The sequence below is a fragment of the Mesorhizobium yinganensis genome (assembly GCF_040081985.1).
Taxonomy (GTDB): Bacteria; Pseudomonadota; Alphaproteobacteria; order Rhizobiales; family Rhizobiaceae; genus Kumtagia; species Kumtagia yinganensis.
Genome location: NZ_JBEBMH010000005.1, coordinates 200,001 through 311,048, shown reverse-complemented (window position 1 = coordinate 311,048; position 111,048 = coordinate 200,001). Strand labels below are relative to the sequence as shown.

Sequence of the window (111,048 nt, the reverse complement as noted above, 5' to 3'; positions counted from 1 at the left end):
CGGGGAAGCCGGCGTCGGCTACATCATGCGGGAAGGCTTCGACCTTCCGCCGCTCATGTTCACGCGTGACGAAATCGTGGCGCTGGTGGCCGGCGCCCGCATGGTTCGCGCCTTCGGCGGCGCGGCTATGGCGCGGGCTGCGGAGGAGGCGCTTGTCAAGATCGGCGCTGTGCTTCCCGACAGCGAGAAGGACCGCATCGCCCGCACCGAGATCCACACGCCGATGTGGGTGGTCAGCGACGCCGACCGCCAGGCGATCGACCTGATCGAACGCGCCGTCGAAAGCCGGACGGTGCTGACCCTCGACTACAAGGACGAGGGCGGCCGCGGTTCCATGCGCGACGTCCGGCCGCTTGGCCTGTGGTTCTGGGGCAAGGTGTGGACGCTGGTCGCCTGGTGCGAGATGCGCGGCGATTTCCGGGCCTTCCGCATCGACCGCATCGCCAGCGTCATCTGCGCCGAGCGGAAATTCAAACCCGAGAAGGGCAAGCTGCTCGCCGACTTCTATCGGACCATGGAGCGCACAGGTGACGACATGGGGTCGAGCCACAGGGCGCGGGAATCGTAGGTTCCCGCGCGCTTCGAGCGACGCCTATTCCTCGTCGCTTTCCGGCTTCGACTTCAGCGCGGAGAGCTTTGCGAACACCGCATCGGCGTCCAGTTCGTCGTCTTCGTTCCTCGGCTTATCGACCGCGGGCGTCAGCCGCTCAGTCATCGAAGCGGGCAGCAGCGTGTCGCCGACCGGCGCGGGCGCCGGCTTGCCGGCCGAGGCGCGCTGAACCTCGATGTCGAGATCGATCTGCGAGCACAGGCCGAGCGTCACCGGATCCATCGGCTGAAGGTTGGCGGCATTCCAGTGCTTGCGCTCACGGATCTGCTCGATGGTCGACTTCGTCGTGCCGACGAGCCGCGAAATCTGCGCGTCCTTGAGTTCGGGATGGTTGCGCACCAGCCACAATATGGCGTTGGGCCGGTCCTGGCGCTTCGACAGCGGCGTGTAGCGCGGCGAACGGCGCTTCGATTCCGGCACGCGCACCTTCGGATCGGACAGCCGCAGGCGGTAGTTCGGATCCTTCTCGGCTTTCGCGATCTCGTCGCGCGACAACTGGCCGGTCATGATCGGGTCCATGCCCTTGATGCCTTGCGCCGATTCGCCGTCGGCAATGGCCTTCACCTCCAGCGGATGCAGCGAGCAGAACTGCGCGATCTGGTCGAAGGAAAGGGCGGTGTTGTCGACCAGCCAGACGGCGGTCGCCTTGGGCATGAGCAGGGTGTTTGCCATCGCGAAATATCCTCTCGTTCGCCCGCGTCCCTAGCGCGGGCGGTGGTCAGAACCACCAATTTTTGGGAAATCACGATCTATATAGCGGCAGTCGGGCCGAATCGCAACGGAAATGGAACTTTCTCCGAGCATTGCCCGCGACGCCCTGTCATGATCATCGCCCGGCATCAGCCGAAGGGCGTTACCGCCGCATAAGCGAGCGCGGCAATCAGCGCGGTGGCGGGAATCGTGATCACCCAGGCGACGACGATGTTGCCGGCCAGGCCCCAGCGAACCGCCGAGGCGCGACGGGCCGCGCCGACGCCGATGATGGCGCCGGTGATGGTGTGCGTCGTCGACACGGGAATCCCGAGCCACGTCGCGGCGAAGAGCGTGATCGCTCCGCCGGTCTCGGCGCAGAAACCCTGCATCGGATTGAGCCGGGTGATCTTCGACCCCATCGTGTGGACGATGCGCCAGCCGCCGAACAGCGTGCCGAGCGCCAGTGCTGTCTGGCACGAGATCACCACCCAGAACGGAACGTAGAACTCGTCGCCGAGATAGCCCTGCGAATAGAGCAGCACCGCGATGATGCCCATCGTCTTCTGCGCGTCGTTGCCGCCATGGCCGAGCGAATAGAGCGAGGCCGACACGAACTGCAGCACCCGGAATGTACTGTCGACGGCGAACGGAGTGGCGCGCACGAACAGCCAGGAAACGAGCAGGATGAGGAGGAGCGCCAGCACGAAGCCGGTGGCCGGGGAGAGCACGATCGCCGCGGAGGTCTTGAGCAAGCCGCTCCAGACGATCGCGCCGCCGCCCGCCTTGGCGACGCCCGCGCCGACCAGGCCGCCGATCAGCGCGTGCGAACTGCTGGACGGAATTCCGAAATACCAGGTCACCAGGTTCCAGACGATGGCGCCGACCAGTGCCGCGAAGACCACCTGGGGATCGACGATGGATGCATCGATGATGCCGGTGCCCAGCGTCTGCGCCACATGCAGCCCAAAGAACAGGAATGCGATGAAATTGAAGAAGGCGGCCCAGAAGACGGCATATTGCGGTCTCAGCACGCGAGTCGAGACGATGGTGGCAATCGAGTTGGCGGCGTCGTGCAGGCCGTTCAGGAAATCGAAGAACAGCGCTACGGCGACAAGGCCAACGAGCAGGGGAAAGGCGAGCGCGGCATCCATCGGGGCTTTGGCCGCTACACGTTTTCGACGACGATGCCGCTGATCTCGTTGGCCACGTCCTCGAGGCGGTCGACGACCTTCTCGAGATGGCCGTAGATCTCGCTGCCGATGAAGAAGGCCATGCCGTTCGACTGGCCATGCAGCCGGAACAACTCCTTCAGGCCCTCCTCGTGCAACTCGTCGGCGCGGCCCTCGACGATGGTCACGTCCCGCGCCAAAGCCTGGAGGCGTTCGGCGTTGGCGCTGACCTTCTTGAGCAACGGTATCGCTTCGGCGGTGAGCCTCGCCGCCTGCACGATGATGGCGCCCATTTCGCGCATTCGCGGCTCGAAGGAGCGCTGCTCGAACAGGGTGACCGTCTTGACGGTCTTGTGCATCATGTCGACGGCGTCGTCGAGCGACTGAATCAAGTCCTTGATGTCGCCACGGTCGAACGGCGTGATGAAGCTACGGTGCACGGCGTCCATGACTTGCCGCGTCACCTCGTCCGCCTGATCCTCGAGTTCGACGATCCGGCGTCCGTGTTTTTCGACATCGGCGCCGCCCTCGAGCAATTTCTCCAGGGCGCCCGCCGCTTCGACGACGATTCCTGCATGCCTTTCGAAGAGGTCGAAGAAGCGGTCCTCGCGGGGTAGCAGCGCACGGAACCATCCAAGCATCAGCCGACATCTCCTTCCCCGTCGTTAGCCGGCAGCACCGTGGCAGCATGAATTTCGCCCGACTGACAACAGCATATCGCCGTTCTCCAGGCGAGTCATTTGCCGGCGAAAAATGGGCTCCTCTGTCCCCAACTCAGTGTGGAAAATCTGATGCCAGGACTGACCCCTGCCTTCGGTCGGCGGAGCGAGGGTGTCGGGTCAACGCTCCCTTTCGGCCTACGCCGCGTAAACGACCAGCAGGTCCTTGGCGTCGATCTGGTCGCCGGTCTTCACCAGCACTTCGGCGATGGTGCCGTCACGCTCGGCGTGCATGGCCGTTTCCATCTTCATGGCTTCGATGGACAGCAACACGTCGCCCGCCTTCACGGCTTGGCCTGCAGCGACTGCGAGCGTCGAGATGACGCCTGGCATCGGCGCGCCGACATGCGCGTCGTTGCCCGGCTCGGCCTTGCGGCGCGCCTTGCCGTTGGACGCGCCATGCGCCCGGTCGGGCACCTTGGCGCGGCGAGGCTGGCCGTTGATCTCGAAGAAGACGGTGACCATGCCCTTTTCGTTGACGTCGCCGATGGCGAGGCAGCGGATGACCAGCGTCTTGCCCTTCTCGATGTCGACGAAAATCTCGTCCTCGGCCTTCATGCCGTAGAAATAGACCGGCGTCGGCAGCACGCTGACCGGTCCGTAGACGTCCTGCGCGGCGGCAAAATCCGAAAACACTTTTGGATACATCAGCCAGGAGGCGAATTCCTGCTCCGTCAGCTTGCGGCCGAGTTTTTCCTCGATCTCCTTGCGGCTCTTCGTCAGGTCGGCGGGTTTGAGAAGCGAGCCGGGACGCACGGTGATCGGCTTGTCACCCTTGAGCGCCTTCTTCTGGAGCTTTTCGGGCCAGCCGCCGGGCGACTGGCCAAGATCGCCGCGCAGCATTGAGACGACCGAGTCGGGGAAGGCGATATCCTTGGCCGGGTTCTCGACGTCGGCGACGGTCAGATCCTGGCTGACCATCATCAGCGCCATGTCGCCCACCACCTTGGAGGACGGCGTCACCTTGACGATGTCGCCGAACATCAGGTTGACGTCATGATAGGCCTGCGCGACCTCGTGCCAGCGGGTTTCCAGCCCGAGCGAGCGCGCCTGTTCCTTCAAATTGGTGAACTGGCCGCCCGGCATCTCGTGCAGATAGACTTCGGAGGCCGGCCCCTTCAAATCGCTTTCGAAGGCGGCGTACTGGTTGCGCACGGCCTCCCAGTAAAAGGATATGCGGCGGATCCATTCCGTGTCCAGGCCGGAGTCGCGCTCGGAACCGTTCAACGCCTCGACGATCGAGCCGAGGCAGGGCTGCGAGGTGTTGCCGGAGAACGAATCCATCGCCGCGTCGACCGCGTCGGCGCCGCTGTCGATCGCCGCCAGCACGGTCGCCGCCGAAAGGCCGGAGGTGTCGTGCGTGTGGAAATGGATCGGCAGATCCGTTTCCTCACGCAGCGCCTTGAACAGGACGCGTGCCGCGGCGGGCTTTAGCAGGCCGGCCATGTCCTTGACCGCCAGAATATGCGCGCCGGCCCTTTCCAGTTCCTTGGCCAGGCCGACATAATAGTTGAGACTGTATTTTGCGCGGGCCGGATCGGCGATGTCGCCGGTGTAGCACATGGCCGCTTCGCACAGCTTTCCCTCGGCGCCGACCGCGTCCATGGAAACGCGCATGTTCTCGACCCAGTTCAGGCAGTCAAAGACGCGGAACAGGTCGACGCCGCCCTCGGCGGCCTGCTTGACGAAATGCTGGACGACATTGTCGGGGTAGTTTGTATAGCCGACGCCGTTGGCGCCGCGCAGCAGCATCTGCAGGAGCAGGTTGGGCGCGGCCTCGCGCACCAGCGAGAGGCGCTCCCACGGATCCTCGGTGAGGAAGCGCATGGCGACGTCGAAGGTCGCGCCGCCCCAGCACTCCAGCGACAAGAGCTGTGGCAGAGCGCGGGCATAGGTGCCGGCGATGCCTGCGATGTCGTAGGTGCGCATGCGGGTGGCAAGCAACGACTGGTGGCCGTCGCGCATGGTGGTGTCGGTGACGAGCACCTGCTTCTGCGCCCGCATCCAGGCGGCAAATTTTTCCGGGCCGAGTGCATCCAGCTTCTGCTTCGTGCCGTCGACGATCGGTCTGTCGAGGTAGGGCACTTCGGGCGCCGCGGCGTCAGCCTTGGGCATGGGGCGGCCGCGCGTCTCGGGATGGCCGTTGACCGTGACGTCGGCCAGATAGTTTAGCAGCTTGGTCGCGCGGTCCTGCCGCTTCACCTGCGCGAACAGTTCCGGCGTCGTGTCGATGAAGCGCGTCGTGTAGGAATTGTCGCGGAAGGACGGGTGGTTGATGATCGCTTCGAGGAAGGTGAGGTTGGTCGCCACGCCGCGGATACGGAACTCACGCAGCGCCCGGTTCATGCGGGCAATGCCCTCCTCCGGCGTCGGCGCCCAGGCGGTCACCTTTTCCAGCAGCGGATCGTAGTAGCGGGTGATGACGGCGCCGGAATAGGCGGTGCCGCCGTCCAGCCGGATGCCGAATCCCGTCGCGCCACGATAGGCTGTGATGCGGCCGTAGTCCGGAATGAAATTCTGCTCGGGATCTTCCGTGGTGATGCGGCACTGCATCGCATGGCCGTTCAGGCGGATGTCCCTCTGCGCCGGAACGCCGGATTCCGGCGTGCCGATGGCGAACCCGTCGAGGATGTGGATCTGCGCCTTGACGATGTCGATACCGGTCACCTGCTCGGTGACGGTGTGCTCGACCTGGATGCGCGGGTTGACCTCGATGAAATAGAATTTCCCGGTGTCGGCGTCCTGCAGGAATTCGACCGTGCCTGCGCCGATATAGGCCGTATCCTTGGCGAGCTTGAGCGCATAACCGCACAATTCCTCGCGCAGCGTCTGGCTGAGATAGGGGGCCGGGGCGCGCTCTACGACCTTCTGGTTGCGGCGCTGGATCGAGCAGTCGCGCTCGAACAGGTGCACGGCGTTGCCGTGCGTGTCGCCCAGCACCTGCACCTCGACGTGGCGGGCGCGCTCTATCAGCTTTTCGAGATAGACCTCGTCCTTGCCGAAGGCGGCTTTCGCTTCGCGCTTGCCTTCGGTGACTTCGCGCAGAAGATCCGTCTCAGAGCGGATCGCGCGCATGCCGCGCCCGCCGCCGCCCCAGGACGCCTTGAGCATGACGGGATAGCCGATTTCCGCCGCCAGCTTCTTGATCGCCTCCGGATCGTCCGGCAGGGGGTCAGTCGCCGGCACAACGGGAACGCCGACCTCGATCGCGAGGTTGCGGGCGGCGACCTTGTTGCCCAGCCGGCGCATGGTTTCCGGCTTCGGGCCGATGAAGGTTATGCCGGCCTCCGCGCAGGCCTCGGCGAATTCCGGGCTTTCCGACAACAGGCCGTAGCCGGGATGGATGGCGTCGGCACCGGAAAGCTTTGCAACGCGGATCACTTCCTCGATCGACAGATAACTCTCGATCGGACCGAGGTCACGCGCCAGATGCGGGCCGCGCCCGACTTGGTAGCTCTCGTCGGCCTTGAAGCGGTGCAGCGAATATTTATCCTCCTCCGCCCAGATCGCCACCGTTTTAAGGCCAAGTTCATTGGCCGCGCGGAAGACGCGGATGGCGATTTCTGACCGGTTGGCGACGAGGATCTTGGTGATCGGCAAAAACGCGCTCCGACTGCCTGGGGATGGCGGGAAGTTCATGAATAGCGCGAAAATGGTGCAGTGCAACCAAAATCAGCAGGGCGCGGAGCGCGACTTAAGAATAGGCAGCCGCCGAACGAAAAAGTGCCCGGCGCTTGCGCGCCGGGCATCGGTATTCCGTCAAGCGACGGTCAGATCACTCAGGGACGTAGGTATACTTGCCGTCGTCGCCCTTCTTCCAGACATACATAATGTAGCCCGGAAGCTTGGGATCGCCCTTCTCGTCGAAGGACATCTCGCCGAGCACGGTCGGGAACGGAGCGGAGGCCTTCAGAGCCTTGGCAACTTCCTGCGTGTCGAGCGAGTTGGCGGCCTTGGCGCCGGCAACCAGCGACTGCACGGCGGCATAGGAGTAGAGCGTGTAGGCTTCCGGCTCGAAGCCAGCGGCGCGGAACTTCTCGACCAGTTCCTTGTTCGCCGGGTTGAGGCGCGGATCGGGGCCGAAGGTGTTCAGCGTACCGGCAACGGCGTCGCCAGCGATGGAGGCCAGTTCGTTCGACACGATGCCATCGCCCGAAACCAGCGTGGCCTTCAGGCCCTGGTCCGCCGCCTGGCGGATGATCAGACCGGCTTCCGTATGCAGGCCGCCCCAATAGATGATGGTAACGCCGGCTTCCTTCATCTTGGCGATGAGGGCCGAGAAGTCCTTGTCGCCGACATTGACGCCTTCGTACATGACTTCGTTGACGCCGGCGGCGTTCATCGCCTTCTTGGTTTCGTCAGCGAGGCCCTGGCCGTACGGGGTCTTGTCGTGGATGACCGCGATCTTGGCGTCCTTGAATTTGGCAGCCAGATAGGCGCCGGCAATGCCGCCCTGCTGGTCGTCGCGTCCGCAAGTGCGGAACACGTTCCACAGGCCGCGCTCGGTGAAGACCGGGTTGGTGGCGGCAGGCGTGATCTCGAGGATGCCGTTCTCGGCATAGACTTCCGAGGCCGGGATCGAGACGCCGGAGTTGAAGTGGCCGACCACGAACTTGACGCCATCGGCGACGAACTTGTTGGCGACCGAGATGCCCTGCTTCGGATCGGAGACGTCGTCGCCGACGACGATCGTGATCTTCTCGCCGTTCATGCCGCCGGCGGCATTGATGTCCGCAGCAGCCTGCTCGGCGCCCTTCTGGAGCTGAGCTCCGAAGGCGGCGTTCGGGCCGGTGATCGGGCCGGCGACGCCGATGACAACGTCCGCCCAGGCGCTGCCGCCGAACGCCATCAGGGCGGTCAGTGCAACTGCGGACAGAAGTGATTTCTTCATTTAAACGCTCCCATTACGGAGTGGGCGAGGATGATGCCTTCATGCGATGCCCACCCTTATCGCAGAAAGGCCAGTTTGCCGATTTTCAGGCACTTGTCACGCCGTTTCGTCCTAGCTCCGGCGCGAATGGTCAACGTCAGCCCTTGGCTTTCCAGCCGAGCGCCGAGGTCTTTTCGTAGAGCCAATGATATTGGGTTATCATCTGGTTCGTACGGGTGATGCGATAGCCGAGCAGGCCCAGCACCAGCAGGATGATCGTATCGACGATGTAATATTGAGCCGTGAACATAGTGCCGTCGAACAGAGCATGATGGATGAACCGCACCGCTATGCCGAGCAGCAGCAGATAGACGACAAGGGCGCTGACCGGCCGCCAGGTCTGCGCGCAGGCGCGGCCCGTCATCCACGCCGCCCAGCCGCCGAGCAAGCAGGTGACGAAGAAGAACTGCCAGATGGAGGCTTCCTCGTAGAGAATTCCGTGCATCGCCAAAATCTCCAAAATCTCAGTGACGGCCGCCTTCGAGATAGGCGGCGCGCACCTCCGGATCGGCGAGAAGTTCCTTGCCCGTGCCGCTCATGGTAACGTTGCCGTTGACCATGACGTAGCCGCGGGTGGCCAGCTTCAGCGCGCCGAACGCATTCTGCTCGACGAGGAACACAGTCAGGCCCTGCGACCGGTTGAGTTCCCTGATGGCGTCGAAGATCTGCTTGACGATGAGCGGCGCCAGGCCGAGCGAAGGTTCATCGAGCAAGAGCAGCTTCGGCCGCGCCATCAGTGCGCGGCCGATCGACAGCATCTGCTGCTCGCCGCCCGACAGCGTGCCGCCACGCTGGGTGATGCGCTCCTTGAGGCGAGGGAAGAGGGTAAAGACCTTCTCCGCGTCCTCGTCGAAATGCTTCAGCTTGTCGAGGTTCGCGCCCATCTGGAGGTTTTCCAGGACGGTCATGCGCGGGAATATCCGTCGCCCCTCGGGTGACTGCGCGATGCGCAGCCGGGCGATCTCGTGCGTCGGCATATTGGTGATGTCGGTGCCGGCGAAGGTGATCTTGCCGGCGCGGGCGCGCGGACTGCCGAAGATCGTCATCATCAGCGTGGACTTGCCGGCGCCATTGGCCCCGATCAGGGCGACGATCTCGCCTTCGTTGACGGCAACGTCTATGCCGTTCAGGGCGCGGATGTTTCCGTAGTAGGTTTCCACACCGCGGACGTCGAGCAGAGGCTGCGCGGCCATTACTTGTCACCCCCACGCTTGGCGTCGCCTGGTTTGGCGGCCTTGTGGCGCGCCTCCAGTTCGTCGATCTGCCGCGCCTTCGATGCCGACGGCGAAACGGTGATGCGTTCGCCATAGTCGTCGCTGTGGGCAATGGTGTCAGAAACAGAACCGGCCATCATGGAGGACGAGTCGGCTGGGCCATGGGCGCGGTCGGGTTCGGCGTCAAGCTGTTCGATCACCTGGTCGTCGCCGACCTCGGACAACACATCGGTCACCTCTTCGTCGTCGACACCGAGATAAGCTGCGATGACACGCGGATCGCTCTTCACGAAGGTCGGATCGCCGTCGGAAATCTTGCGGCCGTACTCCAGCACGACAACATGGTCGGAAATCTGCATGACCACCGACATGTCGTGCTCGATGAGCAGGATCGACGTGCCCGTGTTGTCCTTGATGTCGTTGAGCAAGGTGTTGAGCGCCAGCGATTCACGAGGATTGAGGCCGGCGGCCGGCTCGTCGAGGCAAAGCAGTTCCGGCCCGGTGCACATGGCGCGGGCGATTTCCAGGCGGCGTTGCGCGCCATAGGGCAGGTCGCCGGCCGGATCGTCCGCGCGATCCACCAGTTCCGCCTTCTCGAGCCAGTATTTGGCAAGGTCGACGGCTTCGGAAGCTGCCTTGCGATAGCCGCCAATGCCGAGCAGGCCCATGACTGTGTAGCCGGAGGCCTTCATCAGCTTGTTGTGCTGGGCGACCAGCAGGTTCTCGAGCAAGGTCATGCCGGAGAACAGGCGGATGTTCTGAAAGGTGCGCGCCACCTTGGCGTAGGCCGGGATCTCGTGGTTGGGAAGCCGTTCCAGGAGATAGGCCGAACCGTCTCGGCGGGTGAGCGTGATCATGCCCTCGGTCGGCTTGTAGAAACCGGTGATGCAGTTGAACACCGTGGTCTTGCCGGCGCCGTTCGGGCCGATCAGCGCGGTGATCTCGCCACGCCTGGCCTCGAAGGAGAGGTCGCCGATGGCGACCAGTCCGCCGAACTTCATCGACAGGTGGTCGACCTTGAGGATCGGAGTATCGGACATCGCAGTCGCCGCGCTCATCAACCGTGACCTTCCTTGGTGAAGGAGGCCGATACGGCCCGTCTCTCGCGCAGGAACGCGGTGGGTTCGCGGCTGCCGACGAAGCCGCGCGGCTTCCACAGCATCACGATGACCATGGCCATGCCGAACAGCAGCATTCGGTAGAGTTCCGGTGTGAAGTCCTGACCGAAGACCTGCTTGAGGAATTGCAATTCACGCAGGATCTCGGTGCCCCCGATCATCGCCAGCGCCGCGAAGGCGATGCCGACCAGCGAGCCCATGCCGCCCAGCACGACGATGGCGAGGATGATCGCCGATTCGATGAAGACGAAGGATTCGGGGCTGACGAAACCCTGGCGGGCGGCGAAGAACGAGCCGGCGAAACCTGCGAACATGGCGCCGGTGGCGAAGGCGGTCAGCTTGGTCGTCGTCGTGTTGATGCCCAGCGACCGGCAGGCGATCTCGTCCTCGCGCATGGCCTCCCAGGCCCGGCCGACCGGCATGCGGCGCAGCCGGATCGTCACATAGGCGGTGAGCAGGCAGAGCAGCAGGATGAGATAGTAGAGGAAAATCTTGTAATAGACGCTGGATGTCGGCAGGTCGAAGACCTTTGCGATGTAGTTCGGGTTGGATACGTTGAAGGTGAACCAGCCGAAGAACTCGACCTTGGGAATGCCGGAAATGCCGGCCGAACCGTTGGTGACTTCACGCCAGTTGATCAGCACTAGCCGGATGATCTCTCCGAAAGCGAGTGTCACGATGGCGAGATAATCGCCGCGCAGGCGCAGCACCGGGAAACCAAGGATCACGCCCCAGAAGGCAGCCATGAGGCCGGCCGCCGGCAGCAGGATCCAGAAGGCCATCCAGGCATATCCGGGAGGCAGAACCGCGTAGAGATAAGTACCGATCAGCGCATAGGCATAGGCGCCAACGGCGTAGAAGGCGACGTAGCCGAGATCGAGCAGGCCGGCGAGGCCGACGACGATGTTCAGGCCCCACGCCAGCATCACGTAGATCAGGATCTGGATGCCGAAATTGTCGATCCATTTCAGCGAGCCCTGCAGACCGCTGAGCGAGATGGCGATGACCGGGAAAAGAAACAGCAGCGCGACGGCGATCTGCTGGAAGTGCCTGCCGAAAAAGCCCGGCTCGGCCGCTACGGCAGGCGCGGCCGCTTTTGCGGCTTTTCGGCTGGCGAGCGCCGGAAGAGCGTAGGCGACATAGAGAAAGCGAACGGCCATCACGATGATGACGACGGTTGCCAACAGACCCCAGCGCTGGACGAGGACGAGTTCGTTGCTGATGTTCTGGTCGGTCTTCAGCCCGATGAACAGCACGAACAGGCCGAAGGCGATGAGGCCGGCGTAAAACGCTTCCTTGAGACCCTGCTGGATCGGGCTGACAGCCACGGCCGGGGCAGAGGTGGTGATCGCTGCCATGGCTCAGACCTTTTCGACTTCAGGCCGGCCGAGAATGCCGGAGGGCAGGAAGATCAGCACGATGGCAAGGATCGAGAAGGCGGCGACGTCCTTGTAGTCGATCGAGAAATAGGCCGACCACATGCTCTCGATGAAGCCGATCATCAGCCCGCCGAGCACCGCGCCGGGCAGCGAACCGATGCCGCCGAGCACCGCCGCGGTGAAGGCCTTAACGCCGGGCACGAAGCCGTCGGAGAAGGCGACGACGCCGTAATACATCAGGAACAGAGTGCCGGCGACCGCGGCGAGCGAAGCGCCCATGATGAAGGTGATCGAGATGGTGCGGTCGACGTCGATGCCGAGCAGCGCCGCCATCTTGCGGTCCTGCTCGCAGGCGCGCTGGGCGCGGCCGAGCGATGTCTTGTTGACGAGATACCAGAACAGCGCGAGCAGCAGGACGGTGACGATGACGATGATGATCTGCTTCAGCGAGATCGAGATGCCTCCAACATCGTAGACCTTGCTGACCATCGGCGGGATCGGCTTGTTGCGCGGACCCTGCGTGACCTGCACGAAGTTGGACAGCGCGATCGACATGCCGATGGCGGTGATCAGCGGGGCGAGCCGGAACGAGCCGCGCAGCGGCCGGTAGGCCACTTTCTCGATGGTCCAGTTGTAGAGGCTGGTCAGCAGCATCGCCACGATCATCATGATCAGCAGGGCGACGACCACCGGTATCGAGTAGAATATGGCGCCGAGGATGAGGAAGACGATCAGGGCGGTGAAGGCCCCGAGCATGAAGATATCGCCATGGGCGAAGTTGATCATGCCGATGATGCCGTAGACCATCGTATAGCCGATCGCGATCAGCCCATAGATGGACCCCAGCGTCAGCCCGTTCACAAGCTGCTGGATAAAATATTCCATATGTCTGCGGCTCCCCTGGAATGTCGCCCGTGCGGACGCATTCCTTTTGTTATTCCCCTAGTCGTACGGCTTCGAGCCCGGAATGCAATGCCATTCTTGCTTGGCCGCACTCGAATTCAGGCACCCCCCCGCGACGCCCATTTCTTGTGCCGGCTCACTGGACTAGCGCGGACCGTATCATTGGCACAACGCAATGTCCTTGATGAATCGGCTGTTTTCAACAGTTGAACCGGAAGAAACCCTCGCTTCAAGTCCAATTCTTCGTGATTCGTTGCAAAATATCCGGCGCCACCTCCGCTGGCCCAAAAGCTTGTCGAAGCTTCCCAAACGTCACTTCACGACGAAACCGTGGGCAAATGGATCGCGGTCGTCGATGGTGATGGTGTTCAGACCGGTCTGCCGCGCCCAGCCGCCTATGGACGGGATTATTGCGGGCTTGCCGGCCACGTCGACTTCGTTCTCGACGCGGCCGTGAAACAGCGAGCCGATGATCGATTCGTGCACGAAATCATCCCCGACCTTGAGTTTTCCCTTGGCGTGAAGCTGTGCCATGCGTGACGACGTTCCGGTGCCGCAGGGCGAGCGGTCGATCGCCTTATCGCCGTAGAACACGGCATTGCGGGCATGCGATTCGGGCCGTGTCGGCGCGCCGGTCCACAGCATGTGGGAGAGTCGGTTGATGCCGGGATTTTCCGGATGCACGAAGGAATACTTCTCATTCAGCCGCTGCCGCACCACCGGGCTCCAGGCGATCAGTTCGCCGGCTGAATAGTCCGCCATGTCGCGAAAATTCTCCTGCGGCTCGACGATCGCGTAGAAATTGCCGCCGTAGGCGACGTCGACGACGATTTCGCCAAGCACCGGACAGTCGACGGTCAGACCCTCTGCATAGAGGAAGGACGGCACGTTGGTGATGCGGACCTCTTCTACATACTGCCCCTCCTGCCGGTATTCGGCGATCACCAGTCCGGCTGGCGTGTCGAGACGCAGCACGCCCGGCATCTTCGGCCGGATCAGCCCGTGCTCGATCGCCATGGTGACCGTGCCGATGGTGCCGTGGCCGCACATCGGCAGGCAGCCGGAGGTCTCGATGAACAGGATGGCGATGTCGCAATCCGGCCTCGTCGGCGGATAGAGGATCGAGCCGGACATCATGTCGTGGCCGCGCGGTTCGAACATCAGGCCGGTGCGGATCCAGTCGTATTCGGCGAGGAAATGGGCGCGGCGTTCCATCATGGTCGAGCCGTCGAGCAGCGGCCCTCCCCCGGCGACGAGGCGGACCGGATTGCCGCAGGTGTGTCCGTCGATGCAGAAGAAGGAATGTCGCGCCATGGCGCCGATGCCTCAGAAGCGTTGTGCAGAGAAAGGTTCGATATTGATGGAAGGAGTCTGGCCCAGAACCAGATCGCGGATCAAGCGGCCTGTGGCGGCCGCCTGGGTTAGGCCAAGATGACCGTGGCCGAAGGCGTAGAAGATGTCCGGTGAAGATTTGGCCGTGCCGATGACGGGAAGCGAGTCGGGCAGGGACGGGCGAAAACCCATCCATTCGCGGCCGCCTTCGGCTTTCAGGCCGGGCAGGAATTGCTTCGCCTTTTCCAACATGGCTTTTGAGCGGGCGTAGTTGGGCGGACTCTTCAGGCCGGCAAATTCGACCGCGCCGCCAATTCGGACGCCCGTGCTCAGCGGTGACACGACAAAGCCGTGGCCGACGAAGGTAAGCTGCCGCTTCAGGTCGAAAGCACCGGGTGGCAGGGTGGTGTTGTAGCCGCGCTCGGTTTCCAGCGGCACCTTGTCGCGAAGGTTTGCGGCCAGCAGATGTGACCATGCCCCGGCAGCGATGACCAGGGTGCCCGCGCCGAACCAGCGTCCGTCCACGCTGTTCAGCCCGGCCCCGGTCTGCCCCTGCACGGTTCGCGTTTCGCCGATCGATGCGATTTCCGCTTGCTCGAACCGTGCACCCTTTCGCTCGGCGTAGGCCCAGATCGCCTTGCCGAAGAGTTTCGGGTCGGCCACCTGCTTCCAGGTCGGCTGGAAGGTGCCGCGGGTGAAGCGCGGCGACAGGCCAGGCTGAAGTTCGGCAAGCCGCGCCCCCGCGACATGCTCGAAGGGGATGCCGAGTTTCTCGCGAGCGACCCACCCCGGCATCGAGTCGCGGAATTCGGCCTCGCCCTCGTAAAGGTCGATCGCGCCATTGTGGCTGATCATGTCCGAAGCGCCAGCCCGGTCGGCCAGCCCGGCCCATTCGCTTTCGGCCAACCGCATGAGGCTTGCCTGCGCATTCAGGCTCGCCTCGAAGCGTCGCGGATCGCCCGCTTTGAGGAAGCGCCAGAGCCAGGGCGCGAGCCGCGGCAAGTAGGCCGGCGGGATGGTGAGCGGCCCAAGCGGATCCATCAGCCAGCGTGGCAGCTTTCTCAGCATGCCCTTATGCGCCAGCGGCAGCGGGTCCGAGAAGGCGAGAGCGGCTGCATTGCCCGAACTCGTCTCCTCGCAGATGCCGGTGCGGTCGATCACCGTGACGGAGCGTCCGGCTTCCACAAGATATGCGGCCGCGCATATTCCGACGATGCCGGCGCCGACGATGATGATGTCGTCTGGCTCTGTCTGTGTCGTCATTTTCGATACGGGCACGACGCCGGACGCATCACGATATTCCTAAGCCGCCTTCGCAAACGCCAGTTTCGATAGGTCCGGCCGGACCGCCAGCGTGTCCTTGACGATCTTCTCGACCGCCGCGCGGCGCTCGCCGGACAGCGGCTGTCGGGGCATGCGCACGCGGTCGTTGGTGCCGATGGCGAACACTTCCGCCAGCTTGATGTTCTGCACGAGATAGCTCGACACGTCGAGGTCGAGCAGTGGGCGGAACCAGCGATAGATCGCCAGCGCTTCCTCGCGGCGGCCCTGCTTCATCAACTGGTAGATGGCGACCGTCTCCTTCGGGAAGGCGGTTACAAGGCCCGCGACCCAGCCGATGCAGCCGACCGACAGCGCCTCGAAGGCAAGGTTGTCGACGCCGGTGAACAGCTCAAAGCGATCGCCGAAGCGATTGATGATGTCGGTGGAGCGGCGGATGTCGTCCGACGATTCCTTGATGGCGACGAAAAGCGGATCGGAGGCGAGTTCCTCCATCACGTCGACGGTGACGTCGACTCGGTAGGCGATGCGGTTGGAGTAGATCATCACCGGAAGACCGCCAGCGGTTGCGACGGCCTTGAGGGTGGCGACCGTCTCCTCCGGATTGGTGTGGTAGATCGGGCTCGGCACGACCATCAGCCCGTCCGCGCCGGCCGCTGCCGCGCGCTTGGCGATTGCCGCGCCGTCGCGCGTCGCAGCCTCGTTGACGGTGAGCAGGACCGGCCTTCCGGCGGCGACCTTCTGCGCGGTCTTCAGCACGTCGATTTTCTCGTCATGCGACAGCATCGGGCCCTCGCCGAGCGAACCGGCGACGATGATGCCGTCGCATCCGGCCTCGATCTGGAGAGCGAAACAACGCTCCATTTCCTTGAAATCCAACTTATCGTCCTGCGTGAACTTGGTCGTCACAGCCGGGAAGACACCGCTCCACATGATTGCTCTCCTTCAGATATATTACTGATATATCTCATCGCATGCGGGAGTGTCAACACTGAATCCGATGTGATATATCAAAAGAATATCAACCTCGGAGTTTTACTTGGACCGCTTGGATATCAGAGCCGAATCGGCGAGCAGCCGTGCCTACCGCGCGCTTGAAAAGGCGATCGTCACCCTTGATCTCGCGCCGGGAAGCATCACCACCGAGGGGGCGCTGACCGACCGGCTGGGCTTCGGCCGCACGCCATTGCGCGAGGCGATCCAGCGGCTGGCCTGGGAGGGCCTGTTGGAAATCCGCCCGCGTGCCGGGCTGGCCATCGCGCCGCTTCACGCCGGCGACTGGTTGAGAGTCCTCGACGCCCGCACCGGCATCGAGATCGTGCTGGCGCGTTCGGCAGCGCGCTTCGCCACGCCCGAGGCGGGGGTCCTGTTCGAGCAGGCCGCGCAGGCCATGCACCGCGCCGTGCTGGTGTCCGATGTGGTCGCCTTCCTGGAGGCCGACAAGGCCCTCGACGAAGCGATGGCGGTCGCCGCGGACAACCCCTTCGCCGCGCGGCTCGCCGGGCCGCTGCAGACGCACTCGCGCCGCTTCTGGTTCCGCTACCAGCGCGAGACCGGGCTGGCGGAATCCGCCGGCCGCCATGTCGAACTGATTCAGAAAATTCTCGACCGTGACGAGGCCGGCGCGGCCGCCGAGGCCGAGCGGCTGATGATTCTGCTGCGCGGGCATGCCGAGGCGGCGGTGAGGCGGTGACGGGAGCAGCGTTCATCGCCATTCAGATACGAAGCGGTCTGTCGATATGTCTAATTGGACAAGGATAGGTGACGACGACTATGCGCCCTTCGGAAAGCGAAGGATCACGTTTCCTATCTCTGGGACCGTATATTTTGTCGTTGTCGACGAGATCGACCAAGGGAAAATTCTGGTCACTTACGGCGCTACGACCAGACCCTGGAATATTTTTTACAAGGAAGCAGATGGGGGAGTGTTTCGCCTTTCAGGTATGACAGCGGGACAAGGTGATCCTCATTGGAGCGAGGAAGGGTTAGGCCACTGGTTCGAGCTAACTCTTACCGAGCGCTCGACGCTGCGTTACTGGGGTAATCGCGTAATATTGCACGAAGACGTGGAAGCTGTGACTCCAAGCCAATCCGCTACCCAAAATCTGCGCTCTGGAAAAAGCCGCCAAGCCGTCCCATAGTGTGGACTTTGACGAGGGACCGTCGCGATGGAACTCTCTTCCCTGCTGATCTTTGCGGCCACACTTCTGGTCGCCGCCGGCTCGCCCGGCCCCAGCATCGCCGCATTGGTCGCTCGCGTCATTTCGAAGGGATTTCGCGACGTCTTCCCATTCCTGCTCGCCATGTGGATTGGCGAAGCGATCTGGCTGACGCTCGCCGTGTTCGGATTGGCCTTCGTCGCCCAGACCTTCCATCTCGCCTTCGTGGTCGTGAAATGGCTGGGCGTCGCCTATCTGGCCTACCTGGCCTGGAAGATGTGGACGGCGCCGGTGAAGACAGATGGCGGCCACCTGCCAAAGGAGGACGCGCCCCTGAAACTGTTCTTCGCGGGCATGGCCGTCACGCTCGGCAATCCGAAGATCATGATGTTCTATCTGGCGCTGCTGCCGACCATCATCGATCTCGCCTCGGTAACGCTGCTCGGCTGGGCCGAACTGACGGTCACGATGGCGCTGGTGCTGATCGCCATCGACCTCGCCTGGGTGGTCGCGGCGGCGCAGGCGCGCCGCTTGCTGAAAAGCGCCAGGGCGATGCGCATCGCCAACCGCGTCAGCGCCACCACCATGGCCGGCGCGGCGGCGGCAATAGCCACGCGCTGAGGCGGATCGTCCCGGCCCGCCTCAGGCACCGTATTCTCATCGGCAAGCGTTCGGTTGCTTCCAGTACCTTCGCGGTGTTGGTCGATGATTTTGCCTGAGATCCTCAGCGGACGGCTTTTTGCGGGAGAACGGCGCCTCGCGTCACGCGGCGGTCATGCCGATCGCGCATTTTTTGGGCAATTGCACAAGCAGTGGGTCGAAAACCGTCCCCCTTCTGATAGCATGTGCCAAAACAACAGGTTGGAGGGCCGCGATGGCAACCGCCAGATCCACGACCAGCGCTAAAGCCAATGAAATCGGCTCCAAGGAAATATCGCTGCCGGGGCTGGCCGACCTTCTGCTGGCCCGGGCGCCGGCAGAGGACATGGCGGCATATGATCCTCCCATGCTCGCCAGGGCAGCGGAGATCGCCGCCGCGGCCGTCGCCCGCCATCACAAGGGCGAAAGCATCGTCGCTATCGATCGCGATGCCGGCATCAGCCGCGAGGCATTGCCGGTAACGGTCATCACCGTCGTCAACGACAATATGCCCTTCCTGTTCGACTCGGTGCTGGGCGAGATCACCGAAGCAGCGGGCGAGCCGACGCTGGTGACCCATCCCGTACTCGTGGTGCGCCATGGCGAGAGCGGCGTCGAGGAGATTTTGGGCGACAGCTCCGCGCGGGACCTTGCGGCCGATCGGCTGAGCGTCATCCATGTGCACGTCAAGCCGTTGTCGGCGGAAGAAGCACAGAAGCTGGAGGAGCGGCTCCGCAATGTTCTCGCCCAGGTTCGCGCCGCGACCGCCGATTGGAAGCCGATGCTCGCCCGCCTCGACCGGGCGATCACCGAATTCCGTTACTCGCCGATCCCGCTTGAAAAAACCGCCCTGACCGAGGCGATCGCCTTCCTGGAATGGCTGCGCGACGACAATTTTACCTTCCTCGGCATGCGCGAGTTCAACTACCAGGGCGGCGAGAAGACCGGCACGCTGGAGCGTTCAGAGAAGCGCGGCCTCGGCATCCTCGCCGACCCGGACGTGCGGGTGCTCAGGCGCGGCAACGACGAGGACGGACAGACGACCCCGGAAATCCGTGCCTTCCTGCACGGGCCCGAGCCGCTGATCGTCACCAAGGCCAACGCCAAGTCGGTGGTCCACCGCCGCGCCTATCTCGACTACATCGGCGTGAAGACCTATTCGCCCGAAGGCGAGCTTGCCGGGGAGTTGCGCATCGTCGGCCTGTTCACCTCCACTGCCTACACGCGCTCGGTGATGAAGATCCCCTATCTGCGTTCCAAGGCCGAAACCATCATCCAGAAATCCGGCTTCGATCCGGGCGACCATTCCGGCAAGGCGCTGATCAACGTGCTGGAGTCCTATCCGCGCGACGAGCTGTTCCAGATACCGATCGCCGTTCTCCAGTCGCATGCGGAATCGATCCTGGGCCTGGTCGAGCGCCCGCGCATTCGCGCGCTGGTGCGCGTCGACCAGTTCGACCGCTTCGTCTCGGTTCTCGTCTTCGTCCCGCGCGACCGCTACGATTCCATCGTCCGCGAAAAGATCGGGCAATATCTGAAGACCGTCTTCGACGGCCGGCTCTCGGCCTATTACCCCGCCTTCCCGGAGGGAGGGCTGGCGCGCGTGCATTTCATCATCGGCCGTTCCGGCGGCAAGACGCCTCATGTCGAGCCCCAGGCGATCGAGGCGGCGATCCGCGACATCGTGCGGACCTGGGAGGATGCGCTGCGCGACGAGGCCGCCGCCTCCGGCCTCGACGAAAAACTTGCGGCGGTCGCCGCGAAATTTCCGGAAAGCTACCGCGGCAGCTTCAGCGCCGCCGAGGCGCTGGCGGACGCCAGGCGCGTTTCCGGCCTTTCGGCGGAAAAACCCATCGCCATCGACTATTACCGCCATGCCGACCAGCCGCAAAAACAGGCGGCGCTGAAGATCCATCATTTCGGCGAGCCGGTCACGCTGTCGCGGCGCGTGCCCATGCTGGAAAACATGGGTTTCCGCGTCATCAGCGAGCGCACCTTCGAGATCGACCGGGACGACGGCGGCCGGGTCTTCATCCACGATATGGAACTGAAGAACGCCTTCAACAAACCGATCGACCTTTCCGACGGCGGCAAGCTGCTGGAGGACGTGCTGCTGTCGGTCTGGCACGGCCGCGCCGACAATGACGGCTACAACGCGCTCGCCCAGACCGCCGGCCTGTGGTCGAAGGAGATCGTCATCCTGCGCGCCTATGGCCGCTACCTCCAACAGGCCGGCATTCCGCAGAGCCAGGACGTCATCGCCAACGTCCTGAACCGCTATCCGGAGATCGCGCGCGGCCTGTTCCAGCTTTTCGTCGCCATGTTCGACCCTGCCGGCAAGGACGGCGAGGTCGCCGTGAAACATCTGACGGCCAAGATCAAGGAAGCGCTGGAGGAGGTGCCGAATCTCGACGACGACACCATCATCCGGCGCTATCTCAATCTCGTCGAAGCCTCGCTGCGCACCAACCATTTCGCCCCGGCCACCGACAAGCCGCGCTCGCTGGCGATCAAGCTGGACTCGCGGTCGCTGGTCGGCCTGCCCGAGCCCAGGCCGTGGCGCGAGATTTTTGTTTACGGGCCACAGGTCGAGGGCGTGCACCTGCGCTTCGGACCGGTCGCGCGCGGCGGCCTGCGCTGGTCGGACCGGGCCCAAGACTACCGCACCGAAGTGCTCGGCCTGGTGAAGGCGCAGCAGGTGAAGAATGCGGTCATCGTTCCGGTCGGCGCCAAGGGCGGCTTTTTGCCGAAGCGCCTGCCGCCGGCCTCCAGCCGCGACCTGTGGTTCGAGGCAGGCCGGCAGGCCTACATCAACTTCGTCTCCAGCCTTCTGTCGGTCACCGACAACATCGATCTCAAGGGCATCGTGCCGCCGCAAGGCGTGACGCGCCGCGACGCCGACGATCCGTATTTTGTCGTCGCCGCCGACAAGGGCACGGCGACCTTCTCCGACACGGCCAACGCCATCAGCCAGGCGCATGATTTCTGGCTGGACGACGCCTTCGCCTCCGGCGGTTCGGCCGGCTACGACCACAAGAAGATGGGCATCACCGCCAAGGGCGCCTGGGAGGCGGTGAAGCGCCACTTCCGCGAGATGAACCGCGACATCCAGAAGGAGCCGTTCACCGTCGTCGGCGTCGGCGACATGTCCGGCGACGTGTTCGGCAACGGCATGCTTCTGTCGCCCGAAATCCGCCTGATCGCCGCCTTCGACCACCGCGACATTTTTATCGACCCCACGCCGGACGCGGCGGCGACGCTGGCCGAGCGCCAGCGCCTGTTCGATCTGCCGCGCTCGAGCTGGCAGGACTACGACAAGGCGAAACTGTCGGAAGGCGGCGCGATCATATCGCGCACGCAGAAATCGGTGACCCTGTCGGAGACGGCCGCCGCCGCGATCGGGCTCAAGAAAACTACTGCCTCGCCGGCCGAGATCATGAAGGCCATTCTCCAGGCGCCGGTCGATCTCTTGTGGTTCGGCGGCATCGGCACCTATGTCCGCGGCAGCGGCGAGACCAACCAGGAGGTCGGCGACCGCGCAAACGACGCCATCCGCGTCACCGCTTCGGAAGTCCGTGCGAAAGTCATCGGCGAAGGCGCCAATCTCGGCGTCACCCAGCGCGCCCGCATCGAGTTCGGCCTCAACGGCGGCGCCTGCAACTCCGACGCCATCGACAATTCCGCCGGCGTCAACTGCTCGGACGTCGAGGTCAACATCAAGATCGCGCTGGCTTCCGCCATGCGCAAGGACGGCCTGACGCGGCCTGCCCGCGACAAGCTACTGGCGGAGATGACGCCGGACGTCAGCGAACTGGTGCTCTCCAACAACTACCAGCAGACGCTGGCGCTCTCCTTGCAGCGGAAGCGCGGGCTGGCGGACATGCCGCACCAGGCGCGTTTCATGTCCGGCCTGGAAGCGCGCGGCCTGCTCGACCGGACCGTGGAGACGCTGCCGTCGGATGCCGCGCTCGCCGAGCGGCAGGCGCGCGGCGAGCCGCTGACGCGGGCCGAGCTCGGCGTGCTGCTCGCCTACGCAAAGATCGTGCTGTTCTCCGACCTCGTCGCCAGCGACGTGCCGGACGATCCGCATTTCGAGCGTGACCTGCTCGGCTATTTCCCCGACAGGATGGCGAAGAAATACGAGGGAGACATCAACGAGCACCGGCTGCGCCGCGAGATCGTGTCGCGCGTGCTTGCCAACGATCTCGTCAACCGCGGCGGACCGTCCTTCCTTAGCCGGCTTCAGGATGCCACCGGCCGCAGCGCCGCCGACGTGGCGAAAGCCTTCATAGTGGTGCGCGACGGATTCGATCTGCCGGCGCTCTACGCGGAAATCGACGCACTCGACAACCTGATCGACGGCCAGGTGCAACTCGACCTCTATCAGTCGGTGGGGCGCATGCTGTTCCTCGAAACCGGTTGGATGCTCAAGAACGACCATTCCGGCGAACCGGTCGGCGTCCGCATCGCCGAACTGCGGGATGCCCGAAAAGCACTCGAGCCGAAACTGGCCGCCCTGCTGCCGACTTATCCGAGGGCGAAACTCGACGAGCGGCGGCTGGCTTTCGTCGCCGCCGGCGCGCCCGAAGCACTTGCCGAAAAACTCGCCAATGCCGACGCGATCCAGATGGTCCCGGAAATCGCCTTGGTGGCGCGTACCGCCGGTGCCGGTATCATCGACGCCGCCAAGGCTTACCTTGCGGTCAGCGAGGCATTCCGCATCGGCCGGATCGAGGACGCCGCTCGCGCAATTGCGCCGGCCGACTACTATGAAGGGCTGGCGCTGGCACGCGCGCTCGACACGATCGGCGCGGCCGGCCGCGGCATCGCCGCGTCGGCACTAACCGCGCACGGCAAGGGCGGCGAACCGGTCGTGCACTGGCTGGAGGCTGGCGGAGAGCGGGTACAGCGCACGCGCGAGCGGCTGCAGGCGCTGACGGAGGGCGGCGACATCACCGTGTCGCGGCTGTCCGTGGCGGCAGGGCTGATGCATGACCTGACAGCGTTGTGAGGATTTGTCGCGAGGCTTTCTCGCCGGTCCGAAGAGGGGTATGATTAAATCATACACCTCAATCTTTGGACGGCTGCCATGCGCACGACCCAGGCCCTGACGATCACCCTCCCGCTGGAAATGGCGCAAATGGTCAAGGACAAGGTGACGTCCGGCCAATACGCTACCGAAAGCGAGGTCATCCGCGACGGGTTGCGTTCACTCGCCGCCCGCGACGCGGCAATCGAAAAATGGCTGGTCGAGGAGGTCGTTCCGACGCTGACAGCGCTCGACGCTGATCCATCGCGGGTCATTCCGGCTGATGAAGCCTGGCGACGCATCCAGGCGCATATGGATGCGCGCACTCTCAAGAAACGTGGCGAATGAACTACCGGGTCGCCCTGTCGCCGGAGGCGATACGCGATTTTCAAGCGCTATACGATTATCTGTTGCCGCGAGCAGGCGAACGCACAGCAGCGAGCTACGTGGGCAAGCTTTATGCATACTGCATGGAGTTGCGGACATTCCCGCGTCGCGGCATGCGAAGGGACGACCTCCATCCCGGGTTGCGGATCGTCGGCCACCGCCGCAAAGCGAGCATCGCATTCCGTATAGACGGCGATGTCGTCACCATCGTTCGGGTTTTTCATGGCGGCCAAGACATCGCTTTTGAGGACGACGTGCAGAGCTGACGGCCATTGCGGCGCCGCGTGAGACGTGCGAACCCTGCAACGCTGAATGGCTGGTTGGGGATGCTTTGGCACATCCCGCATCTAGCATCGCAGTTCGGCCGCAATGTGAGGGTGCCAGGATGACCGCAACCACCGTCGATGCCGTTCCACGGCGCGGCATCTGGGGCTGGATGCTGTTCGACTGGGCGGCGCAGCCGTTTTTCACTGTCGTGACCACTTTCATCTTCGGCCCGTATTTCGTGTCGCGCATGGCCGGCGACTCTACGTTGGGATTGGCCGCCTGGGGCTGGGGCGTGGGCGCCGCCGGCCTCGCCATCGCCATCCTGTCACCGGTGCTGGGCTCGATCGCTGACCAGACCGGACGGAAAAAGCCGTGGATCATGTTCTTCGCGGCGATCAAGATCACCTGCCTTACGATGCTCTGGTACGCGGCGCCGGGGTCGAGCCTTGTCGAGGTGCTTTTCTTCTTCTGCCTCGCCACCATCGCCGCCGAATTTTCGATCGTCTTCAACGATTCGATGATGCCACGCCTGTTCTCGAAAGAGGAAACGGGCCGGGTGTCCAATATCGCCTGGGGCCTCGGCTACCTCGGCGGCATGATCGCGCTGATCTTCGTGGTCACCTTGCTCGCTGCCTTGCCGGAGACTGGCAGGACCATCGTCGGCCTGCCGCCTCTATTCGGGCTCGATCAGGCGCAGGGCGAGGACGCCCGCGCCACCGGGCCGCTGGCGGCGTTGTGGTACTTCGTCTTCATCCTGCCAATGCTGTTCTTCACGCCTGATGGCGCTCGGGGCATGCCGCTTGGCCCCGCCATCCGCACCGGCCTTTCCGAACTGAGGTCAACTCTCACGGAAGTGCGCCGGCGGTTCGGCCTTGTCCGCTTTCTCGTCGCCCGCATGATCTATCAGGACGGCGTCAACGCGCTGCTGGCGCTGGGTGGGGCCTTTGCGGCAAAGATGTTTGGCTGGACGGTGACCGAATTCGGCATCTACGGCATCATCCTCAACGTCATCGCCATATTCGGCTGCTTTGCGGCGAGCCGCCTCGACACCGCTTTCGGCTCGAAATGGGTGGTGATCGTCTCTCTGATCCTGCTGACGCTTGCGACGATCGGCATCGTCTCGACCGGGCCGGGTTTCACCCTGTTCGGACTGATCGATCTATCGACCGCCGACAGCGGCGGCATGTTCGGCACCGCGGCGGAGAAGGCCTACATCGCCTACGGCCTGCTTATCGGCATTGCCTTCGGGCCTGTGCAGGCGTCGTCGCGCTCCTACCTGGCGCGCAGCGTAACGCCGGAGGAGGCGGGGCGCTATTTCGGCATCTATGCGCTCGCCGGACGGGCAACCAGCTTCGCAGCGCCCTTCATGGTCGCGACCGTTGCTGCCGTGACCGGCTCCGAGCCAGCCGGCATGGCGATGATCCTGCTGTTCCTGGTCGTCGGTCTGCTGATCCTGCTGCGCACGCCTTATCCCGCCGATCGGCCCGTCCGCTGAGTTACGTCCGGCCCGCCGGCGGGATTCGGATCAGTGCCGAAAATGCCGGACGCCGGTAAACACCATGGCGATGCCGTGCGCGTCGGCCGCCGCGATCACATCCTCGTCTCGCATTGAACCGCCCGGCTGGATGACCGCCGTGGCCCCGGCCTCCACTGCCGCCAGCAGCCCGTCGGCGAAGGGAAAGAAGGCGTCGGAGGCGACCACCGATCCCTTCGTCAGCGGCTCGGCCAGTCCGGCGGCCTCGGCTGCGTCCAGCGCCTTGCGCGCGGCGATGCGGGAAGAGTCGACGCGGCTCATCTGGCCGGCGCCGATGCCGACCGTCGCGCCGTCCTTCGCATAGACGATGGCGTTCGACTTCACGTGCTTGGCAACGCGGAACGCGAAGCGCATGTCGGAAAGTTCGCTCTCGCTCGGCGCGCGCTTCGTCACCACCTTGAGGTCGATCGCATCGACGACCGCATTGTCGCGCGACTGCACCAGCAAGCCGCCTGACACCGACTTCACCGTCACGCCCGCCGTAGCAGGATTAGGCAGGCCGCCGGTGACCAGCAGGCGCAGGTTCTTCTTCGCCGCGATGATCGCTTGGGCCTCCTCGCTCGCCTCCGGCGCGATGATCACCTCGGTGAAGGTTTTCACGATCTCCTCCGCCGCTTCGGCGTCGAGCAACCGGTTGACCGCGACGATGCCACCGAAGGCCGAGACCGGATCGCAGGCCAGCGCCTTGGCATAGGCCTCGCGCAGCGAGACGCCGACGCCGACGCCGCAAGGGTTCGCGTGCTTGATGATGGCGACCGCGGCGGAGCGGGCCGGATCGAACTCGCCGGCCAATTCGAAGGCGGCATCCGTGTCGTTGATGTTGTTGTAGGAAAGCTGCTTGCCTTGCAGTTGTTTCGCCGTGGCAACGCCGGGCCTTTTGTCCCCGGTAACATAAAAGCCAGCGGACTGGTGCGGGTTCTCGCCGTAGCGCATAACCGTTTCCAGTCTTCCGCCGAAGGCGCGCCAGGCAGGATGCTCGACGTCCAGCGTCTCCGCGAACCATTGCGAGATCGCCGCGTCATAGGCCGCCGTGCGGGCAAAAGCCTTGGCCGCCAGCTTCTTGCGGAACTCCAGCGTCAGGCTGCCGGTGTTGAGCTCCAGCGCGTTGAGCACCGCCGCATAGTCGTCCGGCTCGGTGACGACAGTCACATAGGCATGGTTCTTGGCGGAGGCACGCACCATCGCCGGTCCGCCGATGTCGATGTTTTCCACCACCGACGGATAATCCGCGCCGGACTGGCGCACCTCCTCGAACGGATAGAGATTGACCACGACCAGGTCGATCGGCTCGATCCGGTTGGCGCGCATCGCCTCTGAATGTTCCGGATCGTCGCGAATGCCGAGGAGGGCTCCATGCACCGCCGGATGTAATGTCTTCACGCGCCCATCCATGATCTCGGGAAACCCCGTCAGGTCGGACACGTCGCGCACCGCGATGCCGGCGGCGGCAATCGCCTTGGCCGTGCCCCCGGTCGAGACCAGTTCGATGCCGAAGACTGTCAGCGCCCGGGCGAACTCGATCAGCCCGGTCTTGTCCGACGCCGAAAGCAGCGCGCGGCGGACCATGACCAGATCGGGCGCGGGAATGTTTTTCGAGGCAACGGCCATGGCAGGACCCTTCAATCTGGATTCAGGAGGCTGGCGCGGGCCTAACACAGGTTTTCCGGAAATCAAGCCAGGCGCGCAATCCGCCGTCACACCTGCGGCATGTTCAACTCACGGCGTTTCTTCTGCAATTGCCACTGCACCTCCGTCACCTCGGAGGCACGGAACGCCAGCACGATCTGCCGGCTGCGGCGCGGGCCGCCGAGCGCGGCGAAGAAGATCGATTCCTCGACCCGGGGGGCAACGCTGCTGGAGAGGAACCAGCGGTCGGCCTGCGGCGGCGCAAGCACGAGCCGCCCCTTGCTGTCGCGAAAGAGCTCGACGTCCGGATGGAGATGGAACCGGATCGTGACCGCGTCGTCTTCCGACATGCGCCCGCCCTGCGGCATGAAGCGGTCGACGCCGGAAAGATTGTCGCCGTCGGCCGACAGGGTCATCCGGCGCTCATGGAAAATACCGAAACGCCTGACATAGCCGTCATGGCCGGCGATAAACCCCTGGCTTCCCGGCTGGTCGAGCCGGTCGCAGCGAACCTCATGCGGCCCGTCCACCAGCGGCGCGCCGATGATGCTGCTGATGCGCTCCGCATGGTTGAACCGCGCCAGCGACGTATCGTTGATCGAGGCCGTGGAATGGGCAGCCGTAGCGCGGCCGAGCGGACGGAACTCGTCGGCGCCATAGGTGTCGACGCCGGCATTGACGATGAACTGGTGCCGGCCCGACGACAATTCGAAGGACAGGCAGCCGGCATGAGCGGCCTCGGCGACCTCCAGGGGCGGCAGCGCTCCAGTATCGGCGATCACCACCGTCCCGCCCATGGCGAGCCGCTCGTAGCCGGAATGCGGCGCGTGCAGCAGCGGCGCGCCGGCCGTGTCGTCATGGCGCAGGATGGCGGACACGCGTTCGTGGATGGTAACGCCCATGCCGTTGAAATGCGCCAGGCTGCCGTCTGCGTGACGGAAGAAGCGCAGCGCCGGCAGCATGCGCTCGACGGCGCCGAAAAGTGCCTGCGGCGGCGATTCCGCCTGGTTGGCATAGGTCTGGCGCAGCGGCAGCAGGTCCGCCAGCAGTTCCATGATGGCCATCGGGTTGCGCGAGATATGGCCGCCGTCGGGAAGGATCTGGCGCTCCAGTTCGTCCGCGAGATTGCGCGTGGCGTTGCGCAGCGCCGAAGGCGGCGCCGGCAATGACAGCGCCGCATAGGCCAGCGCGATGCGGGCGCGCAGCCTCCCCTCGCCCTCGGGCATTTCCCGCACCACCGAGCGCAGATAGCGGATCTGCATCGCCAGCGATCTCAGGAACGACCGGTAGAATGGGAATTCGGCGCCTTGCAGGACGACCGACGAGTGCTGCAGCCAGGCGATGATGCGCTTGGCCGTCGTCGCCGGCTCCCAGGCCACCCCCGCAATGTGCGAGCCATGCGCGGCGATCCAGTCCGACATCAGCGCGCGGGCATTGGCGGCGGCGAGTTCGGTGCCGGCGGCGCGCATGTGACGCAGCCAGCGAAAACCGTTCAGCGATTTCAGCCAGCCGCGATCCGCCACGTCCAGCAGGAAAGGCGAACGGCCCCCCGTCTCGACCATATGGCCGCTCAGCGGAAAACGGCCGTGATAGATTTCCACGGCGACCTGGGCATCGGCGAGGCGCAGATCCGGAGGGGCGATCAGCACGCGCTCCGGCGTACGGCCGCTGTAGCGCCAGCGGTAGAGCGGCCCCGTGCGCAGGCGACGGCGCGCCCGCCGCCAGTATTCCCTGGCGACCAGCGTCCACAGGCGCCTGGAACCGGCAACCGCCAAAAATTGCTCCCCCTACGCTTCGGCTAATCCGCGCCTTGTAGATGATTCAGCCGGTGCTGCGAAGGCGAAACGCGCTCGCTCGGCCGAACCGGCTCAAATCCTCCGGCGCAGCCGGGCGGCGAAAAATCCGTCCATGCCGGAAAGTGCGGCATCCGCCATCGGCATGTCCGCGGGCGTGGTGCGCAGCCAGCCTTCCGGCGTGATGAAATCGTCCATGCCGGCGAACTCGCCCCGGTCGATCGGCTCGGTAACGAACTCCGTATTCTGGGAAAGGAACTGTCGAACCATCTCCTCGCCTTCCAGCGGATCGAGCGAGCAGTTGGAAAAGACGATCCTTCCGCCGGGCTTGAGCAGACGCACGGCATGATCGAGCAGCCGGCGTTGCAGGCCGGCAAGCTTCTCTATGTCCGCGGGCGATTTCGTCCACGGCACGTCCGGGTGACGACGCACGGTGCCGGTCGACGAGCACGGCGCATCGAGCAGAACCGCGTCGAATGCTTCGGCAGGCGTCCAATCGATGGCATCGGCCTGAACGATGTCAGCCTCCAGCCCGAGTCGGTCGAGATTGGACCGCAGCCGCATCAGCCGGCTGCGCGAACTGTCGAGCGCGGTGACGATGGCGCCGGCCGCAACAAGCTGAGCCGTCTTGCCGCCGGGCGCGGCGCAAAGGTCGGCGACGCGCAGCCCCGCGACATTGCCGAGCAGCCTTGCCGGCAGCGCAGCCGCCGCGTCCTGCACCCACCACGCGCCCTCGGCATAGCCGGGCAGTTCGGCGACCGAGACTGGCAGCCTGCCCACACGGACCGATCCAGTCGGAAGCACGATGCCGCCGAAATCTTCCGCCCAGTGCCCCGGATCGGCCTTCACCGTGAAATCGGTCGGCGTTTCCAGCCGATGCGCGGCGAGGATTTTTTCCGCGCGTTCAGCGCCATAGGCCTCGCGCAGACGGGCAATAAGCCAGTCGGGCGCATCGGCGACCGTGGCCAGGGTTCGTGGCAGATCGGCAGCCTTGTCGCGCGCAATGCCCCTCAGCACGGCATTGACCAGGGCGGAAAAACGCGCGGTGCGCGGGTCGCCCTTGGCGTGCGTCACCGCCAGATCGACGGCCGCGCTGTCGGGCACGTCGAGAAACAGGATTTGCGCCGCGCCGACATGCAGGATGTGCGATAAGGTTGTCGCATTGGCCGGCAGGGGCGAGCGCAGCCGCGCCGCGACCTGCGCCTCGATCGTGCGTCGAAATCGCAAGGCTGTGACGAGGATGGCGCGGACCAGTGCGCGGTCGCGCTGGTCGAGCGCCCTGAATTGCGGGTGGCCGTGCTCCTGGTCGGTCAGGCCGTCCAGCGGCGTCTTCGCGTCGATCACCGCCGCCAGCAGGCGCGCCGCCGCCATGCGCGCGCCAAGCCCTGGCGCGGACTGTTCAGTGGGCCTGCCCGGCTTTGGAACCGATTGTTTGCTGCGTCGTCTGTCCCGCGGCGGCGATGCCTCGCCGCTCACGACCAGCGGCCTCTGCGCGGCCCGGTCGGATTGCGGCCCCAGGGATTGGCCTTGGGCTCAGGCTCCGGAGCGGGCTCGGAGGGTGCCGCCGACGGATTTCCCCAGGGGCCGCTGGTCGGCGTGGGTTTGCGGGCAGGCGCCTCGGCGCGTGGCTGCGGAGGGGGCTGGGCGGTCTGGCCCGAACCGAATTCCTGCGCCATCGCCTGCAGCGCGGCGATGCGGTTCTCCGTGTTCGGATGCGTTGAGAACAGATTGTCCATGCGCTCGCCGGACAATGGATTGATGATGAACAGCGGCGCGGTCGCGGGATTGCGCTCCGCATCGTCGTTGGGGATACGCTCGACATTGCGGGCGATCTTGTTGAGCGCCGAGGCGAGCCATAGCGGATGGCCGCAGATCTCCGCGCCACGCCGGTCGGCGGAATATTCGCGGGTGCGGCTGATCGCCATCTGCACGATGGCGGCGGCGAGCGGCGCGACGATCATTGCCACCAGCACGCCGATGAAACCGAGCGGATTGTTGTTCTCGCGATTTCCCCCGAAGAAGAAAGCGAAGTTGCCGAGCATGGAGATCGCGCCGGCAAGCGTGGCGGTGATCGTCATGGTCAGCGTGTCGCGATTCTGCACATGCGCAAGCTCGTGCGCCATCACGCCGGCGACTTCCTCATAGGAAAGGCGGTTGAGCAGGCCCGTGGTGGCCGCCACCGCCGCGTTCTGCGGGTTGCGGCCGGTGGCGAAGGCATTGGGCTGCGGATTGTCGATCAGATAGACCTTCGGCATCGGCAGGCCGGCCCGCGCGGCGAGGTCTCGCACGATGCGAAAATATTCCGGTGCGTTGCGCTCGTCGACCTCGACCGCATGGTGCATGCGCAGCACCATCTTGTCGGCGTTCCAGTAGCTGAACAGGTTCATGCCGGCGGCGATGAGGAAAGCGATCATCATGCCGCCCGCACCGCCGATCAGATATCCGACTCCCATGAACAGCGCCGTCATCAGCGCCAGAAGCATGGCAGTCCGCATGATGTTCATCGATCACTCCTTACCGGTCGATCCCAAGGGATTTGCTGCTATATGATGGGGAAGACGCGAGATTCTTTCAATGATTTCCGACAAGCCTGCAACGGTAGAAGGCACGGATTCGGGGGGCGACGAGGCACCGGCGCCCGCCCTCGGCGGGGCGGCAAAGCCGATGGCGCCCGCCGCGCGCCGGGCGCTTGAGGAGGCGGCCGCACGCCGGGCCGAGACCGAGGCGCGGGTGGCCGCCATGCCGCGCGAGTTCGGCGGCCGCGGCGGGCAGGAGCCCATCCGCTATGGCGACTGGGAAATCAAGGGCATAGCCAGCGACTTCTGAAGCCGCGGGAGGTGGTTCCGTCCGGGCGACGGCCCCTCGCAAGCGTCGGCTGAACGGAACCGAATCGCCCGGCACAGCGTTCTGGAGAACCTTCTTCCCCGGACACGGCGAGGCTTCTGATGCTCATTCGGCTCGGCTACGAAATCGCGATAAGCTGCTCCCAGCCGACGCCGGTGATCTCCCTTCTCGAAATCCACAACGAACGCCAGCCGGGCATCAAGCGGCAAACCCGAGTGCTGACCTCCCCCTCGGTGGCCACGCGCACATATAAGGACCTTTTCGGCAACATCTGCCGCCGTTTCACCGCGCCGGCCGGCGGCGTGCGCATACTCTACGACGCCGTCGTCGAGGACAGCGGCCTGCATGACGAGGCCAACACGCTGGCGCGGGAAACGCCGGTCGAGGAACTGCCGGACGATGTACTGGGCTATCTGCTCGGCAGCCGTTATTGCGAGACCGACCATCTGATGGATCTCGCGTGGCAACTCTTCGGCCATCTGCCGCCGGGCTGGGCGCGCGTGCAGGCGATCGTCGACTATGTCCACGCGCGCCTGTCGTTCGGCTACGGCTATGCCCGGGCCACGAGGACGGCGGCGCAGGCGCATGAGGAGCGCGTCGGCGTCTGCCGCGACTTCGCGCATTTGGCTATCACGCTCTGCCGTTGCATGAATATCCCGGCCCGCTACGTGAACGGTTATCTCGGCGATATCGGCGTGCCGGCCGATCCGGCGCCGATGGATTTCAGCGCTTGGATGGAGGCCTATCTCGACGGCAAATGGTATTCGTTCGATCCGCGCCACAATATTCCGCGCATCGGGCGTGTGGTCATCGCCCGCGGCCGCGACGCCACCGACGTGCCGCTGCTGCATACGTTCGGACCGCACTCGCTGTCGACCTTCAAGGTCTGGACCTACGAGCAGGGAGAGACCGAAACGCAGCCGCCGGTGAGAGCCGCAGATCGCATGATCGGCACGCATATGCTATCATAGGTTGAATTTTTTCGAGCCAGGACAACCGCGCTATAGGTTTGTGTTGCGCAACTCATGAAAGAGGAATAAATTCCTTTTCCATGAGTCGTCGTATGTTTTCTCGCCTTGGCATGGCGACCTTGCTCGCAGCAGCCGGATTCGTCTGCCTGTTTCCGTATCGGGCAACGTTTGCCGCCGTGGGTTTCGCCGGCCCGGTGGAAGCGCGGGTGCTTTCCGTCCTCGACGGCGACACCTTCATGGCGGAAGCCCATGTCTGGCCGGGGCAATTCGTGCGGATCAACGTGCGTATCAGAGGCGTGGATGCGCCGGAGATGAAGGGACGCTGCGCTTCGGAGCGGCAAGCGGCGCGGCAGGCACGCGACGTGCTGACGCTGATGCTCGGCGAGGAGCCCGTCATCATCTCCAACATCGGCGGCGCCAAATATTACGGCCGCGTGCTTGCCGACGTATTCACGTCCGATGGCGAGGAGGTCGCGCGGGTGCTGATCGAGGAAGGGCTGGCCCGGCCGTATCACGGCGGCAAGCGGCAAGGCTGGTGCAATTGATCTGCCACCCGCCATCGGCCCGATTTTGAGTTGCGGATGGCCGTTAGCAGCCCGCCAAAGAAAAAGGCCTCTGTCCCGACCGGGACAGAGGCCTTCCGTGTTTTTCGTCCAGCGCGGCCGTCAGCGGCGATCCCTGGGGATCACCTGCCGCACGTGATCGCGCTTCAGCGGGAAGACTGCTCCCCGAAAAGGCAATCCGCCGAGACCACACGCTGGGAAACGAATACACTCGACATCGGATCACCTCCTTTCGATTGGTTGAACACCAGCATATGATGGGGTCTCGCCGCCGGTTTGGCAAGAGCGGCCGCAACCTGCGGGCGTGCAAGCAGATTTCCGGCGTTGAACGGAGGATCAGGTCCTCATCGCAGGCTAGGCTATGAGGACTGCCCATGGGGGTGGGAATGGACGCAGGCGACAGGGCGATCCGCATCATCCGGGCGGCCGTCGATACGCTGAAACCGGCATTCGCGGTCAAGCTGTGGACGGGCGAGCGCCTCGGCCCTCCATCCGGCCCGACGCTCGTACTCAACGACCAGGCTATCGTCTGGCGCCTGCTCCGCTACCCCAAACTCGATACGCTGATCGAGATGTGGGTGTCGAAAGCGGTCGACATCGAGGGCGGAACGCTGTTCGACATCTTCGAACGCCGCTCGGATGGCAAGCTCAGGACAAAACTGAAAACCCTGCCGAAGCTCGGACTGCTCCGCGACCTGCCCATCATCCTGTTTTCCGGAAACCCGACGCGAAAAACCGCGGAGCTTGCGGGGCGCGACCCGTTCGTCAGCGGCTCGAGCGCCGAAGCGATCCGCCATCACTATGACATCTCCAACGCCTTCTACCGGCTCTTCCTCGACGATCGCATGGTCTATAGCTGCGGCTACTTCACCGATTTCGGCAACAGCATCGACCAGGCGCAGGCCGACAAGCTGGAGCATATCTGCAGGAAACTTCGGCTGAAGCCGGGCGACCGGCTGCTCGACATCGGCTGCGGCTGGGGCGCCATGCTGATCTACGCGGCAAAACACTATGGCGTCATTGGCCATGGCGTTTCGCTGTCGGAGCGGCAGACCGAACTTGCCCGCGAGCGCATCCGCGCCGAGGGGCTTGAGGACCGCATCACGATCGAGATCAAGTCCTATACGGAACTCACGGGCCATTTCGACAAGATCTGCTCGATCGGCATGTTCGAGCATCTCGGTATCGCCAACCACGCCACCTATTTCGCCAGCGTGCGCCGCCTGCTGAAATCCGACGGCATCTACCTCCATCACGCGATCACGAGGCGCTCGAAAGGCACGCTGCGCAAGACGCTGAAGAAGGGCGCCGAATACCGGGCGATCATCAAATACATTTTTCCCGGCGGCGAACTCGACACGATCGGCATGACGACGGGCAATCTCGAGGCGCACGGCTTTCTTGTCTACGACGTCGAGAATTTGCGGGAGCATTATGCCCGCACCTGCAGGCTTTGGGCCGAGCGCCTGCAGAGCCGCTTCGATGAGGCGGTAGCCGAGGTCGGCGAAGCCAAGGCCCGGCTGTGGCTGCTCTACCTCACCGGCTGCTCGATCACCTTCCAGCGCGGCTCGACGCAGATTTTCCAGACGGTCGCGGTCAAGCGCGGCAAGGGCTTGAGCATATTGCCGCCGACGCGCGCGGATCTCTATCGTTAGCGTGGGAAATGCTACCGCCTCCGGTCGAGCCGCCTCGACGCGGCTCTAAAGGAAGCGCATCGGCGCGCCGAGCGACACCAGCGCGGGGCGATCGACGGTACAGTAAACGCCCATATTGTGGGCGTTGTGGCGAACGAGGTTGCGCAAAATGTTCGGGTCGTTGTCAAAACCGTCCTGCGCGATGATGGTGAAGCCGCAGCGGCGGCACGGTTCTGAAATCGTCAGTTCCAAATCGCCGATCGCCAGCCGCCGGCCGATCCATTCCGTCTCGGGAAACGATCCCTCGACTTCCGGCATGTCGACCACGATGCTCGGCCGAAACCGCCGCGCATCTGGGGCGCCCTCCGGACAAAGCGCTTTCAGCCGCGCCATGGACGCCGTGGTGAGCAGATGCACCGGCGCCTTGCGGTAGCGTTCCGCCGTCAGCGGCCCGGCATAGGCATCGGAAACACTCTTTCGATCGAATGGGCGGATGGATGCCCTAAAGCCGAGATAATCCGACACCGCCTCGTCGCTTTCGCCACTCGGCGCCGACAGCCAACCGCTTTCCGGCATTGCGATTTCCAATAAACCGTCAGGCGAGAGCCGCGCCTTGATGCGCGGCACCTTGTGCCATTTGCGGTCGCCGTCGGGCCGGGCGATTTCGTCCGTCGCGACCTCGACCAACCCGAAAAGCCGGTCGCCGTAGGCGCCTGATAGGCCGATGTCGAGAATGCCCATCGGTTCGCCACCCAGCGAACTCGCCGGATAGCGCCACAGTCCGGATACGCGGCCGATCTCTTCCACGCGTGGCATCCCGACAGAAATCAAGCCTTCTTGTTCTGCCTGTTGGCGATCAGATCATCCACCACCGCCGGGTCGGCCAGCGTCGACGTGTCGCCCAGCGCTCCGAAATCGTCCTCGGCGATTTTTCGCAAAATGCGCCGCATGATTTTTCCGGACCGTGTCTTCGGCAGGCCCGGAGCGAATTGCATCTTGTCGGGCGAGGCGATGGCGCCGATCTCCTGGCGCACATGCGTGACCAGTTCCTTGCGCAGATCGTCCGATCCCTGCTCGCCGGCCATCAGCGTCACGTAGCAGTAGATGCCCTGGCCCTTGATGTCGTGAGGATAGCCGACGACCGCGGCTTCCGAGACCTTCGCGTGGCTGACCAGCGCCGATTCGACTTCCGCCGTGCCCATGCGGTGGCCCGACACGTTGATCACGTCGTCGACGCGGCCGGTGATCCAGTAGTAGCCGTCCTCGTCGCGGCGGCAGCCGTCGCCGGTGAAATATTTGCCCTTGTAGGTCGAGAAATAGGTCTGCACGAAACGCTCGTGGTCGCCATAGACGGTGCGCATCTGGCCGGGCCAGGAATCGCTGATGCAGAGATTGCCGCTGACGGCGCCCTCCAGAATATTGCCCTCGCCGTCGACCAGTTCCGGCTTGATGCCGAAGAATGGCCTTGTCGCGGAGCCGGCCTTCAGGTCCGTCGCTCCAGGCAGCGGCGTGATCATGATGCCGCCGGTCTCGGTCTGCCACCAAGTGTCGACGATCGGCACGTTGCCGTTGCCGACCACGTTGAAATACCACTCCCAGGCTTCCGGATTGATCGGTTCTCCGACCGAGCCCAAAACGCGCAGGCTCTGGCGCGATGTCTTTTTGACAAAGCCGTCGCCGGCGCCCATCAGGGCGCGCAGCGCCGTCGGCGCGGTGTAGAAGATGTTGACCTGGTGCTTGTCGATCACCTCCCAGAAGCGCGACTGCGAGGGATAGTTCGGCACGCCCTCGAACATCAGCGTGGTCGCGCCGTTGGCCAGCGGCCCGTAGACGATGTAGCTATGGCCGGTGACCCAGCCGACATCCGCTGTGCACCAGTAGATTTCTCCCTCATGGTAGTCGAAGACATATTGGTGGGTCATCGACGTCCAGACGAGATAGCCGGCGGTCGTGTGCAGCACGCCCTTCGGCTTGCCGGTCGAACCCGAAGTGTAGAGGATGAACAGCGGGTCCTCCGCCTTCATCTTCTCCGGCTTGCAGTGCGCCTCCACCGAGGCGACCTCGTCGTGATACCAGACGTCGCGGCCCGGCGCCCAGCCGACCTTGCCGCCGGTGCGGCGCACCACCAGCACGCTTTTGACCATGACGTGCTGGCGCGCGGCGATGTCGATCGCCTTGTCGGTATTTTCCTTGAGCGGAATGGTCTTGCCGCCGCGCAGACCCTCGTCGGCGGTGATCACGAAACTCGATTCGGCATCGACGATGCGGCCGGCCAGCGAGTCGGGAGAGAAACCGCCGAAGACGATCGAGTGGATGGCGCCGATGCGGGTGCAGGCGAGCATCGCATACGCCGCCTCGGGGATCATCGGCATGTAGATGGTGACGCGGTCACCCTTCTTGACTCCATGCTTCTTCAGCACATTGGCGAGCCGGCAGACGTGGCCGTAGAGCTCCTTGTAGGTGATCTTCTTGTCGTCATATGGATTGTCGCCCTCCCAGATGATCGCCACCTGGTCGCCGCGCTTCTTCAGATGGCGGTCGATGCAATTATAGGAAACGTTGGTCCGGCCGTCCTCGAACCACTTGATCGAGACCTTGCCCTGGTAGGAGGTGTTCTTGACCTTGGTGAAGGGCTTGAACCAGTCGATGCGCTGGCCGTGCTTGGCCCAGAACTTGTCCGGGTTCTTGATCGAGTCGGCATACCATTTCAGGTAGGTGTCGTTGTCGATCAGAGCGCGCTTCTTCCAGGCCGGTTGGACCTTGTGGACATGCACCTCGGACATTGTTTTTCCTCCCTTGCGCCGCGACCCATCTGCCATGTGTCGCTGCCCCGACGCCAGCCGGCCCGTGATTTTCGCCGGCATTATTATCAATTCGCCCCAAACGACAATATTAGACGTTGGGGGCGCGTGGCGGGATGCCGCATCGCCGGCGATTGCAGCCCGGCGCGGCTTGTCAGCACTCAGCCGGCTTCGCTGCCAAGTCACTGAAATTCTTGACAGAACCGGGATGCCTAAGGCGAAGTTATTAATTGACAGGTAACCGTTGCGTCGCACAATTTGCTTGGGAGGACTGTACGGCGCTCGAAACGAGGACTGCCATGCGAACGACTTGCGAAATGGAACTGATGCTCCAGGGCTACGGGCTTACCACCGCCAAGATCCTCTACCACTATCCCGACCATCCGCATCTGCTGCAGACCTATGTCTGGCAGGAATTCGACCTCGCGCCGAAGTTCCCGGTGCTGTTCAAGTTCCTGGACTTCTGGCAGGAAAAGCTGGAAGGGCCGCTGCACTCGGTGGCCTATACCCATCGCCGGCTGATCGCGCCCAATGAGTGGCGCAAGGTCGACGGCGAGATCGTGCTGCACTGAAGACCGGTTCCGCCGCACAAAATCCGGATGGCGGGGCGGCGGTCGCGCCCCGCTGAAAAAATCGCCGCGCGGTCCCCCTCCGCGCGGACTCCTGGTTCAAGCGCGTTTAATCAGCCCGACGATGACCAGGATGATGATCGCGCCGATCGCCGCCGCGATGATCGAGCCGATCATGCCGCTGCCCAGCGAAATGCCGATCTTCGGAAGCAGCCAGCCGGCGACGATCGCGCCGATTATACCCAACACGACGTTGCCGACGAGGCCGAAGCCGATGCCCTTGACGATCAGGCCGGCGAGCCAGCCGGCAATGCCGCCGACGATGATCCAGATGATGATGTTGTAGAGTAGGCTCGAGCCTTCGACGGCTGCGTTTTCCATTTAAGGTCCTCCTGCACCGACCATGGTCGCTGCCCGGCAGCGAATCCTCGCCATGGCCGAATCAAAGGATACGCCTCGCAGGCGGTCTTATCCAGCGGATGGTTGCCACCCCTTCCCGGCGCTCAGCCCTTGGGTGCAAATAGCGGGCCAGCAGCGTCCCTCTCCCCGTCTCTTTACCAGGGCAATCGCATATGGATTTGCTTTGACAGCGATCCTCCGCATCTCGCCTGCGCGAGACGCCGAGGCATCACCCCCACTCCGCCTTGCTACGCTCGCCACCTCTCCCCCTGCCCGGGGGAGAGGAAACGCGCTGCCGCGATACCGGCGCTTCTCCACCTTGGGTTCCTCTCCCCCGGGCAGGGGGAGAGGTCGCCCGAAGGGACGGTGAGGGGGTGATGCCGAAACGAGCCCGCGAAGCCGGATCGGAGCGGATAACTGTTCACATGCGATAGCCCTGATCTCTTTACGGGGAGAAGATTCCGGCAGGCAGGTAAGGGGCGGTTCTGATCGTCGAGGCAAGGGCGTGCAACCAAGACGTTGGAATTGCGGGGAAATCTCATCCCATTCGGTCACGCATGACGACCTCCGTCCCTATCGGCCGGCATTATTTTCCCGCCGTTTCTCCCCGCCCCTCCCCACCCGCGCGATAATCGCCTCAGCCCGTGCTGCGAAAGGAAACGGCTGTGTTGGCGATGGACTGGACTGCGGCGATCGACAAGAACCGGGAGGCGCTGAAGCGCATCCTCGCCATGCTCGTCGCCATGGCCGGGCTGGCTGCCGGAGCCAAGCCGGGCGCCGATGCCGGGCATGGCGCCGGAGAGCTTGGCGCTGGGGGACAGTTTTTTTTGTTTCCGCAGAAGGGCGCTGCCGCTGCAAGGCGGGCGCGGGCGGAAAAAAATAAACTGTCCCCGGCACTGACCCTGCCCCGCCGTCTCCACCGCGCCATCCTCAGACTGCTGCGTCCGGCCGAAGCGGCAGCTCGACGCCTGATCATCGTGGCCGCGCGTGGATTGTTGGTGACCTTGCCGCCGCGGCGCCCGCGAATACCGAAACCGAAAAACCCGGAACCGCTGCTGCGCGGCTTTGGCATCGCCGTCACCCTGTCGCGCGACGATCTCCGGCGCACCGCAGCGGCGAGACACGCCGCCGCCCTGCGTGCCGCCCGCCCGAAAACGCTCAGCCTGCCGCTGCTCGATCCGCTGCGAGACCCGTTCCGTGTCCAGCGCCGCTACCAGCCCGCGCACAGCGTGCCGCGCATCCTGTTTCCCGGCGTCGCCGATCCATCTTCCTTCCCGCGACCGCCATCGTCCCGCGATCCGATCAACGCGGAGCGTCTGGCGCTCCGACTGCAAGCGCTGGCTGCCGCCCTGGACGATCTGCCGGGCCAGGCAAGACGTTTTGCCCGCTGGAAGGCACGGCGCGACGCGGCACTCGCACGAGACAGGGACGCAGGCAAAGCAGGTACACAAACCCGACGGCGCGACGCGGCCAGTTCGCACAGCAAAGCTCGCCGCGCGAATTGGATCCGCCTCGGTCCGCTGAAACCCGGCCGGCCGCCCGGCTGGAGCCGAAAGCCCACCCATGACGTCCACGAGGTCTTGGACGTCGTCCACGGACTTGCCATGTGGGCGCTGGAGCCTGCCGACACGTCATGACCGGCGTCATTCCGGACAATGCAAACGTAGGCATCGACGGCCGGCGCGGATTTTTCGCGGCCTGGCGGCGATGGGTGCTGTCCGAGAGGACCTCGCTCATTCTGATGGCCCAGCCGGCCACCTGCCTAAAGGAAGTTCGGCACGACCCACGGATTGATCTCGATGCCCGAGCGCTCTCCACGTGGCGCCGGCGCGTTCCCGCCCGTCCGCTTCGGCACTGGATCGATGGATTGGGTCTTGAATTGGTCGAGCACCGGCCGCTCCACAGGCTTGACCACTCGGGTCTTGGCGGCGGGCGCCTCGGGTTGCTGCTTGACGGCATCCTTGGCGAAGAGCGGACTGGAGACGGCCACCATGACCGCCAGGGCAAGGGCTACTTGTTTCATGGCCAAATCCTTTCGTACATGTACGACGATATGTACACATACGGCATAGGGCGGTCGTGCGCAATGAGAATTTCGTACGCGTACGAATTTCTTTCCAAAACGTTAAAGGAGGCTGCGGGAGGCGGGTCTTTTTCAGCAGCGCCGCGGATCGTCCAGCGGCGGGACGGGCGCGCTGCGGATGCCCGCCAGCACGACTTGAATCGACCGCTCGACATAGGCGTCGCGGTCGCCGAACGGGTAGTTGGGAAAACTGATCAGCAGCGACACGGTGCCGTGCCCAAAGGTCCAGATCAGCGTGGCGATAGCGAACACGTCTCCCGCGAGCACGCCGGCATCGACGCAGGCCTGGACCCGCTGCAGCAGGAGCAGCAGCGCCGGATTGTCCTTGTGGATGCCCTGCAGATCCATGTCCGCGAAACCGGCGGGGTCGCGCGTCATGAAGACGGTGCGGTATTCGTTGGGATTGTCGAAGCCGAACGCCGCATATTCGCGCATCAGCTTGGTCAGAGCCTCAAGAGGGTCGGCGGGCGCGTCACGCTCCATGCGCCTTGCCAGCACCGCGAAGGCGTCCTGGGCCAGTGCGAACAGGATGGAATGCTTGTCCGGGAAATAGGAATAGACCGACATCGGGGCATAACCGACGCGCGCCGCCAGTTTTCGAATCGTCAGGCCTTCGTAGCCGTCTTCCTTGACCAGCGCGTGCGCGGCCTCGATCAATTCGGCGCGTATCTCGGCCTTCTGCGTTTCCCTGCGACTCCTGGCTGGCATGCTTGGCGGGCCTCCCGGCCTGGACTATACGCTGTACGGAAAACGCTTCAACGGCGATGCGGGTTGCACGAACAAGGTTTCGAGGATGGCAGGCCTTGCGATGACGGGAGAGACGAAGCTTGCGGCGCTGCTTGCCGGGATGCGGCCGTCACTCCAGCCGGGCATCTTCGTGTTCTGCAGCATGCCGAGCGGCCACGCCGTGCCGCAAGATGTCGAACCGGTCATGCTGTTCCGGGAAGCCGAAGGCACAACGCTGATCTTGAGCGAGGAAGAGGCCGACGCCGCCGGTCTGCCAAAAACCTTCCCGTGCCGGATGATCACGCTGGAGATTCATTCTTCATTGGAAGCGATAGGTTTCCTGGCCGCCATCACCACGCGGCTGGCAGCGGCCGGCATGGGCGTCAACCCGGTCTCGGCATTCTACCACGACCATTTGTTCGTGCCGGCCGGCAGCGCGGAAGAGGCGATGGCGATCCTGCGGGAAATGACGCAGGGCTGAAGTCAGCGCCTGCGGACATAGAGTATGTCCGGCAGTTTTTCCTCATTGCCGCTGCCGTCGCCAAAAACCTCGGCTTGAAAGCCGTGCCGTTCATAGAAGCGGCGGGCGCCGGAGTTGGCCTGGAAGCAATAAAGTCTGACCACCGGCATGGTCTCGACCGCCTGCGCGAGCAACCGGCTGCCGATGCCGCCGCCGGTGAAGGCCGGATCGAGATAGAGCTGTTCAATCCATTCGCCTTTCACGGCGATGAAGCCGACGATGTTTTCGCCGGCCTCTGCGACCGCAACGATCTGACGGGGAAGAACCCGGTCGGCGATGAAGGCAAGATCTTCATCGGGCGTATGCAGCACCGGCATCCAGTCGAAGGACGCCAGCGCCGCCCGCATAGTCCGCGCTATGCCGCCCGCGTCAGCCTGATTTGCCCGACGCAGCACGACCTGCCGCGAAGCAGCGGCTTTCAAGCCGCCTTCTTCTTCGGCTTCACCAGCCCGCGTGCCACCAGCAGTTCGGCGATCTGGATCGCATTGAGCGCCGCGCCCTTGCGCAGATTGTCGGAGACGATCCACAGGTTGAGGCCGTTGTCGAGCGTCGAATCCTCGCGGATGCGGCTGATATAGGTCGCGTCCTCGCCGGCCGATTCCAGCGGCGTGATGTAGCCGCCGTTCTCGCGCTTGTCGATCACCTGGCAGCCCGGCGCCTCGCGCAGGATGTCGCGCGCCTCGTCGGCGGTGATCGGCTTCTCGAATTCGAGATTGACCGCCTCCGAATGGCCGATGAACACCGGCACGCGCACGCAGGTCGCCGTCACCTTGATCTTGGGGTCGAGCATCTTCTTGGTCTCGGCCACCATCTTCCACTCTTCCTTGGTCGAGCCGTCCTCCATGAAGACGTCGATATGGGGAATGACGTTGAAGGCGATGCGCTTGGTGAACTTCTTGGCTTCGACCGGATCGGCGACGAAGACGGCGCGGGTCTGCTGGAACAGTTCGTCCATGCCTTCCTTGCCGGCGCCCGACACCGACTGGTAGGTCGAGACGACCACGCGCTTGATGGTGGCCGCGTCATGCAGCGGCTTCAGCGCCACCAGCATCTGCGCGGTCGAGCAGTTCGGATTGGCGATGATGTTGCGCCTGGTATAGCCGTCGATGGCGTCCGGGTTCACTTCCGGCACGATCAGCGGCACGTCCTGATCGTAGCGCCAGGCCGACGAATTATCGATGACGATGCAGCCCTGCTTGCCGATCTTGGGCGACCATTCCTTGGAGACGTTGCCGCCGGCCGACATCAGGCAGATGTCGGTGTCGGAAAAGTCGTAGGTGTCGAGCGCCTTGACCTTCAGCGTGCGGTCGCCGAACGACACTTCCGTGCCGACCGAGCGCCGCGACGCCAGCGCCACCACTTCGCCGACCGGGAAGCCGCGTTCCTCCAGAATGTTCAGCATCTCGCGGCCCACATTTCCCGTGGCGCCGACAATCGCTACCTTGAATGCCATGTTACCTGCTCCTGTCCCTCACCGCTTTGCTCTGGGAAAACCCGCTGGCCGGCGCGGGTCTCGTTCCCGGGCCGGACCCGGGTGAGGGCGAGATGGCCAGGGAAATCAGACCGTTTTGGTGACGGTCGTTTTTTTGGCCGGGGTTTTGGTCGAAGCGAAGAACGCGCGGTCGCGCCCGGCGTCATGGCCGGGGAAATCGACTGCAAAAAGCGCCATCAACAGGCCGCGCATCGTCCACCTTTTTCGCGGTCGTGACTGTCAAGACCGCCGGCTGTTCGCCCGCGCGTCTCTTTACGCGGTTCGGCTGGAGAGTCAATTGCGACACGCGCGTGTTCAGCGCGTGCGGCGGAAGGCCGGCTCCTGTCCATGGGCGACCTAGAACAGTTGCGCCGCGCCGTCCCACAGCAGCTTGACGGCGATCAGCCCTACCGTCGCATAGGTAAACGGATAAAAGATCTCCGGCCGCATGCGGCGCACCAGCCACGCGCCGGCAAGCGTCGACAGCGGCGCGATCGGCATCAGCACCGCCGAAGCCGAAAGATTGGCAGTGTCGAACTGGCCAAGCGCGAAATAAGGGACCAGTTTTACGGCGTTGCTGACGGCGAAGAAGATGGCGCCGGTCCCGGTCAGCACCTTTGGATCGAGCCTTAGCGGCAGCGCATAGACCTGAAAGGGCGGTCCGCCGACATGCGCGACGAAGCTGGTGAAGCCGGCCACCGTCCCCCAGAACGCCGCCATAACCCGGTTTCGCTTTGCCTTGTGGGCGGAGCCGTGGCGGATCTGCTGAAAAACCCAGCGCAGCACGAACACCAGCGCCACAGCTCCGACGATCAGCCGCACCATGTCGGCCGTCACCAGCGCCGCGGTCAGCCACCCCGCGCCGATGCCCACCAGCGAACCGGGCAGCATCGACCACAGCAGGTCGCGGTCGTAGACGCCGCGCCATGTCCAGAGCGACACCACGTCCATCAGCACCAGGATCGGCAGCAGGATCGCCGCCGCCTGCACCGGCGACATCGCCAGCGCCATCAGCGGCACGCCGACGAAGCCGACCGCGCCCCCGAAGCCGCCCTTCGACAGGCCGACCAGGATCACAGCGGGGATTGCTGCGGCGTAGAACCACGGGTCGGTCAGGAGAGGGATCATGCGGAGGGCCTTGGGACGTCGTCGTGCCATAGCGCACCGCGTCACGCTTGGCGAGTGCCGGCCTGTTCAAATCGGGCGGCCTCGTTTATGCCAAATTCCAACCAAGATCGCGCGGCATGGCTGCGCGCATCCTCATTGTTCGAACCACAAGGCGCTCCGCCGCACCGACATGACCGACCGATCGCCTCCCAACCGCTGCCGCGTCGTTCTGATTGCACCGACCGACGAAAACGCCGAGCGTTTCGGGCCGCGCCTGCGGGAGGCCGCGGCCGGCGGGGATATCGCCTCGCTGATCATTCCGGCGCGCGGCGACGAGGCCTCGTTCCAAGATTTCGCGGCGCCCATCGTGCGCATCGCGCAGACGGCGGGCATCGCCGCCATCGTTGCCGACGACACGCGCATTGCCGGCCGCGTCGGCGCCGACGGCATTCATCTGGAAAGCGGCAAGGGCGAAATCGGACAGGCGGTCGAGCGCTGGCAGGGCAAGCTGATCGTCGGCGCCGGCGGCGCCACCACCCGCGACGACGCGCTGGAACTCGGCGAGACCCAGCCGGACTATGTCTTCTTCGGCCGCTTCGGTTTCGACAACAAGCCCGAGCCGCACCGCCGCAACCTGTCGCTCGGCGAATGGTGGGCCGGCGTGGTTCAAATTCCCTGCATCGTGCTGGGCGGCTCGGATGTCGCTTCTGTCGAGACAGTCGCCGCCACCGGCGCGGACTTCGTGGCGCTGTCCAGCGCCGTGTTCGGCGAAGGCGTCGACCCGCGCGCGGCGGTCGAGCGCGCCAACGACATTCTCGACCGTACCGCTCCGGCGTTCGAGGATTAGACGATGGAATCGATCCGCCGGACATCCATGGCCGTGCTCGTTTCGGCGCTCGCCGCCGTGGCGGTCGTGCCGGCGCAAGCCGTCGAGACGAAAGACGATCAGGTGGGACTGAAGCCCGCCGATCCCGAACGGTTCTCCGGCGGCCTGACGCGCGACGGCAATGTCGATCCGGAGCGTTTCGGGGCCAAGCAGCCGGACCCGGCCTATGGCGCGTTCCAGCGGGGCCTTTACATCACTGCCTACAATCTGGCCCTGCCCCGTGCCGAAAACGGCGACCCGGCGGCGCAGACCCTGGTCGCGGAAATCTTGTCGCGCGGGCTCGGAATGAAACGCGACGAGGCAAAAGCCGCCGATTGGTACGCGTTGGCGTCCGAACAGGGCATTCCGGAAGCCCAGTTCCAATATGCGCTGCTGCTGCTCGACGGCCGCTTCGTCAAGAAGGACGATAAGGAGGCTTATGCATTGATGCAGGCCGCCGCCGAGGCCGGCAATCTTTTCGCGCAGTTCAATTTCGCGCAGATGCTGGTGAAGCGCGAGCCGGATGAGCGTGGGCTCAAAAAGGCGGTGTCCTACTATAAGCGGGCGGCCGATGGTGGGTTGGCCGATGCGCAATATGCGATGTCGCAGGTCGACGCCAACGGCACCGGCGGCGAACGCAAGGACGATGCCGCGGCACGCCATTGGCTGCTGCTCGCTGCCCGCCAGAACTACGACACGGCGCAGCTCGATCTCGGACGCTGGCTGATGATCGGACGCGGCGGCGAGCGCAATCGCAAGGAAGGGTTCGGCTGGCTGCTGCGCGCCGCGCGCGGCGGCAACGTCGCCGCCCAGAACGAGGTCGCAAAACTCTACATGCAGGGGATCGGCACCGACCCGGACAACGCCGCCGCCGCATCCTGGTACATCCTCGCCCGCCGCGCCGGACTGGTCGACCCGATGATGGAGGATTTCTTCGACGGGCTGACCGAGGAGGAAATCAAGCAGGCGCTGGAGCGGGCGAACCGGCTGCGATAAGCCCCTCTCTTGCCTCTCCGGCCGTTTTATGGTCTTGGAAGCCGCGAAAATCGCCCGTCGGCGAAATCCCTCCTTCCGGAAAACCAAGAATGGCCAAGATCAACGGCAATGAAATCCGTCCGGGCAGCGTCATCGAGCACCAGGGCGGCCTGTGGGTGGCGGTGAAGACCAATACGGTGAAACCCGGCAAGGGCGGCGCCTACAACCAGGTCGAACTGAAAAACCTCATCAACGGCACGAAACTCAACGAACGTTTCCGCTCCGCCGAAACGGTCGAGCAGGTCGACCTCGAGTTCAAGGATTTTTCGTTCCTGTACGAGCAGGGCGACGCGCTGATCTTCATGGACACCGAAAGCTACGAGCAGCTCGAACTCCAGAAGGATTTTGTTGGCGACCGCGCCGCCTTTCTTCAGGACGGCATGATGGTGACGGTCCAGCTTTACGAGGAAAAGCCGATCGGCATCCGCCTGCCCGACCAGGTGGTCCTGGAAATCACCCAGGCCGACCCGGTGGTGAAGGGCCAGACGGCAGCCTCCTCCTACAAGCCGGCGATCCTCGAAAACGGCATCCGCGTCATGGTGCCGCCCTTCATCGAGTCCGGCGAGCGCATCCTCGTCGACACCAACGAAGTCGCCTATCTGCGCCGCGCGGACTGATCGAGGCAGTTGGTTATCGGCAGTGGGCCGTCGAAGAGGATATCAAGGACGCCTGCCGATCGTGTCGTGATACCAGTCACCCCTGCTGCCTACTGCCGATTGCCAACCACGAAAGTCTTCCCATGGCCCGTTCAGCACTCCTCAATGTCATGGTTCAGGCCGCGATGAAGGCCGGCCGCTCGCTGTCGCGTGATTTTGGCGAAGTGCAGAACCTGCAGGTCTCGCTGAAGGGACCCGGCGACTATGTCAGCCAGGCCGACCGCAAGGCGGAAGAGATCGTCTTTACAGAACTGTCCAAGGCGCGCCCCGGCTATGGTTTTCTGATGGAGGAGCGCGGGGCGGTTTCAGGCGAGGACGACCAGCACCGCTGGATCGTCGACCCGCTCGACGGCACCACCAATTTTTTGCACGGCCTGCCGATCTTCGCCGTATCGATCGCGCTGGAGCGACAGGGCCAGGTCGTCGCCGGCGTCATCTACAATCCGGCCATGGACGAACTCTACACCGCCGAGCGCGGCGGCGGCGCCTTTTTGAACGACCGCCGCCTGCGCGTCGCGGCGCGCGCAAAACTGTCGGACGCGGTGATCGGCACCGGCGTTCCGCATCTCGGCATGACCGGCCACGGAAACTACCTGGTCGAACTGCGCAACGTCATGGGCGAGGTGTCGGGCATCCGCCGCCTCGGCGCCGCCTCGCTCGACCTCGCCTATGTCGCCGCAGGCCGCTTCGACGGTTTCTGGGAAGACCCGCTGCATCCATGGGACATCGCCGCCGGAATGCTGCTGATCCGCGAGGCCGGCGGCTTCGTCTCCGACAGCGACGGCGGACAGGCGATGTTCGACAACGGCTCGATCGTCGCCGGCAACGAAGCGATCCACAAGGCGCTGCTGAAGACGATCAAGAAGCCGGTCTCGGCGCGCTGAGCACGCTTCTGCAAGCTCTCGATTTGAATTGCAGGGGCGCGGTGAAAGCAGGCATGGCCTCGACCACCTGAGCCAACGCTGTTCGACTCGATCAGACTGCCACGACCACTCGAAAAGGGTTCGCGGTTCGCCTCGACGCCCGACCTTCGCCTGCTCGGCAACCGGGTTCAGGCATGATCACTCGGCCAGCGTGTTTTTGTAGACGACGCCGTCCTTCATGATGATCTTGAAGTTGTTGGCGGGATCGGCCACCAGGTCGATGTTCTCCAGCGGATTGCCGTCGACGAGCAGGAGATCCGCCAGCGCGCCTTCCTCGACCACGCCGAGCTTCCCCGGATAGGGGTTGCGTTTGCCGGAAAGCGCCAGCAGCTCGGCATTGGTCCCGGTTGCCATGGCAAGGGCTTCGGCTGGCGTATACCAGCGGACGAGCGAAGCAAGAATTGCGCCCTGCTGCCGTGCCAGCGCGCGGGAGAACAGGATATCCGTGCCCCACGCCGTCTTGATCTTGTACTTCTTCGCCAGCTTGTACGTCCGGTCGATGCCGGGCCAAACCTCTTCCGCCTTGGCGCGCTCGACCGAACCTTCCGGAAGGCTTGTCCTCATCAGATCGTGAAGCGGCTGCAAGCTAAGCCAGATGCCGTTTTCCGCGATCAGCTTGGCGTCATCCTCATTCATCAGGAAGCCATGCTCGATGCACTTCACGCCCGCCGCGATAGCCATCTCGATCGCCTCGGGCGTGAAGGCGTGCGCGGCGACATAGGTGCCCCAGTTATCGGCAATTTCGACGGCGGCCCGCAATTCGGGAGCGGTGAAGGTGGTGACGTCGAGCGGACTGTGGGGCGACGACACGCCACCGCCCGCCGTCAACTTCAGCAGCACCGCCCCCTGCATGAACTGCTCGCGGGCACGCAAACGCACCTCGTCGGGGCTGTCCACGACGATGCTGCCGCCGTTTACCTCCATCGGCGTGAACGGGCCGCCGATCCTCCGCGGCAAGTCGCTGGGCTGGCGGAAATCCCCGTGCCCGCTGGTCACGGTGATCATGGCGCCGGACGGATAGATACGCGGTCCCGCGATGATGCCTCGGTCTATGGCGCGCTTGAGGCCGAACGCCGGCCCGCCTACGTCACGGACGGTGGTGAAGCCGCGCATCAGCGTATCCGTCGCCTCGTCGCCGGCAGCGAGATTGGCGAAGCCGATGTCTTCCATCGCCTCCGCCGGGGTGGTCGCAATCAGCATTGCGTGCCAGTGCGCATCGATCAGTCCCGGCATCAGCGTCCGCCCGTTGCCGGCAATGCGCTCCGCACCTTCGGCCTCGACGGGATCGGTGGAGATGCGCGCAATCACATTGCCCTTGACCAGCACGTTCGAGGGAGCCGAGAGCGCCGTTCCTTTCCCGTCGAAAATCCGGACGTTTTCGAAAAGAATGTCATCGGCGCTGGCGGTCGCGCAAAATCCGAGCAGAAGAGCCGCCGCAAGCCGTTTTTTGCCCTGGAGAATCTTCAGCGAAGCCGAGCGGACAAGGGACAGCACTGTTGACTTGCATCGCGCGGCGACGCCCACGGCGTTGGACATTTCGTCCAGTTCGAAAGATTTGGAAGACACGGCGACACTCCAGCTTGGGATTGGACGGCCACATTGCAAGAAAAAGTTGTAACGTCCGCGTCATGGGGGTCAAGTCGTGCCTGTGAGGGTCGAAAGCGCGCGCGCCACGTCCCGGGAAGAATCGACCTGGGGTCATGAATGGAAATCCAACCTGAGCCACCGCCGCGACCATCCGGCGCCTTGCCAGTCAGCCAACCGCAATGCTGATATCGGGGTCCTTGAGGGCACGGCGGCGATGAAAGACTTCTCCGGCATCGATATCCCCTTTCGCGGGCGCTTCGCCTATTCCAGGGCGGAGCTGATCGCAGACGGCGTCGTGCATGCGGTCGGCCTCGTGCTGGCGATTTCCGCGGGCTCGATCCTGCTGGCCTTCGCCGCTTTCCGCACAGGACCTTGGGAATATGTCGCGACGCTGCTCTACGTCGTATCGCTGCTGGCGCTGATGTCGATCTCCTTTGCCTACAATTTGTGGCCGGTCTCGCCGGTGAAATGGAAATTGCGCCGCCTCGACCATGCGGCGATCTACCTGCTGATTGCCGGCACCTATACACCATTCCTGGCGCAGCTCGACGATCCGGCGCTTGCCGGCGGTATGGCTGCGCTCGTCTGGGCCGCCGCGCTGACCGGCATGGCGATCAAGATTTTCCTGCCGGGCCGCTTCGACCGCCTGTCGGTGGTGTTTTATCTCGCCATCGGCTGGAGCGGAGCCGTCGCGGCGCGTACCCTCGGCCAGACCTTGCCGGAAACCACGATCTGGCTGATCGTCGCCGGTGGCATCGCCTATTCCTGTGGCGTGGTGTTCTTTATCTGGCAGCGTCTGAAGTTCCAGTCCGCCGCCTGGCATTGCTTCGTCGTGCTCGGCGCCGGCCTGCATCTGGCCGCGATGATGGACTGCCTGGTCATAGCAAGGGCTTAATCACGGTCGGCAAACCCGCGCCGTCCAGCGCATTGCAGGCGCCGCGCCATTCATTTTCGTCACAATTCCGTTTAGAGTCGCGTGCACAGCAAAATGCGGGCATGGATTCGGAGAGCGGATGTCGTTCTTGAAAAATCTTGGGGGCGGCGAGACCACCGGCGTCTACGATCCGTATAAGCTTTCGAGCCCTCAGGTCTTCCTGCTCTCGATGCTGATCTTCCTGGCGATCGTCGCCTTCATCGCCGCGATCCTGACCCGCCAGATCACATCGGCCTTCTCGACCAATCCCGGCCTCAACGGTCTCATCGCCGGCGTGCTGCTCGTCGGCATCCTGCTCGCCTTCGGTCAGGTGACCCGCCTGTTCCGCGAGGTGCGCTGGGTGAACTCCTTCCGCGCCGGCTCGGAAACCAACGAGCCGGTGTTGCTGGCGCCGATGAAGGCGATGCTCAGCCGCTCCTCGGCCATGGCGCTGTCGACGAACTCGATGCGCACCATGCTGGATTCCATCGCCACCCGTCTCGATGAGAGCCGCGACGTGTCGCGTTATCTGGTCGGGCTGCTGGTCTTCCTCGGCCTGCTCGGCACATTCTGGGGCCTGCTCGCCACCATCGGCTCGATCGGCGAGACCATCCAGTCGCTCGATCCGGGGTCTGGCGATACGTCCGCCGTGCTCGACGCGCTGAAGGCCGGCCTGTCGGCGCCGCTGGCCGGCATGGGCACCGCCTTCTCGTCATCGCTGTTCGGCCTTTCCGGGTCGCTCGTGCTGGGCTTCCTCGACCTGCAGGCCGGCCGCGCTCAGACCCGCTTCTACACCGAACTCGAGAACTGGCTGTCCTCGGTCACCGATCTGTCCTCCGACGTCGCCGTGCCCTCCGCGCTGCGCGGCGGCACCGCCGACGAACTCAAGGTGCTGGGCGAGCGGCTGCGCGCATTGCAGGAGAATGGCGGCTCCAATCCGCGCGTCGCCACGGCCATGGCCAACCTCGCCGACGGCATTTCCGGCCTCGTCAAGAACATGCGCAGCGAGCAGCAGATCATGCGCGATTGGGTCGAGGCGCAGTCGCAGGAGCAGAAGGCGCTGCGCACCACGCTCGACAGGATCGCCGAGGCGCTGAAGAAGCGGGAGATGAACTGACATGGCGCTGGCCCGCGCGCGCCGCAACGACCGCCGCATCGACTATTGGCCCGGTTTCGTCGACGCCCTGTCGACGCTGCTGCTTGCCATCATGTTCCTGCTGTCAGTCTTCGTGCTGGCGCAGTTCCTGCTGTCGCGCGAAATCTCCGGCAAGGACGAGGTGCTGACCCGGCTCAATTCGCAGATCAACGAACTCACCCAGCTTCTGGCGCTGGAGAAGTCGAACACCCAGGACGCAGAGGACCAGCTTGTCAACCTTCAGGCATCGCTGCAGGCCGCCGAAACCGAACGCACGCGGCTCCAGCAATTGCTCGACCGCGGCGCCGGCGCCGGCGCGGCTGCGGACCAACAGATCGGCACGCTGACGGGGGAACTGGATTCACAGCGCCAGATCAGCGAGCAGGCGCTCTCCCAGGTCGAGTTGCTCAACCAGCAGATATCGGCGCTGCGCAAGCAGATCGGTGCGCTGGAAGACGCGCTGAACGCATCCGAGACGCGCGACCGCGAATCAAACACCAAGATCGCCGATCTCGGACGTCGGCTGAACGTCGCGCTGGCCCAGCGCGTGCAGGAACTCAACCGCTACCGGTCCGACTTCTTCGGCCGGCTGCGCGAAATCCTTTCCGACCGCGAAAACATCCGTATCGTCGGCGACCGCTTCGTCTTCCAGTCGGAGGTATTGTTCCCGGTGGGTTCGGATGAGATCAACGAGGCCGGCCGAGTCGAGATGACCAAACTGGCGCAGGCGCTGATTGAATTGCAGAAGGAGATCCCGCCGGAGATCAACTGGGTCTTGCGCGTCGACGGCCATACCGACAACCGGCCGCTTTCCGGCACCGGACGCTACCGTGACAATTGGGAGCTATCGTCGGCGCGCGCCACCTCGGTGGTAAAATTCCTGATCGCCAACGGCGTGCCGGCCAACCGGCTCGTCGCGGCCGGCTTCGGCGAATACCAGCCGCTCGACCCCACCGATACGGACGAGGCGCGCAACCGCAACCGCCGCATCGAACTCAAGCTGACCGAACGTTAGGCCGGTATCGCCGTTGCCTGCGGCGCAACCCGTCAAGCCCTTCGCAAGATTATCATTTTGTAATTTGCGAAGCGCCTTCAACCGGGCGTAGTCTTCCGCCGGGCTGGGAACTGCCGGCAAGTGCCGGCTCCCGATCGACATGGCCGACGCCCTCCCCTCGGCCGCGCTGACCTGGACAGGCGTTGCGACGCGACAGGACCGGACAGCCGTTACCGCGTAGAAAGTGACGTTTCTTCGCGTTGTAAGAGGAGGAGCATCATGCGTTCCTTCGTCATGAAATCCACCATCGCAGCCATTCTCGTCTCGACTTCTCTTGCCGGCGCATACGCAGCTGCCATGACCGGCAGCGGAGTGGATCCCCGCGCGCCCCGGATGAACATGCTTCAGTCGGAGGCCTGGGCCGGCCATGACAACCAGCCGGACGACATCGACAGCATGACCATGAGCTCCATCGCGACACCGGCACAGACTGTGCAGATCGCTCCGAGGACTGCGCGGGTCGCAGTCCGGCACGAGGAAGTCCGCCCGAGGATCGCCCATATCGATCGTGAACTGGTGGCCGCGAATCATCGGATCGGCGTCGACCGCGAGCGCGGCTATCTGACGGTGGCCGAATATCATGCGCTACGCGCCCGCTCCCACACCATCCGGGCGGAAGCCCAGCAAGTCGCGGAGCGGCATGACGGAGCTCTGCCGGCGGCGAGCTACGACGTTTTGCAGCATCGCGTCGCCATGCTTGACCGGACGATCCACCGCGAGGCGACCACCTGACAACCAGCGGCACCTCAAGCCCGTCGGCTGCCGGTGTGACCCGGCAGCCGACTCCGAGCTTCAAATGCTGGCACCGGCGCGGCCTGCGAGGCGGACTCGGATGTCAGGGGAGGCATGATCCCAATGAAGAAGTCTGGTCTGCGGCGGCGCAACGATGAAAGCTAACGCCGAGATTGACCCTGGGGAATGGCGAAGAATCCGGGATGTTGGCGATACCTATGGCCCGGCCCATCGCCGTCAACGCGTTTGAAAGATTATCATTTTGTAATTTGCCGAGCGCACCGGACCGGGCGTAGCGTCCGAGCCGTGGCTGGGAACTGCCGGTAACGCCGGGCATCCCGATCGACGCGGCCGACACCTCCCGTTGGCCGTGCCCGACCTGGAAGGCGTTACGACGCGACGGGACCGGACAGCCCTTTTCGCGCGGGACCAAATTGCTCTCCCGCGTTCTGACAGGAGACGCACCATGCGTTCCCATATCCTCAAGGCGGCGCTCGCCGCTGCTCTCGTCTCAACCTCCATCGCTGGCGCTTTTGCCGCATCATTGCCCGCGGACCCTGGCACACCCATGCCCGGAACCGCCGCGCAAGCGCAGCCGGTCACGCCCAACACCATGACGATGACCTCGCCAACGCCCGCCACGCCGAAGCCGGCTCATACGGCCATGCGGCATGAGACGCTTCGCCCGAGGCTCGCTCATATCGATCGCCGGCTTGGCGAAGCCAATGAGCGGATTCGCGTCGACCACGGACGCGGCTACCTGACAGCTGCTGAATACAGGGCCTTCCGAGCCCGTTCGCACGAAATCCGCATGGAGGCCCAGCGAACCGCCGCCAACCATCAGGGTGTGCTGCCCAAGGCAAACTTCATCGCCTTCCAGAACCGCATCGACAGGCTGAACCGGGAGATCCATCACGCCGTGACGACCTGACCGCGTCGCATAACTTTCGGATTCATCGGCTGCCGGCATCCACCGGCGGCCGATCTGCTTTCACAGGCCTGCGTAGAGGCAGATCAGAGCCAGCACGGCTGGCGCCGCCTGGACATAGAGGATGCGCCGCGACGCGGTCACCGCGCCGAACACACCCGCCACGATCACACAGGCCAGGAAGAACACTTTTATCGAAAAACCGCCTTCGCCGAGCGCCAAGCCCCAGATCAGCCCGGCAACGAGAAAGCCATTGTAAAGACCCTGGTTGGCGGCCAGCGCCTTGGATGCCGCCGCGAACTCCGGTGATGTGCGGAAAACTTTTCGGCCGAGCGGCTGTTCCCAGGCGACCATTTCCAGATACATGAAACCGAGGTGGAGCAGCGCCACCAACGCGATCAAAATGCTGGCGAGCATTGCTTCCTCCATCAGTCCTGTGCAGCCGTCCATCTTGCCGTTCGCAATCACTTCCGCAAGGCCTGACCGGAGGTCAAGCGAGGGCTTGCGGTTGCCACCGAGTTCGTGTCCCTTCGGCTGACCAAAGCAGGAGCAAGCATGTCCTTCGCGAAACTCGACGAAACGAGCCGCAAGCTGGAGGCGCTGGAACATGCGCTGGCGATTCTCGGCGCCGACGAGGCGACGCATATGGCTGTCGGCGGCGGCGAGAAACGCGCCGAGGCGCTTTCCACCCTGGCCGGCATGTATCATAGGCAGGCGACCGCCCCGGAAATCGCCGACTGGATTGCCGCCGCCGAAGGCGAGTCCTTGAACGCCGAACAGCTTGCCGCGCTCGCCGAATTCCGGCGGCAATACACCAACATGACCTGCCTGCCCGCCGAATTTGTCGAGCGGCAGACCAAGGCGCGGCTTCGCGCCGAACAATTATGGCGCGACCTGCGCGCCAGGAACGACTGGAGCGGCTTTCTGCCGGCGCTCGCCGGCATCGTCGACCTGGCCCGCGAGGAAGCGGCACTGCGCGCCGAAGCATTGGGCCTCGATCCCTACGACGCGCTGATCGAGCAGTACGATCCGGGCAACCGGGCGGCGGAGATCGCGCCAATCTTCGCCGAGCTGAAGACGTTTCTCAGGGATTTCGTGCCGAAGGCGCTCGCCGCGCAGGACAAGCGGCTCGCCAAAACGCCGATGCGGCCGCTCTCCGGACCCTATGCGCAGGAGAAGCAGCGCGAGCTCGGCCTCGCGATGATGACGGCGGTGGGTTTCGACCTGACCCATGGCAGCCTGTCGGTGTCGCACCATCCTTTCTGCGGCGGCGTTCCGAGCGACGTCCGCATCACCACGCGCTACAAGACATCCGACTTCCTCTCGGCCCTGATGGGCGTGCTGCACGAGACCGGGCACGCGCTCTACGAGCAGAACCTGCCGAAGGACTGGTCTCACTGGCCGCTTGGCAAGGCGCGCGGCATGGCCATGCATGAGAGCCAGAGCCTGTTCGTCGAGATGCAGCTTGCGCGAAACCCAGCCTTCTGGCGCTGGGCGCTGCCCATCGTCCAGCGGCATCTCGGCGAAGGCTGGAGCGTGCCGGATATCCTCGCCCATGTGCTGCATGTGGAGCGCGGCCTGATCCGCGTCGAAGCCGACGAAGTCACCTATCCGCTGCATGTGATCCTGCGGTTCGAGCTGGAGCAGGAGCTGATCGCCGGACGTCTCGAGGCGGCCGACATTCCGGAGGCCTGGGATGCCAAGATGCGCGATTATCTCGGCCTCTCGACGCTCGACAATTTCCAGGACGGACCAATGCAGGACGTGCATTGGCCGGGAGGCGCCTTCGGCTATTTCCCGTCCTATACGCTGGGCGCGATGTTCGCGGCCCAGCAGGCGGCCGCCCTTCGCCGCGACCATCCGGCCTTCGACGACGACATCGCCGAAGGCCGCTTCGACGCGATCAACGACTGGCGGCGCGAAAAAATCTGGTCGCAGGGCTCCCGCTGGTCGACGCCGGACCTTTTGCAGCGCGCGACCGGCGAAAAGCTTAATGCGGCTTATTTCATAGAACATCTGAAAGCCCGCTATGCCGCCTAACAATCGCGGGAAAACACTCGGTTCGAGAGATCGATCGGGGAGGCGCCAAAAATGAAAACGTCGCCAACGATCTCAGTATTCGGCGCCGGCAGCATCGGCTGCTACATCGGCGGCAGGCTGGCGGCGGCAGACGCAGACGTGCGTCTGATAGGCCGCGCACGTTTCGGCGAGGCGATCGCAAAAGGCGGCCTCAGGATCGCCGACCATCGCGGCGTCGACTTCCGGCTGGAACCCGGCGCAGTCGACTATCGCACCGATCCCCAGGCACTTGCCGATGCCGCCCTCATCCTGGTCACCGTCAAGGCCGGCGACACCGCCTCCACCGCTGCCATACTGGCGGAACACGCGCCGCCCAAGGCAATCGTTATCAGCTTCCAGAACGGCATCGGCAACGAAGAGATTTTGCGCGCGGCACTTCCGGGACGAACAGTGCTGGCCGGCATGGTGCCCTTCAATGTCGTCCAGCTTCGGGGACCGACCTTCAAGCAAGCCACGCAAGGCGCGCTCGATGTCGAGGCGAGTGCCGCTATCATGCCCTTCCTGCCGGTCTTCGAGAAAGCCGGTCTGCCGCTGACCCGGCATGCGGAGTTTCACCCCGTGCAATGGGGAAAGCTCCTGCTCAACCTCAACAACGCCGTCAGCGGCCTTTCCGGCCTGACGTTGCGCCAGGAATTGTCGCAGCGCGCCTACCGGCAATGCCTTGCAATGGCGCAACGCGAGGCGCTGGCGGCGATGAAGGCTGCCGGCATCCGACCGGCAAAACTGACGTCGCTCCCACCCACAATGGTGCCCTGGCTGCTCGGCCTGCCGGATTGGCTGTTTCTGCGCATCGCTGGCAGCGTACTGGAGGTCGATCCGGCCGCCCGCTCGTCGATGATCGATGCGCTCGACGCCGGCCGCAAGACCGATGTCGACTGGCTGAACGGCGAAGTTGTCCGACTGGCCGAAAAGAACGGCGTGTCCGCGCCGGTCAACCGCAAACTGGTCGAACTGGTGCATGACGCGGAGATCGGCAACCGCCGTCGCTGGAGCGGCCCCGAGCTGCTCGCGCAATTGCGTTCGGCCCGCTAGCCGATACAGTTCTCATAGTATCAGTCTTGGATTCAAGCTGTAGGACAGGCTCCAATACGGGGGGAAAAATGGCCGAACAAGCCGATGCCATCGTCGTCGGCGCGGGTCTTGCCGGCCTGGTCGCCGCCGCCGAACTGGCGGACGCCGGCAAGCGTGTCATCGTCCTCGATCAGGAAGGCGAGAATTCGCTCGGCGGACAGGCATTCTGGTCGTTCGGCGGCCTGTTCTTCGTCGACAGCCCCGAGCAGCGGCGCATGCGCATCCGCGACAGCCGCGAACTCGCGCTCCAGGACTGGCTCGGTTCCGCGCAGTTCGACCGCCCTGACGATTTTTGGCCGCGCAAGGCGGCCGAGGCTTTTATCGATTTCGCGGCCGGCGAAATGCGCCCCTGGCTGCACGCGCAAGGCATACGCTGGTTTCCCGTCGTCGGCTGGGCTGAGCGCGGCGGTGGCTTTGCACATGGCCATGGCAACTCAGTGCCGCGTTTCCACCTGACCTGGGGCACGGGTCCGGGCGTGCTGGAACCGTTCGTGCGGCGGGTGCACGACCATGCCGCCAAAGGGCGGATCTTGCTCAAATTCCGCCACCGCGCGAGCCGCATCGTCAAGAGCGGCGGTGCCGTCGCGGGGGTCGCTGGCGAGGTGCTCGAACCCTCGACAGTCGAGCGCGGCCAGAAATCCGGCCGCGCGGTCGCCGGCGATTTTGAGTTTGCCGCCGCCGCAGTGCTGATCACCTCCGGCGGCATCGGCGGCGACTTCGATCTGGTGCGGAAAAACTGGCCGCGCGACCGGCTGGGCGAGCCGCCCCGCTCCATGGTCGCCGGCGTGCCGCCGCATGTCGACGGCCGCATGATCGGCATAGTGCAGGAAGCCGGCGCGGCGATCATCAACGCCGACCGCATGTGGCATTACACTGAGGGCCTACGCAACTGGGCGCCGATCTGGCCGAACCACGGCATCCGCATCCTGCCGGGGCCGTCCTCGCTATGGTTCGACGCGCGTGGCGAAAGGCTGGAGGCGCCCTGCCTCCCCGGCTTCGACACGCTGTCGACGCTGAAGCGCATTCTGTCGACCGGCTACGACTATTCGTGGTTCGTGCTGACCCAGAAGATCATAAAGAAGGAGTTCGCGCTCTCCGGCTCCGAGCAGAACCCCGACCTCACCTCGAAGAGCTGGCTCAATGTGCTGCGCAGCCGGCGTGGCACGGGCGCACCGCCCCTGGTCGAGGCGTTCAAGAACAAGGGCGAGGATTTCGTCGTCGCGCATAATCTCGCCGACCTCGTCGCCGGCATGAACCGGCTTGCTGGCTCCGCCCTTCTCGACCTCGAGCGCCTCAGAATGCAGATCGAGGCACGCGACCGCGAACTCAACAATCCGTTCTCCAAGGATGCGCAGGTGATCGCCATCAACGGCGCCCGCCGCTATCTCGGCGACAAGCTGATCCGCACAGCGAAGCCGCACAAGATTCTCGATCCGGCCAATGGCCCGCTGATCGCGGTACGCCTCAATATTTTGACGCGCAAGACGCTGGGCGGGATCCATACAAACCTCGACGGCCAGGTGCTGGACGCGGCTGGCGCGCCGATCCCTGGCTTGTTCGCTGCCGGCGAGGCCGCCGGTTTCGGCGGAGGCGGTTACCACGGCTACAATGCGCTGGAAGGCACGTTCCTCGGCGGCTGCATCTTTTCGGGACGCAGCGCCGGACGGGCGGCCGCCCGCTGAAAGGCATTTCGAGGTGGCACGCTGCCGGTCCGGCAGTCATAGTGGCCTGCGACAAGCGCGAGGGCCGCGCCGGCAAAAACACGAGAGCCTGTTGCATGGCTCGGGACCACGGGAGGGATATCGATGAGCGAACTGCCAAGTTTCGACCTTTCGGGAAAAACTGCCTTGGTCACCGGCGCCGGGCGCGGGCTTGGCCGGGCGATCTGCCTGGCGCTGGCGCAATCCGGCGCCAACATCGCTCTCGGCCTTCGCAACCGCGAGCAGGACGGTGACACCGCAGCCGCCGTCAGGGCACTCGGCCGCGAGGCGCTGCCCTTGCAGATGGACGTTCTCGACCTGAAGCAGTCCTATGCGGCGGTCGACGAGGCGGAAAAGCACTTTGGCGGCGTCGACATTCTGGTCAACAATGCCGGCGGCGGCACCGAGGGGCCGGTCGAGAATTTTTCCGAGGAGGAGTTCGACTGGACCGTCGCCTACAACGTCAAGGCAAGCTTCTTCATTTCGCAACACGTCGCCAAGAAGATGATGGCGGGCGGCAAGGGCGGTTCCATCGTCAACATGAGCTCGCAGGCGGGTTTCATCGCGCTGCCCGGCGAAGCGATCTACTGCCTGACAAAGGCTGCCATCGCCCATATGACCAAATGCATGGCGGTCGAATGGGGCAAGCACGGCATCACCGTCAACGCCGTCGCGCCGACCTTCATCGAGACCGACGGCACCTCCGAGGCGCTGGGCAATCCGGACTTCAAGGCGGATGTGATCGAGCGCATCGCCGCCCTTCATCGGATCGGCAGACCGACGGAAGTCTCCGGCGCGGTCGCCTTCCTCGCCTCGCCTGCCGCGTCGCTGATCACCGGCCAGACCCTCATCATCGATGGCGGCTGGACGGCTCGGTGAAGGCGGTACGCTGCTGAACTACGCTGGGAGCCGAATGATCATGGACCTAACCAATCGAGACATCGCCGATCTCGTCGCCTTCCGGCGCGAGTTGCACCGCTATCCCGAGATCTCCAACGAGGAGGAGGCAACGGCGCGTCGCGTGGTTGATTTTCTCGCCGACACATGTCCCAGCGCTGTCTTGACCGGCCTTGGCGGCCATGGCGTCGCGATGGTCTTTGAGGGCGCCGAGCCGGGGCCGGCCGTTCTTTTCCGCAGCGAGCTCGACGCGCTGCCGATCGAGGAACTTCCGGATATCCCGCACCGCTCCGCGATACCCGGCAAGTCACATATGTGCGGCCATGACGGGCACACTTCGATCCTTGCCGCGCTCGCCCGTCAGTTCGACCGCCGTCCGCCGGCGCGCGGGCGGGTCGTGCTGATGTTCCAGCCGGCGGAGGAAACCGGAGACGGCGCCGCCGGTGTGGTCGCCGATCCGCGCTACGAAAAGATCCGCCCGGATTTCGCCTTCTCCCTGCACAACCTGCCCGGCACGCCGCTCGGCCATGTCCGGCTGAAGTCCGGCGTGGTCAACTGTGCGTCTCGCGGCATGCGCATCGTGCTCGTCGGCAAGACCGCGCATTCCTCCATGCCGGAAACCGGTACATCGCCGATGCTCGCCGTCAGCCGGCTGATGCCGGCGCTGGCGAAACTTGGTGGCGGCAGTTTTCATGACGACGATTTCGCCATGGTCACCGTTACCCATGCTTCAATGGGCGAGCCGGTCTTCGGCATCGCGCCCGGTCATGCGGAAATCCGCGCCACGCTGCGCACCCGCCTCGACGAGCGCATGGCCGATCTCTGTGCGTCAGCCGAGATACTGGTGCGCGAGGCCGCCGACGGGGACGGACTCCGTCATGCGATCGACTATCACGAAATCTTCGTCGCCAGCCTCAACGATCCCGAGGCAGTGGAGCATCTGCGCGCCGCGCTCGACGCCGAAGGCATCTCCCATGACGAAGAGCAACTGCCGATGCGCGCCTCGGAGGATTTCGGCGTGTTCGGCCATTCGTCGAAGTCGGCGATGTTCTTCCTGGGCGCAGGCGTCGACCGGCCGTCGCTGCACAATCCGGACTACGATTTCCCCGACGACCTGATCGCCATCGGCGCGCGCATCTTCATGCGCACGGCACGCAGTCTGTTGGGATAGGCGGCGTCCAACGCACACGTGGCGAAAGCACAACTGTTCGGCCATGTGACGCTGCTGGCCGACCGGAAACCCGGCTGAGCCGCTATTCGGCCGCCCTTGCAAACGCTGCCTTGCCGTCGGCGAACTGCAATTCCGCCAGCCGCGCATAGAGCCCGCCCTTCGCGACAAGGCTTTCATGCGTGCCTTCCTCGACGATCCGACCGTCATCCATGACCAGAATGCGGTCGGCCTTCAGCACGGTTGCCAGGCGATGGGCGATGACCAGCGTCGTTCGGCCACGCATCAGCCGTTCCAGCGCCGTCTGCACAGCGCTCTCGCTCTCCGCGTCGAGCGCCGAAGTAGCTTCGTCGAGCAGCAGGATTGGCGCGTCGCGCAGGATGGCACGGGCAATGGCGATGCGCTGGCGCTGGCCGCCGGAAAGCGTCACGCCGCGCTCGCCCACCTCAGTGTCGTAACCGTTGGGCAGTTTTCGGATGAACTCGTCAGCAACCGCATCGCGGGCTGCGGCTTCGATTTCGGCGGAGGCCGCTCCGGGCCGGCCAAAGCCGATGTTTTCCGCAGCAGTCGCCGCGAACACCGTGACGTCCTGCGGCACGATGGCAATCCTGGCACGCAGTTCCGCCGGATGGGTGGTGGCTACGTCGATCCCGTCCACCAGCACCGTGCCGGACCGCGGATCGTAGAAACGCAGGATGAGCGAGAAGATCGTGCTCTTGCCGGCGCCCGACGGGCCGACGAGTGCGATGCGCTCGCCGGGATTCACGAAAAAACTCATGCCGTGCAGCGCCGGCAGGTCGGGGCGCGACGGATAGGAGAAGGCGACGTTCCGGAACTCGACCGAGCCGAGTGGTTTTACCGGCAAGGGCTGAGGATTGATCGGGCTGGCAACGGCGGGCGTCTCAGCCAGTAGCTCGGTCAGTCGCTCGGCCGCGCCGGCGGCCTGGCTGAGTTCGCCCCACACTTCCGACAGTGCTCCCAGCGCGCCGGCGGCAAACACCGAATAGAGCAGGAACTGGCCGAGCGTGCCGGGCGAAATCGCGCCCGAAAGCACGTCGCGCGAGCCGAACCACAGCACGGCGACGACGGAGGCGAAGATGGTGAAGATCGCAAAGAAGGTGAGCAGCGAGCGCGCCAGCACCGAGGAGCGCGCGGCCTGGAACGCCGCTTCGACCGCCTGGGCGAACCGCCCGGTGACCAGCCGCTCGTTGGTGAAAGCCTGCAGCGTGCGGATCGCGCCGATTTGTTCGCTGGCATAGGCTGACGCCTCGGCCAGTGTGTCCTGGGCCAGGCGCGACTTGCGCCGCACCGAACGGCCGAAGGCGACGAGCGGCAGGACGATGACCGGGATGGCGACGATCACGAGGCCGGACAATTTGGGGCTGGTGATCACCATCATCACGACCGCGCCGATGCCCAGAATGGCGTTGCGCAATGCCACTGAAGCGGTTGCGCCCACCGCCGACTTGATCTGCGTGGTGTCTGCAGTCAGCCGCGACACGATCTCGCCGGACTGCACCGTATCGAAGAAACCCGGCGACAGTGTCGTGACATGCGAGAACACGTCGCGCCGAAAATCGGCGACGACGCGTTCGCCGAGCGTGATGACGAAATAATAGCGGGACGCCGAGGCGGCAGCGAGCACCGCCGCCAACACGACGAGCATCGAGAAATAATTGGCGATGAAGGTGGAGTCCGATGACGAAAAGCCGTGGTCGATCATGCGGCGCACGGCAAGCGGCAAGGTCAGCGTCGTCGCGGCGGCGAGAACCAGCGAAATGCCGGCGCCGATGGCCAGCACGCGGTAGCGCAGCACGTAAGGCAGCAGGCGTCGGAGCGGCTTCAGCGAGCGCCTTTTCGTTTCCTCCATCGGTTTCCTTCCACGATGCGGCGGCCTTGTGATTCCATTCCGGCTGGTGTATAGGCCCGCCGACCGTTTTTGCAGCCGTAGCCGTCCAATAGCTGCGGCTTCATTCGTTTTGACAGTAGGCGCATCGCCGCAGGGCGGACCGGGCGTCACCGCGAAAGCCAGGAACAGACCGATGAAAGAAAAAATCCATCCCGACTACCACACCATCAAGGTCGTGATGACCGACGGCACCGAATACCTCACCCGGTCGACCTGGGGCAAGGAAGGGGACACGATGAACCTCGACATCGACCCGACCACGCATCCGGCCTGGACCGGCGGCCAGCAGACCTTGCTCGACCGCGGCGGCCGTCTCTCGAAGTTCAAGAAGCGCTACGAAGGCCTCGGCATCTGAGCCAAGCTTGCAGTCGCTGCCAGAACCCCGCTCCGGCGGGGTTTTTTGTTGGCCTGTCCTCAATTGGCCATTGATCGCGGGCGATGGATTTACCCAGCCAATCTCCACAAACCGCTTGTACAAGGCGCCGGAATAGCCACATCTTTGAGGCAGACACCACATTTTGATTCACAATCCGATTGCGCCGGACCCGTGATATCAGGCAAAACCTGTCCAGGGTGGGTTTGAACGGGTTGCGGGAAAGCGGCTCAACAAGCCTGTCGCGCCGTCGAGAGATCCGGCGTGGAGCTTGCGGATCGCTATTGGGGGCAGTGTGGATTAGGGGTTTTCGGAGGAAATCATGTCCGCCGCTTTCAGGGTCTTTGTCCGGGACAGATTTGCTCGTCTGCTGCTGGTCCTTGCTGTCTGCATTGCGGGTTTCTCCGCTTCCATCGGCCGCGCCGCGACCGAAGACTGGACGCTTGATCCGGCCTCTTCGATCCTGACCTACCAGTCCGTCAAAAAGAACACGATCGTAGAAACCAATCAGATCAGGAACCTGGAAGGCACGCTGTCGGCCCAGGGCGACGCGGAAGTCCGGCTCGATCTGAACTCCGTCGACACCGGCGTCGACCTGCGCAATGTGCGCATGCGCTTCCTGTTCTTCGAGACTTACAAATACCCGGTCGCGACTGTCGTCACCAAGGTCGATCCTGCCGCCTTTGCCGATCTGTCGTCCAAACGGCGCATGACGACGAAACTGCCGTTCACTCTCAACCTTCACGGCGTCGACAAGCAATACGAGGCCGACGTGATCGTCACCATGATCACCGATACCTCGGTGTCGATCTCCTCGAAAACACCCGTCGCTGTTCATGTCGAGGATTTCGGGCTGCTTCCCAATGTCGAGAAACTGCAGCAAGCTGCGAATGTGAGCAGTATCGTGCCGACGGCCTCGGTCTCGTTCGATTTCATCTTCAACAAGGGCTCTGCCGGAGCGTCGCCTCCGCAGGTCGCCGCTCTTGCAGCCGGGACTGCGAGCGACGCAAGCGCGGCTGCAAGCCCCACCGCGGCCGGACCGGTCGAAACCGACGCTTCTAAGGCCAGCTATGCCGATGAAGAGTGCGTAAACCGGTTCGAGGTCCTTTCGCGCACCGGCGCGATCTACTTCCGCAGGGGCAGCGCACGGCTCGATCCGGCAAGCAAGCCGGTACTCGACACGGTGCTCGACGTGGTCGGAAAATGTCCGAAACTGAAGGTCGAGATCTCCGGCCATACAGACTCGGACGGAACGGCGGAGGAAAACCGCGCGCTTTCGCTACGCCGGGCTACCGCGGTCGCCGGCTATATCCACGACGCAGGCATTCCGACGGATCGTATCGCCACGGCCGGTTATGGCGAGGACAAGCCAATCGCCGCAAACGACAGCGACAAAAACAAGGCGCTCAACCGCAGGATCGAGTTTTCGGCCTCCTCGTTCGTTAACTGATGAGGTGCCGCCGATGAATCATGGCTGAACGCATGCGACCAATATCGATTTTTCATTTCCTGGCAGTTTTGATTGCGCTATCCACGCCGTTCTTTGCCGCGCAGGCTGCGGAACGGCGCGACGTGCTCGTGCTCGGCGCCGCAGCAAATCGCCGAGTGGCCCTGGTGCTCGGCAATTCCGAATACCAGAACGTGCCGCCGCTCACCAACGCGACCTCGGATGCCCGGGCAATGGAGAAGCTCCTTCAAGGTCTCGACTTCGAGGTGGTTTCCGGCTTCAACCTGACGAAAGCCGAAACGCAGGAAACGATCGCTCATTTCGCGAAGGAGGTGCGCGGCGCGGACATCGCTCTCTTCTTCTATGCCGGCCATGGCTTGCAGGTCTCCAACGTCAATTATCTCATTCCGATCGATGCGGTGCTGGAGGACGAGACGTCGCTGGACTTCGAGGCAGTCCAGATGAACTTCATCCTGCGCCAGATGTCGCGCGAGACCGGCGTGCGGCTGGTCTTCCTGGACGCTTGCCGCGACAATCCGCTGGCTGAGGCGCTGTCGAAGGCGGGCAGCACCGAGGTGTCGAGCGGTCTCGCCGAGATGCAGATCGAAAATGGCGGGGCGGGAACGCTGGTCGCCTTTGCCACGGGTCCGAAAGAAGTGGCCTATGACGGCCAGGGCGAACATTCACCCTTTTCGGCGGCCTTGCTCGCGCATCTGAGTGAAAAGAACGAGCCGCTGACGGCAATCATGACGCGCGTGACGAAAGAGGTGTACACGTCGACCAAGGGCCTGCAGCGCCCGTGGGTCAATCTGTCCCTGACCGACGACATCGTGCTCAACCGCGTCGACGAGCAGCCGGAGCCGGCGCCAAAGGTCGCGGCCGCGGGTCCGGAAGCAGGCCCCGGCTCTAACAGCCGGACCGCAGCAGGAACCGCCACTGGTCCTGCTCCCGACGATGCCGGCCAGGTCGCGCTCAACATGCTGCGCCAGCGCATTCCGAAAATCGAGACGGAGGGGCCGATCTCCTTCGACATGCCGATCGTCTTCGGTGATCCGCAGATCGACGGCAAGAGTATCGAGGAACTGCTGCAAGGCAGGCCGCTCTATCCGCCGGTCGAGGGCCTCGATCAGTCCGTCTGGGACAACCATTGCTCAACCTGTCACCAATGGACGAAGGCAAGGCTATGCGAGCAGGCCCAGAACTACGACAAGATCGACGTCTCGATCATGCGTCTGGAGCATCCGCTCGGCAATCGGTTCAAGGTGGCGCTGGCGAACTGGGCGCACAACGGCTGCAAGTAGTGGCGAAAGGGTTCCGCCGATGGAACGTATTGCAAGCGGGTTCCGGCCCATCGCAGGCCATCAACGGTGAAGGTGGCAAGGTTTGAGCGCTGGCATCATGCCGGCGGGGCGGTCCCTTTCCGGTCCGCGTGACCGAGATCGCGACTTGGATCGATCACGTCGCGGACAAGTTGCTTCAGCTTGGCGGCATCGGGAAAGCCGCCGTCGCGTTTACGGTCCCAGATGAGCGTTTCGTTGCAGGTGATCGTAAATATCCCGCCGGTGCCGGGCACCAAGGCGACCTCGCCCAGATCGGTCCCGAAGGTCGAAAGCAGCTCCTGCGCCATCCATCCCGCCCGCAGCAGCCACTGGCACTGCGTGCAATAGGCGATGCGGATGGAAGGCTTGTCGCTCACGCCGCGCTCAGCTTGGCCAGCGTCGCTTCGTCAACCTCGAAATTTGCATAGACGTTCTGCACGTCGTCGTCGTCCTCGAGATTGGCGACGAGTTTCATCAGCGACTGCGCGCGCTCCTCGTCGACCGGCACGTTGTTCTGCGGCTTCCAGATGATCTTGACGCTCTCTGCCTCGCCCAGCGCCGCTTCCATCGCTTTCGAAACCTCGCCGATGTTTTCGAAGGCGCAAAGGATGGTGTGGCCGTCCTCGTCGGACTGCACGTCGTCGGCACCGGCCTCGATCGCCGCTTCCATCACCTTGTCGCCGTCGCCGGCCTTCGCCGGATAGTAGATTTCCCCGGCCCGGTCCCAGAGAAACGACACCGAGCCGGTTTCGCCCAGGGCGCCGCCGGCCTTGGTGAAGGCCGCGCGAACATTGGAGGCGGTGCGGTTGCGATTGTCGGTCAGCGCTTCGACGATGAGGGCCACGCCGCCCGGGCCATAACCCTCGTAGCGGACCTCGTCATAGTTCTCGGCGTCGCCACCGGACGCCTTGTTGATCGCCCGCTGGATGTTGTCCTTGGGCATGGATTCGGCTTTCGCCGCTTGCACCGCCAGCCGCAGGCGCGGGTTCATCGCTGGATCGGGCGTTCCGAGCTTGGCGGCGACGGTGATCTCGCGCGCCAGCTTGGAAAACAGTTTCGACTTCATCGCGTCCTGCCGGCCCTTGCGATGCATGATGTTCTTGAACTGAGAATGGCCGGCCATGGGACCCCTGTCGTCTCGGCGAATTTCGGAATGGCGGGGCTTATAGATAAATTGCCGTCAAACGTCCAGAAGGGGTTGGAACAAGGCCGGATTGCCGACGGAAACCGGTCTCCTTGTCCAGGCTCGCAGAATTTTGATCGTCCCTTCGGCGATAACGCTCGCGCAAGAGATGCAGGCGCTTAACGTTGCGGCACATCCGACGCGCGGAGTCCGACGGGAACGCTCATGCCGCTTCGCCTGCTTGCCGCCCTCTGCTTCATGCTCTTCGCTCCGGCCTTGGCCGCGGCGCAGGACGGCGCGCGGCCACCCAGCAAATGCATGGCGATCGCTGAGGCGCTCCCAAAAGTCACCTATGCGAATTTCACGCCTGTGGCGGGCCAAAATGAAGGCGAGGTGGTCATCACCTATGCCGGGCACTCGACCTATCTCATCGATACGCCGGCCGGCGTCCGCATCGCCACCGACTTCAGCGGTGTCTACGGCGGCAATCCGCCGCCGCGTATTGCCACCATGAACAAGGCGCACCGCACGCATTTCACCGAGACGCCGGACCCGGCGATCGAATATGTGCTGCGCGGCTGGAATCCGGACGGCGGCCCCGCCTACCACGCCGTCGTCGTCGACGATGTGTATATCCGCAACGTCACCACCGACATTCGCGACTGGGGGGGCAACCTGGAGCGTGACGGCAATTCGATCTTCATCTTCGAGGTTGCCGATCTCTGCATCGGCCACCTCGGCCACCTGCACACGAAGTTGAGCGACGCCCAAATCGGCGCCATCGGCCGGCTCGACATATTGATGGTGCCGATCGACGGCGGCATGACGCAGTCGCTCGGCTCGATGAGCGAGATCACCGCGCGGCTTCAATCCTCCATCGTGCTGCCTATGCACCGTCATTCCACGCCGATGGCCGAATTCCTCGGCATGATGGGCGACGGCTTCGCGGTGGATTATCGCGACAGCCGCTCGCTGACCGTCTCGCTGCGCAGCCTGCCGGACAGGCCGACGATCGTAGTGCTGGACGGGGTTTGAGCGCGGGGGAAGCGCGTTCAGCCCCTGTTCAGTGCAAGTCGGGCCTTGTCCATGCCCTCGGCCCAGTGATCCACATCCGAGCGGTGCTCGAAGCAGTCGCCATTGCGCGGAAAAATGTTCGCCGCATAGCCGGGCGCGATACGTTCCACCTCGGTTAAGGTGCGGCCGGCTTCCGCGACATTGCCCATTTGTGCCTGGCAGGCGGCCAGTCGTGACAATCGCCAGGGTGTCGCTGGCAATTTCAACAAACCGGCAGCCGCGCCGGCATAGTCTCCGGCGCCATACTGCGCCAAAGCCCGGTCATAGTGATACCAATCCGGATGGATCGGATTGATGCGCACCGCTTTGTCCATCCATTCGATCGCTTCGAAAGGTTTGCCACGCATCGTGAGGAGATATCCCATCTGGTTCATCGTATCGGCGTCGGACGGGTTCAGTTCGATAGCGCATCGCAAATGATATTCTGCTGCGTCGAACTCGCGGGCAAGCAGCCGCGCAAAACCCAGGATGCGATGACAACGAGCGTCCTCGGGCGAGAGATTCACGGCTATGGCCGCACGCTCGACGGCGGCCGATACCAATTCGGGCGGCGCCTCGCCGTATCCGCCGATGGCCAGATCGATCAAGGCCAGATAGGCGTGTGCAAGTCCGTAGTCGGGATCTCTGTCGCAGGCCTTCTCCACAAATTCCTTCGCCGCCAGATTGTCTTCAGGCCGGTATCCTCGAAATCGGGCAAGCCCACGAAGCAAGAGTTCGTAGGCGGCCAGGCTGGACGGCGGCCTGCCCGCCAAGCCTGCCACGCTGGCGTCGTCGATCCGGCTCACCAGCCGGTTGACGATCTTGAGAGCGATCTCGTGCTGCATGGAAAATATGTCGGCGCCGCTCGCAGTGAAGGTGCCGCTCCACTGCACGGCCCCAGTCGATGTCTCGATCAGCGTCACGGATGCCCACATTGTCGAGCCGGAGAAATTCATCCGGCCGCCGACCAGATAAGTTGCGCCGAGCCGGTGCCCGATCGTACGCCAGTCCGGTTCCATAGTCGGATCGAACGAGAAGCTGGAGTTTCGGGCCAGCACGTTGACCCGCCGAAACGCCGCGAGACAATTCACCAAGTCTTCGGTGAAGCCGTCGACAACCGGCTTGTCCTTGTCACCGCCTACATTTGCAAAACGCAGCACGGCCACGGTTGGCATGTTTCCGGTCGCAGGCAGTTCGGCGACCGGCAAGGAGAGCATGTAGCCACGTCGCGCGACGCTTTTGATTGCGCCCTGCCCCCACTCGCCCAACACCTTGCGAACGTCGTGTATGGCCTGTGTCAGGGAATCTTCGGTTACAACGACGTCCGGCCAGACCGTATCGATCAATTCGGACTTGCCGACGACCCTGCCGGCATTGGCGGCGAGGTGTCGAAGCAAGGCAAACGCCTTCGGCCGAAGGGGAACCGCATTGCCGTCACGCAGCAGAAGCCCCCGAGCCAGATCCAGCCGGCATTCGCCAAGCGCGAAGACTTGCCCAGAGCCCTCCTGCGGCATTGCAGATCCTCTCGCCAAATCCGAAAGTCTCTGCCTGTATTCCGCTACCGTTCCCTTCCCAGGTCAAGTGTCGATTGACCGCATTGCTGGTGAAATAACCGGCCTCGCGCCGCTTCAGGGCGGCAATCTCCAGCTTTTCGACCAGTATCCCCTGCGTCGTCATATAGCATGGCATCGACATGCTCGTGGAAATGATCTCAAGAAAGTCTTGCCTGGCATCGGCCATGTCGCCTTGGTCGAGCATCGGTCCAGCCTCCAGTTATCCCGTGAAGGCATTTTAAGATTGTCGGCGCGGCCGTGTACCGGCAAACTTCTGAAATTTGGCTGAAAGTCGACCTCAGCGTTTCCGCGCACTGGTGACCGGCTCATCCTTCCAGATCGGTTCTCAGCCGATCAAGTACGCTCATCGCGTGGCCTGCATATTCGCTGATCCAGCGGTCGTGAATCCGCTTGATCGGCAGCGCGTTCAAATGATTCCAGCGCTCGCGCCCCTCGCGCCGCACCACGATCAGTTCCGAGTCCTCCAGCACCTTCAGATGCTGCATCACCGTGCAGCGGTCGAGTGAGGGCAGCGCCTCGCACAGCATTCCCGTCGTTCGTGGCGCCTCCTTCAGACAATCGAGCAGGGCGCGGCGGGACGGATTGGCCAAGGCCTTGAAAACGCTGTCGTCCATGGTTTCGCTTGACATGTTATATTTCTATAACATATTAAATCTGGCATCAAGCAGGAGGACTGGCCCATGCCCCTTGGATTCACAGTTTCCGCTCGCATCGCCAAGCCGCCGGCCGAAGTCTTCGACGCCGTCGTCAACCCGAAGAAGCTCAGCGGCTATTTCACCACCATCCGCGGCGCCAGCGCTCCACTGGTGGCTGGCACGACAGTGATCTGGTGGGGTGACGTGCCGGTCGAGGTCGACGAAGTGCGGGAGAATGACCGCATCGTGCTGCGCTGGGACGCGCTTACGGCGGACGGCAAACCTGGCTACAAAACCCGCATTGAAATGGGCTTTACCGGGCTGGACGACGGCGCGACGCTAGTCACGATCGCAGAGGCGGGCTGGCGAGAGGATGAGGTCGGGCTGAAGAAATCCTACCTCAACTGCGAAGGCTGGACACAGATGATGTGCAGCCTGAAGGCCTATCTCGAATACGGGATCAATCTGCGCGACGGTTATTACCGCAGCGAGATGGTTGGCGAACCGGCCCGTGAACACAATCTTTGAACAGACCGAAGGACGACACCATGGCTGCAGACATTCGCGGCGGCATCAACATCGCCATGAAGGTGCCTACGCATCAGTATGAGGCGACGATCGCCTTCTACCGCGACGTGGTCGGCCTGAAACCCTTCACCGACAAGGCGCCGGCGATTGGCTTCGAACTCGGGCCTAACAAGCTTTGGATCGACGAGGCGCCGACGATGAGCCAGGCGGAAGTCTGGCTGGAGCTTTTCAGCGACGACCATCGGAATGCGCTCCAACATCTCAAGGCCGCCGGTTCCGTCCGCTGTGACGCGATCGAGCCTCTTGGCGACGGCTTTCGCGGCGGCTGGATCATGAACCCCGCCAACATCGTCCACATGGTCCGAGAGCCCGACGCCTGGTGATCGGCCGCAGCCGCCTCAACAGCAAAAGGGAATGACATGGAGTTGAACCAATCGCCGGTCGCCAGAGCCGGCATGCTGATCCGCAAGCCGGCGCATGAGGTCTACGAGGCCTTCGTCGACCCCGAAATCACCAGAAGCTTCTGGTTCACCGAGGGCAGCGGCCGGCTGGATTCCGGTAAGCCTGTGACATGGACATGGGCAATGTACGGCATTTCGTCGGAAGTCCGGGCAACGGAGATCGTCGAAGATCGGAAGATCGTGGCAGCCTGGTGCACCGGCGCCGACGCCAGCACCATCGAGTGGAATTTTACGGACCGGGCGGATGGGACTACTTTCGTCGATATCAGCAATTCCGGCTTTCAGGGCGATGGGGATGGCCAGGTTGCGCAGGCCATCGGATCGACCGACGGGTTCGCCATCGTGCTCTGCGGCCTGAAGGCATGGCTCGAACAGGGCGTCCGCCTCAACGCGATCGGCGACCGGTGGCCGGACGGCGTCGGTTGACCGTATCGGCCGCGCCAGAAAAATCGGGCTACCTTGTCGGGAAAGCCGACGCGGCAGCGTCCTATGGCAAGTCAGCCAACCGGAGACGCATCCATGCCCTATGTCGAAGCATTCGTGCTCGCCGTGCCGAAAGACCGGATCGAGGACTACAAGAAGGCCGAGCGCAGCTCCGAATCGATCTTGAAGGAGTTCGGCGCTACAGCCCTCGTTGAATGCATCGGCGACGATGTCCCCTACGGCGAGCTGACCTCATTTCCGCGCGCCGTCCAAGCTAGGGATGACGAGATCGTCGTCCTGTCCTGGATCGTCTATCCGTCGAAGGACGTGCGCGACGTAGCCAACGCCAGAATGATGTCGGACGAGCGTTTCGCCGAGATCATGAAGGACGCACCGATCGACGGAAAGCGCCTGATCTCAGGCGGGTTCGTTCCTTTCATCGGACTCTGAACGAAGCAGGACCGGCCGGCTTTTCGACCAGCCGGTCGTCCGTCACCGCTTCTTGCGCCGCCTCGCCAGCATGTTGAGCCCCTCGACCAGCGCGGAAAAGCCCATTGCGGCGTAGATGTAGCCCTTCGGCACGTGGAAGCCCATGCCGTCGGCGATCAGCGTCATGCCGATCATCAGCAGGAAGCCCAGCGCCAGCATGACGATGGTCGGGTTCTTGGCGATGAAGTTCGACAACGGGTTGACGGCCAGCAGCATCACCGTGACCGCCACGATCACTGCGATATACATGATCGCGATTTCATCGGTCATGCCGACGGCGGTGATGATCGAATCGATGGAGAAGACCAGATCGAGCAGCAGGATCTGGAAGATCGCCGCGCCGATTCCTATCGCCACTGCATCTCCCACCATCGTGTCCTTGTGATCTTCGGGATCGACCGTGTGATGGATCTCCTTGGTCGCCTTCCACACCAGGAACAGGCCGCCGGCGATCAGGATCAGGTCGCGCCAGGAGAAGCCGTGACCGAAAAGGCTGAAGACCGGGTCGGTCAGCCGCACGATGATGGAGATCGTCGCCAGCAGCACCAGCCGCATGATCAGTGCGGCGCCGATGCCGATGGTACGCGCGCGCTGCTGCTGTTCCTTCGGCAGCTTATTGGTCAGGATCGAGATGAAGATGAGGTTGTCGATGCCGAGCACGACCTCCAGCACGATCAGTGTCAGCAGCGCCACCCAGGCGGTCGGGTCGGACAGCCAGTTGAAATGCATCGCAAGGAAGTCGGTCATCGGCTTCTCGTCGGATCAAGACAGGGGTGAAGGATCGTAGGTAAAGTCGCGACAGAGGTAGGAGAAGGGTCCGCTCACGTCAACGGTTCTGCCAGAAGGACGGGATGGTTTCCTCGAGCCTCGGTCCAAGGCGAAGCGCGGCGATTCGCTCCGTGAGTCCCGTCCGGTCGGAGATCTCCACGCCGAGTCCGCAAATCGTCGCAGGGCCGCCGGCAGCCTCGAAACGGCCCTTTGGCACCTTCGACAGGAAGCGGTTGAGCGGCTCCTCCTTGTCCATGCCCAGCGAGGAATCATAGTCGCCGCACATGCCGGCATCGGTCAGATAGCCTGTGCCGCCATTCAGGATCTGGTGGTCGGCGGTCGGCTGGTGTGTATGGGTGCCGACGACCAGGCTGGCGCGACCATCGACGAAATGCGCGAAGCACATTTTTTCCGAGGTCGCTTCCGCATGGAAGTCGATCACGATCGCGTCCGCCTGTTCGCCGAGCGGACAAGCGGCAAGCTCCCGCTCGCCGGCGCGGAACGGATCGTCAAGCTCCGGATGCATGAACACACGGCCCATGATGTTGGAGACCAGCACGCGCGCCCCGTTGCGGGCGATGTATACGCCCGAACCGCGGCCCGGCGTGCCTCGCGGGAAATTCGCGGGTCGCAAAAAACGCTCCTGGCGCGGCGCGAAGTCGAGCGCTTCCCGCTGGTCCCAGACGTGGTTGCCGGTGGTAACCACATCGGCGCCGGCCGCGATCGTCTCGCGAAAAATTTCCTCGGTAATGCCAAACCCGCCAGCGGCATTCTCTCCATTGACGATGACGAAATCCAGCTTGAAGTCCGAAATCAGCCCCGGCAGCCGTTCCCACACGGCGGTGCGCCCCGACCGTCCAACCATGTCGCCCAGAAAGAGAAGTCTCATGCCAACTTCTAGTCAGGTGATGCGCGTCGAGGCAAGTCGAATTGCCTGCGGACCGCCTTGCGGGGCTCGTTTACGCCTTTCCGAATGTCTGTCGACGGCGATTCTCGATGCCGCGCACCGGCGCATTCGAGCGGACGCCCGCATGGGGCGGGCTCTTGCGCCGGGGCCAGACAAGCCAGATGTAGAAAGCGACGAGACCCGCGGAGAAACCGAAGATCAGCAGGCCGCCAAACCAACCTTTGTACTCAGCGGTATCGATGTCCTGGGGCGAGGAGGGGTCGTAATAGAGCATAAGCTTCTCGCCGGTACGTGCGTTGTAGACGCCCGCATCCGCCAGCTTGCCCTCCCATTTCCGCACGCCGCCGTCGGTGTCGTAGGCGAGCGCGCCGTATACGCCCATCAGCGTTCTGGGCGTCGTGCCGCCCTTGGGCAGGATGAGATCGCCCATCGTCTCGCAGGGACCGCGCGCCGCAACGGCCCGCAACACGGCGTCAACCGGCTGATAGGTGACCTCGCACAGGGTTTCGGAATTGAGCACCGTAGCAGTGGTCGGCTGCCAAGCGAGCCTGTGATGCAGCGTGAGCCCGGAAACATGGGTGATCATCGCCAGGAAGACCGCCGCCATCAGCACGAACGGCGCCAGTACGATTTTCAGCAGCAACATTCCGCCCTCTCCAGCAACGTGCCAGGCACGCTAAACGTCGCTGCTGAAAACTATGTTAGATGATTGCCGCAAATTGGCTGGGTGTGCGGCTTCTCTCAGCAAACCCCAATCGGCTTTGCGGATGCCGAGGGAGCGATACCCGGGGCCGGTTTCGATGCGGGGCCAAAGGAAAAAATCAATTCGCCCCGAACCGCCTCAACCCGCTCTCCGTCAAAATTTCCGGCAGGATCACGTCATGCGGTTCGTCCGGCACTTCGCTGACCTCCTGGCAATCGAAGGCGACGCCGATCAGCCGGACGGAAGCACCCTTGTCGTGCAGCCGGGCGATCGCCCGGTCATAGTGACCGGCGCCGTAGCCGATGCGGTGTCCCCGCGCGTCGAAAGCTGCGAGCGGCACCAGCATGATCGTCGGGTCGACCACGTCGGCTTCCGGTCCCGGCCCGGACGTGCCGAAACCCATGTCGATAATCGCGGCGCCGCGCACCAGTTCGCGGAATACGATGGTCGTGCGGTCGACGATGGCCGGCAGGCAGAGTCGCGCCCCGCTCTCACGCAGGCCGAACAGCGTCGGCCGTGTATCCACCTCCGAACGGATCGGCCAGAAGCCGGAAACGATGTCGGAGCAGCCCGCTTCGACATTGCGCCGCGCAATCTCGGCCATGTCGAGCGAAGCCTCGATGCGCCAAACCGGGTCGAGCGCGTCGCGGCGTGCCAGCGCTTCCAGTCGCAGTCGCTTTTTCAGGTCTTTGGGAGGTGTCATGGGCAACCCGTATGGAACTGGCCGTGAATGACACGATGCGGCGCCTGTCCGCAATGGTTGTTGAACGGCGGCGGCGGGAACAAGACGACGCCCATCAAGGCCGCCGGCCACCACACGGCAACTCACATTGCCGAAATTTCATCCGCCGCGTTGCTGGATTGCATGTTGCAGTGCAATATCTCCATCGACGCGCGTCTTTGACGCCGATGAACAGGAAAAATCTCCATGGCTAACAGCAATGCTTCTCCGAGGACGGCGATCGTCACCGGCTCCACCTCCGGCATCGGCCTCGCCATCGCGCGAAAATTCGCCGCCGACGGCTGCAATGTCGTGCTGAACTCATTCAGCGACACCCCCGAAGACCATGCCTTCGCAACGGACATCAGGCAGGAATTCGGCGTCAAAGCGATCTATGTACAAGCCGACATGTCGAAAGCGGACCAGTGCCGGGCGCTGGTGACCAAGGCGGCGGAAGCCTTTGGCACGGTCAACATCCTCGTCAACAATGCCGGCGTCCAGCATGTCGCGCCGGTCGAGGAGTTTCCCGTCGCCAAGTGGGACCAGATCATCGCCATCAACCTGTCATCGGCCTTCCATACCTCGGCCGCCGCCATCCCGATCATGAAGAAGGCGGGCCAGGGCCGCATCGTCAATATCGCATCCGCCCACGGCCTCGTCGCTTCGCCGTTCAAGTCAGCCTATGTCTCGGCAAAACACGGCATCATGGGTCTGACCAAGGCCATTGCACTGGAAGTCGCCCGCGACGGAATCACCTGCAATGCCATCTGTCCAGGCTATGTGCTGACGCCGCTGGTGGAGGCGCAGATTCCCGACCAGATGAAGGCGCACAACATGGACCGCGAGACCGTCATCCGCGAGGTCATGCTCGACAAGCAGCCGACAAAGGAGTTCGTCACGGTCGAGCAGATCGCCGCCACCGCGGCGTTCCTGTGCTCGCCCGAGGCGGGAGAGATCAACGGCACGCATATCTCCGTCGATGGCGGCTGGACGGCGGAGTGAGGAGCGGTCGGCCGCAGGCCGATCAATCGACAGTGATCTGTCGATTGGAGCGACGAACGCCCGGAGCCATGGCGAAGGGCAGAGCCAACGATTCGACAAACCATCGAAAGGCAAACGCTCGATGACAACGAACGGCGCATCCCCTGCCAAGAAGCGGATCAATATCGCCTTGCAGGGCGGCGGGTCGCACGGCGCCTTCACCTGGGGCGTGCTCGACCGGTTGCTCGAGGACGGCCGGCTCGATTTCGTTGCCATCTCGGGAACCAGTGCCGGCGCCATGAACGCGGTGGCGCTGGTCGACGGCTGGGTGCGCGGCGGGCCGGAAGGGGCACGCGAAAAGCTTCACGAATTCTGGAGAGCGGTCGCCCGCAACGGACGCTTCAGCCCGATCCAGCGCACGCCTTGGGACATTTTTCTGGGCAACTGGTCCGTCGAGAATTCACCCGGCTACATCTGGTACGACGTGATGAGCCGCGCCTTCTCGCCTTATGTCGCAAACCCGCTCAACATCAACCCGCTGCGCGACGTGGTCGAATCCGAGATCGACTTCGACAAGGTGCGCGCTTGCCAGGCGATGAAACTCTTCATCTCCGCCACCAATGTCGAGACCGGGCAGATCAGGGTTTTCAATCCCGAAGAGATCACGCTCGACGTGGTGATGGCCTCCGCCTGCCTGCCGCAGATCTTTCGGGCGGTCGAGATCGATGGGGTGCCCTATTGGGATGGCGGCTACGGGGGCAACCCGGCGCTCTTCCCTTTCTTTTACGCAACCGAAACCGACGACCCGCTGCTCATCCAGATCAATCCCATCATCCGCGAGGGCACGCCGCGCAGCGCCAACGAGATCCAGAACCGCATCGACGAGATCACCTTCAATTCCGCCTTGCTGCGTGAATTCCGGGCTATCGCCTTCGTCAAGAAACTGATCGCCGAGGGGCGTCTGACGGATGGTGACTATCGAGACATCCGGCTGCACCGCATAGATGCCGACGAAGCCTTCAAGAACCTTTCGGCCTCATCGAAAATCAGCGCCGAATGGGCCTTCCTCGAATATCTGCGCGACCTCGGCCGCAATGCCGCGAGCGACTGGCTGGAAGAGCATTTCGACTCGGTCGGAAAACATCCAACGGTCGATCTCAAGGCCGATCTTGTGCCGCAACCGCTGTTGCAGAAGAAACCGGGCCACCGGGTAAGCGCCTTCCTCGCCAACCGGCCGAAGCCGCACGCTGCCCGTCAGGGCTGAAGCGTCCGCTCGACGATCTTCACCAGCCCGCGCACCGCCTTTCGCTGCTCTTCGGGATCGCTCAGACGCGATTTCATACCCTCAATGCCGTCGAGAAGAAACTGTGACAGCATTTCGGGAGAGAGCTCGCCGGCCGCCAGATCAACGCCGTTCTCCTCCGCTTCCGCCTCGATCGTATCGCGCATAATGCCGCCAAGATCGCGTTTCCATGACAGCAGCAGGTCGGCCGAGAGCGTGCTCTTGGCGTCCAGGATTTCGGCGCCGTGCGGCGAGGCCGCGATTTCCGAAAAGATCGAGATCATGCAGGAATCGATCGCCATATTCATCCGCTCGGCAAACGTGCCTTCGGCAGCCAGCGCCACACCCGCCTTGCCCAAGGATTCGGCCATGAGGCTTGCGGCTATCGCCTGGTAAATGTCGGCCTTGTTGCGGAACACCAGGTAGAGCGCCGGCCTTGACATCTCGGACGCCCTGGCGATGTCGTCCATGGTGACGCGGGAAAACCCGTAGGCGAGAAAAACCTTCATCGCCGCCTGCAGGATGCGGGAGCGCTTCGCATCCTCCGCTGTTGCACCGGATGGTGCTGGATTTTCGGCTCGGCGAGGACGTCTTGACATTTTGACGGATTTTGTCATATTGTTGGGATAAGTCAATTCCCACCCTTCCTACCCGCTGGCAGAAGGATTTCCTATCCAATGCGCCTGATCGTCGACGGAAAGCCCACGGAAATCGATGCCGATCCGGACATGCCGCTGCTCTGGACGTTGCGGGACCTCGCGGGCAAGACCGGCCCGAAATTCGGCTGCGGCGTCGCCATGTGCGGCGCCTGCACGGTGCATGTCGACGGAATGCCGGTCCGCTCCTGTGTGTTGCCAGTGGGTAACGTCGACGGCGAGATAGTGACCATCGAAGGACTGGCGCAGGGCGGAAAACTGCATCCGGTGCAGCAGGCATGGCTGGAAGAACAGGTCGCTCAATGCGGCTATTGCCAGGCCGGCCAGATCATGAGCGCCGCCGCCTTGCTGGATCAGGTCGCCGACCCGACGGACGACGACATCGACGCGGCGATGAGCGGCAATCTCTGCCGTTGCGGCACCTATCCGAAGATTCGCGCTGCCATCAGGAAGGCGGCGGCGCTCAAGACAGCAAGGATCTGACCATGGCCAGCTTGGGCAAGATCACCCGACGCGCCTTGCTGTTCGGCGCGGCTGCCGTCGCCGGTGGCGCTGCCTTCGGCTACTGGTATGTTGCGACGCCTTACTCGAACCCTCTGGAAGGCGACCTCGCCGAGGGCGAGGCCACCTTCAATCCCTACGTGAAGATCGCCACCGACAACACCATCACCGTCATCGCGCCCCGCGCCGAAATGGGCCAGGGCATTTCGACGACGCTCGCCGCAATGGTCGCGGAAGAACTCGACGTGCCGCTGGAGGGGCTGAAGGTGGAGCACGGGCCGGCGTCCTGGGCCTATTACAACGCGGCGATGATCGAGGAAGGCGGACCTTTTGCCTTCTACGACGAGAGCGTCACCGCCGAGATCATGCGATCCGTGATGGGCGGCGTCAGCAAGATTTTCGGTCTGCAGGGCACGGGCGGCTCGGCCTCGACCCGCGACGGCTTTATCAAGATGCGGCAGGCCGGCGCTGCTGCGCGGCTGATGCTCGTTGCGGCAGCCGCCACTAGGCTTCAAGTTCCCGCAGCGGAGCTTGAGACCGCAGGTGCCGCGATTCTCCACAAGGCGTCGGGCCGCTCGCTGACCTATGGCGAGGTGGCCATCGACGCGGCCAAATTGTCGCCGCCCTCCGACCCGCCGCTCAAGCCAAAGTCCGACTGGACGCTGCTCGGCAAACCGCAGAAGCGCGTCGACATGCTGGCGAAAGTCACCGGCGCACCGATCTTCGGCATGGATATGGTGCTGCCTGACATGCTTTTCGGCACCGTAAAACTCAGCCCACGGTTCTGGGCGAAACCCCTCAAGGCTGACCTCTCCAAAGCCGAGAAAATGCCGGGCATGATAAAAATCGTGCCGCTGGCGACCAATTACGGCCATGGCTTCGGCATCATCGCGAAAAACACCTGGGCGGCGTTCAAGGCGGCGGACGCCATCGAGGCAGAGTGGGACGTGCCCGAATATCCGCTCGACACCGCGGCCATCGCCAAGGTGCTCACCGATGCCCTCTCTTCGCCCGACGGCTCGGCGATGCGTGACGACGGCGATGTCGACGTCGCTTTTGCCGATGCGCCGGCCGAAAAGCTGGTCGAGGCGGAATATTGGGTCCCCTATCTCGCCCATGCAGCGATGGAGCCGATGAACGCCACGGCGCGGCTGAAGGACGGCGTGCTCGACCTGTGGGCCGGCAACCAGGCGCCGACGATCACGCGGCGCCTGTGCGCAACGGCGCTGCAACTCGACGAGGTCAAGGTGAATATCCATACGCCGTCGCTCGGCGGCGGTTTCGGCCGAAGGGTTGAGGCGGATTTTTCGCTCTGCGCGGCCCTGATGGCGAAGGAGACAGACGGGCGCCCCATCAAGGTTGTCTGGACGCGCGAGCAGGATTTGCGCCAGGACGCCTACCGGCCGGCCGCCGCCGGAAAGTTCCAGGCGCGGCTCGGCGATGATGGCCTGCCCGTCGCGCTCGACATGAAAGTCTCCTCGCCTTCCGTCATTGCCAGCACCTTGCGGCGGCTGTTTCCGTCGATCCCGCCACTCGGTCCGGACAAGACCATCGTCGACGGCGCCTACAACCAGCCCTATACGATCGCCAATTACCGTGTGACCGGCATCGCCGCCCCGGTCACCATTCCTGTCGGATCGTGGCGTTCGGTCGGCAACTCTTTCAACGGCTTCTTCCATGAGTGCTTCATGGACGAGATCGCGGCCGCTGGAAAAACCGACCCGGTCGAATTGCGCAAAAAACTGATGGCCGTCTACCCGGCGGCGGTAACGGTGGTCGAAAAAGTTGCAGCTATGGCGAAATGGGGCGAAGCCTTGCCCGCCGGCAAGGCAAAGGGCATCGCCTTCACGCTGTCCTTCGGCAGTTGGGTCGGCGAGGTCGTGCAGGTCGCCCAGACACCTTCCGGCATCCGCATCGAGAAAGTGTGGATCGCGGCGGATGTCGGCACAGCGCTCGATCCCGGCATTATCGAGGCGCAGCTTATTTCCGGCGCGATCTACGGCCTGTCAGCGGCTGTGGGCCAGGAGATCACCTTCGCCAACGGCGCGGTCGAGCAGTCGAACTTCCATGACTTCGACGCCATGCGTATCCATCAGTGCCCGGAGTTCGAAGTCGCCATAATCGAGAACTTCCACAAGATGGGCGGCGTCGGCGAGATCGGCACGCCGCCGGCCGCTCCGGCGCTGGCCAATGCGATCTTCGCGCTGACGGGAAAACGCATCCGCTCCCTGCCGCTCGGCAAGGAGGTAGCGTTCGTATGAGCTGTGCGACAATATTGCTGACGGCTGCTGCCATTGCTGCACTGTCCGGCAAAACCAGGCGTTGCAAGGCATTCTACGCTTCGTGAGGATGTTCCAATCGCTCGAATCCTGATCGGTTGATAAAAAATTCTCACTTTTGGGCGATGACAAGATGATGTACGTGTACGCCGCCCCCCCGGGGGTTCGCCGACCGGGCGTGTAACTGCGGCCATACGTACCCATATGCGGGGCTGCGAATGCCTCGGCTTAATCGGCAAACGGAAACGATCATGTCGAAGTTCAGATTCCATAAGGTGGCTGCGGTCGTCGTGCTGGTCGCTTTCGCCGCCTGGATGGGAACGGGCCGGTTCTCGTCGGTCGGCAGCGCCGCGCCGGAAGCCGAGGAAGCAGCGAAGAAGGCGGAGGCGGAGAAGCCTCCGGTCGTGCTGCGCACGGTCGCGGTCATCACACCGCCGCGCACCCAGCATGCGCGCGCCATCCGTATCTCCGGCCGGACAGAGGCCGAGAAGCGCGTGACGTTGGCCACCCGCGTCATGGGCGTCATCCAGAGCCTGCCGGTGAAACAGGGCGAGCGCGTCAACCGCGGCGACCTGGTGATGCGCCTGGACGCCGGAGACAAGGAAGCTGCGATCCGCATGGCGGAGAGCGTGGTCGCGCAGCGGCAGGCCGAGGCCGACGCCGCGGAGAAGCTGGTGAAGGGCGGAAACGCACCGAAACTCCAGGCCGACCAGGCTCGTGCGGCGCTTGCCACGGCCCAGTCGCAACTGGAGGGCGCCAGGGCCGAGCTTGCCAACTACGAAATCTACGCGCCGTTCAACGGCCTGATCGACCGCGTGCCCGTCCAGCGCGGCAGCGCCATCCTGGCCGGCGCCGAGGTGGCGACGCTGATCAACCTCGACCCTCTGTTGGCCATTGGCGAAGTCAGCGAGCGCGACCTGCAATATCTCAAGGTCGGGGACGAGGCGGAAATCCAACTCGTCGACGGCAAGAAGCTCAAGGGCACGCTGCGCTATATCAGCCGCGATGCCTCGGCCACGACGCGCACTTTCCGCATCGAGGTGGCGATTCCCAACGAGGACAAGGCGCTGCCGGCCGGCATGACCGCCGAGGTCACGCTGCGCGGGCAGCCGACCGATGCCGTCATGCTGCCGCGTTCGGTGGTGACGCTCTCCGACGCCGGCGACATCGGCATCCGCGCGGTCGATAAGAACGATAAGGTTGTCTTCTTCCCGATCGACATAGTCGACGACACACCGACGGGCTTGGTGCTTGGCGGCATACCCGCCGATGCCCGAATTATCGTCGCCGGCCAGGATCTTGTCGCCGAAGGCGCCCATGTGAAGGCCGTGCCGGCCGACGAGGCGACGATCAAGAAGCTGGTCGGCGAAGCCACCGGTACCAACTGACGTCAGGACGGCAGAGGGTGAGAAGCTAATGGATATCGTCAAGCTCGCCATACGCAATGCGCGGCTGACCCTGTCGGTGCTCCTCTTTCTGGTGATCGCCGGGGCGGTGGCCTACAACTCCGTGCCGAAAGAAGCCGAGCCGGATGTCGCCATCCCGATCATGTATGTCAGCCTCATCTATCAGGGCATCTCGCCCGAGGATGCGGAGCGCCTGCTGCTGCGGCCCGTGGAGTCCCAGCTGAAGAGCCTCAAGGGGCTCAAGGAGATGAAGTCCAACGCCTTCCAGGGCGGTGCCAACGTCATCGTCGAGTTCGATCCGTCGGTCGACCTGGGAGACGCGCTCATCGATACCCGTAACAAGGTCCAGGACGCCAAGCGCGACCTGCCGGCGGGCGTCGAGGAGCCGACCGTCAACGAAGTCAACCTCTCCGAATTCCCGGTGGTCTTCATCACCCTGTCCGGCGACATTCCCGAGCGCGTACTGACCGCCGCGGCAAAGACCTTGCGCGACCGCATCGAGGAGGTTCCGGGCGTTCTGGAAGGCGAAATCCAGGGCTCGCGCGACGAGCTTGTCGAGGCGATCATCGATCCTATGCGCCTCGCCTCCTACGGGCTGCGGTTGGACCAGATGATCCAGGGCATCGGCGCCTCCAACAGCCTCGTGGCCGCCGGCGCGATCGAAGGCTCGGAAGGCAAATACGCGGTCAAGGTGCCGGCGCTGATCGAAACGCCAGAGGACGTCGCCAACCTTCCGGTCGTGGCCGGCCAGGATGCCGTGGTGCGCGTTCGCGACCTCGCCACGGTGCGCTCCACCTTCAAGGATGCCGAGACGATCGCCCGCATCGACGGCAAGAGCGCCATCACCATCGCCGTCAAGAAGCGCATCGGCGCCAACGTGGTGCAGACGATCGAGGGCGCCAAGAAGGTAGCCGAAGAGTTCCGCGACCAGAACAAGCAGACGCTGCCCGACCTCACGGTGACCTACACCCAGGACAAGTCGACTTTCGTCAACCAGTTGCTCAACGACCTGCAGAACCACGTGCTGATCGCGGTCATCCTGGTTTTCATTGTCATCCTCTACGCGCTGTCCGGCCGCGCCTCGCTGCTGATCGGGCTCGCCATCCCCTCGTCGTTCCTGATGGGCATCCTGCTGCTCGCGCTGATGGGCTACACGATCAACATGATCGTGCTGTTCAGCCTGATCCTCGCCGTCGGCATGCTGGTCGACGACGCCATCATCGTCACCGAATATGCCGAGCGGCGCATGGGCGAAGGCATGCCGAAGGCGCAGGCCTTCGAGGAGGCGGCCAAGCGCATGGCCGGGCCGGTCATCGCCGCGACGCTGACGCGCATCGCCGCCTTCTCGCCGCTGCTCTTCTGGCCCGGCATCGTCGGCGATTTCATGAAATACCTGCCGATCACGCTGATCGTCACGCTAGCGGCGTCTATGGCCTACGCGCTGATCTTCGCGCCGGCGATCGGCGCCCTCATCGGCAAGGCGCCGCTGCACGGCGAACACGAGAACCGTGACGGCGCCTACATGGCGGTGGTCAAGACCGCCGTGCACTGGCCGATCACGGCGCTGGTGCTGACCGTCCTGCTGCTTGGCGGCGGCATGTTCGCCTATGTCAAATACGGCAACGGCGTCGAGTTCTTCCCGACCGTCGAGCCCGACTACGGCCTGCTCTACGTGCATGCGCGCGGCAACCTCTCGCTGGAGGAGATGGATGCGGCGACCCGGGTCGCGGAGGAGCGCATGCTCGGCTGGCCGGGCATCAAGTCGGTGCTGACCAAGGTCGGCAAGACCCGCGGCGGCGAGGATATCCCCGAGGACGTGGTCGGCGTCATCAACTACGAGTTCATCGACTGGCGCGAACGCAAGTCGGCACACCAGATCCTCGACGATCTGCGCGTCGCCATGGCCGGCATTCCAGGTGTCGATGTCGAGGTGCGGGTGCCGGATGCGGGACCGCCGACCGGCAAGGCGATCCAGGTCCAGCTCTCGGCAACCGACCCTGCGGGTCTGAATGACTACGCAAAGCAGGTCGCCGCCGCGGTCGCGAAAGTGCCGGGCGTGATCGACCTGTCCGATGGCCTTCCGCCACCCGGCGTTGACTGGGCGCTCCAGATCGACCGCGCCAAGGCCGCGCAATACGGCATTTCGCCGGTGGCGGTCGGCACGGTCGTGCAGCTCGTTACCACCGGCTTGAAATTGACCGACTACCGGCCTCCGGGCGCCGACGATGCCGTCGACATCAGGCTGCGCCTGCCCGAGGACCGCCGCACGCTGTCGGCGCTGGACGAACTGCGTGTCGAGACGGCGCAAGGCTCCGTGCCGATCTCGAACTTCGTCACGCGCAAGCCGGAACCGACCGTCGGCGTGCTCAACCGCATCGACGGCAAGCGCACCATCACCATCCAGGCCAACGTCGCCTCGGGTTTCCAGGTCGCGGAGGTGCAGGCCGCGGTCAGCAAGGTCGTCGGCGACATGGCCAAGACCGGCGTTGACTGGAAGCTGGCCGGTTCCAACGAGGACAGCGCGGAGGCTGGCGCGTTCCTCATCAGCGCCTTCGGCGCGGCGATGTTCCTGATCTTCATCGTGCTGCTCGCGCAGTTCAACAAGTTTACCAGCGTCATCCTCGTCCTGACCTGCGTCGTCATGGCGATCGTCGGCGCGCTGCTCGGCATGCTGCTCACCGGACAGACCTTCGTCATCGTCATGTCCGGCATCGGCTTCATCGCGCTGGCCGGCGTGGTGGTGAACAACAACATCGTGCTGATCGACACCTACGACCGGCTGCGCGAGGAAGGCTGGGAGAAAGAAGAAGCGGTGCTGCAGACCTGCCGCGAGCGCGCCCGTCCGGTGGTGCTGACGGCGGTGTCGGCGATCCTCGGCGTGCTGCCGATCGCCTTCGGCCTTGGCCTTGAAATCTTCCACCAGGAGACGACGATCAACGCGCCGTCGACTCAATGGTGGATCGCGCTGTCCTCGGCGATCGTTTTCGGCCTGTCCTTCGCCACCGTGCTGACGCTGATCGTCACGCCGTCGATGCTGATGGTGTTCACGCGCAGCAAGAACAGCAAGGTCTACGGCTTCTTCCGCCGCGTCTTCCGGCGCAACAAGGCTACGCCGGCCGTCGCCGCGTCGAAGCCTGCCGCGTCTCCCGTGCCCTTCCCGAAGGCCGCTGAATAGCGGCCTTCGGGATCAGGGGCGCAGCCTACGCATTGAACAACTCGACGTCAGGTCGACATTTTTCGGGATTTGTTCCAGCCGAACCCCCAAGGTATTGGTCCAGCAAGCTCCCGGCGACTGCACCGGTTCTCGCTGGCGCGAAGAGGCTATGAAATCACCGGCAAATCTGGTTTAGCCGCGGTTGCGAAGGAGGAACCCGCCGGTGACCGACCGCATATCGCCCCTGGCTCCCATGGGGCATCCCGTGTTCCGGGAAATATGGTTCGCCAGCCTCGCATCCAATCTCGGCGGCCTGATCCAGTCGGTCGGCGCGGCGTGGCTGATGACCTCCATCTCCGCATCCGACGACATGGTAGCGCTCGTCCAGGCATCGACCACGCTGCCGATCATGATCTTCTCGCTGGCCGCCGGCGCCATAGCCGACAATTTCGACCGCCGCAGGGTGATGCTCGCCGCCCAACTTCTGATGTTCACGGTGTCGATCCTGCTGGCGGTTTGCGCTTATCTAAATATCCTCAATCCCTGGCTGCTGCTGGTCTTCACCTTCCTGATAGGATGCGGCACGGCGCTCAACAATCCGTCCTGGCAGGCTTCCGTGGGCGATATGGTGCCGCGTCCCCTGCTCTCCGCCGCGGTGATACTGAACAGCGTCAACTTCAACCTCACACGCAGTGTCGGACCTGCGATCGGCGGCATCATCGTCGCCACCGCCGGCGCGGCTGCCGCCTTCGCTGTCAACGTGCTGAGCTATCTTCCCCTGATCTTCGTCATGGCCCGCTGGAAGCGCGATACCGTTCCCAGCGCGCTTCCGCCGGAGACGCTCGGCCCCGCCATGTCGGCGGGTCTGCGCTATGTCGCCATGTCGCCGCACATCGAGAAGGTGATGCTGCGCGGTTTCGTCTTCGGCCTCAGCGCCATCGTGGTGCTGGCGATGCTGCCGCTGGTGGCGCGCGACCTGCCGGGCGGCGGGCCGCTGCTCTACGGCCTGCTGCTTGGCTGCTATGGCATCGGTGCGATTGGCGGCGCCTTCCTCGGTGGCCGGATGCGCGAGAACTGGTCGAACGAGGCCATCGCGCGCGCCGCCTTCATTGCCTTCGCTGTCTGCGCGACCATCATCGCGCTCGCCCCAAATGCCTGGGTCGCCGGGCTGGGAGTCGCCATCGGCGGCGCAAGCTGGGTATTCGCCCTATCGATGTTCAATGTGACGGTGCAACTGTCGACGCCGCGCTGGGTGCTCGGCCGAGCGCTTTCGCTCTACCAGACCGCGACCTTCGGCGGCATGGCGCTGGGCGCATGGGTCTGGGGGCTGGTGGCGGAAGAATACGGCACGGACATCGCACTGCTGTCGGCCGCGGGCATCATGCTCCTTGGCGCGGCGATCGGGTTCAAACTGGCGCTGCCGGAAAAGACCTCCGACAATCTTGATCCGCTCAATCGTTGGAAGGTCCCGAATGTCGCGCTCGACCTGCGCGGACGCAGCGGTCCGGTAGCGATCCTGATCGAATACGTCATTAGGGAAGAGGACACCCGCGCCTTCCTGAAGGCCATGCACGACCGCGAACGCATCCGCCGCCGCGACGGCGCGCGGCAATGGGAACTGCTGCGCGACACTGAAAAACCCGAGCAATGGATCGAGTCCTATCACGTCCCGACCTGGCACGATTACCTGCGCCACAACCAGCGCCGCACCCAGGCCGATGCCGTCGTGGACGACCGCATCCGCGCCCTGCACAGCGGCGCCGAGCCGCCGAAGGTGCACCGCACGGTCGTGCGCCCCACCGACTGGACCGAGCCCGGCCTTCAGGTGAAGCCGCCGGTGGATATAGGCTAACCGGCTGCCGAAGCCCCCCACCCCGCTGCTCGTGCTCGCAAGGCTTCGACCTGTCCGCGCAGGCTGTATTCGAACCGAACATCGGCATTCTCGGCTGTAATTTCGCGTATGGCGAGGGCTGCGGCTGGATAACGCGCCAGCAGGCCGTCTTCCTCGGCGGATGCGTCGCCGCCTTGCGCCTTTGCCGACAGCGATTGTTCCTCGATCGCGAACCCGATGACGAAATAGACGAGGCCGAATGCCTCCCAGCTTGCCTTGCGGTCATCCGCGCCCGCTGCCTTGAGGCATTCGATCAGGAGCGAGCCAACCCGAAGCACGTTTTCCGACACGGGATAGGTGCCGGCAAAGACGCGTGCGGCGTCGCGATGCGACAGCAGTGCCTGGCGCACCTCGCCGGCAATGCGGGCAAGGCGCGTGTCCCATGTCTCGTCTTGCGGGTTCTGCCGTGCCACCGGCGCCATCAGGGCGTCCGCCATTCCCTCCAGCAGCACCTCCTTGCTGGCGAAGTGCCAGTACAACGACGGCGCCTGTATCCGCAGCGCATCGGCCAGCTTGCGCATGGTCAGCCCCTCCATCCCTACCTCGTCCAGCAAATCCAGGGCGGTGGCGACGACATCCTCTTTGACGATGCGCATTCGGCAGTCTCCATTTCCTATTGACAATCTAACATCGTTAGATAAATCTAACAACGTTAGATTGGAGCAATCGACATGAAAAAAACCTATGAAGTCATCGTCGCCGGAGCCGGTCCGGCCGGGCTCTGGCTGGCCTGCGAACTGCGGCTCGCCGGCGTCGATGTTGCGGTGATGGAGCGGCGCACCGAGCGAAGCGCTCAGTCTCGCGCCCTGACCGTACATGGCCGGTCTCTGGAGATATTCGCCTTGCGCGGCCTTGCCGACCGGTTCGTCGCGGCCGGCAAGCCGATCCCGACCGGGCACTACGCGGTGCTCGACACGCGCCTCGATTTCTCGCCGTTCGAGACGAGCTTCCCCTACACGCTGTTCATCCCGCAGGCGGCGACTGAGGAGCGGCTGGAAATGCGGGCGGCCGAACTCGGCGTCGATATTCTGCGCGGCACGGCTGTGGCCGGCGTCGAGGATCTCGGCGACCACGTTCGCGTTTCAGCCGGTGGCGAGACCTTCACTTCGCTCTATGTCGTAGGCGCCGACGGCGCGCGAAGCCTCGTGCGCGAACAGGCGGCAATTGCCTTCGACGGATTTGCCGCCCGCAACACGATGATGCTGGCCGATGTCGTTCTGGGCATGCCGCCGGCACGGCCCGTCGTCTCCGTCACCGACGAGAACGGATCGGTGATGCTCGCTCCGTTGGGCGATGGAATCCACCATCGTATCGTCCTTGTCGATCCCCGGCGCATGCACGTGCCCCGGTCCGAACCGGTGACGCTGGAGGAGGTGGCCGACGCTGCCCAGCGCATCCTCGGCCTCGACTGCCAGCCGCGCGATCCGATCTGGCTGTCGCGTTTCACCGACGAGACGCGGCTGGCCTCCGCCTATCGGAAGGGCAGGGTGATGCTGGTCGGAGACGCCGCCCACATTCATGCGCCGATGGGCGGACAAGGCATGAATGTCGGCATTCAGGATGCGATGAACCTTGGCTGGAAGCTGGCCGCCGTTGTCAGGGGAAGCGCGCCGGAAACCCTGCTCGATTCCTACGAAGAGGAGCGGCGTCCGGTCGGCCAGACGCTCTACGCCAATACGCTGGCGCAGGCCGGTCTCGTCACCCGTTTCGATCCGGCGACCCTGGCGTTGCGCGCCACGCTGAACGACCTGCTGGCCATTCCCGCCGCCAATCGTCGTATGGCTGGAGAGCTCTCGGGTTTCGACCTGGCCTACGGACCGGAAGCAGCGGCGGTCCGTACAGACGGACGTCTGGCAGCCGGCGCGCGGGTGCCGGATACGGTTCTGGCGATACACGGCAAGGAAGAGAAGAATCTGTACGGGTTGCTGGAGGCCGGCAACTGGCTGCATCTGGCATTCGATGCCGGCGCCGAAGCCCCGCCGCCGGCATGGCTCGATGCGAACGCCGTCCGCTTCGTCTCCGCCGCGCCGAAGCATGACGGCATCTTTGCCGGCGTGCGGGCCGCTCTCGTTCGTCCGGACGGCTACGCCGCCGCTGTCGTCCGCCAGTGAGCCAGAGGTGCCATCCATGGAAAAGCTCAATCCCGCGGAACTCACCCAGGCCTTCTCGCATCTTATCGCGCAGATCGCCGTCGCCCCGACGGGCGCTCGTCTCGCGGCGATCTCCGGCCAGGTGGCAGTCGATGCCGCGGGCACCCTTGTCGGCGGTTCGGACCATGCCGCCCAGGCGCGCCAGTGCTTCGCCAACATTCGCGCGGCGCTCGCCGCGCTGGATGTCTGCCCGCGCGACATGCTGCAGATGAAGATCCATGTCGTCGGGCACAGGCCCGACCTTGTTCCGGCGATCTTCGCCGCGGGCCGGGACGTCTTCGGCGACAGCTGGCCGGTCTGCGCGAGCACGTGGATCGGCGTCGAGACACTCGCAATGCCCGAATGGCTTGTCGAGATTGATGCGCTGGTGGCGGTAAGTTGAGCCGTCACGTGTCCGGTCCTTCGGCAATGCCCAAGGCTGGATCGCGGGCGTAGCGCCCCGTTTCGCCAACCGCGCGGCAAGCAGCGCCATTGACAATGATTGCCGCATCCTCCACCTCATGGGCGGAATTCACCGACCGATGAGGCCAGCCGGCCATGACCGGATATCAATCCTTCCCCTTGCCGCGGAGGCGTTCCGTCGGCGTGAATGTGGGCGGCGTCATGGTGGGTGGAGACGCGCCTGTTGTCGTCCAGTCGATGACCAACACCGACACCGCCGACGTCGACAGCACGGTGGCGCAGGTCGCGGCGCTGGCAAAGGCGGGCTCCGAGATCGTTCGGATCACCGTCGACCGTGACGAGAGCGCGGCCGCCGTCCCCGGCATCCGTGAGCGGCTCGACCGGCTGGGCATCAATGTGCCGCTGGTCGGCGACTTCCACTATATCGGCCACAAGCTGCTCGCTGACCACCCAGCCTGCGCTGAGGCGCTGGCGAAATACCGCATCAATCCCGGCAATGTCGGCTTCAAGGAGAAGAAGGACCGGCAGTTCGGCGCGATCGTCGAGATGGCGATCCGCTACGACAAGCCGGTTCGCATCGGCGTCAACTGGGGCTCGCTCGACCAGGAATTGCTGACCGCGCTGATGGACGAGAACCAGAAAAACGGCGCCCCGCTGACCGCCGACGAAGTCACCCGCGAAGCGATTGTCCGCTCCGCGCTACACTCGGCCGAGGCGGCGGAAGAAATCGGGCTGTCGCGCGACAAGATTATTTTGTCGGCTAAGGTAAGCCGCGTCCAGGACCTCATCTCCGTCTACACCGAACTCGCCAGCCGTTCCGATCATGCTCTGCATCTCGGCCTGACCGAGGCCGGCATGGGCTCGAAGGGAATCGTCGCGTCGTCCGCCGCCATGGGCATCCTGCTGCAGCAGGGAATTGGCGACACCATCCGTATCTCGCTGACGCCCGAACCGAATGGCGACCGTACCCGCGAGGTGCAGGTGGCGCAGGAACTCTTGCAGACGATGGGTTTCCGGCAGTTCGTGCCGGTTGTCGCCGCCTGCCCCGGCTGCGGGCGGACTACCTCGACCGTGTTCCAGGAACTCGCCCAGAACATCCAGGCCGATTTGCGCAAGAACATGCCGGTCTGGCGGGAAAAATATCCAGGCGTCGAGGAACTGAAGGTCGCCGTCATGGGCTGCATCGTCAATGGCCCCGGCGAATCCAAGCATGCCGATATCGGCATATCGCTGCCCGGCACCGGCGAGACGCCGTCGGCCCCGGTCTTCATCGACGGGCGCAAGGCGGCCACCTTGCGCGGCCCCAACATCGCCGAAGATTTTGAAAAAATGGTCGCCGACTATATCGAGACGCGCTTCGGCCAGTCCGGCAGGCAGGCGGCGGAGTAACGGCGTGCTCGGCGGCGCGGTCCATATCGGGCTGTCGCTTCTGAGGCTTTTCCATGTCGGGGTGTGGCGGGTTTCGCCGCTGGCACTGCTGTTCGGGTTCTGCCTCGGCGATGGCCCGGCTCTCGCCGACCCGCCGAAATCGCGCATCATGACGACGGCGCGTATCTGCGACCTGATCGACATCCATGCCCGCGCCAATGGCCTGCCGCGCGATTTCTTCGCCCGCCTGATCTGGAAGGAAAGCCGCTTCGATCCGGACGCCGTCAGTCCGGCCGGGGCCGAAGGCATAGCGCAGTTCATGCCGGGCACCGCGAAGATGCGGAAGCTGAAGAACTCCTTCGATGTCACCCAGGCGCTTCCTGCTTCGGCCAAATACCTTGGCGAGTTGAAGACAGGCTTCGGCAATCTCGGCCTCGCCGCTGCCGCCTACAATGCCGGCGAGACGCGGGTGACGCGCTGGCTGACGTCGGGTGGCTTCCTGCCGCTGGAGACCGACGAATATGTGCTCGACATCATGGGTGAGCCCGCCGACAATTTTTCGGAGCGCACCTATCTCGGCACGATCCGTCCGCTCGACCCGAAGCGGCCGTTTCACGAAGCCTGCCGCAACATGCGCACCATCTACGCCCAGACCATCGCCATGGCGACCATCGCGACAAAACCCTGGGGCGTGCAGGTCGCCGGCAATTTTCGCCGCGCCGCCGCGATAAAGCAATGGCAGCGCGTCGCCGGACGTTTCGGCAAAATCCTGAAAAATCCCGATCCGGTCGTCAGCCGCGTGCGCACGCCGCGCGGCCGCCGCGGCATCTACGCCGTGCGCATCGGCGCCGACGACCGCGCGACAGCCAACAGGATCTGCGCCACTTTGCGTTCGGCTGGCGGCTCCTGCATTGTCATGCGGAACCGGTGACGTCGGCCGCTTGGGGACCGGTCGCGGCGAACACGACGAAAGTGACCTGATGTCCTACCGGTCCCGTTCGGCGATGAAAGTCGCGACCGACTTCAGGTTTCTGCCGCTTTCCCCATAGGGTTCCAACAGATCATGCGCCTGTTCGACTAGGCCGGCGAGCTGCCGTCGCGCCCAGTCCGCGCCATGCAGCGCCACCAGCGTCGCCTTGCCGGCCGCCGCGTCCTTGCCCGTCGCCTTGCCCATGACCTCGGGTACGGCAGTTACGTCGAGAAGGTCGTCCGCAAGCTGGAAGGCAAGCCCGATGGCCGAGCCGAATTCCGCCAGCCTCTCGCGGTCGATCGCGCTGGCGTCGGCGACGATCGCACCCGCCTCGCATGCAAAGCGGATCAAGGCACCGGTCTTCATCGCCTGCAGCGTGATGATGCCTGCCTCATCAGGCGTGGCCTTCTCGGCGGCAAGGTCGAGCGCCTGCCCGCCCGCCATTCCGCCGACGCCCGCGGCGCGCGCCAGCCCGCGAACAAGATCGAGCCGGCGCCGCGCCGATGCCGCAACGTCGCGCGGTCGGGACGACGTATCGTCGGTCAGGATGTCGAAGGCAAGCGTCAGCAGGCTGTCGCCGGCGAGGATGGCGCTCGCCTCGTCGAAGGCGCGATGCACGGTCGGCTGTCCCCGGCGCAGGTCGTCGTCGTCCATGGCCGGCAGATCGTCGTGGATGAGCGAATAGCAATGCACGCATTCCAGCGCCGCCCCGACCGTCACCGCCTCCGCGCCGTCAGGGCCGAACAGCTTGGCACTTTCCAGAACCAGGAACGGACGCAACCGTTTTCCGCCGTTGAGCACGCCGTGGCGCATGGCGGCGAGCAGTTTTGCCGGTCGCGTGATCTCGCCGTCGCGCGGCTTGTCGTCAAGCAGCGTTCGCAGCAATTCTTCGACCTGGCGCGCGCGCCGGCCGAGAAGGTCCTCGAAGTCGGATGTGCTCAGGAGCGTCATGCCACCCCGTTTAGGCGATACGCCGCCGTGGTCAAGCCGCCGCTTATCGGGTCGGAGGCGTTGCGCTCGCGGCCCGTCGCCATTATTCCGTTTCGGACAGGACGCGAAGGCGGGTGGCTTGGGCGAGACCGTTCAATCGGAGGCCGGCGAGGTGGCAGGGAAGGGCAGCGGCCGGTTGAACCGGCGCGGCATCCGTCTCTGGCTGCGGCGGCTGTTCAAGATTGCGGTCGTGCTTGGGCTGATCCCCGTGGTCCTGACGATCCTCTATCTGCCGCCCTTTGTCCGTCCGGTCTCCACGCTGATGCTGGCCGACCTGGTGACGCTCAAGGGCTATGACCGCCAGTGGGTTTCGATCGACGACATCTCACCGGTCCTGATCCACTCCGTCATCATGTCCGAGGACGGCCAGTTCTGTAATCACTACGGCGTCGACCTTGGGGAACTCAAGAAGGTCATTCTCGACCCGAGGGGCCCATCGCGCGGCGCCTCGACCATCACCATGCAGTCGGTGAAGAACCTCTATCTGTGGCCCCGGCCGTTCGGAACCATTCGAAAGATCCTCGAATTGCCCTACGCCACCTATGTCGATCTGGTGATGTCGAAACGCCGGATCATGGAAATCTATCTCAACATCGCCGAATGGGGCCCGGGCATATACGGGATCGAGGCAGCCGCGCAGCATCATTTCGGCGTTTCGGCTAAGAATCTCAGCCGCAAACAGGCCGCTCTGCTGGCGGTGACCCTGCCCAATCCGATCCTGCGCAATCCCGCAAAGCCGTCTCGCGATATGCGTTTCCTGGCCAATCGCGTGCAACGCCTTGCAGCGCGTTCCGGCGCCTATGTCCAGTGCGTCGAATGACGCCGGGCACGCTGCCGCAAAAAATATTAGCCGCCGCGCTGGTCAAACCCGCCTCGCGCGTGTATAGGCACCCCGGATTTCTCATACCGGCCCGGAACGCGCGGCTCCCCTTGCCAGAGCAGCCGGGTCCATTGACCGAAGGAACGCAATCATGGCTGTGCCAAAAAGAAAGACCTCGCCGTCCAAGCGTGGCATGCGTCGCGCCGCCGACGCGCTCAAGGCCCCGACCTATGTCGAGGACAAGAATTCGGGCGAAATGCGCCGCCCGCACCACATCGACCTGAAGACCGGCATGTATCGCGGCCGCCAGGTGCTGGAGCCCAAGGAAAGCTGAGCGTTCGGCTTTTCGGACTGGTTTGAAGGGACCGGCCTCGCGCCGGTCTTTTTGCGTTGAGACTTCCCCTCAGCGGGCCATCGGGCTTGACGCAGCCCGAGGCTGCCTGAAATAGGTCAGGCTCCAATGGCCGAGGTGCGCAAAAAATGCTGGGCATGATTCCGCTGCTGATCATCCCGTTCCTGCTCTACAATCTCGGCCTTGCCGGCCTGTTCGGCGGGACAGAAGCAGACCCCTTCGCGACCGAAATCTTTTCGCTCACCATGATGTCCGGCGGCGTCTGGACCATGTCGGTCGGCGACCTGCTGATCGTCATCGCGCTGGTGCTGCTGTTCGTCGAGATGATGAAATCGACGCGCTCCTCCAATGCCTCGATCGTCGACCATCTGCTGTCGACCTTCGTCTTCGTCGCCTTCCTCGTCGAATTCCTGCTGGTGCGCGGCGCGGCGCACCCGGTCTTCTTCACCCTGATGGTGATCACCCTGATCGACGTGCTGGCCGGCTTCTCGGTGACGATCCGCACGGCAGGCCGCGACTTGAACGTCGAGTGACCGGCTCGAGGGTCCTGCCGATGGCCGCGGGCGAGGATGCCAACCGCCAAGTCGCCAGGAGAGGCGGCATAGGCGGTTTCTTCACCGCGCGCTGGCGGGGCGAGGTTCCCCTCGCAACGCTGTTCTGGCGCGACACCATAGTCATCGGCACGGCGATCAACATTGCCGCGACCGTCGCTTCGCTCGGCCTGCTTGCAGCGAAAGTGCCGCTGTGGGTCGCCCTCGCCGTCCATTTCGGACCGTTGCCCTACAACCTCTTCCTGGCTTTTGCCGTATGGCGGACTGCCGACCGGCGCGGGGGATGGGCCGGATTTTTCTGCCAGACGATGTCATTGCTCTGGCTGATCGCCGCGATCGTGATTTAACGCCTCAAGCGGCTACTTTTACCCTTGGCGTTGTCCGCCAGACTCTCAGGCTGGCTCGAAATTCAGCGCCACGCCGTTGATGCAATAACGCAGATAGGTCGGCGGCGGGCCGTCCTCGAACACATGGCCGAGATGGCTGCCGCAGCGCGAGCAGTGGCATTCGGTGCGCACCATGCCGTAACTGCGGTCGACGGTCGTCTCCACCGATCCCGGCACCGGGTCGTTGAAGCTCGGCCAGCCGGTGCCGCTCTCGAACTTCAGCTTGGATTCGAACAGCGGCTGGTCGCAGCCGGCGCATTTGAACGTACCTGCCCGCTTTTCATGAAGCAGCGCGCAGCTTCCCGGCCGCTCGGTGCCGTGGTTGCGCATGACGGCATATTGTTCGGGGCTGAGCATCGCGCGCCATTCGGCGTCGGTGCGGGTCACGGGATAGCTGTGGCTGTCCATTGCTGTCTCCTGGCTCGGAAATTTGTCATGTGTGCTGTTCGCCAAATATAGGCATTCGTTACGCCTGCTCGCCATAGGCGGGGATCATCGTTTCGCAACGACGTGCTCAATGCTTTCTCGACAGCTCTCTCGTCGCCGCTTCCAGCCCGGCCAGCGTGAGCGGATACATGCGGTCGGAAAACGTCTCGCGGATCAGGCCGATCGAATGCGTGTAGGCCCAGTGCTGGCGCGGGACCGGGTTCAGCCACACCGCGTTCGGCCATTGGGCGAGCACGCGCGCCAGCCAGACGGCGCCGGCTTCCGGATTCCAGTGCTCGACCGAGCCGCCGGCCATGGTAACCTCGTAGGGGCTCATCGAGGCGTCGCCGACGAAGACAACCTTGTAGTCGCGACCGTATTTATGCAGCACGTCGAGCGTCGGAATGACCTCGGCGTGGCGGCGGCGATTGTCCTTCCACACGCCCTCGTAGAGGCAGTTGTGGAAATAAAAATATTCGAGCTGGCGGAATTCCGCGCGCGCCGCCGAGAACAATTCCTCGACGATCTTTATGTGATCGTCCATCGAGCCGCCGACGTCGAAGAACATCAAGAGCTTCACCGCGTTGCGGCGCTCCGGCCGCGTCTTCACGTCGAGATAGCCGTGTTCGGCGGTGGCGTGGATCGTGCCGGGCAGATCCAGTTCCTCCACGGCTCCGTCGCGCACCCAGCGGCGCAAGCGCTTCAGCGCGACCTTGATGTTGCGGGTCCCCAGCTCGACGGAATCGTCGAAATTCCTGAACTCGCGCTTGTCCCACACTTTTACCGCGCGGCGGTTGCGGCTTTCGTGCTGACCGATCCGGATGCCTTCGGGGTTGTAGCCATAGGCGCCGAAGGGCGAGGTTCCCGCCGTGCCGATCCATTTCGAGCCGCCCTGGTGACGGCCCTTCTGCTCCTCCAGCCGCTTCTTCAGCGTCGCCATCAGCTTTTCCCAGCCGCCGAGCGCCTCGACGAGTTTTTTCTCCTCATCGGAAAGGTGCTTTTCCGCCAGCCGCCGCAGCCACTCCTCCGGAAGCGTAGCGACATCGATCGCCGCCTCACCGGCCAGCGCCTCGACGCCTTTGAAGACATGCGCGAAAACCTGGTCGAAGCGGTCGATATGGCGCTCGTCCTTCACCAGCGCAGAACGGGCGAGGTAGTAAAAACCCTCGACGTCATAGTCGACCAGCCCGGCTTCCATGCCCTCGAGCAAGGTCAGGTATTCGCGCAGCGACACCGGGACTTTCGCGGCTTTGAGTTCGAGGAAGAAGGGGAGGAACATAGCTAGATCGGCCCACCCTTCGCGGCAGGGACGTCACCACCTCCCGTGGACACCACGCGCGCAACCCAGAAGCCGGCCAGCATGGCCAGCACGAAAGCCAGCGTGCCGGGTTGGCCGAGGCCAAGCGCGGCAAATGCCGGCCCGGGGCAGAAGCCGCCGATGCCCCAGCCGATGCCGAAGATCGCCGCGCCGGTCAGCAGCCGGCCATCGATGGAGGTTTTGGTCGGCAGGCGGAAACCGTTTGCCATCAGCGGCCGGTCACGGCGCAGAACCAGGCGATAGCCGATGAAGGCGACAAGCACCCCGCCTCCCATCACGAAGGCCAGCGACGGATCCCAGGTTCCGGCGACATCGAGGAAATTCAGCACCTTTGCCGGGTCCGACATGCCGGACACGACGAGGCCGATGCCGAACAGCAGACCAAGGAGCAGGTTCACAACGAAGGACATGGCCTTACGCCCCGACGATGTGCCGAACGACAAAAACCGTCGCGAAGGCAGCCGCCATGAAGGTGACCACCGCCGCCAGCGACCTCGGCGAAAGGCGTGACAGGCCGCAGACGCCATGTCCGCTGGTGCAGCCATTCCCAAGCACCGTGCCGAAACCGACGAGAAGGCCGGCGACCGCCATCAGGGGAATGTTCGAGGACACGGTCTGGACCATCGGCGCGCCCGTCACCGCCATCACCGCGAACGGCGCGGCAAGCAGGCCCAACACGAAACCGAACTGACCGATTGGCAGGCCGTCGCGGAAAGGCGGCAGGAGCCGCGACGCGATGCCACTGACCCCGGCGATCCGGCCTTCCGCCAGCATCAGCAGGACAGCCGACAGGCCGATCAGCGCACCGCCGATCAAAGAGGCCCAGGGGGTAAACTCAGTCATAGGCAAATCCACCGCTGGACCATGAATTAGGCTGGTTTGGCGAAAATCGGGATGGTTGCCTGGCCGAGCCGATGGACTTGGACTTGGTCCAAATCGGTTTGGCACAATCTTCCCATCCAACCATGAAAGGCTCTAACGGTGCCGCTCGATCTTCTCGCGCGCGGCGCTCGCGAGAAAGGCGGAGCGCGTCAGACCGCGCCTTCTCGCCTCCTCATCGATTGCTGCCAGAAGCCCGGAGTCAAGCGAAAGGTTCGCCCGGACGGGACGGCCAGAGTCCAAAATCAGTGGGATAAGAACGGCCGATTCGCCCGCCCCGGTATCGATCTCTCCGCTGGACAGCAAATCCGCGACGCTCCGTGCAACCGGCATAACATCGCTGGTGTCCAGAAAGGTTTCCGCCCACTCGCGCAACGCCGATGTGGCGTCGTTGATCGCCTCTTCAGGCGTCGCCCCGCCGCCATGGCAACCCGGAGTATCGGGGATGCGAATACCCCATACGTCCGTCGCTCCATCCAGAATGCCGACATAGTGTGTCATGGCCTTTCCTCAAGAAGCGACGCGATCTTCCGGGTATTGGTCTCGACCTGGGGCAACAACATACCTATCTTGCGCAATATATTGCGCAAAAATCGGATTTTCAATCCGGATCACAGCAAATCATACTCGATAAACCCGGTCCGCCGCGCGACGTGGTCGTAAAGCTTTCGCGCCGTGGCGTTGGTCTCGTGGGTCATCCAGTAGACATTGGTGACGCCCTTTTCCGCCGCGGCCTTGCGCACGGCCTCGATCAGAGCGGCGCCGACGCCTTTGCCCCGGACATCGGGATCGGCGAACAGGTCCTGAAGGTAACAATTGTCGAGTTTTGACCAGCAGGAACGGTGGTAGAGATAGTGGGTCAGGCCGACGGCCTTGCCGTCCAGCAGGGCGACAAAACCTTTGGGCTCGAATTCGCCGCCGTCGAACAGGCGCTGCCACGTGCTCGTGTAGACGTCCTCGGCCAGGGTGGTCTCGTAGAAGGTGAGGTAGGCGGTCCACAGGCGTCGCCAGTCGGCATGGTCGGATTGCTCGAGAGGGCGGACAGTGATCGACATGATTTCCTCGCTGGGTCGACTGGCGTTCGATCGATTGTAAGCACGGCGGCCTTCCAAGGTCATAGCACCAGCCGCGTCTTGTCGTTGCCACGCTGCGGAAAACCGCCCTGGCCATTGAGTGGAAAAACTCCCGTTCGGGAGGGTGGGAAGCGGGGCGCGCGGCCGAGCCTCTCAAAGTATTTATACGTGGCGCGAACCGCGCGCCCCGCCGGCGTGCTTGCCCGACCGCTGATACCGCCCACGCGATCCGGGGCGCGTCGTCGCGATCTGGGGCCCGGGCGTAAAGGCTCTCGCCAGGCCGCGCACCGTTACGCGGCCACCCCGGCGCCGTCGCTCTCCCCTGATACCCGGTGCGCACCAGGTTTCCCGTGAAAGCGATAGGCGGGATTTTAAGGGAGGTAGAAGAAGCGGGGATGGAAAACGCTCGGAAAAATTTCCGGCACTAACGATATCAAAGGCTTGTACGAAATCCGCGAAAAATCGGCCGGTGCCATTCCCCTTTTCGAGGCCGTTCAAAACCTTCTGAAGAACCCGCACAATATGTTCGGTCCGTTCTCACCCGCGCGCAGGCGGATACCGTCTTCGAAGGTGTTCAGCGTCACACAGTCAAAACCGTGATGGGCAAGCAGCGCCGTCAGAGATTCGCGGTCGAAATGATGCAGATGCTCGTTGGGAAGCAGCATCCGCCAGGTGCGGAACCAGTCTTCGCCGTGCTCGCCGAGTTCGCGATAGCGGCAATAGGGAACGGCGAGCGCCAGGTTCTTGGCCTTCAGCCGGCCGAGGAAGGAGAGGTCGGGGATATGTTCGAGCACGTCGAACATCGCGACAAGGTCCCATTCGCGGTCGAGCGCTGCGTCCCAGTCGACGAAACGCACGCCCGCCGGCAGCGGATAGTGGGCGATGTCGTAACCGGCGCAGTCCGGCACGCCGGTGATTTGTGCCGCCTCGATGAACGTGCCGGTGCCATAGCCGATCTCCAGCACGGAATCCGGGATGCGGCCCATCAACCCCAAAATCCAGCCGAACCGCTGGTAGCCGAGCTTGATCGTCCGGTCGGAAAGGTCCTCGTAATAGGAGATGTATTTCTTGTCGTAGGTGATGGGCGTGAACTCGACCTGATGGATCACGCCGAATTGGTCGATGCGGTAGTTTTCGAGCATGATGCGGAGCTACCGGATCACCCCTGCCTCCGCGCCATGAACGCCAGTTTTTCGAACAGATGCACGTCCTGCCCGTTCTTCAGCAGCGCGCCGTGCAGTTTCGGCAGCATGTTCTTCGGATCGGTGCGCAGATCCTCCGGCGCCACGTCGTCGGCCACCAGCAGCCTGATCCAGTCGAGCGCCTCCGAGGTCGAGGGTTTCTTCTTCAGCCCCGGCACGTCGCGGATTTCGTAGAACTGCGTGAGCGCGGAGCGCACCAGCGCCTGCTTGATGCCGGGATAATGCACGTCGACGATTTTCTGCAGCGTCTCGGCGTCGGGAAAGCGGATGTAGTGGAAGAAGCAGCGGCGCAGGAAGGCGTCCGGCAGTTCCTTCTCGTTGTTGGAGGTGATGATGACGATCGGCCGCTGCCTGGCCGAGATCGTCTCGCCGGTCTCGTAGACGAAGAACTCCATGCGGTCGAGTTCCTGCAAGAGGTCGTTGGGGAACTCGATGTCGGCCTTGTCGATCTCGTCGATCAGCAGCACCACCTTGCGGTCGGCGGCGAAGGCGTCCCACAGTTTTCCGCGCTTGATGTAGTTGTGGATGTCGTTGAAGCGCGTATCACCAAGCTGGCTGTCGCGCAGCCGGCTCACCGCGTCGTATTCGTAGAGTCCCTGCTGCGCCTTGGTGGTGGATTTCACATGCCATTCGATCAGGTCGAGCCCGAGCGCGGCCGCGACTTGCCGCGCCAGTTCCGTCTTGCCGGTGCCGGGCTCGCCCTTGACCAGCAGCGGCCGCTCCAGCGCGATCGCGGCGTTGACGGCCACCATCAGATCCTTGTCGGCAACATAGGCCGCCGTTCCTTCGAAACGCATCAAAAAGCCTTCCCGTTTGTCGCCGCGACCGTAAGGAGCCATGCTGCACTGCGCAAGCATGCGATTTGCCGCCCTGCCTACTGGCGGCATCCGCCGCGCCGGCTTATATTCGCTTCCGACGGTCTGGGCTTCGCGGCAGGAGAGACATTTCCCCGGGGCCTTATCGATCTCGAAGGGAGCTGTCCCTGGCCGGACCCGTGGGTCCGGACATATGGCGCCCACCTACTTTGTAGGTTCCCGGGATCGACTTCTTCACCGGTTGCCTGGATCGTCGCTTTCCAACCTCTCCGAGTTTTGCCGGGCCGAGCTTGCAAACCGGCCGTCCGGCTGCCAGTTTGCCGTGCCTTCCCCCGGATCTCTTCATGCCCCTGAAAATCGCCACCTGGAACATCAATTCCGTCCGCCTGCGCATGCCGATCGTCGAGCGTTTTCTGACCGAGCACCAGCCCGATGTGCTCTGCCTTCAGGAGACGAAGTGCCCGGACGACCAGTTTCCCTCCGCCGCGTTCCGAAAACTCGGTTACGAGCATTTGGCGATCAGCGGCCAGAAGGGTTATCACGGCGTGGCGACCGTGGCGCGCCGGCCGATCGAGGTGGTCGACCGCCGCCGTTTCTGCGACATGCAGGACTGCCGGCATGTGTCGGTGCGCTTCCCGGCGGGCGGAAAATCGCTGCTGCTGCATAATTTCTACGTGCCCGCCGGCGGCGACGAGCCGGACCCCGTCGTCAACTGGAAGTTCAAGCACAAGCTCGATTTCGTCGCGGAAATGAACGCCGTGCGGGCCGAGGCAGGTGACGCTTCCGGTTCGGTGCTGGTCGGCGATCTCAACATCGCGCCGCTCGAGCACGATGTCTGGTCGCACAAGCAACTGCTCAACGTCGTCAGCCACACACCGGTCGAGACCGAGAATTTCGAGGCGATGCGCAGGGCCGGCGACTGGGTCGACCTGATGCGCCACAACATTCCCTACGAGCAGAAACTCTACACCTGGTGGAGTTATCGCGCGCAGGATTGGGAAGCTTCGGACCGAGGGCGGCGTCTCGATCATGTCTGGTCGTCGGCGAACCTCGTGCCGGCCTTCCAGGACTACGAGATTTTACGCGCCGCGCGCGGCTGGGACCGTCCGTCGGACCATGTGCCGGTGATCGCGCGGTTCGATCTGGAGTAATGACAGGGGGATTCAACCAGGATCAGCGCCCGGGTGCGTCCTTCGAGACTTCAACCGTGCTGCTGCGTCCGGGAAAGCGCTTCCCATTCCGGCCGTAACAGGGACATCATCACCTCGTCCCTGTAGGCGCCGCCGAAATAGGCGCTCCCCCGTGCGATCCCTTCCTGCATGAACCCCACGGCCTCATAGACGCGGTGGGCGCGCAGATTTTCGGGGAAATGCCCGATCCACACCCTGTATGCGTCGGTTTCATCAAACACCTTGCCGACGGTCGACGTCAGCAGCCGCCTGCCATGCCCTTGCCCCGGTCGCGTGACCGCTATCCGCCTGACCAGCGTGACACGTTCGGGCGATGCCCAAAACCGCAACATGACGAAGCCGACAGGCAGAGCGCCATCAAGTCCGAGGAAATAGGCATGGCTTCCATCGTGGAACGCGGCGCGGTGACGGGCTTCGTCCCAGCGCCCGACGAAAGTGTCGTAACCTTCAAGCCTCTCCGTCGCCATGATGAAGGGCAGGTTGTCTTCGGTGGCGCGAACGAGTTTGAAGTCCATATCTTGTCGGTTCCCGGCGCTCAGCCCGCGAAGCGGGGCGCAAGCCCCTCGATCTGCTCAATCAGCGCCTGGAAATCAGCCTGGATGCGGCGGTAGAGAATGACGGCCGTGTCCGGATATTCTTCCAGAATGCGCCGAAAGGTGCGGCGGCTGAGCCGCAGCAGTTCCGAGTCCGCGCCGGCCTCCGCGCTTGTCAGTCGCCGCGTGTCGGCGATCAGTGCCAGCTCCCCGATCATCGCGCCCGCCCCGGCCCGGCCAATCGGCTGGCGGTCATCGTCGCCCTCGCGGAACAGGCTGATGGATCCCCTCACCACCACATAGGCGGCGTCGGCTTCGTCATCCTCGCGAAACAGCCTTCTGCCATTGGGGAGGGAGACCTGCTCGGCGCCAAAGGCCAGCAGGCGCAATTGTTCGGCAGTGAAGCCCTCGAACAGCCTCACGCCGGACAGGACGCGAATATCGTCATCCAGCGCCATCCAGTCCCCAATTCGGTGGCCGGTTCTCCCCCCGAGGCGGTTCCCCCGCCGCCTCCACCGGTCAGGGAACCAGCTTGTAACCGCCGCTTTCTGTCACAAGAATTTCGGCATTGGAAGGATCGCGCTCGATCTTCTGGCGCAGCCGGTAGACATGCGTTTCCAGCGTGTGGGTGGTGACGCCCGAATTGTAGCCCCACACCTCCTCGAGCAGCACGTCGCGCGTGACGACTTTTTCACCCGCCCGATAGAGATATTTGATGATCGAGGCCTCCTTCTCGGTCAGCCGCACCTTTGCGCCCTTCTGGTCCAGCAGAAGCTTCTGGCTGGGCTTGAAGGTGTAGGGACCAACGGAGAAGGTGGCGTCCTCGCTCTGTTCGTGCTGGCGCAGTTGCGCCCGAATCCGAGCGAGCAGCACCGCGAACCGGAACGGCTTCGTCACATAGTCGTTGGCGCCGGCTTCGAGCCCGAGGATCGTGTCGGAATCCGTGTCATGTCCGGTCAGCATGATGATGGGCGCCTTGTAGCCGCCCTTGCGCAGCAGCTTTACCGCTTCGCGGCCGTCCATGTCGGGAAGGCCGACATCCATGATCAGAAGGTCGATCATGCCGCCGCGCGCCGCGGTCACGCCCTTGCCGGCTGTCGCTTCCTGCAGCACGTCGAATTCCTCGTAGAGCGAAAGCTGCTCGACCAGAGTGCCGCGGAGGTCGTCATCATCGTCGACGATCAGGATGGTACGTGATGTCATGATCCAGTCCGTTGTCCTGCAAGCATAATTCGGTTGACCGCCGCCCGTTTATGCGGAACCTCCGCCGACAAACTAGTCCGATCACGGTGATTTGTCGGCACATGCGATCATACTCCAAAAAACGTGAGCGCAAGCAGTCATTTGGAACAGGGGCGGCGGGCCTCTCCCGGCTCGTCGTCCGGCCACGTCCGGGCGTGCCGACACAAGGCCTGTTGCAGGCTGGCCAGAACGTCTTTCCCTGCGCGCTGGGGCGCGGCGGCATTTCCGCGAACAAGCGCGAAGGCGACGGCGCGACGCCACTCAGCCGCATGCGCCTGCTCGGCGGTTATTTTCGCAACGACCATATCCGCATCGGCGGCACAAGGCTGGTGATGGAGGCGATATCAGCCGATCTCGGCTGGTGCGAGGTGCCGGACGACCGCAACTACAATCGTCCCGTAAAGATGCCCTATGCGGCGAGCCATGAGACGATGCGGCGCGCCGACCCGCTCTACGATTATTGCATCGTGCTCGACTGGAACATTGTTCCGCGCCGACGCGGACGTGGGAGCGCCATCTTCTTCCACCTCGCCCGCCCCGATTTTTCGCCGACGCAGGGCTGCGTGGCGGTGACAGCCCGGGTCATGGCGCGGCTGCTGCCGCATCTGTCGCGCGGCACGGTGCTGGAGGTGCGGCGGACATGACATATCTCGATATTCGCGAGAAGTTTTCGACCTTCGCTTCTTTTATGCGGAAAAGAAGCGCATATTCGGGCTATGACAAAGCTATTGGAAAAGGCAGTCGAGCGCGTCCGCGCCCTTACCCCTGATCACCAGGACGAACTTGCACGCCTCCTGCTACGTCTTGCCGACGCTGAGCAGGAGCCTGTGCCTCTGTCTGCTTCGGAGCGGGCAGCCATCGCGGCATCAAAGGCCGCCGCCGCGCGCGGCGAATTCGCGACCGATGAAGAGGTCCAGGCCGCATGGGCCGGCTTCGGCCGGTGAGAGTCCGATATACGACGGTTGCGCTTGCCGATCTGCGAGAACTTGCCAGCTATCTCGATCCGCGTTCTCAGCAAGGAGCGCGCCGTGTCCGGGAGCGTATCAAAGCTCTGATAGACCAGCTTCCGGAGCAGGCATTTGTTGGTAGGCGAACTGATGACCCTACCATCAGGCGGTTGACCACCCCTCCCTTTCCTTATCTGATTTTCTACGAAGTTACCGATACCGAGATCATCATTCACGCCATTCGTCATGGTGCTCGTGATCCTTCGAGCATGCCACGACAATCCTGACACATGGGCCACTACATTTTTGACGTCCTGAGCCGCTTGCGGGTGGACTAACCGCAAGTCAGATAGCGCGTACGAGTTTTGCGAGGATTTTCCGGATCTCCACCGGAAAAGGCAATCGAAACCGGCAATCGGTTTTTCCGCGCGATGCCGGTGGCTTGCAACCTTGCCGCAGCCCGCTAAAGTCGCCAAAACTCCGCCGGTCACGGCAGCAGCGTCTCAGGAGGGCATCCATGAACCGCGTAAAATTTCTTCTGGCAGCGCTGGCGGCCCTCATGCTGTTTCCGCTCGCCGCCTTCGCCCAGGCGCTGCCCGATCTCGGCGGCAAGAAAATCGTGATCGTCACCGAGAACGCCTATTTCCCGCTGCAGTTCGTCGACCCCAAGACGGGCAAGCCGGTCGGCTGGGAGTATGACGCGATCGAGGCGCTGTCGAAGAAGCTGAATTTCACGGCCGACTACCAGAACACCTCCTGGGACGCGATGATCCAGGCCGTGTCCGACAAGCAGTACGACATGGGCATGACCGGCATCACCATCAAGGACGACCGTAAGGAGAAGGTCGACTTCTCCGATCCCTACATGCTCTCCGAAATCTTCATGCTGGTGCGCGGCGATGAAAGCCGCTTCACCGATGCGAAGAGCTTCGCCGCCGACGAAAAGCTGCTGGTCGGCGCGCAGGCCGGCACCTCGCCCTTCTACGTCGCCGTCTACAATGTGCTCGACGGCAATGAGCAGAACCCGCGCATCAAGCTCATGGACACCTTCGCCTCGACCGTCGCCGCGCTCCAGGCCGGCGACGTCGACCTGGTGCTGACAGACAGCGCAGCCGGCAAGGCGCTGTCCGCCGCTTCCGGCGGCAAGCTGAAGCTGATCGGCGCGCCGCTGCAGGCCGAGGAATTCGGCTTCATCTTCCCGAAGGGTTCAGACCTGGTCGCGCCGATCAACGCCGGCATCGCCGCGCTGAAGGCCGACGGCACCTTCGACCGGCTGACGCAAAAGTGGTTCGTCGACTACAAGCCTTAAATCTCGACATAACGGCCGGATAGACAATCTTGGAGGAAATGCCAGCAGGAGGCATAGCGGCCGGCCGCGTTCGGCCGGCCCGCACCGGCAAGCAGGATTTCCCATACTGGCTGGTCGCCCTGATCCTGATGGCGATCGCCGCGGCAATCGCCATCGCGGCAAGCGACCTCTACAGCCAGATTTTCATGACCGTGGTCCAGGGAACATGGATCACCATCTATGTGACCATTGTCGGTTTCACCCTGGCTTCCGCGCTGGGCTTGTGCCTTGCCCTGATGGCGCTTTCGAACTCCGTCTGGCTCAGGCAGATCGCCCGCTTCTACACGGAACTCTGCCGGGGCATCCCCTTCCTCGTGCTTCTGTTCTGGATCGCCTTTGCCGGCGTTCCCGCCTTCGTGGCGCTGTGGAACGCCGTTATGGCGCCGCTCAGGGAGGCCGGTCTGGTCGGCGAACTCATGGTGCGCGATGTGTCGCTGCTGTGGCGCGCCATCATCGCACTGACCATCGGCTACGGTGCCTTCATCGCGGAAGTGTTCCGCGCCGGCATCCAGGCGGTGGACTTCGGCCAGATCGAGGCGGCCAAGGCGCTCGGCCTGTCGCGCAGCCAGCGTTTCCGCCTGATCGTCTTCCCGCAGGCCATGCGCACCATTTTACCGCCGCTCGGCAACGATTTCGTCACCATGGTGAAGGACTCGTCCTTCGTCTCGGTTCTGGGCGTCGCCGACATCACCCAGATGGGAAAAATCTACTCGGCCGGCTCGTTCCGCTTTTTCGAAACCTATTCGATCGTCGCCTACATCTACCTCCTGCTGACGGTCAGCCTGTCGCTGATGCTCCGCGCGCTGGAACAGAGGATGCGTCGGGCTCAACGGTGATCGCGAAAGCGTGGACTTGAGGTGGCCCTTTGGGCCACCGCTGTCACCGGCATGGTCGGCAAACACCACCTACCCCCCTCTCGGAAGTCGTTCTGAACCAGTCGTCGCCGGCATATGAGATTTGGGGCGCGATTTGGCTTTGGGTTCGTGAGCCCGCAAACGACCGGTCACCAGCGTGGAAGCCGGTTTGCGCCTGGAAGGTTTTGGTGGTCCGCAGGACGACGGGCTACCCGCGGGAAGGCTGCTCCACCTCGGCACGAGAGCATGGCCGGCCATAAGAAGCCCTGGCGAGGGGGGCCGTGGGAGCTGATTTTGGAAGGGTTTGGTTGCGGGGGCAAGATTTGAACTTGCGACCTTCAGGTTATGAGCCTGACGAGCTACCGGGCTGCTCCACCCCGCGCCACCAAGTGTAGGCGTTTGCCTACGAAGCATGGTTCTGCAAACAGAAAAGGCCGCTTGAGGGCGGCCCTGGCCGCCTTTTGGGCGGGTTTTTCGTAAGGAGAAGATTTTCATGCGTTTCGCAGACCTGGCAGCGACTTACTCTCCCGCGTCTTGAGACGAAGTACCATCAGCGCTGGAGCGTTTCACGGCCGAGTTCGGAATGGGATCGGGTGCAGCCGCTCCGCCATGACCACCAGGTCGGCGAAAAGCATGTTGTTTCGAGAAGTTTGTTGTACGAAAAGCGGCTGGACCACCAGTACATAGGGTTTCTTATTCGGCGCCTCTCGCGCTGTCCGCCTGTCTTTCCGTGCCTTTGTCCGCGATAGTCGCCCCCGAAGCGAAGCTTCGCAAGCGCGACTGCGCGTCGCGGCCTATGCCGCGCCCCGTCCGGAGGCCAGGCTGGCGCGAGCCAGCCGATGCGGCCGCGAGGACAAGAGATCAACCATCCGATTTCATCGGATGGGCATTGAGAATGAGAACGATCAAGCCGATCGAGCTATTAGTACCGGTAAGCTTCACACATTGCTGCGCTTCCACACCCGGCCTATCAACGTGGTCGTCTTCCACGGCTCTCAGGGAATACTCGTTTTAAGGTGGGTTTCCCGCTTAGATGCCTTCAGCGGTTATCCCGTCCGGATATAGCTACCCTGCTATGCGGCTGGCGCCACAACAGGTCCACCAGAGATCCGTCCATCCCGGTCCTCTCGTACTAGGGACAGATCCTTTCAATATTCCTACACCCACGGCAGATAGGGACCGAACTGTCTCACGACGTTCTGAACCCAACTCACGTACCGCTTTAAATGGCGAACAGCCATACCCTTGGGACCTGCTCCAGCCCCAGGATGCGATGAGTCGACATCGAGGTGCCAAACAACCCCGTCGATATGGACTCTTGGGGGTCATCAGCCTGTTATCCCCGGCGTACCTTTTATCCGTTGAGCGATGGCCCTTCCACGCGGGACCACCGGATCACTATGACCGACTTTCGTCTCTGCTCGACTTGTCTGTCTCGCAGTCAGGCAGGCTTATGCCATTGCACTCAGCGAACGATTTCCGACCGTTCTGAGCCCACCATCGCGCGCCTCCGTTACTCTTTAGGAGGCGACCGCCCCAGTCAAACTACCCACCATACATTGTCCCGGACCCGGATGACGGGCCGCGGTTAGACATCCATAGAGATAAGGGTGGTATTTCAAGGGTGGCTCCACAGAAACTGGCGTCCCTGCTTCAAAGCCTACCACCTATCCTACACATGCCACTACGAATGCCAATGTAAAGCTATAGTAAAGGTGCACGGGGTCTTTCCGTCTAACCGCAGGAACCCCGCATCTTCACGGGGAATTCAATTTCACTGAGTCTATGCTGGAGACAGCGGGGAAGTCGTTACGCCATTCGTGCAGGTCGGAACTTACCCGACAAGGAATTTCGCTACCTTAGGACCGTTATAGTTACGGCCGCCGTTTACTGGGGCTTCGATTCAAAGCTTGCACCTCTCCTCTTAACCTTCCAGCACCGGGCAGGCGTCAGACCCTATACGTCGCCTTGCGGCTTCGCAGAGCCCTGTGTTTTTGATAAACAGTCGCTACCCCCTGGTCTGTGCCACCCCCACGCACTTGCGTGCATAGGGGTCACGCTTCTTCCGAAGTTACGCGTGCAATTTGCCGAGTTCCTTCAGCATAGTTCTCTCAAGCGCCTTGGTATACTCTACCAGACCACCAGTGTCGGTTTCGGGTACGGACTATAAGCAGGAGCTATTTCCTGGAACCACGCAGCAGCCCGACCAATCCGATAAGGTCGAACTACATTGATGATCCGTCACTACCTGCAGGCTCACGAATATTAACGTGATTCCCATCGACTACGCCTTTCGGCCTCGCCTTAGGGTCCGGCTAACCCTGCTCAGATTAACTTTAAGCAGGAACCCTTGGTCTTTCGGCGGGGGAGTCTCTCACTCCCCTTACGTTACTCATGTCAGCATTCGCACTTCCGATACCTCCAGGATGCCTCACGGCTGTCCCTTCACAGGCTTACGGAACGCTCCGCTACCGCTCAGCTTGCGCTGAACCCAAAGCTTCGGTGTATGGCTTTAGCCCCGTTACATTTTCGGCGCAAAGACCCTTATTTAGACCAGTGAGCTGTTACGCTTTCTTTAAATGATGGCTGCTTCTAAGCCAACATCCTGGTTGTTTTGGGATCCTCACATCCTTTCCCACTTAGCCATAACTTGGGGACCTTAGCTGTTGGTCAGGGTTGTTTCCCTTTTCACGACGGACGTTAGCACCCGCCGTGTGTCTGCCGACTAGTACTCCTCGGTATTCAGAGTTTACTTAGGTTTGGTAATCCGGTGAGGACCCCTAGCCCATGTAGTGCTTTACCCCCGAGGGTATTCGGTCGACGCTCTACCTAAATAGATTTCGCGGAGAACCAGCTATTTCCGAGTTTGATTGGCCTTTCACCCCTAGCCACAAGTCATCCCGAACTATTGCAACAGTTATGGGTTCGGCCCTCCAGTAGGTGTTACCCTACCTTCAGCCTGCTCATGGCTAGATCACTCGGTTTCGGGTCTAATGCGACGAACTGAACGCCCTGTTCAGACTCGCTTTCGCTGCGCCTACACCTACCGGTTTAAGCTTGCTCGTCACACTAAGTCGCTGACCCATTATACAAAAGGTACGATGTCACCCTTGCGGGCTCCATCTGTTTGTAGGCAACCGGTTTCAGGTACTTTTTCACTCCCCTTGTCGGGGTGCTTTTCACCTTTCCCTCACGGTACTAGTTCGCTATCGGTCATGCACGAGTACTTAGGCTTGGAGAGTGGTCTCCCCATGTTCAGACAGGATTTCACGTGTCCCGCCTTACTCAAGGACTTTTGCTCGCATTACGCGTACGGGGCTATCACCCGCTACGGCCAAACTTTCCAGAATGTTCCGCTTGTCTCGCAAAAGCCGCTGGCCTGGTCCGGGTTCGCTCGCCACTACTTCCGGAGTCTCTGTTGATGTCCTTTCCTACG

Annotated in this window: 110 protein-coding genes, 1 tRNA gene, 2 rRNA genes and 1 other RNA gene (2 of these 114 running past the window's edge); 59 read left to right on the top strand and 55 right to left on the bottom strand. The window is 63.6% G+C overall.

Annotation, left to right across the window (positions count from 1 at the left end):
* Window positions 1-568: the 3' portion of a helix-turn-helix transcriptional regulator gene (locus tag ABMA59_RS13340; protein ID WP_349005842.1), read on the top strand. Its footprint begins 152 nt before the window's first position; only the last 568 of its 720 coding nucleotides appear in the window; its start codon lies off the left edge, out of view; it ends in the stop codon at window positions 566-568.
* A gap of 24 nt (window positions 569-592) precedes the next feature.
* Here ABMA59_RS13340 and ABMA59_RS13335 read toward each other — a convergent pair whose 3' ends face one another.
* From ABMA59_RS13335 to ABMA59_RS13275, 13 genes are all read right to left on the bottom strand, one after another.
* The gene (locus tag ABMA59_RS13335) at window positions 593-1,282 is read right to left on the bottom strand and encodes a DUF1013 domain-containing protein (protein ID WP_349005841.1); all 690 of its coding nucleotides are present in this window, start codon (window positions 1,280-1,282) and stop codon (window positions 593-595) included.
* A gap of 167 nt (window positions 1,283-1,449) precedes the next feature.
* Complete coding sequence (locus ABMA59_RS13330) at window positions 1,450-2,454, bottom strand: inorganic phosphate transporter (protein ID WP_349005840.1); 1,005 nt, start codon at window positions 2,452-2,454, stop codon at window positions 1,450-1,452.
* 14 nt (window positions 2,455-2,468) lie between these two features.
* Window positions 2,469-3,113: a DUF47 domain-containing protein gene (locus ABMA59_RS13325; protein ID WP_349005839.1), complete on the bottom strand. Its 645-nt coding sequence runs from the start codon at window positions 3,111-3,113 to the stop codon at window positions 2,469-2,471.
* Between the two features lie 216 nt (window positions 3,114-3,329).
* Window positions 3,330-6,791 carry a pyruvate carboxylase gene (pyc, locus tag ABMA59_RS13320; protein WP_349005838.1) on the bottom strand — a complete coding sequence of 1,154 codons (3,462 nt, stop codon included), beginning with the start codon at window positions 6,789-6,791 and terminating at the stop codon, window positions 3,330-3,332.
* Between the two features lie 175 nt (window positions 6,792-6,966).
* Window positions 6,967-8,082, bottom strand: a complete 1,116-nt coding sequence (locus ABMA59_RS13315; RefSeq protein ID WP_349005837.1) for a branched-chain amino acid ABC transporter substrate-binding protein — start codon at window positions 8,080-8,082, stop codon at window positions 6,967-6,969.
* A 136-nt stretch (window positions 8,083-8,218) separates the two neighbouring features.
* Entirely contained in the window at window positions 8,219-8,566 is a 348-nt protein-coding gene (locus ABMA59_RS13310; RefSeq protein ID WP_349005836.1) for a DUF6867 family protein, read from the bottom strand.
* A gap of 19 nt (window positions 8,567-8,585) precedes the next feature.
* On the bottom strand, window positions 8,586-9,314 hold the full coding sequence (locus ABMA59_RS13305) for an ABC transporter ATP-binding protein (protein ID WP_349005835.1): 729 nt from the start codon (window positions 9,312-9,314) through the stop codon (window positions 8,586-8,588).
* Complete coding sequence (locus ABMA59_RS13300) at window positions 9,314-10,393, bottom strand: ABC transporter ATP-binding protein (protein ID WP_349005834.1); 1,080 nt, start codon at window positions 10,391-10,393, stop codon at window positions 9,314-9,316. The genes ABMA59_RS13305 and ABMA59_RS13300 overlap by 1 nt, the downstream gene beginning before the upstream one ends.
* Window positions 10,393-11,811 carry a high-affinity branched-chain amino acid ABC transporter permease LivM gene (gene livM, locus ABMA59_RS13295; protein WP_349005833.1) on the bottom strand — a complete coding sequence of 473 codons (1,419 nt, stop codon included), beginning with the start codon at window positions 11,809-11,811 and terminating at the stop codon, window positions 10,393-10,395. Before livM ends, ABMA59_RS13300 begins: the two co-directional genes overlap by 1 nt.
* A 3-nt stretch (window positions 11,812-11,814) precedes the next feature.
* The gene (locus ABMA59_RS13290; RefSeq protein ID WP_349005832.1) at window positions 11,815-12,717 is read right to left on the bottom strand and encodes a branched-chain amino acid ABC transporter permease; all 903 of its coding nucleotides are present in this window, start codon (window positions 12,715-12,717) and stop codon (window positions 11,815-11,817) included.
* A 330-nt stretch (window positions 12,718-13,047) separates the two neighbouring features.
* A complete protein-coding gene (locus tag ABMA59_RS13285; protein WP_349005831.1) occupies window positions 13,048-14,049 on the bottom strand; it encodes a 4-hydroxyproline epimerase in 1,002 nt (333 codons plus the stop codon).
* Window positions 14,050-14,061: 12 nt separating this feature from the next.
* A complete protein-coding gene (locus ABMA59_RS13280) occupies window positions 14,062-15,330 on the bottom strand; it encodes an NAD(P)/FAD-dependent oxidoreductase (RefSeq protein ID WP_349005830.1) in 1,269 nt (422 codons plus the stop codon).
* A gap of 39 nt (window positions 15,331-15,369) precedes the next feature.
* On the bottom strand, window positions 15,370-16,281 hold the full coding sequence (locus tag ABMA59_RS13275; protein ID WP_349005829.1) for a dihydrodipicolinate synthase family protein: 912 nt from the start codon (window positions 16,279-16,281) through the stop codon (window positions 15,370-15,372).
* A gap of 115 nt (window positions 16,282-16,396) precedes the next feature.
* Between ABMA59_RS13275 and ABMA59_RS13270 the strand changes: the two genes are divergently transcribed.
* From ABMA59_RS13270 to ABMA59_RS13245, 6 genes are all read left to right on the top strand, one after another.
* Complete coding sequence (locus ABMA59_RS13270; protein WP_349005866.1) at window positions 16,397-17,041, top strand: GntR family transcriptional regulator; 645 nt, start codon at window positions 16,397-16,399, stop codon at window positions 17,039-17,041.
* A gap of 475 nt (window positions 17,042-17,516) precedes the next feature.
* Window positions 17,517-18,128 carry a LysE family translocator gene (locus ABMA59_RS13265; protein ID WP_349005828.1) on the top strand — a complete coding sequence of 204 codons (612 nt, stop codon included), beginning with the start codon at window positions 17,517-17,519 and terminating at the stop codon, window positions 18,126-18,128.
* Between the two features lie 253 nt (window positions 18,129-18,381).
* Window positions 18,382-23,157, top strand: a complete 4,776-nt coding sequence (locus tag ABMA59_RS13260) for an NAD-glutamate dehydrogenase (protein WP_349005827.1) — start codon at window positions 18,382-18,384, stop codon at window positions 23,155-23,157.
* 78 nt (window positions 23,158-23,235) lie between these two features.
* Window positions 23,236-23,523 (top strand): ribbon-helix-helix domain-containing protein, encoded by a 288-nt coding sequence (locus ABMA59_RS13255; RefSeq protein ID WP_349005826.1) that lies wholly within the window; start codon window positions 23,236-23,238, stop codon window positions 23,521-23,523.
* Window positions 23,520-23,828: a type II toxin-antitoxin system RelE/ParE family toxin gene (locus tag ABMA59_RS13250; protein ID WP_349005825.1), complete on the top strand. Its 309-nt coding sequence runs from the start codon at window positions 23,520-23,522 to the stop codon at window positions 23,826-23,828. The genes ABMA59_RS13255 and ABMA59_RS13250 overlap by 4 nt, the downstream gene beginning before the upstream one ends.
* Window positions 23,829-23,947: 119 nt before the next feature.
* Window positions 23,948-25,324: an MFS transporter gene (locus ABMA59_RS13245; protein WP_349005824.1), complete on the top strand. Its 1,377-nt coding sequence runs from the start codon at window positions 23,948-23,950 to the stop codon at window positions 25,322-25,324.
* A 30-nt stretch (window positions 25,325-25,354) separates the two neighbouring features.
* Here the strand turns inward: ABMA59_RS13245 and purH are convergent, their stop codons facing one another.
* The 4 genes from purH to htpX all read right to left on the bottom strand — a co-directional run bounded on the left by purH (window position 25,355) and on the right by htpX (window position 31,286).
* Window positions 25,355-26,971, bottom strand: a complete 1,617-nt coding sequence (gene purH / locus ABMA59_RS13240) for a bifunctional phosphoribosylaminoimidazolecarboxamide formyltransferase/IMP cyclohydrolase (protein WP_349005823.1) — start codon at window positions 26,969-26,971, stop codon at window positions 25,355-25,357.
* 86 nt (window positions 26,972-27,057) lie between these two features.
* Window positions 27,058-28,764: a heparinase II/III family protein gene (locus ABMA59_RS13235; RefSeq protein ID WP_349005822.1), complete on the bottom strand. Its 1,707-nt coding sequence runs from the start codon at window positions 28,762-28,764 to the stop codon at window positions 27,058-27,060.
* 93 nt (window positions 28,765-28,857) lie between these two features.
* Entirely contained in the window at window positions 28,858-30,264 is a 1,407-nt protein-coding gene (locus ABMA59_RS13230; protein ID WP_425475912.1) for an RsmB/NOP family class I SAM-dependent RNA methyltransferase, read from the bottom strand.
* A complete protein-coding gene (gene htpX, locus ABMA59_RS13225) occupies window positions 30,255-31,286 on the bottom strand; it encodes a zinc metalloprotease HtpX (protein WP_349005820.1) in 1,032 nt (343 codons plus the stop codon). Before htpX ends, ABMA59_RS13230 begins: the two co-directional genes overlap by 10 nt.
* A 70-nt stretch (window positions 31,287-31,356) precedes the next feature.
* Here htpX and ABMA59_RS13220 point away from each other — a divergent pair, with 70 nt between their 5' ends.
* From ABMA59_RS13220 to ABMA59_RS13205, 4 genes are all read left to right on the top strand, one after another.
* Window positions 31,357-31,608, top strand: coding sequence for a DUF1674 domain-containing protein (locus tag ABMA59_RS13220; RefSeq protein ID WP_425475909.1), 252 nt, complete (start codon window positions 31,357-31,359; stop codon window positions 31,606-31,608).
* Between the two features lie 119 nt (window positions 31,609-31,727).
* The gene (locus tag ABMA59_RS13215) at window positions 31,728-32,597 is read left to right on the top strand and encodes a transglutaminase-like domain-containing protein (protein ID WP_349005819.1); all 870 of its coding nucleotides are present in this window, start codon (window positions 31,728-31,730) and stop codon (window positions 32,595-32,597) included.
* 92 nt (window positions 32,598-32,689) lie between these two features.
* Entirely contained in the window at window positions 32,690-33,142 is a 453-nt protein-coding gene (locus ABMA59_RS13210; RefSeq protein ID WP_349005818.1) for a thermonuclease family protein, read from the top strand.
* 404 nt (window positions 33,143-33,546) lie between these two features.
* Window positions 33,547-34,815 (top strand): class I SAM-dependent methyltransferase, encoded by a 1,269-nt coding sequence (locus ABMA59_RS13205; RefSeq protein WP_349005817.1) that lies wholly within the window; start codon window positions 33,547-33,549, stop codon window positions 34,813-34,815.
* A gap of 45 nt (window positions 34,816-34,860) precedes the next feature.
* Here the strand turns inward: ABMA59_RS13205 and ABMA59_RS13200 are convergent, their stop codons facing one another.
* A complete protein-coding gene (locus ABMA59_RS13200; RefSeq protein ID WP_349005816.1) occupies window positions 34,861-35,610 on the bottom strand; it encodes an MOSC domain-containing protein in 750 nt (249 codons plus the stop codon).
* Between the two features lie 11 nt (window positions 35,611-35,621).
* The gene (gene acs / locus ABMA59_RS13195; RefSeq protein ID WP_349005815.1) at window positions 35,622-37,577 is read right to left on the bottom strand and encodes an acetate--CoA ligase; all 1,956 of its coding nucleotides are present in this window, start codon (window positions 37,575-37,577) and stop codon (window positions 35,622-35,624) included.
* Window positions 37,578-37,894: 317 nt separating this feature from the next.
* Between acs and ABMA59_RS13190 the strand changes: the two genes are divergently transcribed.
* Window positions 37,895-38,167 (top strand): usg protein, encoded by a 273-nt coding sequence (locus tag ABMA59_RS13190; protein WP_349005814.1) that lies wholly within the window; start codon window positions 37,895-37,897, stop codon window positions 38,165-38,167.
* Window positions 38,168-38,263: 96 nt separating this feature from the next.
* Here ABMA59_RS13190 and ABMA59_RS13185 read toward each other — a convergent pair whose 3' ends face one another.
* Window positions 38,264-38,545: a GlsB/YeaQ/YmgE family stress response membrane protein gene (locus ABMA59_RS13185; protein ID WP_349005813.1), complete on the bottom strand. Its 282-nt coding sequence runs from the start codon at window positions 38,543-38,545 to the stop codon at window positions 38,264-38,266.
* Window positions 38,546-39,237: 692 nt separating this feature from the next.
* On the opposite strand from ABMA59_RS13185, the gene ABMA59_RS13180 reads away from it, so the two are divergent.
* Window positions 39,238-40,200: a hypothetical protein gene (locus ABMA59_RS13180; RefSeq protein ID WP_349005812.1), complete on the top strand. Its 963-nt coding sequence runs from the start codon at window positions 39,238-39,240 to the stop codon at window positions 40,198-40,200.
* A 125-nt stretch (window positions 40,201-40,325) separates the two neighbouring features.
* Here ABMA59_RS13180 and ABMA59_RS13175 read toward each other — a convergent pair whose 3' ends face one another.
* Complete coding sequence (locus ABMA59_RS13175; protein ID WP_349005811.1) at window positions 40,326-40,586, bottom strand: hypothetical protein; 261 nt, start codon at window positions 40,584-40,586, stop codon at window positions 40,326-40,328.
* A gap of 132 nt (window positions 40,587-40,718) precedes the next feature.
* On the bottom strand, window positions 40,719-41,354 hold the full coding sequence (locus ABMA59_RS13170; RefSeq protein WP_349005810.1) for a TetR/AcrR family transcriptional regulator: 636 nt from the start codon (window positions 41,352-41,354) through the stop codon (window positions 40,719-40,721).
* Window positions 41,355-41,454: 100 nt separating this feature from the next.
* On the opposite strand from ABMA59_RS13170, the gene ABMA59_RS13165 reads away from it, so the two are divergent.
* Window positions 41,455-41,853 carry an ACT domain-containing protein gene (locus ABMA59_RS13165; RefSeq protein ID WP_349005809.1) on the top strand — a complete coding sequence of 133 codons (399 nt, stop codon included), beginning with the start codon at window positions 41,455-41,457 and terminating at the stop codon, window positions 41,851-41,853.
* Between the two features lie 2 nt (window positions 41,854-41,855).
* Here ABMA59_RS13165 and ABMA59_RS13160 read toward each other — a convergent pair whose 3' ends face one another.
* The 4 genes from ABMA59_RS13160 to ABMA59_RS13145 form a co-directional block, all read right to left on the bottom strand.
* Window positions 41,856-42,314: a GNAT family N-acetyltransferase gene (locus tag ABMA59_RS13160; protein ID WP_349005808.1), complete on the bottom strand. Its 459-nt coding sequence runs from the start codon at window positions 42,312-42,314 to the stop codon at window positions 41,856-41,858.
* On the bottom strand, window positions 42,311-43,345 hold the full coding sequence (locus tag ABMA59_RS13155) for an aspartate-semialdehyde dehydrogenase (protein ID WP_349005807.1): 1,035 nt from the start codon (window positions 43,343-43,345) through the stop codon (window positions 42,311-42,313). Before ABMA59_RS13155 ends, ABMA59_RS13160 begins: the two co-directional genes overlap by 4 nt.
* Window positions 43,346-43,450: 105 nt before the next feature.
* Window positions 43,451-43,576 (bottom strand): hypothetical protein, encoded by a 126-nt coding sequence (locus ABMA59_RS13150; protein ID WP_349005806.1) that lies wholly within the window; start codon window positions 43,574-43,576, stop codon window positions 43,451-43,453.
* A gap of 144 nt (window positions 43,577-43,720) precedes the next feature.
* A complete protein-coding gene (locus tag ABMA59_RS13145; protein ID WP_349005805.1) occupies window positions 43,721-44,491 on the bottom strand; it encodes a sulfite exporter TauE/SafE family protein in 771 nt (256 codons plus the stop codon).
* A gap of 169 nt (window positions 44,492-44,660) precedes the next feature.
* On the opposite strand from ABMA59_RS13145, the gene ABMA59_RS13140 reads away from it, so the two are divergent.
* The 4 genes from ABMA59_RS13140 to ABMA59_RS13125 all read left to right on the top strand — a co-directional run bounded on the left by ABMA59_RS13140 (window position 44,661) and on the right by ABMA59_RS13125 (window position 47,910).
* The gene (locus ABMA59_RS13140) at window positions 44,661-45,317 is read left to right on the top strand and encodes a thiamine phosphate synthase (protein ID WP_349005804.1); all 657 of its coding nucleotides are present in this window, start codon (window positions 44,661-44,663) and stop codon (window positions 45,315-45,317) included.
* Window positions 45,318-45,320: 3 nt separating this feature from the next.
* Window positions 45,321-46,331, top strand: a complete 1,011-nt coding sequence (locus tag ABMA59_RS13135; RefSeq protein ID WP_349005803.1) for a tetratricopeptide repeat protein — start codon at window positions 45,321-45,323, stop codon at window positions 46,329-46,331.
* An 89-nt stretch (window positions 46,332-46,420) separates the two neighbouring features.
* Window positions 46,421-46,987, top strand: a complete 567-nt coding sequence (gene efp / locus ABMA59_RS13130; RefSeq protein ID WP_349005802.1) for an elongation factor P — start codon at window positions 46,421-46,423, stop codon at window positions 46,985-46,987.
* A 122-nt stretch (window positions 46,988-47,109) separates the two neighbouring features.
* Window positions 47,110-47,910 carry an inositol monophosphatase family protein gene (locus ABMA59_RS13125; RefSeq protein ID WP_349005801.1) on the top strand — a complete coding sequence of 267 codons (801 nt, stop codon included), beginning with the start codon at window positions 47,110-47,112 and terminating at the stop codon, window positions 47,908-47,910.
* 177 nt (window positions 47,911-48,087) lie between these two features.
* Here ABMA59_RS13125 and ABMA59_RS13120 read toward each other — a convergent pair whose 3' ends face one another.
* Window positions 48,088-49,485, bottom strand: a complete 1,398-nt coding sequence (locus ABMA59_RS13120) for a metal-dependent hydrolase family protein (RefSeq protein ID WP_349005864.1) — start codon at window positions 49,483-49,485, stop codon at window positions 48,088-48,090.
* Between the two features lie 265 nt (window positions 49,486-49,750).
* On the opposite strand from ABMA59_RS13120, the gene trhA reads away from it, so the two are divergent.
* The 5 genes from trhA (at window position 49,751) to ABMA59_RS13095 (ending at window position 54,301) form a co-directional block, all read left to right on the top strand.
* Window positions 49,751-50,431: a PAQR family membrane homeostasis protein TrhA gene (gene trhA, locus ABMA59_RS13115; protein ID WP_349005863.1), complete on the top strand. Its 681-nt coding sequence runs from the start codon at window positions 49,751-49,753 to the stop codon at window positions 50,429-50,431.
* 118 nt (window positions 50,432-50,549) lie between these two features.
* Complete coding sequence (locus tag ABMA59_RS13110; protein ID WP_349005800.1) at window positions 50,550-51,566, top strand: MotA/TolQ/ExbB proton channel family protein; 1,017 nt, start codon at window positions 50,550-50,552, stop codon at window positions 51,564-51,566.
* A 1-nt stretch (window position 51,567) separates the two neighbouring features.
* Window positions 51,568-52,599 carry a peptidoglycan -binding protein gene (locus ABMA59_RS13105; RefSeq protein ID WP_349005799.1) on the top strand — a complete coding sequence of 344 codons (1,032 nt, stop codon included), beginning with the start codon at window positions 51,568-51,570 and terminating at the stop codon, window positions 52,597-52,599.
* A 258-nt stretch (window positions 52,600-52,857) separates the two neighbouring features.
* Complete coding sequence (locus tag ABMA59_RS13100; protein WP_349005798.1) at window positions 52,858-53,370, top strand: hypothetical protein; 513 nt, start codon at window positions 52,858-52,860, stop codon at window positions 53,368-53,370.
* Window positions 53,371-53,836: 466 nt separating this feature from the next.
* Entirely contained in the window at window positions 53,837-54,301 is a 465-nt protein-coding gene (locus ABMA59_RS13095) for a hypothetical protein (protein WP_349005797.1), read from the top strand.
* 60 nt (window positions 54,302-54,361) lie between these two features.
* Here ABMA59_RS13095 and ABMA59_RS13090 read toward each other — a convergent pair whose 3' ends face one another.
* The gene (locus ABMA59_RS13090; protein ID WP_349005796.1) at window positions 54,362-54,715 is read right to left on the bottom strand and encodes a DUF1304 domain-containing protein; all 354 of its coding nucleotides are present in this window, start codon (window positions 54,713-54,715) and stop codon (window positions 54,362-54,364) included.
* Window positions 54,716-54,853: 138 nt separating this feature from the next.
* On the opposite strand from ABMA59_RS13090, the gene ABMA59_RS13085 reads away from it, so the two are divergent.
* The 5 genes from ABMA59_RS13085 (at window position 54,854) to ABMA59_RS13065 (ending at window position 61,216) form a co-directional block, all read left to right on the top strand.
* Window positions 54,854-56,338, top strand: coding sequence for a carboxypeptidase M32 (locus ABMA59_RS13085; RefSeq protein ID WP_349005795.1), 1,485 nt, complete (start codon window positions 54,854-54,856; stop codon window positions 56,336-56,338).
* Between the two features lie 51 nt (window positions 56,339-56,389).
* Window positions 56,390-57,409 (top strand): 2-dehydropantoate 2-reductase, encoded by a 1,020-nt coding sequence (locus ABMA59_RS13080; protein WP_349005794.1) that lies wholly within the window; start codon window positions 56,390-56,392, stop codon window positions 57,407-57,409.
* 68 nt (window positions 57,410-57,477) lie between these two features.
* Complete coding sequence (locus ABMA59_RS13075; protein ID WP_349005793.1) at window positions 57,478-59,130, top strand: FAD-binding dehydrogenase; 1,653 nt, start codon at window positions 57,478-57,480, stop codon at window positions 59,128-59,130.
* Window positions 59,131-59,253: 123 nt separating this feature from the next.
* On the top strand, window positions 59,254-60,027 hold the full coding sequence (locus ABMA59_RS13070) for an SDR family NAD(P)-dependent oxidoreductase (protein WP_349005792.1): 774 nt from the start codon (window positions 59,254-59,256) through the stop codon (window positions 60,025-60,027).
* A 40-nt stretch (window positions 60,028-60,067) separates the two neighbouring features.
* Window positions 60,068-61,216 carry an amidohydrolase gene (locus tag ABMA59_RS13065; protein ID WP_349005791.1) on the top strand — a complete coding sequence of 383 codons (1,149 nt, stop codon included), beginning with the start codon at window positions 60,068-60,070 and terminating at the stop codon, window positions 61,214-61,216.
* 82 nt (window positions 61,217-61,298) lie between these two features.
* On the opposite strand, the gene ABMA59_RS13060 is transcribed toward ABMA59_RS13065, so the two are convergent.
* The gene (locus ABMA59_RS13060) at window positions 61,299-63,083 is read right to left on the bottom strand and encodes an ABC transporter transmembrane domain-containing protein (RefSeq protein ID WP_349005790.1); all 1,785 of its coding nucleotides are present in this window, start codon (window positions 63,081-63,083) and stop codon (window positions 61,299-61,301) included.
* A 172-nt stretch (window positions 63,084-63,255) separates the two neighbouring features.
* Here ABMA59_RS13060 and rpmE point away from each other — a divergent pair, with 172 nt between their 5' ends.
* From rpmE to ABMA59_RS13045, 3 genes are all read left to right on the top strand, one after another.
* Complete coding sequence (rpmE, locus tag ABMA59_RS13055) at window positions 63,256-63,477, top strand: 50S ribosomal protein L31 (RefSeq protein ID WP_349005789.1); 222 nt, start codon at window positions 63,256-63,258, stop codon at window positions 63,475-63,477.
* Between the two features lie 340 nt (window positions 63,478-63,817).
* Entirely contained in the window at window positions 63,818-64,945 is a 1,128-nt protein-coding gene (locus ABMA59_RS13050) for an OmpA family protein (protein ID WP_349005788.1), read from the top strand.
* 20 nt (window positions 64,946-64,965) lie between these two features.
* Window positions 64,966-66,243 carry a caspase family protein gene (locus ABMA59_RS13045; RefSeq protein WP_349005787.1) on the top strand — a complete coding sequence of 426 codons (1,278 nt, stop codon included), beginning with the start codon at window positions 64,966-64,968 and terminating at the stop codon, window positions 66,241-66,243.
* 95 nt (window positions 66,244-66,338) lie between these two features.
* On the opposite strand, the gene ABMA59_RS13040 is transcribed toward ABMA59_RS13045, so the two are convergent.
* The gene (locus tag ABMA59_RS13040) at window positions 66,339-66,638 is read right to left on the bottom strand and encodes an Rdx family protein (RefSeq protein ID WP_349005786.1); all 300 of its coding nucleotides are present in this window, start codon (window positions 66,636-66,638) and stop codon (window positions 66,339-66,341) included.
* Window positions 66,635-67,384, bottom strand: a complete 750-nt coding sequence (locus tag ABMA59_RS13035) for a YebC/PmpR family DNA-binding transcriptional regulator (RefSeq protein WP_349005785.1) — start codon at window positions 67,382-67,384, stop codon at window positions 66,635-66,637. Before ABMA59_RS13035 ends, ABMA59_RS13040 begins: the two co-directional genes overlap by 4 nt.
* Window positions 67,385-67,609: 225 nt before the next feature.
* Here ABMA59_RS13035 and ABMA59_RS13030 point away from each other — a divergent pair, with 225 nt between their 5' ends.
* Window positions 67,610-68,419 carry an MBL fold metallo-hydrolase gene (locus ABMA59_RS13030; RefSeq protein WP_349005784.1) on the top strand — a complete coding sequence of 270 codons (810 nt, stop codon included), beginning with the start codon at window positions 67,610-67,612 and terminating at the stop codon, window positions 68,417-68,419.
* Between the two features lie 17 nt (window positions 68,420-68,436).
* Here the strand turns inward: ABMA59_RS13030 and ABMA59_RS13025 are convergent, their stop codons facing one another.
* The 3 genes from ABMA59_RS13025 to ABMA59_RS13015 all read right to left on the bottom strand — a co-directional run bounded on the left by ABMA59_RS13025 (window position 68,437) and on the right by ABMA59_RS13015 (window position 70,640).
* Window positions 68,437-69,951, bottom strand: a complete 1,515-nt coding sequence (locus ABMA59_RS13025) for a winged helix-turn-helix domain-containing protein (protein ID WP_349005783.1) — start codon at window positions 69,949-69,951, stop codon at window positions 68,437-68,439.
* Window positions 69,872-70,195, bottom strand: coding sequence for a hypothetical protein (locus ABMA59_RS13020; RefSeq protein WP_349005782.1), 324 nt, complete (start codon window positions 70,193-70,195; stop codon window positions 69,872-69,874). The genes ABMA59_RS13025 and ABMA59_RS13020 overlap by 80 nt, the downstream gene beginning before the upstream one ends.
* 121 nt (window positions 70,196-70,316) lie before the next feature.
* Window positions 70,317-70,640 carry an ArsR/SmtB family transcription factor gene (locus ABMA59_RS13015; RefSeq protein WP_349005781.1) on the bottom strand — a complete coding sequence of 108 codons (324 nt, stop codon included), beginning with the start codon at window positions 70,638-70,640 and terminating at the stop codon, window positions 70,317-70,319.
* A 51-nt stretch (window positions 70,641-70,691) separates the two neighbouring features.
* Between ABMA59_RS13015 and ABMA59_RS13010 the strand changes: the two genes are divergently transcribed.
* From ABMA59_RS13010 to ABMA59_RS12995, 4 genes are all read left to right on the top strand, one after another.
* Complete coding sequence (locus ABMA59_RS13010; protein WP_349005780.1) at window positions 70,692-71,174, top strand: SRPBCC domain-containing protein; 483 nt, start codon at window positions 70,692-70,694, stop codon at window positions 71,172-71,174.
* Between the two features lie 20 nt (window positions 71,175-71,194).
* Window positions 71,195-71,557 carry a hypothetical protein gene (locus ABMA59_RS13005; protein ID WP_349005779.1) on the top strand — a complete coding sequence of 121 codons (363 nt, stop codon included), beginning with the start codon at window positions 71,195-71,197 and terminating at the stop codon, window positions 71,555-71,557.
* Window positions 71,558-71,593: 36 nt separating this feature from the next.
* Entirely contained in the window at window positions 71,594-72,061 is a 468-nt protein-coding gene (locus ABMA59_RS13000; protein WP_349005778.1) for an SRPBCC family protein, read from the top strand.
* A gap of 93 nt (window positions 72,062-72,154) precedes the next feature.
* Window positions 72,155-72,508, top strand: a complete 354-nt coding sequence (locus tag ABMA59_RS12995; protein ID WP_349005777.1) for a DUF1428 domain-containing protein — start codon at window positions 72,155-72,157, stop codon at window positions 72,506-72,508.
* 42 nt (window positions 72,509-72,550) lie between these two features.
* Here ABMA59_RS12995 and ABMA59_RS12990 read toward each other — a convergent pair whose 3' ends face one another.
* The 4 genes from ABMA59_RS12990 to ABMA59_RS12975 all read right to left on the bottom strand — a co-directional run bounded on the left by ABMA59_RS12990 (window position 72,551) and on the right by ABMA59_RS12975 (window position 75,628).
* Window positions 72,551-73,294: a TerC family protein gene (locus ABMA59_RS12990; RefSeq protein ID WP_349005776.1), complete on the bottom strand. Its 744-nt coding sequence runs from the start codon at window positions 73,292-73,294 to the stop codon at window positions 72,551-72,553.
* Window positions 73,295-73,373: 79 nt separating this feature from the next.
* A complete protein-coding gene (locus tag ABMA59_RS12985; protein ID WP_349005775.1) occupies window positions 73,374-74,204 on the bottom strand; it encodes a TIGR00282 family metallophosphoesterase in 831 nt (276 codons plus the stop codon).
* Window positions 74,205-74,274: 70 nt separating this feature from the next.
* Complete coding sequence (locus ABMA59_RS12980) at window positions 74,275-74,868, bottom strand: DUF3592 domain-containing protein (protein ID WP_349005774.1); 594 nt, start codon at window positions 74,866-74,868, stop codon at window positions 74,275-74,277.
* A 175-nt stretch (window positions 74,869-75,043) separates the two neighbouring features.
* Window positions 75,044-75,628: a 5-formyltetrahydrofolate cyclo-ligase gene (locus ABMA59_RS12975; RefSeq protein ID WP_349005773.1), complete on the bottom strand. Its 585-nt coding sequence runs from the start codon at window positions 75,626-75,628 to the stop codon at window positions 75,044-75,046.
* A 27-nt stretch (window positions 75,629-75,655) separates the two neighbouring features.
* On the opposite strand from ABMA59_RS12975, the gene ABMA59_RS12970 reads away from it, so the two are divergent.
* The 3 genes from ABMA59_RS12970 to ABMA59_RS12960 all read left to right on the top strand — a co-directional run bounded on the left by ABMA59_RS12970 (window position 75,656) and on the right by ABMA59_RS12960 (window position 77,891).
* Window positions 75,656-75,829 carry a hypothetical protein gene (locus tag ABMA59_RS12970; RefSeq protein WP_349005772.1) on the top strand — a complete coding sequence of 58 codons (174 nt, stop codon included), beginning with the start codon at window positions 75,656-75,658 and terminating at the stop codon, window positions 75,827-75,829.
* Window positions 75,830-75,853: 24 nt separating this feature from the next.
* A complete protein-coding gene (locus ABMA59_RS12965) occupies window positions 75,854-76,648 on the top strand; it encodes a 3-hydroxybutyrate dehydrogenase (RefSeq protein WP_349005771.1) in 795 nt (264 codons plus the stop codon).
* Between the two features lie 121 nt (window positions 76,649-76,769).
* Window positions 76,770-77,891 carry a patatin-like phospholipase family protein gene (locus tag ABMA59_RS12960; protein ID WP_349005770.1) on the top strand — a complete coding sequence of 374 codons (1,122 nt, stop codon included), beginning with the start codon at window positions 76,770-76,772 and terminating at the stop codon, window positions 77,889-77,891.
* On the opposite strand, the gene ABMA59_RS12955 is transcribed toward ABMA59_RS12960, so the two are convergent.
* A complete protein-coding gene (locus ABMA59_RS12955; RefSeq protein WP_349005769.1) occupies window positions 77,882-78,508 on the bottom strand; it encodes a TetR/AcrR family transcriptional regulator in 627 nt (208 codons plus the stop codon). The two genes, ABMA59_RS12960 and ABMA59_RS12955, sit on opposite strands and share 10 nt — an antisense overlap.
* A 78-nt stretch (window positions 78,509-78,586) precedes the next feature.
* Between ABMA59_RS12955 and ABMA59_RS12950 the strand changes: the two genes are divergently transcribed.
* From ABMA59_RS12950 to ABMA59_RS12930, 5 genes are all read left to right on the top strand, one after another.
* A complete protein-coding gene (locus ABMA59_RS12950) occupies window positions 78,587-79,048 on the top strand; it encodes a (2Fe-2S)-binding protein (RefSeq protein WP_349005768.1) in 462 nt (153 codons plus the stop codon).
* Between the two features lie 2 nt (window positions 79,049-79,050).
* Window positions 79,051-81,327, top strand: a complete 2,277-nt coding sequence (locus tag ABMA59_RS12945; protein WP_349005767.1) for a xanthine dehydrogenase family protein molybdopterin-binding subunit — start codon at window positions 79,051-79,053, stop codon at window positions 81,325-81,327.
* A 269-nt stretch (window positions 81,328-81,596) separates the two neighbouring features.
* On the top strand, window positions 81,597-82,733 hold the full coding sequence (locus tag ABMA59_RS12940; protein WP_349005766.1) for an efflux RND transporter periplasmic adaptor subunit: 1,137 nt from the start codon (window positions 81,597-81,599) through the stop codon (window positions 82,731-82,733).
* 28 nt (window positions 82,734-82,761) lie between these two features.
* Entirely contained in the window at window positions 82,762-85,926 is a 3,165-nt protein-coding gene (locus ABMA59_RS12935; protein ID WP_349005765.1) for an efflux RND transporter permease subunit, read from the top strand.
* A gap of 202 nt (window positions 85,927-86,128) precedes the next feature.
* Entirely contained in the window at window positions 86,129-87,757 is a 1,629-nt protein-coding gene (locus ABMA59_RS12930; protein WP_349005764.1) for an MFS transporter, read from the top strand.
* On the opposite strand, the gene ABMA59_RS12925 is transcribed toward ABMA59_RS12930, so the two are convergent.
* Complete coding sequence (locus tag ABMA59_RS12925; protein ID WP_349005763.1) at window positions 87,754-88,392, bottom strand: TetR/AcrR family transcriptional regulator C-terminal domain-containing protein; 639 nt, start codon at window positions 88,390-88,392, stop codon at window positions 87,754-87,756. The two genes, ABMA59_RS12930 and ABMA59_RS12925, sit on opposite strands and share 4 nt — an antisense overlap.
* A gap of 75 nt (window positions 88,393-88,467) precedes the next feature.
* On the opposite strand from ABMA59_RS12925, the gene ABMA59_RS12920 reads away from it, so the two are divergent.
* The 4 genes from ABMA59_RS12920 to ABMA59_RS12905 all read left to right on the top strand — a co-directional run bounded on the left by ABMA59_RS12920 (window position 88,468) and on the right by ABMA59_RS12905 (window position 92,647).
* The gene (locus tag ABMA59_RS12920; RefSeq protein ID WP_349005762.1) at window positions 88,468-89,907 is read left to right on the top strand and encodes an FAD-dependent monooxygenase; all 1,440 of its coding nucleotides are present in this window, start codon (window positions 88,468-88,470) and stop codon (window positions 89,905-89,907) included.
* Between the two features lie 16 nt (window positions 89,908-89,923).
* Window positions 89,924-90,328 carry a RidA family protein gene (locus tag ABMA59_RS12915; RefSeq protein ID WP_349005761.1) on the top strand — a complete coding sequence of 135 codons (405 nt, stop codon included), beginning with the start codon at window positions 89,924-89,926 and terminating at the stop codon, window positions 90,326-90,328.
* 155 nt (window positions 90,329-90,483) lie between these two features.
* Window positions 90,484-91,737, top strand: coding sequence for a flavodoxin-dependent (E)-4-hydroxy-3-methylbut-2-enyl-diphosphate synthase (gene ispG, locus ABMA59_RS12910; RefSeq protein WP_349005760.1), 1,254 nt, complete (start codon window positions 90,484-90,486; stop codon window positions 91,735-91,737).
* Window positions 91,738-91,816: 79 nt separating this feature from the next.
* Window positions 91,817-92,647, top strand: a complete 831-nt coding sequence (locus tag ABMA59_RS12905; RefSeq protein ID WP_349005862.1) for a lytic transglycosylase domain-containing protein — start codon at window positions 91,817-91,819, stop codon at window positions 92,645-92,647.
* 54 nt (window positions 92,648-92,701) lie between these two features.
* Here ABMA59_RS12905 and ABMA59_RS12900 read toward each other — a convergent pair whose 3' ends face one another.
* The gene (locus ABMA59_RS12900) at window positions 92,702-93,637 is read right to left on the bottom strand and encodes a polyprenyl synthetase family protein (protein WP_349005759.1); all 936 of its coding nucleotides are present in this window, start codon (window positions 93,635-93,637) and stop codon (window positions 92,702-92,704) included.
* A 118-nt stretch (window positions 93,638-93,755) separates the two neighbouring features.
* Here ABMA59_RS12900 and ABMA59_RS12895 point away from each other — a divergent pair, with 118 nt between their 5' ends.
* The 4 genes from ABMA59_RS12895 to ABMA59_RS12880 all read left to right on the top strand — a co-directional run bounded on the left by ABMA59_RS12895 (window position 93,756) and on the right by ABMA59_RS12880 (window position 95,746).
* Complete coding sequence (locus ABMA59_RS12895) at window positions 93,756-94,496, top strand: biosynthetic peptidoglycan transglycosylase (protein WP_425475908.1); 741 nt, start codon at window positions 93,756-93,758, stop codon at window positions 94,494-94,496.
* Between the two features lie 151 nt (window positions 94,497-94,647).
* Window positions 94,648-94,830, top strand: a complete 183-nt coding sequence (rpmF, locus tag ABMA59_RS12890; RefSeq protein ID WP_315924769.1) for a 50S ribosomal protein L32 — start codon at window positions 94,648-94,650, stop codon at window positions 94,828-94,830.
* Window positions 94,831-94,976: 146 nt separating this feature from the next.
* Window positions 94,977-95,381 (top strand): hypothetical protein, encoded by a 405-nt coding sequence (locus tag ABMA59_RS12885; protein WP_349005758.1) that lies wholly within the window; start codon window positions 94,977-94,979, stop codon window positions 95,379-95,381.
* Complete coding sequence (locus ABMA59_RS12880; RefSeq protein ID WP_349005757.1) at window positions 95,378-95,746, top strand: hypothetical protein; 369 nt, start codon at window positions 95,378-95,380, stop codon at window positions 95,744-95,746. Before ABMA59_RS12885 ends, ABMA59_RS12880 begins: the two co-directional genes overlap by 4 nt.
* A gap of 45 nt (window positions 95,747-95,791) precedes the next feature.
* On the opposite strand, the gene msrB is transcribed toward ABMA59_RS12880, so the two are convergent.
* The 8 genes from msrB to ABMA59_RS12840 all read right to left on the bottom strand — a co-directional run bounded on the left by msrB (window position 95,792) and on the right by ABMA59_RS12840 (window position 101,480).
* Window positions 95,792-96,193 carry a peptide-methionine (R)-S-oxide reductase MsrB gene (gene msrB, locus ABMA59_RS12875; protein WP_349005756.1) on the bottom strand — a complete coding sequence of 134 codons (402 nt, stop codon included), beginning with the start codon at window positions 96,191-96,193 and terminating at the stop codon, window positions 95,792-95,794.
* Between the two features lie 106 nt (window positions 96,194-96,299).
* Window positions 96,300-97,490, bottom strand: a complete 1,191-nt coding sequence (locus ABMA59_RS12870) for a vWA domain-containing protein (protein ID WP_349005755.1) — start codon at window positions 97,488-97,490, stop codon at window positions 96,300-96,302.
* Window positions 97,491-97,492: 2 nt separating this feature from the next.
* The gene (locus ABMA59_RS12865) at window positions 97,493-97,939 is read right to left on the bottom strand and encodes a DUF6691 family protein (protein ID WP_349005754.1); all 447 of its coding nucleotides are present in this window, start codon (window positions 97,937-97,939) and stop codon (window positions 97,493-97,495) included.
* Window positions 97,940-97,943: 4 nt separating this feature from the next.
* Window positions 97,944-98,372 carry a YeeE/YedE family protein gene (locus tag ABMA59_RS12860; RefSeq protein WP_349005753.1) on the bottom strand — a complete coding sequence of 143 codons (429 nt, stop codon included), beginning with the start codon at window positions 98,370-98,372 and terminating at the stop codon, window positions 97,944-97,946.
* A 132-nt stretch (window positions 98,373-98,504) separates the two neighbouring features.
* Window positions 98,505-98,909 (bottom strand): type II toxin-antitoxin system HicB family antitoxin, encoded by a 405-nt coding sequence (locus tag ABMA59_RS12855; protein ID WP_349005752.1) that lies wholly within the window; start codon window positions 98,907-98,909, stop codon window positions 98,505-98,507.
* A 110-nt stretch (window positions 98,910-99,019) separates the two neighbouring features.
* Window positions 99,020-99,466, bottom strand: a complete 447-nt coding sequence (locus ABMA59_RS12850; RefSeq protein WP_349005860.1) for a GNAT family N-acetyltransferase — start codon at window positions 99,464-99,466, stop codon at window positions 99,020-99,022.
* A gap of 509 nt (window positions 99,467-99,975) precedes the next feature.
* Complete coding sequence (locus tag ABMA59_RS12845; protein ID WP_349005751.1) at window positions 99,976-100,623, bottom strand: class I SAM-dependent methyltransferase; 648 nt, start codon at window positions 100,621-100,623, stop codon at window positions 99,976-99,978.
* Window positions 100,624-100,640: 17 nt separating this feature from the next.
* Window positions 100,641-101,480 (bottom strand): AAA family ATPase, encoded by an 840-nt coding sequence (locus ABMA59_RS12840; RefSeq protein WP_349005750.1) that lies wholly within the window; start codon window positions 101,478-101,480, stop codon window positions 100,641-100,643.
* A 117-nt stretch (window positions 101,481-101,597) separates the two neighbouring features.
* On the opposite strand from ABMA59_RS12840, the gene ssrS reads away from it, so the two are divergent.
* Window positions 101,598-101,754: non-coding RNA, 6S RNA (gene ssrS, locus ABMA59_RS12835), on the top strand.
* Window positions 101,755-101,842: 88 nt separating this feature from the next.
* Complete coding sequence (locus ABMA59_RS12830) at window positions 101,843-102,649, top strand: exodeoxyribonuclease III (protein WP_349005749.1); 807 nt, start codon at window positions 101,843-101,845, stop codon at window positions 102,647-102,649.
* A gap of 50 nt (window positions 102,650-102,699) precedes the next feature.
* Here ABMA59_RS12830 and ABMA59_RS12825 read toward each other — a convergent pair whose 3' ends face one another.
* From ABMA59_RS12825 to ABMA59_RS12815, 3 genes are all read right to left on the bottom strand, one after another.
* Window positions 102,700-103,203 carry a GNAT family N-acetyltransferase gene (locus ABMA59_RS12825; RefSeq protein ID WP_349005748.1) on the bottom strand — a complete coding sequence of 168 codons (504 nt, stop codon included), beginning with the start codon at window positions 103,201-103,203 and terminating at the stop codon, window positions 102,700-102,702.
* Between the two features lie 20 nt (window positions 103,204-103,223).
* On the bottom strand, window positions 103,224-103,679 hold the full coding sequence (locus ABMA59_RS12820) for a cyclic nucleotide-binding domain-containing protein (RefSeq protein ID WP_349005747.1): 456 nt from the start codon (window positions 103,677-103,679) through the stop codon (window positions 103,224-103,226).
* A gap of 61 nt (window positions 103,680-103,740) precedes the next feature.
* On the bottom strand, window positions 103,741-104,424 hold the full coding sequence (locus tag ABMA59_RS12815) for a response regulator transcription factor (RefSeq protein ID WP_349005746.1): 684 nt from the start codon (window positions 104,422-104,424) through the stop codon (window positions 103,741-103,743).
* A gap of 86 nt (window positions 104,425-104,510) precedes the next feature.
* Here ABMA59_RS12815 and ABMA59_RS12810 point away from each other — a divergent pair, with 86 nt between their 5' ends.
* The 5 genes from ABMA59_RS12810 to ABMA59_RS12790 all read left to right on the top strand — a co-directional run bounded on the left by ABMA59_RS12810 (window position 104,511) and on the right by ABMA59_RS12790 (window position 107,594).
* Window positions 104,511-105,107 carry a L,D-transpeptidase family protein gene (locus ABMA59_RS12810; RefSeq protein ID WP_349005745.1) on the top strand — a complete coding sequence of 199 codons (597 nt, stop codon included), beginning with the start codon at window positions 104,511-104,513 and terminating at the stop codon, window positions 105,105-105,107.
* 72 nt (window positions 105,108-105,179) lie between these two features.
* Complete coding sequence (locus ABMA59_RS12805) at window positions 105,180-105,407, top strand: hypothetical protein (protein ID WP_349005744.1); 228 nt, start codon at window positions 105,180-105,182, stop codon at window positions 105,405-105,407.
* Window positions 105,386-105,697 (top strand): type II toxin-antitoxin system RelE/ParE family toxin, encoded by a 312-nt coding sequence (locus ABMA59_RS12800; protein ID WP_349005743.1) that lies wholly within the window; start codon window positions 105,386-105,388, stop codon window positions 105,695-105,697. Before ABMA59_RS12805 ends, ABMA59_RS12800 begins: the two co-directional genes overlap by 22 nt.
* Before the next feature lie 230 nt (window positions 105,698-105,927).
* The gene (locus ABMA59_RS12795; protein ID WP_349005742.1) at window positions 105,928-106,719 is read left to right on the top strand and encodes a transporter substrate-binding domain-containing protein; all 792 of its coding nucleotides are present in this window, start codon (window positions 105,928-105,930) and stop codon (window positions 106,717-106,719) included.
* Between the two features lie 38 nt (window positions 106,720-106,757).
* The gene (locus ABMA59_RS12790; RefSeq protein WP_349005741.1) at window positions 106,758-107,594 is read left to right on the top strand and encodes an amino acid ABC transporter permease; all 837 of its coding nucleotides are present in this window, start codon (window positions 106,758-106,760) and stop codon (window positions 107,592-107,594) included.
* A gap of 323 nt (window positions 107,595-107,917) precedes the next feature.
* Here the strand turns inward: ABMA59_RS12790 and ABMA59_RS12785 are convergent.
* The 3 genes from ABMA59_RS12785 to ABMA59_RS12775 all read right to left on the bottom strand — a co-directional run.
* A tRNA-Met gene (locus ABMA59_RS12785) sits at window positions 107,918-107,994 on the bottom strand.
* Window positions 107,995-108,118: 124 nt separating this feature from the next.
* Window positions 108,119-108,233: ribosomal RNA gene (gene rrf, locus ABMA59_RS12780) — 5S ribosomal RNA — on the bottom strand.
* A 280-nt stretch (window positions 108,234-108,513) separates the two neighbouring features.
* A 23S ribosomal RNA gene (locus tag ABMA59_RS12775) occupies window positions 108,514-111,048 on the bottom strand (it continues 338 nt past the right edge of the window).

Excerpts from the sequence above, each read along its gene's own strand:
- ABMA59_RS13025 (WP_349005783.1), bottom strand. The coding sequence starts at position 69,951 with ATGCCGCAGGAGGGCTCTGGGCAAGTCTTCGCGCTTGGCGAATGCCGG.
- ABMA59_RS13075 (WP_349005793.1), top strand. The coding sequence starts at position 57,478 with ATGGCCGAACAAGCCGATGCCATCGTCGTCGGCGCGGGTCTTGCCGGC.
- ABMA59_RS12985 (WP_349005775.1), bottom strand. The coding sequence starts at position 74,204 with ATGAGACTTCTCTTTCTGGGCGACATGGTTGGACGGTCGGGGCGCACC.
- ABMA59_RS13065 (WP_349005791.1), top strand. The coding sequence starts at position 60,068 with ATGGACCTAACCAATCGAGACATCGCCGATCTCGTCGCCTTCCGGCGC.
- ABMA59_RS13290 (WP_349005832.1), bottom strand. The coding sequence starts at position 12,717 with ATGGAATATTTTATCCAGCAGCTTGTGAACGGGCTGACGCTGGGGTCC.
- ABMA59_RS13175 (WP_349005811.1), bottom strand. The coding sequence starts at position 40,586 with ATGAAACAAGTAGCCCTTGCCCTGGCGGTCATGGTGGCCGTCTCCAGT.
- ABMA59_RS13110 (WP_349005800.1), top strand. The coding sequence starts at position 50,550 with ATGTCGTTCTTGAAAAATCTTGGGGGCGGCGAGACCACCGGCGTCTAC.
- ABMA59_RS12825 (WP_349005748.1), bottom strand. The coding sequence starts at position 103,203 with ATGGACTTCAAACTCGTTCGCGCCACCGAAGACAACCTGCCCTTCATC.
- ABMA59_RS12805 (WP_349005744.1), top strand. The coding sequence starts at position 105,180 with ATGACAAAGCTATTGGAAAAGGCAGTCGAGCGCGTCCGCGCCCTTACC.
- ABMA59_RS13190 (WP_349005814.1), top strand. The coding sequence starts at position 37,895 with ATGCGAACGACTTGCGAAATGGAACTGATGCTCCAGGGCTACGGGCTT.
- ABMA59_RS13060 (WP_349005790.1), bottom strand. The coding sequence starts at position 63,083 with ATGGAGGAAACGAAAAGGCGCTCGCTGAAGCCGCTCCGACGCCTGCTG.
- ABMA59_RS12885 (WP_349005758.1), top strand. The coding sequence starts at position 94,977 with ATGCTGGGCATGATTCCGCTGCTGATCATCCCGTTCCTGCTCTACAAT.
- ABMA59_RS13285 (WP_349005831.1), bottom strand. The coding sequence starts at position 14,049 with ATGGCGCGACATTCCTTCTTCTGCATCGACGGACACACCTGCGGCAAT.
- ABMA59_RS13205 (WP_349005817.1), top strand. The coding sequence starts at position 33,547 with ATGGACGCAGGCGACAGGGCGATCCGCATCATCCGGGCGGCCGTCGAT.
- ABMA59_RS12925 (WP_349005763.1), bottom strand. The coding sequence starts at position 88,392 with ATGCGCATCGTCAAAGAGGATGTCGTCGCCACCGCCCTGGATTTGCTG.
- ABMA59_RS13000 (WP_349005778.1), top strand. The coding sequence starts at position 71,594 with ATGGAGTTGAACCAATCGCCGGTCGCCAGAGCCGGCATGCTGATCCGC.
- ABMA59_RS12830 (WP_349005749.1), top strand. The coding sequence starts at position 101,843 with ATGCCCCTGAAAATCGCCACCTGGAACATCAATTCCGTCCGCCTGCGC.
- htpX (WP_349005820.1), bottom strand. The coding sequence starts at position 31,286 with ATGAACATCATGCGGACTGCCATGCTTCTGGCGCTGATGACGGCGCTG.
- ABMA59_RS13030 (WP_349005784.1), top strand. The coding sequence starts at position 67,610 with ATGCCGCTTCGCCTGCTTGCCGCCCTCTGCTTCATGCTCTTCGCTCCG.
- ABMA59_RS13220 (WP_425475909.1), top strand. The coding sequence starts at position 31,357 with ATGATTTCCGACAAGCCTGCAACGGTAGAAGGCACGGATTCGGGGGGC.
- ABMA59_RS13165 (WP_349005809.1), top strand. The coding sequence starts at position 41,455 with ATGACGGGAGAGACGAAGCTTGCGGCGCTGCTTGCCGGGATGCGGCCG.
- efp (WP_349005802.1), top strand. The coding sequence starts at position 46,421 with ATGGCCAAGATCAACGGCAATGAAATCCGTCCGGGCAGCGTCATCGAG.
- msrB (WP_349005756.1), bottom strand. The coding sequence starts at position 96,193 with ATGGACAGCCACAGCTATCCCGTGACCCGCACCGACGCCGAATGGCGC.
- ABMA59_RS12845 (WP_349005751.1), bottom strand. The coding sequence starts at position 100,623 with ATGCTCGAAAACTACCGCATCGACCAATTCGGCGTGATCCATCAGGTC.
- ABMA59_RS13200 (WP_349005816.1), bottom strand. The coding sequence starts at position 35,610 with ATGCCACGCGTGGAAGAGATCGGCCGCGTATCCGGACTGTGGCGCTAT.
- acs (WP_349005815.1), bottom strand. The coding sequence starts at position 37,577 with ATGTCCGAGGTGCATGTCCACAAGGTCCAACCGGCCTGGAAGAAGCGC.
- ABMA59_RS12915 (WP_349005761.1), top strand. The coding sequence starts at position 89,924 with ATGGAAAAGCTCAATCCCGCGGAACTCACCCAGGCCTTCTCGCATCTT.
- ABMA59_RS12950 (WP_349005768.1), top strand. The coding sequence starts at position 78,587 with ATGCGCCTGATCGTCGACGGAAAGCCCACGGAAATCGATGCCGATCCG.
- ABMA59_RS13050 (WP_349005788.1), top strand. The coding sequence starts at position 63,818 with ATGTCCGCCGCTTTCAGGGTCTTTGTCCGGGACAGATTTGCTCGTCTG.
- ABMA59_RS12970 (WP_349005772.1), top strand. The coding sequence starts at position 75,656 with ATGACACGATGCGGCGCCTGTCCGCAATGGTTGTTGAACGGCGGCGGC.
- ABMA59_RS13010 (WP_349005780.1), top strand. The coding sequence starts at position 70,692 with ATGCCCCTTGGATTCACAGTTTCCGCTCGCATCGCCAAGCCGCCGGCC.
- ABMA59_RS12955 (WP_349005769.1), bottom strand. The coding sequence starts at position 78,508 with ATGTCAAGACGTCCTCGCCGAGCCGAAAATCCAGCACCATCCGGTGCA.
- ABMA59_RS12855 (WP_349005752.1), bottom strand. The coding sequence starts at position 98,909 with ATGACACACTATGTCGGCATTCTGGATGGAGCGACGGACGTATGGGGT.
- ABMA59_RS12935 (WP_349005765.1), top strand. The coding sequence starts at position 82,762 with ATGGATATCGTCAAGCTCGCCATACGCAATGCGCGGCTGACCCTGTCG.
- ABMA59_RS12965 (WP_349005771.1), top strand. The coding sequence starts at position 75,854 with ATGGCTAACAGCAATGCTTCTCCGAGGACGGCGATCGTCACCGGCTCC.
- ABMA59_RS12865 (WP_349005754.1), bottom strand. The coding sequence starts at position 97,939 with ATGTCCTTCGTTGTGAACCTGCTCCTTGGTCTGCTGTTCGGCATCGGC.
- ABMA59_RS12940 (WP_349005766.1), top strand. The coding sequence starts at position 81,597 with ATGTCGAAGTTCAGATTCCATAAGGTGGCTGCGGTCGTCGTGCTGGTC.
- ABMA59_RS13315 (WP_349005837.1), bottom strand. The coding sequence starts at position 8,082 with ATGAAGAAATCACTTCTGTCCGCAGTTGCACTGACCGCCCTGATGGCG.
- ABMA59_RS13335 (WP_349005841.1), bottom strand. The coding sequence starts at position 1,282 with ATGGCAAACACCCTGCTCATGCCCAAGGCGACCGCCGTCTGGCTGGTC.
- ABMA59_RS13105 (WP_349005799.1), top strand. The coding sequence starts at position 51,568 with ATGGCGCTGGCCCGCGCGCGCCGCAACGACCGCCGCATCGACTATTGG.
- ABMA59_RS12975 (WP_349005773.1), bottom strand. The coding sequence starts at position 75,628 with ATGACACCTCCCAAAGACCTGAAAAAGCGACTGCGACTGGAAGCGCTG.
- ABMA59_RS12995 (WP_349005777.1), top strand. The coding sequence starts at position 72,155 with ATGCCCTATGTCGAAGCATTCGTGCTCGCCGTGCCGAAAGACCGGATC.
- ABMA59_RS13140 (WP_349005804.1), top strand. The coding sequence starts at position 44,661 with ATGACCGACCGATCGCCTCCCAACCGCTGCCGCGTCGTTCTGATTGCA.
- ABMA59_RS13070 (WP_349005792.1), top strand. The coding sequence starts at position 59,254 with ATGAGCGAACTGCCAAGTTTCGACCTTTCGGGAAAAACTGCCTTGGTC.
- ABMA59_RS12800 (WP_349005743.1), top strand. The coding sequence starts at position 105,386 with ATGGGCCGGCTTCGGCCGGTGAGAGTCCGATATACGACGGTTGCGCTT.
- ABMA59_RS13325 (WP_349005839.1), bottom strand. The coding sequence starts at position 3,113 with ATGCTTGGATGGTTCCGTGCGCTGCTACCCCGCGAGGACCGCTTCTTC.
- ABMA59_RS13330 (WP_349005840.1), bottom strand. The coding sequence starts at position 2,454 with ATGGATGCCGCGCTCGCCTTTCCCCTGCTCGTTGGCCTTGTCGCCGTA.
- ABMA59_RS12795 (WP_349005742.1), top strand. The coding sequence starts at position 105,928 with ATGAACCGCGTAAAATTTCTTCTGGCAGCGCTGGCGGCCCTCATGCTG.
- ABMA59_RS12820 (WP_349005747.1), bottom strand. The coding sequence starts at position 103,679 with ATGGCGCTGGATGACGATATTCGCGTCCTGTCCGGCGTGAGGCTGTTC.
- rpmF (WP_315924769.1), top strand. The coding sequence starts at position 94,648 with ATGGCTGTGCCAAAAAGAAAGACCTCGCCGTCCAAGCGTGGCATGCGT.
- ABMA59_RS13125 (WP_349005801.1), top strand. The coding sequence starts at position 47,110 with ATGGCCCGTTCAGCACTCCTCAATGTCATGGTTCAGGCCGCGATGAAG.
- trhA (WP_349005863.1), top strand. The coding sequence starts at position 49,751 with ATGAAAGACTTCTCCGGCATCGATATCCCCTTTCGCGGGCGCTTCGCC.
- ABMA59_RS13280 (WP_349005830.1), bottom strand. The coding sequence starts at position 15,330 with ATGACGACACAGACAGAGCCAGACGACATCATCATCGTCGGCGCCGGC.
- ABMA59_RS13185 (WP_349005813.1), bottom strand. The coding sequence starts at position 38,545 with ATGGAAAACGCAGCCGTCGAAGGCTCGAGCCTACTCTACAACATCATC.
- ABMA59_RS13215 (WP_349005819.1), top strand. The coding sequence starts at position 31,728 with ATGCTCATTCGGCTCGGCTACGAAATCGCGATAAGCTGCTCCCAGCCG.
- ABMA59_RS12920 (WP_349005762.1), top strand. The coding sequence starts at position 88,468 with ATGAAAAAAACCTATGAAGTCATCGTCGCCGGAGCCGGTCCGGCCGGG.
- ABMA59_RS13035 (WP_349005785.1), bottom strand. The coding sequence starts at position 67,384 with ATGGCCGGCCATTCTCAGTTCAAGAACATCATGCATCGCAAGGGCCGG.
- ABMA59_RS13135 (WP_349005803.1), top strand. The coding sequence starts at position 45,321 with ATGGAATCGATCCGCCGGACATCCATGGCCGTGCTCGTTTCGGCGCTC.
- ABMA59_RS13095 (WP_349005797.1), top strand. The coding sequence starts at position 53,837 with ATGCGTTCCCATATCCTCAAGGCGGCGCTCGCCGCTGCTCTCGTCTCA.
- ABMA59_RS12870 (WP_349005755.1), bottom strand. The coding sequence starts at position 97,490 with ATGTTCCTCCCCTTCTTCCTCGAACTCAAAGCCGCGAAAGTCCCGGTG.
- rpmE (WP_349005789.1), top strand. The coding sequence starts at position 63,256 with ATGAAAGAAAAAATCCATCCCGACTACCACACCATCAAGGTCGTGATG.
- ABMA59_RS13275 (WP_349005829.1), bottom strand. The coding sequence starts at position 16,281 with ATGTGGAGCGGTGTCTTCCCGGCTGTGACGACCAAGTTCACGCAGGAC.
- ABMA59_RS13245 (WP_349005824.1), top strand. The coding sequence starts at position 23,948 with ATGACCGCAACCACCGTCGATGCCGTTCCACGGCGCGGCATCTGGGGC.
- ABMA59_RS13120 (WP_349005864.1), bottom strand. The coding sequence starts at position 49,485 with ATGTCCAACGCCGTGGGCGTCGCCGCGCGATGCAAGTCAACAGTGCTG.
- ABMA59_RS13045 (WP_349005787.1), top strand. The coding sequence starts at position 64,966 with ATGGCTGAACGCATGCGACCAATATCGATTTTTCATTTCCTGGCAGTT.
- ABMA59_RS13250 (WP_349005825.1), top strand. The coding sequence starts at position 23,520 with ATGAACTACCGGGTCGCCCTGTCGCCGGAGGCGATACGCGATTTTCAA.
- ABMA59_RS13210 (WP_349005818.1), top strand. The coding sequence starts at position 32,690 with ATGTTTTCTCGCCTTGGCATGGCGACCTTGCTCGCAGCAGCCGGATTC.
- ABMA59_RS13170 (WP_349005810.1), bottom strand. The coding sequence starts at position 41,354 with ATGCCAGCCAGGAGTCGCAGGGAAACGCAGAAGGCCGAGATACGCGCC.
- ABMA59_RS13300 (WP_349005834.1), bottom strand. The coding sequence starts at position 10,393 with ATGAGCGCGGCGACTGCGATGTCCGATACTCCGATCCTCAAGGTCGAC.
- ABMA59_RS13255 (WP_349005826.1), top strand. The coding sequence starts at position 23,236 with ATGCGCACGACCCAGGCCCTGACGATCACCCTCCCGCTGGAAATGGCG.
- ABMA59_RS13155 (WP_349005807.1), bottom strand. The coding sequence starts at position 43,345 with ATGGCATTCAAGGTAGCGATTGTCGGCGCCACGGGAAATGTGGGCCGC.
- ABMA59_RS13260 (WP_349005827.1), top strand. The coding sequence starts at position 18,382 with ATGGCAACCGCCAGATCCACGACCAGCGCTAAAGCCAATGAAATCGGC.
- ABMA59_RS12840 (WP_349005750.1), bottom strand. The coding sequence starts at position 101,480 with ATGCGTTTCGAAGGAACGGCGGCCTATGTTGCCGACAAGGATCTGATG.
- ABMA59_RS13090 (WP_349005796.1), bottom strand. The coding sequence starts at position 54,715 with ATGCTCGCCAGCATTTTGATCGCGTTGGTGGCGCTGCTCCACCTCGGT.
- ABMA59_RS13150 (WP_349005806.1), bottom strand. The coding sequence starts at position 43,576 with ATGCGCGGCCTGTTGATGGCGCTTTTTGCAGTCGATTTCCCCGGCCAT.
- ABMA59_RS12860 (WP_349005753.1), bottom strand. The coding sequence starts at position 98,372 with ATGACTGAGTTTACCCCCTGGGCCTCTTTGATCGGCGGTGCGCTGATC.
- ABMA59_RS13015 (WP_349005781.1), bottom strand. The coding sequence starts at position 70,640 with ATGTCAAGCGAAACCATGGACGACAGCGTTTTCAAGGCCTTGGCCAAT.
- ABMA59_RS12960 (WP_349005770.1), top strand. The coding sequence starts at position 76,770 with ATGACAACGAACGGCGCATCCCCTGCCAAGAAGCGGATCAATATCGCC.
- ispG (WP_349005760.1), top strand. The coding sequence starts at position 90,484 with ATGACCGGATATCAATCCTTCCCCTTGCCGCGGAGGCGTTCCGTCGGC.
- ABMA59_RS13180 (WP_349005812.1), top strand. The coding sequence starts at position 39,238 with ATGGACTGGACTGCGGCGATCGACAAGAACCGGGAGGCGCTGAAGCGC.
- ABMA59_RS13005 (WP_349005779.1), top strand. The coding sequence starts at position 71,195 with ATGGCTGCAGACATTCGCGGCGGCATCAACATCGCCATGAAGGTGCCT.
- ABMA59_RS13085 (WP_349005795.1), top strand. The coding sequence starts at position 54,854 with ATGTCCTTCGCGAAACTCGACGAAACGAGCCGCAAGCTGGAGGCGCTG.
- ABMA59_RS12790 (WP_349005741.1), top strand. The coding sequence starts at position 106,758 with ATGCCAGCAGGAGGCATAGCGGCCGGCCGCGTTCGGCCGGCCCGCACC.
- ABMA59_RS13020 (WP_349005782.1), bottom strand. The coding sequence starts at position 70,195 with ATGCTCGACCAAGGCGACATGGCCGATGCCAGGCAAGACTTTCTTGAG.
- livM (WP_349005833.1), bottom strand. The coding sequence starts at position 11,811 with ATGGCAGCGATCACCACCTCTGCCCCGGCCGTGGCTGTCAGCCCGATC.
- ABMA59_RS12990 (WP_349005776.1), bottom strand. The coding sequence starts at position 73,294 with ATGACCGACTTCCTTGCGATGCATTTCAACTGGCTGTCCGACCCGACC.
- ABMA59_RS12980 (WP_349005774.1), bottom strand. The coding sequence starts at position 74,868 with ATGTTGCTGCTGAAAATCGTACTGGCGCCGTTCGTGCTGATGGCGGCG.
- ABMA59_RS13080 (WP_349005794.1), top strand. The coding sequence starts at position 56,390 with ATGAAAACGTCGCCAACGATCTCAGTATTCGGCGCCGGCAGCATCGGC.
- ABMA59_RS13305 (WP_349005835.1), bottom strand. The coding sequence starts at position 9,314 with ATGGCCGCGCAGCCTCTGCTCGACGTCCGCGGTGTGGAAACCTACTAC.
- ABMA59_RS13100 (WP_349005798.1), top strand. The coding sequence starts at position 52,858 with ATGCGTTCCTTCGTCATGAAATCCACCATCGCAGCCATTCTCGTCTCG.
- ABMA59_RS13310 (WP_349005836.1), bottom strand. The coding sequence starts at position 8,566 with ATGCACGGAATTCTCTACGAGGAAGCCTCCATCTGGCAGTTCTTCTTC.
- ABMA59_RS13265 (WP_349005828.1), top strand. The coding sequence starts at position 17,517 with ATGGAACTCTCTTCCCTGCTGATCTTTGCGGCCACACTTCTGGTCGCC.
- purH (WP_349005823.1), bottom strand. The coding sequence starts at position 26,971 with ATGGCCGTTGCCTCGAAAAACATTCCCGCGCCCGATCTGGTCATGGTC.
- ABMA59_RS12815 (WP_349005746.1), bottom strand. The coding sequence starts at position 104,424 with ATGACATCACGTACCATCCTGATCGTCGACGATGATGACGACCTCCGC.
- ABMA59_RS12945 (WP_349005767.1), top strand. The coding sequence starts at position 79,051 with ATGGCCAGCTTGGGCAAGATCACCCGACGCGCCTTGCTGTTCGGCGCG.
- ABMA59_RS13145 (WP_349005805.1), bottom strand. The coding sequence starts at position 44,491 with ATGATCCCTCTCCTGACCGACCCGTGGTTCTACGCCGCAGCAATCCCC.
- ABMA59_RS12900 (WP_349005759.1), bottom strand. The coding sequence starts at position 93,637 with ATGACGCTCCTGAGCACATCCGACTTCGAGGACCTTCTCGGCCGGCGC.